Genomic DNA, 115,343 nt, shown 5'->3' on the forward strand with positions numbered 1-115,343 from the left:
GACGAATTACGTTCATCAGATACGTATCCATCCCGCGATGCCAGTCGTCGTCGCTGATCTCGAGAATCGGCGCACGCGGGCCATGCCCGGCGCTGTTGACCAGCACGTCGATGCGGCCCCAGCGCGAGACGGCGGCATCGACCAGTGCTTGCAGCGATTCAACCGACTGGTTCGAGCCCGTGACGCCCACACCGCCCAACTCGGCGGCCAGCGCCTCGCCCTTGCCGGACGACGACAGAATGCCGACCTTATAACCATCGGCTGCCAACCGGCGCGCCGCTGCGGCACCCATGCCGCTGCCGCCTGCCGTCACCAACGCCACTTTTTCTACAGTCATGCTGCTATCCTCCAGATGCGTCGGCTGCCGCCACCATGGCGCCCCGACTCTCGTGACTCGTGCAACGCTCGTCATTCACGGATGAAAGCGTAACATCCCACGCGCGGGTCGATGCACCAGATTTCAACGCTTGATCCAGTAGAAAAACTACACCATGTCCGAAGCTTTTGGCCGTCTTCCGTCACTTAACGCGTTGCGTGCGTTCGAGGCCGCGAGCCGGCATCTGAACTTCCGCATTGCCGCCGAGGAACTCGGTGTGACGCAGGGCGCGGTCGCCCAACAGATTCGCGGGCTGGAAGCCGAGCTCGGCATGAAGCTGTTCGAGCGCCATCCGCGCACACTCTCGCTCACGGAGAATGGTCGGCGCTATTCCGGCAGCGTGCGCCGTGCGTTCGAAGTGCTGACTGAAGCCACGCAGGCGTTGCGGCCGGAGCCGCTTCGGCTGACGATCAGCGTGACGCCGACGTTCGCGTCCAAATGGCTGATTCCGAGGCTTCCGGCGTTTCTCGCCACGCATCCCGACATTGACCTGCGCATTCTCGCGACCGACCGGTTGTCGCATTTCCAGGCCGACGCCGTCGACCTCGCCGTGCGCTACGGCCGCCCACCGTTCGGCGGTGGCGTGAGTGTGGAGTTGCTGTTCGAAGAAGTGCAGGTCGCCGTCGCCAGCCCGCAATTGCTCGCTACCGCTGGGCATCCCGGGCCAGCGGGCACGCTGCACGGCCATGCCTTGCTGCACGATGCCCACAACGCATGGCCGCAGTTCCTCGATCAGGCGATGCCGAAGTCGCTGCCCTCGGTCGCGAAGAACATCCGCTTCAATCAGACTGCACTCGCGATCGATGCCGCCGTCGCCGGTCAGGGGCTGGCGCTAGCGCATACGGACTTTGTCGCGCCGGACGTTGCCGCCGGGCGGCTGGTGCGCCTCTTCGACACCGAATTACGCACGGGGGCGGGCTTCTACATCGTGTCGCCGCGTCGTCAGCGTCACGCGGGGCAGGTGGCGAATGTGCGCGCTTGGCTTTTGCAGGAGACACGCTTCGCGGGTTAGGATTTCGCCAAACGCAATCGAACGTAATTGGAAACTCTCACTTGCCATGGCGTATCCCGATCTGAATTTGCTTCACGCGCTCGACATTCTGTTGGAAGAGGGGAGCGTCGTGGGCGCCGCCCGGCGTATGCATCTGAGCCCGCCGGCGATGAGCCGCACGCTCAGCCGTATCCGCGAAACACTGGGCGACCCGGTATTCGTGCAGGCCGGTCGCAAGCTGGTGCCGACACCACGTGCACTGGCGCTGCGTGAGCAGGTCCGTCTCGCCGTCGAGCAGGCAACACAAGTTCTCTCCCCGAGTGCCGAAGTCGATCTCAAGACGCTGGAGCGACGCTTCAACGTGCGCGCCAACGACATTTTCGTCGGCATGCATTCGGGCCGGTTGCTCGAAGCGATGTCTAGCGAGATGCCGCGCGCGATGCTGCGTTTCGCCCCCGAAGAGGACGACATCGACGACGAAGCGCTGCGCAGCGGGCGCATCGATCTTTTCATCAGCGCATCGCGCCAGCTCGGGCCGGAGATCCGGGTGCAGTCGCTGTTCACTACGCGCTTTGTGGGGATCGCGCGCGACGACCATCCGATCTTCGACGAGGACATTACGCCCGAGCGAATCACGCGCTGGGGGCATATCGGCGTATCGCGGCGAGGGAAATTCGCGGGGCCGATCGACACGGCGCTCGACGGACTCGGCCTTCGCCGTCATGTGGCGCTGGTGGTCTCGACCCCGTTCACGGCACTGTTCGCGCTGCAAGACTCGGACTTGTTGCTGGCGTTGCCGTCCGATCTTGCGCAGAGCGCGATCTCGGCGGGCATGCGCATTCGCGCATTCGATCTGCCGGTGCCGTTGGAGACGGTGGTGCTCACGCAGGCATGGCACCCGCGCTTTCAGGCGGACCCGGCGCATCAGTGGCTGCGCCGCACGATTCGCGAGCTGTGCGGGGATCTGCCGGCCGCCGCCTGAGAATCGTTGCGTCTGGCGCACTCATTAATTCCAATCAAGTCACTTTTCGCAGCGTAGCGGTGGCCCCTACAGTGGTGATCGACATCACTTCGGTAAAGGGACATCGTGCAATCCGCGTCATCGCAGACGGCGACTAATGCCGTGGCAGCCGGGGCAACACCGCCCGGCCGCCTGACCCTCCGGTTACTGGCCGGGCTCGGGCGGATCGATCTGAGCTCGCCACGCGCCACCTACGTTTTACGGTCCATCCTCGCTGCGTGGCTGGCGCTCGTCGTCGCCTATGCGCTGGAACTGGAGATGCCGTATTCGGCGGCATCGACGGTCTTGCTGGTCATCAACCCCATTCAGGGCGCCGTCATCGGCAAAGGGACGTGGCGTGTGCTCGGCACCCTCGGCGGCATGGCCGTGTCGGTGCTGCTCATGAGCGCATTCGGGCAGATGCCATGGCTGTTTCTGCTGGGCTTCGGCCTGTGGCTCGGGCTTTGTGTGGCGGGCATGACGCTGCTGCGGCACTTCCGGGCGTCGGGTGTGGTGGTCGCAGGCTACACCGTCGGGCTGGCGACGTTCGGCGCGCTGCAACATCCGCAACTGACTTTCGAACATGTGATCGGCCGGGGCTCGACCGTCATGATCGGCGTCGTGTGTCTGGGGCTGGTGTCGGCGTTGTTCAGCCGGCGCAGTGTGCGCAGCAAGCTGGAAGGCTTGTTGGGACGATTGTCGGCAAATGTCGCCGAAGCGTTGGCCAGCCAGCACGCCGCTGCCGTTAGCGGTGCCGACGGGACCCGCGCGGCCACGCCAACGATCGCCCCGGCCCGGCGGCAACTGATGGCCGAGATTTACGGTATCGATGACTTGCTCGCGCTGGGCAAGGCCGAATCGTCCGATCTGGCCCATCGCGCGGACGCCGTGCGGCACGCGATGGCGTCGCTCTTCGCGGCGCTGGCGGGTGGGGTGTTGCCGACCGGGGGCGAGCGTGATGCGTCACAGCAATGGCGCGACATGCCGTCCATGCTCGCCACCGCGTGGCGCGAGGCCGGACAGGCCGTAGCAACGGGGGCAACGGGCTTACCGCGCGCCGTGGATATTCTGCGCACTGCGCGGGCGCGTCTGTCGGCAACGCTCGAAGCACCGTCGGGCATCACCCCATCGACATCCCCAGCGCTTCACATCGCGGTCGACCGGCTGATCGAACAGATCGACGACTATCTCGCCGCGTTGGAGGGCCTCGCGTCGCTGCGCCGAACACGTCCGCGGACGGCATCCCGACATGTGCCACCTGTACCGCCCGTGCATTTTCATCGTGACGTTCGCGCCGCTTGGCAGAACGGCTTGCGCGCCATGCTGACGCTGGTCTGCACGGGGGCATTCTGGATCGTCACGGGCTGGCCGCACGGCGACATGATGCTGCTGATCGTTGCGCCGTATTGCGCGTTGCTCGCGACGGCACCCAACCCGGCGGCCGGGGCGTTGCAGTTCGTCAAGGGCACGGTGATCGCAGTGCCGGCGGCGTTTGTCTGCGCGTTCGTCGTGCTGCCGCACATCGAAGGCCTGCCCCTGTTGCTTGTCGTGCTGGCCTTGTTCTGGCTGCCCGGCATTTACGCGACGACGATGCCGCAGCACGGCCTTGCCGCGCTGGCGTACCTCGTTGGCTTCAACACGTTGACGGGCGCCGATAACCCGATGCACTACGACGTCGCCCTGTTCCTGAACTGGTCGATCGCATGGGTGCTAGGCACGCTCTTCGCGTGGATGGGCTTCCGGTTGTTTTTGCCGAGGCAGTTGCCGCGCGACATCGCCCGCCTGCGCGCACGCATTCGCGATGAGGCCGTGAAGTTGTTGCGCGTGGGAAGTCTTGCGGCCACCTCGCACAACTCACACGTCTGGCAACGCCGGCAACAGCATCGAATCGCGCAGTTGGGGGCGTTGCTCAAGACGCAGCCGGACGCCATGGATCGGGCGATTGCGGATGCGCTGGCCAGCCTGCATCTCGGGCGCGAAATTCATCGCCTGCGCGCGTGGTTGCAACGCAAGGGGGGCGATGCCTTGTGCCGCCAGATCATCGCGACAGCCCTCGCTCGCATGGCACGCCGTGCGGACGATCCGTCACGGTCTGCACGTCACGCACGGGATGCCGCACGGCGTCTTTCCGTGGCGCATGTAGAGGCGGCAAGTGTTACCGGCGTGCAAGCCGCGCTGACCGATATCGCCGACTTGCTCGACGCTCACGCCAGCTATTTCTCAACGTTGCCTCCGGTGCGTACCCATGCTCAGTGAAGTTGCCGTGGCGGGCATCTATTTGCCGCCGTTCTTTGTTTATGCCTGCGTTGCCGTGCCGCTTTTCCTCGGGGTGCGCTTCGTTCTCGCACGCACCGGCGTGTTGCGGCGCGTCTGGCATCCGGCGCTCTTCGAGTTCGCCATTTCCCTCTGTCTGGTTTCTGTCTTGATGCTTTATGTCTAATCGTGCGTTGTGGTTCCGTCCGGTCGCGAAAGCGGCGGGCACTTTGGCCGCGCTTTGTCTGGCGGTGGTTCTTGTGGTTGCGCTGTGGCAGGCGTACGTTCTCGCGCCATGGACGCGCGACGGGCGCGTCAGTGCCGAAGTCGTGCGCATTGCACCGGAAATCTCCGGCACCGTGCAAGACGTGGCCGTCGTCGACAATCAGTTCGTGCGGCGCGGCGACCTGCTATACCGCGTCGATCCCGAGCGTTTTCGGCTCGCCGTCTCGCAGGCCGAGGCGCAGTTGAGCGCCGCGAGCGCCGTCTTGCAGCAGAAGCAACAAGACGCGCGACGGCGTCGCGGGATGGACGATCTGGTGCCCGGCGAAGAGATTCAGCGCGCGGGTCAGGCGGTGGCGATTGCCATGGCGGACCAACGCCGGGCACAGGTCGCACTCGACGTCGCGCGACTCGATCTCGCGCGCACCGAGTTGCGCGCGCCGGTCGACGGTTACGTCACGCACCTACGGCTTCGGCCGGGCGATTACGCCGTCGCCGGACACGCCAGCATCGCGCTGCTCGACGCCCACAGTTTCTGGATCACGGGTTATTTCGAGGAAACGAAACTGCGGGGCATTCACCCGGGCGCGCCGGCACGCATCCGGCTGATGGGCTTCGATGACCTGATCGACGGCCACGTGGCGAGCATCGGACGCGGCATCACCGATGCCAACGAGCATCCGGATTCGCAGGGCCTGCCGAGCGTTGAGCCCACGTTCAGTTGGGTGCGTCTGGCGCAGCGTATCCCCGTGCGCGTCGCCATCGACCGCGTGCCGCCGGGGATCGTACTGGCCGCCGGCATGACGTGCAGCGTCGATGTTGGCCCGTCAGGGCAGGGCGCCGCACCGAAAGGCGCGCTGGCCAGTCTGCTGATGCGGTGGATGTCATGATCGCTGTTTCGATGTCGAACGGCTCCCGGCGACGCCTGCCGCTGCGCGCAATAGTCCTCGCCACATCACTTGCCCTGCTGGCGACAGGTTGCACGACACTCGGTCCCGACTACCGCAGCCCTCATATCGATGTGCCGTCGCAATGGCATGAAGCGCAACAGGGGCACGATGGGCGCGGCGAATTCAGTGCTGCCCAGCAGGAGCCACTGCGCACGTGGTGGCGATCGTTCAACGATCCGGTACTCGACCAACTGGTCGATGCCGCACTGGCGGGCAATCAGGATCTCGCCATTGCCCGAACGCGGCTGACGCAAGCAAGAGCCGAGCGTATTCAGATTGCCGCCGGGCTCGGGCCGACAGTCTCGGTCGGCGGTGTCGGGCAAGCGTTGCGCTCCAGTGAACGCCTCGACTGGCCGCCCGGCATTGGTGGATCGCGGACATGGCGCGCCGGCTTCGACGCCAGTTGGGAACTCGATATCTTCGGCGGCACGCGCCGCGCTGTGGAAGCCGCCGACGCGCAAATCGATGCCGTGACCGACGACGCGCACGCGGTACAGGTGAGCTTGCTTGCCGAACTCGCCGCCGACTACGCCATGTTGCGCACGGCGCAGGCTCGGCTCGCCATTGCACAGGAAAACATCCGCAACCTGACGCAAGGCGAACAGCTTGCCGAACGAGCGCTGGCGCACGGCCTCGGCACGTCGGCCGACGTGGCGCAGGCGCGCGCTGAGCGCGAGACGGCGCAGGCGTTGCCGCCGCAACTGGACGCCGAAGTCGCGCGACTCAGCCATGCCATCGGTGTATTGACGGGTGGCTTCTCGGGCGACTGGCGTGACCTGCTGGCACAGCCGTCGCCACGGTTACCCGTCGCGCCCTCCTTGCCGTTGTCGATGCCTTCGGAGGTGATGCGCCAGCGTCCCGACGTGCGTGCCGCCGAGCGCCGGTTGGCGGCCGCGACGGCGCAGATCGGTGTCGCGGAGGCCGCGCGCTTTCCTCACTTCAGCATTCCCCTGAGTCTCGGCACGACGGCCAGTCTGTTGAGTGACCTGTTCTCGGGCGCGAGTCTCGCGTGGTCCGCGGCGTTGCAGACGAGCCAGACGCTCTACGACGGCGGGCGGGCCCGTGCCGGTGTCACGGCAGCACAGGCGCAGGCGGACGCGGCACGACTCGCCTATGAGCGCGACGTGCGGCTGGCGCTACGCGACGTCGAAGATGCGCTTACGGGGCTGAACAGCGAACGCGCGCGGCAGCTTTCGCTGGCGGCGGCGGTGGGCGACAGCCAGCAGGCGCTCGACCGGGCGACGCGGTTATACCGCCGTGGACTGAGCGGTTATTTGCCCGTGCTGACTGCGCAACGTGCGGCCAACCACGCCCGCGATGCGCTCGCTTTGAGTCAGGGCGGCGAGGTGCGCAGCGCGATTGCGCTCTACAAGTCGCTCGGCGCGGGTTGGGAGGAGGCGGTGAATTGATCCGCCACCGCATGCCGTATTGCACTCGTTTCATTCAACACGCAACAGGAGTTATTGACCATGCCACTCGATCCACAGATGTTTTCGATCCATGACATTCGCGAGTTGCCGTTTGTCCTCTTCAATCAGCACGCCGCCGAACCCGGCTATGCCGGCCAATGGGAGGCGGAAATGGCCGCGCTCGTGAACAACGGCGAACCGTTCGTGGTGGTCTACGATCAGTTGAAGGGCGACGAATCCCATGAAGACCGCAAGCAGCGCGCCGTCTGGCTCAAGCACAACAAGGCGGCGCTGGCCGAAGTGTGCAAGGCGCTCGTGAGCATCGAGCCCGACGACACCCAGCGCGCTATGGTCAAGGCGATGGGCGAGACGGCGGTCAAGGCGTTCGGCATTGCCCATGAAGCCGTCGCGACGCGAGAGGAGGCCCACGCGCTGGTTCGGCGCCTGACATAATGCAGGCTTGCGCATGGCGGACGACCGGTTGCGGGCAGGAGGTGGGTGGTGTCAGAAGAGGTGCATTACAGTCATTCGAGCGACATTCCGGGCCTGACGCTGGGCACGGCGCGTTTCGCCGAGTTCCGCTTTGCGCCTCACTACCATCTCGACTGTCATATCGCGCTGATCGCCAGCGGCGTGCAACGGCAAACCATGCGGGGTGAATCGCTGGTGCTGACCCGAGGCACGATCCAGCTCATGCCGCCGGGCGAAGTTCATGACGGCACGGCAGGGGCCGAAGCCTCGTACACGCTCCAGACGTTTCGGCTCTCGCCGGCCTTGCTCGACGGTCTCGGTGAAGAAATCACGGGCAAGCACTATTTCCCGTCGCAGGCCGCCGTCGTGCTTCAGGACGCGAGCCTTGCCGAGCAACTGCTGGGCATCCATGCGGCCTTGCGCCAGCCTGGCGGCGACGTCATGCGCAGCGAAACCCAAGTGCTTTCCGTGCTTGAGTCGCTGTTTGCCCGCATGCGGCGGCCGGCACCGTTGGCGGTCGCGGGGGCGCTGTCGTCGCAGCAATTGCAGCGCGTGCGCGATTATGTGGAGGCCCATGTCGCGCAGAAGATCGTGCTGGAGGACTTGTCGGGTCTGGTCGGCCTCGACCGGTTCCGGTTTCTCAAGTTGTTCAAGCACACCATCGGCATGACACCGCACGCGTGGCTGCTGCGAATGCGGCTCGAAAAGGCCGTGGCGCTGATGCATGCGAATCGCGAGATGCCCATGACGGAGGTCGCGCACGCCGTCGGATTCTTCGATCAAAGCCATTTCACGCGCGCATTTCGGCAGGCCTACGGGGTGACGCCCGCGCGGTTCTGATGGCCAAGAGACGCCTCGATCAATTTTTTACAAGGCGATTCCGGTAACTGCCGGTAGTCTTCTGTCCAGTGCCCGGCCGGACCCTCGTCCGGGCGTTCCACTTCCAAGGCAGAAGCCCGGTATGACGACTTTCAGCTTTCTCGACGATTACAGCGAGGGTGCACACCCCGACATCCTCAGCGCGCTCACGGCATCCAACCTCGAACAACAGCGCCCGTACGGCGACGACGACTACTGTGCCGACGCGACGGCGCGCATCAAGGCGCGTCTGGGCGATCGCTTCCAAGGCGCGATCCACTATGTGGCCAGTGGCACGCTTGCCAATATCGTGTCGATTGCCGCTTGCCTGCGGCCACACGAAGCCGTGATCGCCGCGACCTCCGGGCATATTGTGACGCGCGAGGCGGGAGCCATTGAGGCGACCGGCCACAAGTTGATCGTGGTGCCGCCCGTCGACGGAAAACTCACGCCGCAGAGCATCGAAACGGCGCTGGACAGCAACGCGCATTTTCCGCACATGGCGAAGCCCCGGCTCATCTATCTCTCGAATGCGACCGAGACGGGGACGGTCTACACGCTGGCCGAACTTCGCGCGATATCCACGCTGGCCCGGCAGCGCGGACTCTTGTTGTTCGTCGACGGCGCACGACTGGGCGCGGCGCTGGCCTCCGACCAGAACGACGCGACGCTGGCCGACATCGCGTCGCTGGCGGATATCTTCTGGATCGGCGGCACCAAGGCGGGCGCACTGATCGGCGAGGCCATCGTCGTTTGCCATCCCGAACTGGCGGTGGACTTCGCGTTCCACCTCAAGCAGCGCGGCGCGATGCTGGCCAAGGGACGTTTGCTGGGCATTCAGTTTCAGGCGCTGTTCGGCGACAAGGATTTGTTCTTCCAGAACGCGCGACACGCCAATGCGATGGCCGCGAGACTGGCGGCGGGCATCGTTGCCAACGGCCATGAACTGGCTTCGGAAACGGCCACGAATCTGGTGTTCGCGGTACTGCCCGATACCGTCATCGAAGCGATGAAGCGCGACTTTGACTTCTACGTCTGGGAGCGCACCGATGCCAGCCGTTCACTTGTCCGGCTGGTGACGTCGTGGGCGACCGATGTCCGGCAAGTCGATGCGTTCGTGGCGCGGCTTGCCGAATTGCGGGGTCAGGCGAGAGCCGCTGGCTGACGCATCGTTTTGCACTTCGCCGGTGCGGCGTTGGCGCTCGGTTGGGATTGCGAAAGACCGGCGATATCGACGGGACTATCATGGTCGCGCAGCGCCACTTGAATAGGAGATAGCGATGACACAACTCGTCACCATGCTTTGGTTCGATCAGGGTCAGGCCCGCGAGGCCGCAGAGTTCTATGCCGCAACGTTTCCCGATAGTCATGTCGACGCCAGACACGTGTCGCCCATCCCGGGCATCGGCGTGGGGCCGGAATTGACCGTCGACTTCACCGTGGTCGGCCGCCGATTTGTCGGGCTGAACGGTGGACCGAATTTCAAACCGAATGAAGCGGTGAGCTTCATGGTGGTCACCGGCGATCAGGCGGAGACCGACCGCTACTGGAACGCCGTGATCGGCAACGGCGGGGCGGCCATGGACTGCGGCTGGTGCAAGGACCGCTGGGGCTTCTCGTGGCAAATCACGCCGCAGCGCTTGCTCGATCTCGTCGGCGGCAGCGATCCCGTCGCAGGACGGCGCGCCATGGAAGCCATGATGCAGATGCAGAAGATCGATATCGCCGCGCTCGACCGCGCCGTCGCCGCCGCGGACTGACGTGACGGCAAGTACCGCCTGAAGTGCGACCGAAGTGAGACCGAAGTGAGACCGAAGTGAGACCGAAGCGCCCGAATCGTGGGGCGCTTCGGCGCTTCACCTGCCGAATGATGGCTTAGTGGTGGCGTCGCGGCGCAAAGCCGTGCCGCCGTGCGGCGAAGGCGACAAGCCACGCCGCCAGCACCAGTCCGAGCAACACCCACGGCATGGCCGCCGCCCCGAGGGTTTCGAGCACGGCACCCCCGAGCACGCCGCTGACGGCGAACGACAGATTGAACACGGTCACGAGCATCGACTGCGCCACGTGTTCGTGTTCTCCCGCGGCATCGCCCAGTGCGGTTTGCAGCAACGTGGGGGCACCGCTGAAGCTCAGGCCCCAGAACACGGCACCGACGCCGAGCACCGGCCACGATGCGCCCCATCCGCTGAACGCGACAATCACCAGCGCAAAGGTGCCCAGTGCCACCAGCACCAGCCGGCGCAGCCAGCGATCCACCCACAGGCCCACGCCCCACAGGCCGACGAGCGTGCAAATGCCGAACGTCGACAGCATGGCCGCCAGACGGTCTTCTTTGCCGAGCGATGCCAAAAACGGCGCGATGTAGGTGTAGAGCGTGTAGTGCGCAATGACCCACAGCATCACGACGGCCAACACCGGACGCACGCCCGGCAGGCGCAGCACGTCGCCGATGCGGGCTCGCTCGCCGACCGTTTCGGCGTGCACGTCGGGCACGATGAGCTGCACCCAGCCCACCAGAATCAGCGCGAACGCCGACAGGCCGCCGAACACCCAGCGCCAGCCGATCAGGTGCCCGAGCCACGTCGCCATCGGCACGCCGATAGCTAACGCCAGCGGCACGCCGAGCATGGCGATTGCTAAAGCCCGGCCCTGACGCGACGGCGGCACGAGACGGCGCGCGTAGGTGGCGATCTCGCTCCACGCCAGCCCGGTGGCCATCCCAACGACGAAGCGCGCGGCTAACGAGAGCACGAAGTGCGTCGACACAGCTGTAACCAGATTGCAGGCGAAAAAGCCGAGCAGCGCCGTGGTCAGCACCCGGCGGCGCGGCCAGCGCTGGAGCAACGTCGTGAGCGGCACCGCGCCGAGCCCGGCGCCCAGCGCGCAGAGCGTCGCCCACTGACCGGCCCACGCTTCGGACACGTGGAAGCCTTCGGCCAGTTGCGGCAATAAGCCGGCGGGTACGGTTTCGTTGGCGGCGGCAACGAACGTGGCAAGCATCAGCGCCACCATCGACGCCCACGGTGTGGCGTCGGCGGCATGGCCCGGGGTGATGGGGGTGACGGGGGCGTCGGTTGGACGGACAGAAGTGGCACGACCGCTACTGGTCGCGGGGGAAGGAGAGGACATGGTCATTCATCGGCATCGAAACGTCCCCGGAAGGGACAACATGACGAAGTCTGCCGATGCGAGTTACATTTGATAATTCGTCGAATCATTGAATGACTTTCAAATTTAGCTGGCAAATGGATCGAGTCGACCAAGTCAATCGAAAGCAGGGGATGCGGGCAAATGGCCACTGACAAGCTGGGCGATATGCGCCTGTTCACGACAGCGGCAACGCTCGGGAGTCTGTCGGCGGCCGGTCGCAAGCTGGGGCTCTCTCCGGCGGCGGCGAGCGCGCGGCTGATGAAGCTCGAAGCGTCGTTGCAGACGCGGCTGTTCGTGCGCACCACGCGCCAGTTGCGTCTCACGGACGAGGGGCGCGTGTATCTCGAACACTGTCTGGTGGCGTTGCAGGCCATCGACGACGGCGAGGCGGCGCTGCAAGCGGGCTGCGCCGCCATTCGCGGCAAGATTCGTCTTTCGGCATCGACGGACTTCGGGCTGCACACCCTCACGCCGTGGCTGGACGAGTTCACGGCACGCTATCCCGATGTGCGTTTGTCCATGACACTGACCGATTCGATCTCGCATCTCGTGCAGGACGACGTCGATCTGGCCATTCGTTTCAGCGAACCCGATGACGGTGCGCTGGTGGCCCGGCGTCTCGCGCCGATGTGCCGTGTGCTCTGCGCGTCGCCCGAGTATCTGGCTAAGCATGGCGAGCCGCAGACGCCCGAGGCGCTGGCCGCGCATCAGTTCATCGTGCTGGTGACGTCGTCGGGTCCGCTGAACGAGTTCCACTTCCGCAAACACGAGGCCACGTGGCAGTTCACGGTGCCGATGGCGCAGGCATGGGAGACGAACGACGGCACGCTGGCGAGGCGCTGGGCGCTGGATGGCCGCGGCATCGTGCGCAAGACGCTATGGGACGCGGCGGACGACGTACGGGCAGGGCGGTTGAAGATTCTGCTGACGGACTACATTGCGAAGGAACCGGGCGTGTACGCCGTGCGGCATCGCACGCGCTATATGGTGCCGAGGGTGCGCGCGCTGCTCGATTTTCTGATCGAACGCTTTGCGCAGGAGACCGCACGCTGGCCGAATGTCGACCGGTGCCAAGTTTGACTTCATGTCATCATACGGCATGGCAACGATCCCCCTTTTCCCGCTCGGCAACGCCCTGTTTCCCGCAGGGGTGCTGCATTTGCGCATCTTCGAGGTGCGCTATCTCGACATGATCAAGCGCTGCCTGAGCGAGGGGACCGAGTTCGGTGTCGTCGTGCTGCGGCAGGGCAGTGAAGTGCGCCTGCCCGACTCGCAGGAGGAGCCGGCGATGATCGGCACCCTGGCGCGCATCGACGACTGGCGCGCGCCGATGCCCGCGCTGCTCGAACTGGTCTGCCGGGGGACGACGAAATTTCGCCTTTCGTCCGTCGAGCTGGCCAAATACGGCCTGTGGATGGGCGAGGCCGAGATGCTGCCCGACGATGCGCCTACGGCCATTCCCGACACCCTGCAAGTGAGCGCCGATACGCTCGGCAAGCTGATTTCTGGCTTGCAGCGCGACCCGGCCCGTGCGGCCAAATTGCCGCTCGCGCCCCCTTACCGGCTGGACGAATGCGGCTGGGTGGCCGATCGCTGGGCGGAGTTGCTGCCGCTGCCGGCGCACGAAAAAGAAACGCTGCTCGGCATCGACGACCCAATCGCTCGTCTGGCCCGTATTCAGGCGTTTCTGACCGATCACGGCGTGTTGTCCTGACGCCATCGCGGCATTCTCTTGCGTCGCCGTCGCCGCTGATCGGCGATAATGCCGCCTGCAAAGTTCTCCTCTCACGTCGCCGCGTCGTCCCGTGAATCCCGCCGGGGCGATGTTCCGCGCGGCGCGACCGTAACGAAAAATCCATGACAGTCCAGATCAACCAAGAACTCAAGGCGTATATCGATCCGCTCACGGCAGACGAATACGCGGCGCTCGAACAGAGCCTGCTTGCCGAAGGGTGCCGCGATGCGCTCGTCCTGTGGGGCGACGTGCTGGTCGACGGCCACAACCGCTACGAAATCTGCTGCAAGCACGACATCGAATTCCGCACGACGCAAAACCCGTCGTTCCAGTCGATGGACGACGTGCGTCTGTGGATGATCGACAACCATCTGGGCCGCCGCAGCGTGTCGGACTACCAGCGCGGCGTGCTGGCCCTGCGCAAGAAGACGATCATCGAAGCCCGCACGGCCGTGCTGGCGACGGCGGACGAGGCCCCGGCCGCGCCTTTGGCGTCTGGCGAGGCAGCGCAGGACGGCGCCGCCGCTGCGACCGCTTCGGGGATTCCGGCACACACGATGGCGCTCACGCGGGCGGCGCTGGCACGCGCGGCCAAGCTGTCGAGCAACACGCTGGGCCAGATCGAGCAGATTCATAACGCGGCGGCACCGGAATTGGTCGATGCCGTGAAGCGCGGCGAAGTGTCGATCAATGCGGCGGCGGCGGTCTCGACGCTGCCCCAAGCGGCGCAGGTGGCTGCCGTGGTGGCGGGCAAGCAGGAGTTGCGCGAGTTGGCCCGTCAGGTGCGCGAAGCGCGCCCGGTCAAGCCGCGCAAGAAGAAGGGTGAAGACGAGAACGAGATGGAAGACGACGGCACGCCGCCGTGGGACACCAGCATCGATCCGTCGCAATATCCGGACGAGCTGACGCGTCTGGGGAACGAGCTCAAGGCCATGACCGCCGAGCGCGATGCCCTCAAGAAGAAGGTGGCCCATCTGACCATCGCCCTCGCAGAAGCGCGCGCAGGCAAGTAAGCCGAGACGGCGCATCACGCATCGATTCGAAAGCGTCGATGCGTGAGATATATCGATAAAAATATTATTTCGTATATTGGATCCAATAAATCGGAATTGGATCCAGAATCGCAAAAACCGTAGGAAATGTGCTCTAATCGCGCCATGCGCCCCCCCGGACCCCAAGCACTTCATCAGGCTATTCGCGACACGCTTCGAGACGAGATCTTGAGTGGCGTGCTCCCGGGTGGTTATCAATTGCGGCAAGAGGCTTTGGCCGAGCGGTTCCACGCGAGCCGGGTGCCGGTGCGAGAAGCGTTGCGCCAATTGGAAGCGGAGGGGTTGGTCACGCACCATCTGAACCGTGGCGCGACCGTGGCGAGCATGAATCTCGAGCAGTTGTGCGAGTTGCTCGACATTCGCGTGGCGCTCGAATGTCACGCCGCCAAGCTGGCCGTGCCGAACATGGCCGAGCGCGACTTTCAGGTGATGGAGCAGATTCTCACCGAGTACGCCGCGTCCGAAGTCGTGTCGGAGTGGGCCGAATTCAACCGGCGTTTCCATCTGGCGCTCTGCGCGCCGGCCAACAACCGGCGTTTGCGCATGCTCATCGAAGAGTACTGCCTCAACACCGAGCGGCACTCGCATCTCGCGATGTCGCAGGCCACCGGCAAAGAGAAGCCGCAGCAAGACCACTACGAAATCCTCGCCGCATGCCGCCGTCGCGACGTCGGTGCCGTCGTGTCGCTGCTCGAAGCGCACATCCTCGCCACACGCAACGAAATCAAGGCGATGGCGCGTGAGGATGGCGGCTTCCTCAATTACGCCGCCGTCTAAGTCTCTCGATTCCCGAACGCCACAGCCTGAGTTGCGCAGATTTGTGAATCTACGTCACGAATCTTGTGCAGCTGCGGGGACTTTTGGGGATCGTGCGATTGGGCCACACTGTCGTTCTCAGTCGTGCCATTCAACCGTTGTTGATTTTTTCGGCGCGACGTTTTGACAGGAGATGGCATTCATGACGCTTCCCGCATTCGGTCTGGGGACTTTCCGCCTCAAGGGCCAAACCGTATTCGACACCGTGACCAACGCCCTCGATCTGGGCTATCGCGCGATCGATACTGCGCAGATTTACGAGAACGAAGCCGACATCGGCCGTGCGCTGGCCGCTTCCGGCGTCAAGCGTGACGATCTGTACCTCACCACCAAGATCTGGGTCGACAACTTTTCCAGCGACAAGCTGATTCCGAGCCTCAAGGACAGCCTGTCGAAGCTTGGCACCGACCGGGTGGATCTGACGTTGATTCACTGGCCGTCGCCGGCCAACGCCGTGTCGATGGACGAGTATCTCGGCGCGTTGCTGGAAGCCCGCGCGCAGGGGCTGACCCGCGCGATCGGCGTGTCCAACTTCACCATCGCGTTGTTGCAGCAGGCGATTGCCATTGCCGGGCCGGATCAACTGGCGACCAACCAGATCGAACTGAGCCCGTATCTGCAAAACCGCAAGCTGGCCGAATTTGCCCGCTCGCAGGGCGTGCCGGTGACGTCGTACATGACGCTGGCCTATGGCAAGGTGCTCAACGACCCGGTGCTGGTGAAGATTGCGCAGGCGCATGGCGCGACGACCGCGCAGGTGGCGTTGGCGTGGGCGATGCAGCAGGGTTATGCGGTCATTCCGTCGTCGACCAAGCGTGAGAATCTGGCCAGCAATATGAAGGCCCGTGACCTGCGTCTGACCGACGGCGACATGCAGCAAATCGCGACGCTCGACCGCAACGAGCGTCAGGCCAACCCGGCTTCGCTGGCCCCGGCTTGGGACTAAGCAATACGGCGGCCAACGACCTGTAATACGGTCGCGCCGGCGGAAGTGAAAGCCATGATGTCAAGTGTCGCGCCAAGTGCTATCTTGAGTGACATCGTCCCCGGTGAGGTGCACGCATCATGGCTGCCAGTCCTGCTGATTCTGCTTCCGTGTCCCCAAAGCCTTCCTCGAAATTTGCCACGGTGATTCGCGTCACCAGTGGCAATTTCATGGAGATGTTCGACTTCTTCCTGTTCGGCTTTTACGCCACCTACATCTCCGCGACGTTTTTCCCGTCGGGCGACGAGTTTGCGTCGTTGATGCTCACCTTCATGACGTTTGGCGCGGGCTTCCTGATGCGGCCGTTGGGCGCCATCATCCTGGGCGCGTACGTCGACCGGATCGGGCGGCGGCGCGGGCTGATCGTCACCTTGTCCGTGATGGCCATGGGGACCATCCTCATCGCCTTCGTGCCGGGCTTCGCGACCATTGGCTACGCCGCACCGCTGCTCGTGCTGATCGGCCGGTTGTTGCAGGGCTTCTCGGCGGGTGTCGAACTGGGTGGGGTATCCGTGTATTTGTCCGAGATGGCGACGCCGGGGCACAAGGGCTTTTATGTGAGCTGGCAGTCGGCGAGTCAGCAGGTCGCGATCATCGTGGCGGCGTTGCTCGGGTACTTGCTCAACAAGTGGCTGACGCCGGGGCAGGTGGCCGACTGGGGCTGGCGCATTCCGTTCTTCATCGGTTGCATGATCGTGCCGGTGCTCTTCTACATCCGGCGGTCGTTGCAGGAAACCGAGGCATTTCTGGCGCGCAAGCACCGTCCGAGCACCCGCGAAATCTTCCGCTCCATGCTCGAAAACTGGGGCCTTGTGGTCGCCGGCACCATGCTCGTGGCCATGACCACCGTGTCGTTCTACCTCATCACCGTCTACACGCCGACCTTCGGCAAATCCGTGCTGAAGCTGTCGACCACTGATGCCTTGGTGGTGACCTTCTGTGTGGGCGTGTCCAACTTCATCTGGCTGCCGATCATGGGGTCGTTGTCCGACCGGATCGGGCGGCGGCCATTGCTGATCGTGTTCACCGTGCTGACCATACTCACCGCGTATCCGGCGATGGCGTGGCTGGTCGTGCAGCCGACCTTCAGCAAGATGCTCATGGTCGAGTTGTGGCTCTCGTTCCTGTACGCCAGCTACAACGGGGCCATGGTGGTCGCCCTGACCGAGATCATGCCCGTCGACGTGCGCACGGCCGGTTTCTCGTTGGCCTACAGTCTGGCGACGGCGTTGTTCGGCGGCTTCACGCCTGCGGTCGCGACCGGGCTGATCGGGCTGACCGGCAACAAGGCGGCGCCCGGCTGGTGGATGACCTTCGCGGCCGTGTGCGGTCTGATCGCCACCCTCGTGCTGTATCGAAAACGCGGCGCGGCCACGGCGGCGATGGCCTGACGGCCGGCCGTGCGAGGGGCTGTGCGAGAATATCGCATTGCCAAAGCGGCCCATTGCGCTGCGTGGTGTCTCGCCGAAGGGTGGGGCGTTGCGCGGCGGCTTTCCGTCAGCGTTACATGAATCGAGATTTACCCGCCCCCGACGACCATTCCGACGTTCCGCCGGGCGACACCGATCCGGCCCTCCACGGCACTCCCGAAGCGACCGCAGACGCGACCTATATGGGGCTCGCGCTCGAACAGGCGCGCGCCGCCATGTTGCAGGGCGAGGTCCCCGTGGGGGCCGTGGTCGTGTGCGATGGGCAGGTCGTTGCCGTCGGGCACAACTGCCCGGTGGGTGGCCATGACCCGTCGGCCCACGCCGAGATGCAGGCCTTGCGCGCAGCGGCCCAGACACTGGGCAACTACCGGCTGCCCGACTGCGAGTTGTACGTGACACTGGAACCGTGCGTGATGTGTGCGGGCGCGATCATGCATGCGCGCATCAAGCGTGTCGTGTATGGAGCAGCAGACCCCAAGACGGGCGCTTGCGGCAGCGTCGTCGATCTGTTTGCGGAACCGCGGCTCAATCACCATGCCGAAGTCGTCGGCGGGGTTCGTCGCGACGAGTGCGTCGGCATACTGCAACGGTTCTTCAGCGAACGGCGTGCCGCTGCGCGGGCACGACGGCTCGCCGCTGCGGCCGAGGCCACCGGCAAAGCTTCCGATACCCCCTGAAACACTCCCCCAACGCCTACCCGGGACAACCCAATTGACCCAGACGAAGCTGCTTGAACTGATTGCGCCTTCCGGTTATCCGGCCAGTCTTGAAGTCGCCGCGCGCGGCATCGAGACGCTCGAGCGGCTTGGCTATGCCGTGGACAACCGCGAGGCACTTGAGCGCCAGTACCTGCGTTTTGCGGGCACCAATGCCGAGCGCATTGCCGAGATCAACCGTCTTGCCGGGCGCGACCATCCGGTGCCCGACGTCATTCTGGCCGTGCGCGGCGGATACGGCGCCGTGCATCTGCTCGACCAGCTCGATTACGAAGGGCTGCATCGACGCCTGTCCGGCACGCCGGCCGCCATCGTCGGCCATAGCGACTTCACCGCGCTGCAACTCGCCTTGTTAGCGCGCTCGCACCTGACGACATTCTCCGGACCGATGCTGACCGCCGACTTCGGGGCCGAGACCCTGAGCGACTTCACGCTTTCGCATTTCCAGTCGATTCTGAGCGGCCCCGAGCATGTTGCCGAGTGGACCGGTGACGGTGGTGGCAAAGACATCGACGTTGCGGGCACCTTGTGGGGCGGTAATCTGGCGATGGTGTGCAGCCTGATCGGGACGCCTTATTTGCCCCAGATCGACGGCGGCGTGTTGTTTGTCGAAGACGTGAACGAGCCGCCGTACCGGGTTGAGCGCATGTTGTATCAGCTGCACCAGACTGGCATTCTCGGGCGGCAGCGTGCGCTCGTGCTGGGCGACTTCTCCGAATACCGGTTGAGCGAGTACGACAACGGTTACGACATGGACACCATGATTGCCAGCATGCGCAAAGTCGTGGGTATTCCTATCGTTACGGGGCTGCCGTTCGGTCATTGCCCCGACAAGCTGACCTTGCCCGTGGGCGGTCAGGCGCGGTTGCAGACGTCGGGTGAGCGCGTCACGCTCACGCTTACGGGATATCCCTATAAGGCGGTCTGACGCCGTAAATCACCGCCGCCGCATCGTTTGAACAACCACGCCGGGCCGAATTTCGCGCCCGGCGTTGTTTTTTCGTTTCGTGCAGATCCGTGGCGCTTTGGGGGATTTGCAGGGGAAATCACTGTCAGTTCGCGGGAGAACGGGCAGGGCCGTCAGGGCCGCCAGTGCGCCGGATGGGGCGGCCAGAGCACCGCAGAGCGGGTGCGGTGAAGGGCGACTATATGTCACGGCACAGCTTGAATATCTGTGTACGGCTATGTTTTGCCGGAGTGGATTTGGCTACACTGCTTCGATCGTTTCGCCGTCACAAGGATGCCAAGACATCATGGCCAGCAGCCCAGCCAGCAACACTGCAAGTTCCAAGGATTATCCCCGCGACCTGATCGGCTATGGCCGCCACGTGCCGTTTGCCGATTGGCCGGGCCGTGCGCGCGTTGCCGTCCAGTTCGTTCTGAACTACGAAGAAGGTGGCGAGAACTGCGTGCTGCACGGTGATCGTGCGTCCGAGCAGTTCCTCTCCGAGATCATTGGCGCGGCAGCGTATGAAGCCCGTCACATGAGCATGGAGTCCATTTACGAATACGGTTCGCGTGCCGGCGTGTGGCGGATTCTGCGTGAATTCGAGCGCCGTGGATTGCCGCTGACCGTCTTCGGCGTGGCCATGGCCATGCAGCGTCATCCGGAAGTGACCGCCGCGTTTCAGGAGCTGGGGCATGAGATTGCGTGTCACGGCTGGCGCTGGATTCACTATCAGAACATGGACGAGGCGACCGAGCGCGAGCACATGCGCATCGCCATCGACATCTTCAAGGAAATGACCGGCAGCGCGCCGCTGGGCTGGTACACCGGGCGCGACAGTCCCAACACGCGCCGTCTCGTGGTCGAGCAGGGCGGCTTCGTCTACGACTCCGACAACTACGGCGACGACCTGCCGTTCTGGACGCAGGTGGAAACCAGCAGTGGCGACGTGAAGCCGCATCTGGTCGTGCCGTACACCCTCGACACCAACGACATGCGTTTTGCCGCGCCGCAGGGTTTCAACACCGCCGACCATTTCTTCCATTACCTGCGCGACGCGTTCGACGTCTTGTACGCCGAGGGTGACGAAGCGCCGAAGATGTTGTCCATCGGCATGCACTGCCGGTTGTTGGGTCGTCCGGGGCGTTTTGCGGCGTTGCAGCGATTCCTCGATCACATCGAGAAGCATGACCGGGTGTGGGTGTGCCGTCGTATCGACGTGGCACGCCATTGGCAGGCGCGCCACCCGTTCGTGGCCGCTTGAGTTCATCACCTAATCTAGAAACCGACAGGCGTCATCGGGCTGCGCGAGGGAGCGCGGCGGGGCGCCACCCTTGTTCTCCAGGAGAGCAGTACATGAACGCCCCGTTGCCTATGACCCAACGAACCGTTGCCGCGTTGTCGGCGCTGCCGCGCGCAGAATTCATCGCCGCCCTTGACGGCATTTTCGAGCATTCCCCGTGGGTGGCCGAAGCCGCTTGGGAAGATCGTCCGTTCGCCACCGTTGCCGCCTTGCACGATGCCATGTGTCAGGCCGTTATCGATGCGGGTGAAGGCCCGCAACTCGACCTCATCCGTGCCCACCCGGAATTGGCGGGGAAGGCGGCCGTCCGTGGCGAATTGACGGCCGAATCCACGCGTGAGCAGGCCGGTGCCGGCCTCGATCAATGCAGCGCCGAAGAGTTTGCGCAGCTGACCCAGTTGAACGACGCCTACAAGGCCAAATTCGGTTTCCCGTACATCCTCGCCGTGCGTGGACATACGCGCAGCAGCATCATCGAGAACTTCGCGACGCGACTGGAAAACAGCCGTGCCGACGAGATCGAAGAGTGCCTGCGTCAGATCTTCCGCATTGCCGGTTTCCGCTTGCAGGATCTGGTGAGCGACTGAGCCGCCAGCCCGCAGGTTTAAGCACTATTCGCATTACCGTTTCAGACACTAAAGCGCATTAAGGAGTTGGCATGGCCCTCGCCCCGCAAGACCCGAACGCACCGGAATTTGTGCGCCGTTACGTCAATCTGGCTGATCCGCGTCTGGGAGCACAGGCGTTGGTGGCCAGCGACGAGTTCTTCGCGGCCAAAGAGCGCATGCTCAACCCCGACCCTGCCGTGTTCATCCCCGGCAAGTACGACGACAACGGCAAGTGGATGGACGGTTGGGAGACGCGTCGCAAGCGCGTCAACGGTTACGACTGGTGCATCGTCAAGCTGGCGCGTCCGGGCGTGTTGTTCGGCGTCGATCTCGACACCAGCCACTTCACCGGCAACTTCCCGCCGGCCGCGTCGTTGGAAGGCTGCTACAGCCCCGACGGTGCCCCGGCCGACAACGCCGAGTGGTTCGAACTGCTCGCCTCGACCACGCTGCAAGGCAACTCGCACCATTACCACGACATCACCAGCCAGCGCCCGGCCACGCACGTGCGTGTGAACCTGTATCCGGACGGTGGTCTCGCGCGCCTGCGCCTGTATGGCTTGCCGCAGAGCGACTGGAACAATCGCTCGCGTGACGAGTTGATCGACCTGATCGCGATGGAAAACGGCGGCTATGTCGTCGCGGCCAACAACCAGCACTTCGGCTTGGCCTCGAACCTGTTGATGCCCGGCCGTGGCGTCAACATGGGCGATGGCTGGGAGACGCGCCGTCGTCGCGAGCCGGGTAACGACTGGGCCATCATCGCGCTGGCGCAGCCGGGCGAGATCGGCAAGATCGAAGTCGATACCGCGCACTTCAAGGGCAACTTCCCGGACCGCTGTTCCATTCAGGGTGCGTACGTCACGGGCGGCACCGAGCAGTCGTTGATCACGCAGTCCATGTTCTGGCCGGTGTTGTTGCCCGAGCAGAAGTTGGCGATGGACAAGCAGTTCTTCTTTGAAGAGCAGATTCAGAAGCTGGGTGCGATCACGCACATTCGGTTCAACATCATCCCGGACGGGGGCGTGTCGCGCCTGCGCCTGTGGGGCCGGTTGGGCGAGAAGCAGTAAGCGAGCTTAACAACGAACAAAGCGACAAACAAAGCGGCTCACCGTCCGGCAGCAACCGGGCGGTGAGTCAGTGAAAAACAAGAAGGAGAGAGTGATATGGCGGGCCCGGCATTGAAGATAGAGCGATTGACGCGAGAGTCGTTTGCGGCGTTTGGCGACGTGATCGAGTTGGCGGGGGCGAAGCATTTCGCGATCAATGGCGGGACGACTGAGCGGTATCACGATTTGGCGACGGTGGATTTGGGGCCGGAGGGTGGCCGCACGTTGGTCAACGTGTTCCGTGGTCAGCCGCGGACGTTGCCGTACGAGGTGAAGATGTTGGAGCGTCATCCGTTGGGCAGTCAGGCGTTTATTCCGTTGAAGACCTTGCCGTATTTGGTGGTGGTCGCCCCGGCGGGCGAGTTGGACGTGAGCCAGATGCGGGCGTTCGTCTCGGATGGTTGGCAGGGCGTGAATTATGCGAGAGGTGTGTGGCATCACCCGTTGTTGGCGTTGCATGAGGTGAGTGACTTCATCGTGGTGGACCGGGGTGGTGAGGGTCACAACTGTGATGAGCAGGATTTACCGACGACGTACTGGCTAACGCAGGCCGAGTTGGACAAAGTGCAGGCCGAGCAGAAAGCTGCGTAACAGGCGGCCGGACAGGGAATCAAATAAGAACGCCAGACGATGTCTGGCGTTTTTGTTTGGCGGGAAGCGGGAGCAGGAAGCGGAGGGGGCGGTGTCGCTGGAGGGACCGGTAGGGTGGGTGAGGATAGACCGAAGCCCCTTCCCGAGGCGAGTTGAACTTGTCTGAGCAGCGGGAAGGGGCTTCGGTCTGTCCAGCGGGGAGGTTTTCCGTTCTGAGCCAGCGGAGAGGTTCAGAAGGCTTAATCCTGTGCCAATGAAAGCGCCGACCTATACTCAAAATCACCGGCATGGTGCGTAGTGGAGGAAGCCGCACCGAAATCGTGCCGGAAGTGATCAAAAAAGCTCGGGCATGGATATTGCTCGATCTCGACACAGCAATCTGCGGAGAAGCGTATGGTCGAGAGCTATAACGAGATGGCGAGCATCACAGGCACGACTCGCTCGCACTACCGTCGATTTGACGATTGGCTCAAGTGTCAGTCTGACGACGTCTTGCACCATAAGCGGACCGAGGCTGATCTCGCGTTCCGACGGGTGGGGATCACCTTTGCCGTCTATGGCAATGAGGCGGGGACTGAGCGGCTCATTCCCTTCGACCTCATCCCGAGAATTATTCCAGCGCATGAGTGGCAGACCTTGCAGACCGGTCTACGGCAGCGGGTCGACGCGTTGAACCGATTCATTCACGACGTTTATCACGATCAGGACATCTTGCGCGCGGGCGTTATTCCGGCTGAGCAGGTGTTGATGAATGCGCAGTATCGGCCAGAGATGCAGGGTGTCGACGTGCCCGGCAACATCTATGCGCATATCGCGGGCGTCGATGTTGTCAGAGCGGGAACCGGCGACGACGGCGTGTTCTACGTGCTCGAGGACAACCTGCGCGTACCGTCCGGCGTGTCGTACATGCTAGAAAACCGGAAGATGATGATGCGGTTGTTCCCGGAGCTGTTCGCCCGGAACCGCATCGCACCGGTCGAGCATTACCCCGATATGTTGCTCGACAACCTGCGCGCCGTCGCGCCGATGGGCGTTGACGACCCGACCGTCGTCGTCATGACCCCGGGTATTTACAACTCCGCGTACTTCGAGCATGCGTTTCTGGCCCAGCAAATGGGCATCGAGTTGGTCGAAGGACAGGACTTGTTCGTCGAAGACAACCTCGTCTTCATGCGCACCACCAACGGCCCCAAGCGCGTCGACGTCATTTACCGTCGTATCGACGACGACTTCCTCGATCCGCTGGCCTTCCGCGCCGACTCCACGCTGGGCGTGCCGGGTTTGCTGAGCGTCTATCGCGCCGGCCGCGTCACACTGGCCAACGCCATCGGTACCGGTGTCGCCGACGACAAGTCCATCTACCCGTTTGTGCCCGACATGATCGAGTTCTATCTCGGCGAAAAGCCGATTTTGAACAACGTGCCGACCTACCAGTGCCGGCGCGCCGACGATCTTGCGTACACCCTCGACAACCTCGGCGAGCTCGTCGTCAAGGAAGTGCACGGTGCCGGCGGCTACGGCATGCTCGTCGGGCCCGCGTCCACCAAAGCGGAGATCGAAGCCTTCCGGCAGCGCCTGCTTGCCAAACCCGACGGCTACATCGCCCAGCCGACATTGGCGCTGTCCGCTTGCCCGACCTTCGTCGAAGCCGGCATCGCGCCGAGACACATCGATCTGCGGCCGTTCGTGCTGTCGTCCGGCAAGAACATCACCATGGTGCCGGGCGGCCTCACGCGCGTGGCGCTCACCGAGGGCTCGCTCGTCGTCAACTCGTCGCAGGGCGGGGGCACCAAAGACACGTGGGTCCTTGAGAAGTAACCGAATCGACTGCCAGAACTACGTCATCAAACTCGGGAAGAGATCATGCTCAGCCGTACCGCCGACCACCTGTTCTGGATGGCCCGCTACATGGAGCGGGCCGAAAATACCGCGCGTCTGCTCGACGTCAACTTGCAGAACCTGCTGCTCCCGCAAGACGTCATCGACGACGAAGACGACAACGCCCCCATCTCGCTCGCCGGTCTCAACGACGAAGCCGGCTGGCGCGCCACGTTGCGCATTTCCGAACTCGAACCTGCTTTCAATCGCAAACACAGCCGCGCCACGCGTGCCAACGTGCTCGACTTCGTCGTGCGCGATCGCGACAACCCGTCGAGCATCGCGTGTTGTCTCGCGGCCGCCCGCGAAAACGCGCGTGCCGTGCGCGGCACCCTCACCACCGAACTGTGGGAAACCGTCAACAGTACGTGGCTCGAATTCCCCCGCATGATCGACCTGCTTGAGCATGACCCGGCGCACCTCTTCGAGTGGGTCAAAGTACGCTCGCATCTCTCGCGCGGCGTCAGCTTCGGCACCCTGTTTCAAGACGACGCGTTTTACTTCACCCGGCTCGGCCTCTTTCTCGAGCGCGCCGACAACACTGCCCGTATCCTCGACGTGCGCTTTCACGAGGCCGTGCGTACCGACCGTGCGGGCCCCGACGCATCGCATCCGACCGATTTTTACTACTGGTCGGCCGTGCTGCGCAGCGTGTCCGGTTTCGAAATTTACCGGAAGGTCTATCGTGACGTGATTACCCCCGAGCGCGTCGTCGAATTGCTCATGCTCAATGCCCATATGCCGCGCTCGCTGCTCGCGTCACTCACGGGCGTGTGCGAAAACCTCGCCACCTTGTCCAACGCGCAGTCCGGCGACGTCGAACGGTACGCCGGCAAACTGCACGCCGAACTCAAATACACCGATATCCAGCAGATTCAGCAGCAAGGCTTGCACCCGGTCCTGACCGAGTTTCTCGAGCGCGTGTCCGTGCTCGGCAACAAGATCAGCCAGACGTTCCTGATCCCGCTCGCGGCCTGATGCCATGCGCCTGACTATTCGTCACGAGACAACCTACCGCTACGACACGCCGGTGCGTTACACCATCCAGCAATTGCGGCTCACGCCGCCGTCGTCGGAAGTGCAGCGCGTCGTGCACTGGCGGCTAAACGCGCCCGGCAAGCTCACCGCCGCGCGTGACGCTTACGGCAACGACATGCACACCCTCGTGCTGCACCAGCCGCATAGCGAAATCCACCTGCTCGCCGAAGGCGAAATCGAAACCACCCCACTGGTCGACGGCCGGCTGGGCGAGACGGCCCACACCGTACCGGTGTTATCCTTCGCCAGCCCGACGCCGCTGACCGCCCGTAGCGAGGCCATCGACGCCATGGCCGCAGACACTGGGCTCACCACGCCCGACGAACTGCTGGCGCTGGCGGGGATCATCTGCAACAACGTCGAATACGAGTCGGGCATTACCGCTGTGACCAGCACCGCCGCGCAAGCGTTGGCGCTGGGGCGGGGCGTGTGTCAGGATCATGCGCATCTGATGCTGGCCATCTGCCGGGCGCGCGGCGTGCCCGCGCGATACGTCAGCGGCTACATCGATCCGGGCGACGTGCCCCATGCGGCAAGCCACGCATGGGTCGACGTCTGGGTCGACGGGGCGGGATGGGTTAGCATCGACGTCACGCACGCGTGTTTCGCCAGCGGCAACTATTGCCGGCTGGCCGTGGGGCGCGACTACGAGTCCGCCGCACCCGTGCGCGGCATGCGCAGCGGCGGGGCGACCGAAGCGCTGCACGTGTCCGTCAAGGTCGATGCAGCGCCGATCGAACAGTAGTGACTATCAGTCACTGGCAGTACCCTCACAAGATTCACTCGCAGGGGCACCGAATTGGACGGCGCCCCTGCTTTGCAAGACAGGAACGACATGACGTATTGCGTGGCCATGAAGCTCGATGCCGGGCTGGTCTTTCTCTCCGATACCCGTACCAACGCGGGTGTCGATCACGTGAGCACCTTCCGCAAAATGCTGGTGTTCGAGCGCCCGGGCGAGCGCGTGCTCGTGCTGCTCTCGGCGGGTAACCTCGCCGTCACGCAGGCCGTGCGCCAGCACCTCGTCGAAGCGCGCGACGCCAATACCCTCTGGAATGCCAAAACCATGACCGACGTAGCGCGCGTCGTGGGGCAGGCCATTCGCGACGTGTACGAGCGCGATGCCAAAGCGCTCGAAGCCTTCGGCGTCGACTTCAATTGCAGCTTCCTGCTGGGCGGCCAGATTGCCGGCGCGCCGAGCCGGCTGTTTCAGCTGTATTCGGCGGGCAACTTCATCGAAGCGTCGTCCGTGAACCCGTATTTCCAGATCGGGGAATCCAAGTACGGCAAGCCGATCATCGACCGGCTTGTCACACCCGCCACGTCGCTCGACGACGGTGCCAAGTGCGCGCTGATCTCCATGGATTCCACGCTGCGCTCCAACGTGTCGGTGGGGCTGCCGCTCGATCTGCTCGTGTACGAAGAGAATTCGCTGCGCGTGACGCGCTTCGCGTCGCTCAACGACGAGAACGTCTATTACAAGATGATTCACGACACGTGGGGCGAGCGTCTGCGTCAGGTGTTCGACGAGTTGCCCGAGCCGCAATGGGCCGCCACCGTGCCGGATACCCCGACCGGGCTGCCGCCGCTGGCCGTGCCACCCGATGGCGTGCCCGGGGCGTCCGAACCGGGCACCGTGCAGTCGCTCGCGCAGACCTTCAAGCTCAAGATGCCGTCCTGAACGCAGGCCATCGGATCACCAGAGCGACATAAAAAAACGGCGTGACTCAAGTCACGCCGTTCTTATTTGTCTTGCCGGTCGGTGCTACTGATCCGGCATCAAGCCTGCATCTGCGGGGCGAGCATTGCGCCGCCATTGACCGTGCGCCAGTACAGCCACGCACTTACGCCCAACGTCAGAATTTCGGTGATCAGCAGCGTGTACCAGATGGCCGCGCCACCGAACCAGACGTTCAGGAACCACAGCAGGCCCAGCAGCAACACCCAGCTACGCAACGTAGCAATCGCCGCCGACGGGCCGGGAGCTTCGATTGCCGTCAAAAAGCCCGCGACGATCAGGTTGCCCGCTGCCGGCAGAAACGCCAGCGCGTACCACAGCACCGCGTGCTCCAGAATCGACCACGCACTGCCGCCTTCCGGCAGGAACAGGAACGTGAGCGGGCGCGAGAGCGTCGCCATGGCAATTGCCACCAGCACCGAAAAGCCCATCACTGCGATCACGCCGAGTTTGAACGATCCCTTCAGGGCCGCCATGTCGCGCGCGCCGCGGTAGTAGCTGATCATCGGCTGCATGCTCTGCACCAGCGCCACCATCGTGACCGTCGCGCCCAGCGTCATGTATTCGAGAATCGCATACGCCGCCAGACCAGACTCACCGAAGTTAGCCAGAATCACGCGGTTGAAAGCAAACACCGTGATCGCCGGGGCGATGGCGCCGAGAAACTCCGACGCGCCGTTGTACATCACGCGCCCCACATACGACTCGCCTGCACCGAACGCGCGACGCGCCGGTACGACCTGCTTTGCGAACACGAAGTGATACGCCAGCATCACGCTGCTCGACACCATCATCGACAGACCTGTCGCCAGCGACGCGCCGTACATGCCCATGCCCTTGACGGCGATGAACCAGTAGTCGAGTGCCACGTTGGCCAGTGCGCCGAGAAACATCGCGTACAAGCCGAAACGGGCGGCCGGTGCGCCTTCCACACGCAGGAAGAGCTCCATCGCGTACAGGCCGTTGGCGAACAACACGAACCAGCCCCAGCCGGACAGATAGGCCACCACGTCGGCGGCGATGGCGCCTTCTGCACCCAGCGCAGCGGCGATCTCATGACGGAACAGCAAGACGGCAGCGCTCATCATGATGCCGAAGGCGAGCATCGCCCAGAGCACCTGCGAGAACGCACGGCGGGCGTCGGCCTCGCGGCCTTCACCCAGCAAACGGGCGATGAGTGTGGCACCACCCACGCCGACCATGACGCTGAAGGCGTAAGGCACGTACAGCAGCGGCACCACGAGGTTAAGCGCGGCGAGTGCCTGTTGGCCGACGTAGCGGCCGATGAAGATCCCGTCGATCAGTGTGTAGATCGTGTAGACCCATCCGGACAAGATGGTCGGAATCGCGAGTGCAGTGAACTGCTTGAAAAGTTGTTTGAACGCAGGCGTCCTCACGCCCTGCATGGACGAATAAGAATTGGAATGAGACATGTTGGACATGATCCCCTCGATGACATATCGCCGCGTCGTGTCGGGACGCGGCTCACCGTGGCTTGCACATCAGGTACAGCGAGATGGAGAGTGTTGCCGGGGAGTATTACCGGGCGCGCGCAAGCGATGGCGCACCCGCTCCGCCCGAGTTAACGCGAGAAGCGTTATCGGGTCGGCAGGAAGGACGGCGGGAACATGGCCTGATGCAAATGCACCCAGACAACGCCTTGCCGTGAATCGGAAAACAGGAGGAAATTCATGGTGTTTATGCGTGACGCGCCTGCCGGTGAAGGCATCGCGCCGGTCATCTGACGTCGTTGGAAGGTTGCGGGGAGATTCCCCGTATTGGTTACCTTCTGAACGTCACACCCGGACTGCCGGGCGCGTAGAACAGACCTGCATTCGCGTGACAAAGTTCCCAAGTGTTTGATTTTTATAATGTCGTGGGAAATGCCTCGGGGGCAGTGTCGTCACGCGCACCCATAAAAAAGGGGCGCCGAAGCGCCCCAACATGGGTCCAGCAAGAAAGACGGTCGTAGCCGTTATTGTTGTGCGCCGCCGTTGAACCAAGCGGCAATCTTCTGGCGTTCTTCGTCCGTCATCTGGGTCACATTACCCAGCGGCATCGACTTGAGCGCCACGCTTTGTTGATAAATGCGCTGGGCGTTCTGCGAGATCTCGGCCGGCGTGTCGAGCATCACACCTGCCGGTGCGCTGCCCATCATGGTCGGCTTGGCCGAGTGGCACGTCGCGCAACGCTGCGTGAGGATCGGCTGAATCTCCGAGAGCTTCACGGCAGGGGCGGCGGCTTCACCGTGCGCACCGGCGGCCGGGGCCGGGGTGGGGCGCGGGGCGGCGAACACGGCAATTCCGGCGAGCAGCGCGGCACCCGCTACCGGCAGCGCGTACAGATTCTTGCCCGAATGACGCAGCACGAAGAACTGACGAATCATCGCACCGGCCGCCATGATGATCGTGAGGATCACCCAGTTGTACGGGTTGCTGTACGTGAACGCGTAGTGGTTGCTGATCATGATGAACACGACCGGCAGCGTGAAGTACGTGTTGTGCACCGAGCGTTGCTTGCCCAGCTTGCCCCAGATCGGGTTCGGCACTTCGCCCTTGGTGAGCGCGTCCACGCTCTTGCGTTGGCCCGGAATGATCCAGAAGAACACGTTGGCCGACATCGACGTCGCCATCATCGCGCCCACGATCAGGAACGCTGCACGGCCCGCGAAGATGTGCGTCGTGGCATACGTTGCGGCCACCACGAACAGCGCCACGCCAATGCCCAGCACGCGCTCGTTCTTGCCCAGTGCACGGCACAGGAAGTCATAGACGAACCAGCCGCCGATCAGGAACGCCACGGCAATGCCGACGGCCTGACCCGGTTGCAGGTCCATCACGTTCTTGTCGATCAGGTACGTCTGCGGTTGCAGCAGATACAGCACGCAGAACAGGGCAAAGCCCGACAGCCACGTGGTGTACGACTTCCACTTCGACCAGTGCAGGTCCGAAGGCATCTGCGGCGGCGAGTTCAGGTACTTCTGGGCGTGGTAGAAACCGCCGCCGTGCACCGACCACATCTCGCCGAATACACCTTTTTGCTTGTCTTCGGCCGCCTTGGGCGGCTTCAGACCGTTGTCCAGCATCACGAAATAGAACGACTCGCCAATCCACGCGATCGCGGCCACCACGTGCAGCCAGCGCAACAGCAGATTGACCCAGTCGGTAATAAACGCTTCCATCTTATGTTCTCCTCAACTGCCTGACATTCACGTCCGCGGTTATTAGGTTTAGCTACCGCGATACGTGGAAAAGCTCCACGGCGACACCAAAAGGGGCACGTGGTAGTGCTGCGAAGGTTCGGCAATGCCGAAGCGCAAGACAACGCGATCGACGAAACGCGGTGCCGGAACGTCCACGCCTTGTGCCGCGAAGTAGTCGCCTGCGTGAAAAACCAGCTCGTATTCGCCCGCGACAAACTCTTCGCCTTCGAGCAGCGGCTTGTCGCAGCGGCCGTCGTTATTGGTCTGCACGTCGCGCAGCGAGCGGCGCTCGCCGTCCACGCGCCACAGCTCGACACGGATGCCCGCGCCAGGCTTGCCGTGCGATGTATCAAGTACGTGGGTAGTCAGTCGTCCCATGGTGTCTCCTGTGATGGATGGCTGCATTGTAGGGAGATGGCGGCCCGGCAACGCGCGCAATACCAAAGATAAAAACGTGCACATACCATGTCACGCCAGACAAAAAGATGACGCGCATCAAGTGACGGCCTGAAGATGGCAAGCGCGCTCAGCATGCACCGGATTGAGGATTTTTTGGACCACTATGGGGTTCTGTTATCCGGTCTATAACAGTATCCGCATGATGCGTTGACCCGGCCGTCGATGATTTGCCCGGAAAGCCCAATGGCTACGTGCATTCTTGGGGAAAACCCGAAACTCAAGATAAGCATTCATGCATACGTTCTATGAAAAAAACACTATAGCCCCCGGTGGTCTTGCCGCAAAAGGCGTCGACCTGCACCATTGAGCCACCCCAAAAAATCAATCAAACAGCCCCCCTGGGATGGAGACGCAATGAGTGTGACAACGAAAACCGTCGATCCAGTCGACGAGAGACTGCCGATCGCTAAATTGTTCATGCTGGGCCTGCAACACGTGTTGGTGATGTATGCGGGTGCGGTCGCTGTGCCGCTGATCATTGGCGGCGCCTTGGCCTTGCCCAAGGATCAGATTGCTTTCCTGATTTCTGCCGACCTGATGTGCTGCGGTATCGCCACGCTGCTGCAAAGCGTGGGCGTGGGCCGCTTCGGCATTCGTATGCCGGTCATCATGGCGGTGACGTTTGCGGCGGTTGGCCCGATGCTCGCCATCGGCACCAACCCGGCGCTAGGCCTGCCCGGCATCTTCGGCGCAACGATTGCCTCGGGCATCATCGGCACGCTCATTGCCCCGCTCATCGGCAAGCTGTTGCGTTTCTTCCCGCCGATCGTGACGGGCATCGTGATCACGTCGATCGGTCTGACGATCATCGGCGTGGGCATCAACTGGGCGGCTGGTGGCGTGGGCAACCCCGATTACGGCGATCCGGTCTATCTGGGCGTGTCGTTCGCGGTGCTCATCTTCATCTTGCTGATCACGCGTTTCGTGAAGGGCTTCTTCTCGAACATCGCCGTGCTGCTGGGCATTCTGTTCGGCTTCGCCATCGCGCTGATGCTGCACAAGGTGAGCTTCGATGGCCTCGATCAGGTGAAGTGGTTCGACGTGGTGCTGCCGTTCCACTTCGGCATGCCGGTGTTCGATCCGTGGGCGATTACCACGCTCACCATCGTGATTCTGATCACGTTTATCGAATCGACGGGCATGTTCCTCGCGCTGGGCGAAATCGTCGGCAAGCCGGTGGATGAAAAGGCACTCGTGGCCGGTCTGCGTGTGGATGGTGTGGCAACGGTCATCGGCGGCCTGTTCAACACGTTCCCGCATACCTCGTTCTCGCAGAACATCGGTCTGGTCGGTGTGACCGGTGTGAAGAGCCGTTGGGTGTGTGCGGCGGCGGGCGTGATTCTGCTGGTGTTCGGCCTGATTCCGAAGATGTCGGTGGTGGTCGCTTCGATTCCGCAGTTCGTGTTGGGCGGCGCCGGCGTGGTCATGTTCGGCATGGTGCTGGCTACCGGCATCAAGATCCTGACCAAGGTCGACTACAACAACAATCGCTACAACCTGTACATCGTGGCCATCAGCATCGGCATGGCGATGATTCCGGTGGCATCGAACAAGTTCTTCGCAAAGATGCCGGAACAACTGGCTCCGTTGCTCCATAGCGGCATTCTGCTGGCGACGTTGTCGGCGGTGATCCTGAACGCCTACTTCAACGGCTTCAAGGCACCCGCCGCCAATGGCCACGGTGAGAAGAACGGTAACGGTCTCGGGCTGGAGGCGCACTGATGACATCGCTGCTCGTCAAAAACGCGGAAGTTGTCGTCACGATGGATGCCGGCCGGCGCGAAATCGCCCGCGGCGGCATCTACGTCGAAGACAACCGCATCGTGGCCGTGGGGAGCAGCGAGTCGCTGCCCACGACCGCCGACGAGGTGCTCGATCTGGCCGGGCACGTCGTGATCCCCGGTCTGGTCAATACGCACCACCATATGTATCAAAGCCTCACGCGCGCCATTCCGGCGGCGCAGGATGGCGAGCTGTTCAACTGGCTGACGAATCTGTACCCGGTGTGGGCCAATCTCACGCCGGAAATGATTCGCGTGTCGACGCAGACGGCGATGGCCGAGTTGCTGCTCTCGGGCTGCACGACCTCGAGCGATCACCTCTATATCTATCCGAACGGCTGCAAGCTCGACGACAGCATCGAAGCCGCCGGTGAGATCGGCATGCGTTTTCACGCGAGCCGCGGCAGCATGAGCGTGGGCCAGAGTCAGGGCGGCCTGCCGCCCGATCGCGTGGTCGAGCGTGAGGCCGACATTCTCAAAGATACGCAGCGCCTGATCGAGAGCTACAACGACGCGGGCCGGTATTCGATGTTGCGGGTGGTGGTGGCGCCGTGCTCGCCGTTCTCGGTGAGCCGTGACCTGATGCGCGAATCGGCGACGATGGCGCGTCACTATGGCGTGTCGCTGCATACCCATCTGGCCGAGAACGTCAACGACATCGCCTACAGCCGCGAAAAGTTCGGCATGACGCCCGCCGAGTATGCGCAGGACCTCGGCTGGGTCGGGCACGACGTGTGGCATGCCCACTGCGTGCAACTCGATGACGCGGGGATCGCGCTGTTTGCCAAGACCGGCACCGGCGTGGCGCATTGCCCGTGTTCGAACATGCGTCTTGCGTCGGGCATCGCGCCGGTGCGCCGGATGCGCGACGCGGGCGTGCCGGTCTCGCTGGGCGTGGATGGCTCGGCGTCGAACGATGCCGCCAGCATGATCAACGAAGTGCGTCAGGCGCTCTTGTTGCAGCGCGTGGGCTTCGGGCCGAATGCGATGACCGCGCGCGAAGCGCTGGAGATTGCCACCATCGGCGGGGCCCGCGTGCTGGGCCGCGACGATATCGGCGTGCTGGCCCCGGGCATGGCGGCCGACTTCGTGGCGTTCGACACGCGCGGTGTCGGCATGGCCGGTGGCCTGCACGACCCCGTGGCGGCATTGGTTTTCTGTAATCCCGGACAAGCTGCGTACAGCGTGGTGAACGGGCGAGTGGTGGTGCGCGACGGGCGTCTGACGACGCTCGATCTGCCGACCCTCGTCACGCGTCACAACGCGCTGGCGCGGCAACTGGCCGAGGCTTCCCGATAAAGCGTTGCCACACCGGCTACATATTCATGGTGTGTCGCCGAGCGTGGCAATGGGCAAACGGGAGGTCTTAGCAGCGTTCTCGTGCATGGGGAGCGCTGCCTTGCGGTTCGGCGGAGCGGTGGGGGCCGCTCCGCCGGTAAAAACCGGCAAGGCGATGAATACACGATTGGGATTTACAGCAGGATGACGCCGATGTTCAGCAGAAATAGGGCCGAACTACGGCCGAACGACGGCCGAGCTAATACAAGGTCACGACAGCATCACGACAGCATCAGGGCAGGGCGCGCGTTTCGAGCAGCGTACGCGTGGCATCCGAGATGACGCTGCGCAGCCAGCGCACTTCATCCGAATAGTGCGTGCGTTCGTGCCACAACTGGTAGTACTGCATCGGCGGGAAGTCGATCGGCGCTTCGACCACCGTCAGCGGCAGGAACTCGGCGTAGTGATCGGCAAAGAGGCGCGTCGTCGTAAAGATCAGGTCCGACTTCAGCAGCACGTACGGCGCCAGATTGAAGTACGGAATCGTGACGACCACATTGCGCTTGAGACGCTCGCGCGCCAGATGCATGTCGATGGCACCGCGTTGCGCGACGGAATAGGGCGTCGGGGCGAGATGCGGGCTGGCAAGGTACTGGTCGAGCGTGAGGCCGCGTTTGGCGAACGGGTGCGTATTGCGCACCAGACAAACGATCTGGTCGACAAACAGGTTCGAGAGGTGAAGCTGCTCCGGCGGTTCGGGCCAGTTACCGATGACGATATCGACCTTGCCGTCTTCGAGCGCGTGCTCGTAGTCGAATGCCGGGCCGAGGGAATGCAGTTCGAGCTGTGCGTTGGGGGCTTGCTGACGAAAGCGCTCGACGACGGTCGGCACGAAGAGGGTATTCAGATAGTCTGGCGAGCCGATACGGAACGTGCGCACCGTGGTCGCCGGATCGAAGTTCGATTGCTGCACCGTAATGCGTTCGATCTCGCGCAGTGCGTTTTGCGTCGGTTCCAGCAGCGACTGGCCGTATTCGGTCGGTACCATGCCCTGCTTACCGCGCACGAGCAGCGGGTCGCCGGTGATGTCGCGCAGGCGGCGCAGGGCGGCGCTGATGGCCGGCTGCGACTGGTTCAGCTTGACGGCCGCACGCGTGACGCTGCGCTCGATCAGCAAGGTATGCAAGACGCGCAGCAAATAAGTATCGATCGGTTCGCGGTTTTGGCTCATGACTAATATAACGATCCGAATATGTCGGACCCGGGATTGCATAAGTAAAACATTATGAGGCATAAGCGCCGGCCGACTCTATAGCGGAAAGCCCCTATCACCACAATAGCTGGTTCGCTTCGGGAAACTGCCATGTTATTGACACGCGCTCGACATTTCGCCGCGAATTGGGTATTTTCGGACCGCCCAAGCCCCGGACCGAGACTTCCCGCCGTGACATCCCCTTTGCAATCGACGCCGCGTCTGACGCTGACCGGCATCACCAAGCGCTATCCGAGCGTGGTGGCCAACGACGATATCGCGTTGCGCGTCTTGCCCGGCGAGATCCACGCCGTACTGGGCGAAAACGGTGCCGGCAAGAGCACGTTGATGAAGATCATCTACGGCGCTGTGCGGCCCGACGCGGGTGAAATTCTCTGGGAAGGCGAGCCGGTGCGCATCGAGAGCCCGGCGGCCGCGCGCAAGCTAGGCATCGGCATGGTGTTTCAGCATTTCTCACTGTTCGAGACGCTCACTGTCGCCGAGAACATCTCGCTGGCACTCGACGATACTGGCCATGACCTGAAAGCACTGGCCACGCGGATTCGCGAAGTGTCGGCGCAGTACGGGCTGGAAGTCGACCCGGCGCGGCACGTGCACAGCCTGTCGGTCGGCGAGCGCCAGCGCGTGGAGATCGTGCGCTGTCTGCTGCAAAACCCGCGCTTGCTCATCATGGACGAGCCCACCTCGGTGCTCACGCCGCAAGCCGTTCAGAAACTCTTCACGACGCTGCGCCGGCTGGCTGCCGAAGGATGCAGCATCGTCTACATCAGCCACAAACTCGACGAAATTCGCGATCTTTGCGACCGCGCGACGGTGCTGCGTGCGGGCAAGGTGTCCGGCCATGCCGTGCCGCGCGATGAGACCGCCGAAACCCTCGCACAAATGATGATCGGGCGGGCATTGCCGCAGATCGAGCGCCGGGCGCATCAGCCCGGCGATGTGCTGCTGTCGGTGCAGAACCTGTCGCTGGCGAGCGAAGACCCGTTCGGCACCTCGCTGCACGACGTGACGCTCGACGTGCACGCGGGCGAGATCGTCGGTATTGCCGGGGTGTCCGGCAACGGGCAGGCGGAATTGCTGGCGGCGCTCTCGGGTGAGGCCCGTGCCGGCCGGCCCGACGCCGTAAAGCTCAACGACCGCGCCGTCGGCCGGATGGGCGCTGCCACGCGCCGTCGCCTCGGGCTGGCGTTCGTCCCGGAGGAGCGTCTGGGGCGCGGCGCGGTGCCCAGCATGTCGCTGACCGATAACGCGCTGCTCGGTGCGTCGGGGACGGCGCACCTCGGCTTGCTGCGCGGCGGCTGGGTTCGCCACGGGGCGCTGCGGCGCTTTGCCTCGCTGTGCATCGAGCGCTTCAACGTGAAGGCCGGCGGCCCGGACGCGGCGGCGCAGAGCCTGTCGGGCGGCAATCTTCAGAAGTTCATCGTCGGGCGCGAAATCCTGCAAGAGCCGAAGGTGCTCGTGGTAGCGCAGCCGACGTGGGGCGTGGACGTTGGCGCGGCGAGCTTTATCCGCCAGCAGTTGCTCGACCTGTCGTCGCGCGGTGTGGCGGTGCTGGTGCTCTCGGAAGAACTCGACGAATTGTTCGAAATTTGCGACCGGATCGCGGTGCTCGCGCAGGGGCGCCTGTCGCCGATGCGCAAGCCCGAACAGACCGACGCGCGTGAAATCGGCCTGTGGATGGCGGGGATGTTCCCCGGCGGCCCCGGTCAGCGCGCTGCCTGACGTACGCATCAATTCAGGCATCAATTCAGGCATCAACGGTGGCCCGCGCCGACGCGGGCACTGCAACGTTTCCATCAAGACCAGACATCATGCTCGATTTCACGCTTGAGCCACGGCCAAGTCCCTCACGCACCATGCGGCTCGCCATGCCGCTGGTGGCCACGCTCATCACGCTGGCGGGCGGCGTGCTCATTTTCAGTTTTCTGGGCAAGAACCCGGCGCAGGCGATGGCGGCGTTTTTCCTCGCGCCGATCAGCAGCCTGAACGGCTGGTCGGAGCTGCTGCTCAAGGCGTCGCCGTTGTGTCTGATCGCGCTGGGGCTGGCAATCGGCTATCGCGCGAATGTGTGGAACATCGGGGCGGAAGGGCAGTTGCTGCTCGGCGGCATCTTCGCCTCGGGCGTCGCGATCCATTTCGACGGTCATGGCGGCCCGTGGCTGCTGCCGCTGATGATGCTCGCGGGAGCTGTGGGCGGCATGTTGTGGGCGGCCATCCCGGCCTTGCTGCGCGTGAAATTCAACGCCAACGAAATTCTCGTGAGCCTAATGCTCACGTATGTGGCCACGCAATTGCTGATCTATCTGGTGAGCGGGCCGTGGCAAGACCCGCACGGCATGAACTTCCCGCAGTCGATCAACTTCAGCCGTGACGCGCTGTTCCCGCGTTTCTTCGGCGACTGGCGCTGGGCGCCGTGGCGCGGCACGCGGCTGAACGCTTCGGTATTCATGGCGGTGGTGGCCGTGCCGGCCGCGTGGTTCTTCATGCGCAAGAGCTTTGCGGGCTATCGGATGGAAGTCGGTGGCCTCGCGCCACTCGCCGCGCGCTACGCCGGGTATTCGGAACCGCGCGCCGTCTGGCTGGCGCTGCTCATCGGCGGTGCAGCCGCCGGGCTGGCAGGCACGGGCGAAGTGGCTGGCCCGGTGGGGCAGTTGCAGGCGACGTGGGCGCCGGGCTACGGCTTCACGGCCATCATCGTGGCGTTTGTCGGGCGGCTGCATCCGGTCGGTATCGTGCTTGCCAGTCTGCTTATGGCGCTGCTCTATCTCGGTGGCGAAGCGGTGCAGACCTCGCTGCAATTGCCCAAGGCAATCAGCGGCGTGTTTCAGGGGCTGCTGCTGTTCAGCCTGCTGGGCTGCGACGTTTTCGTGAATTACCGACTGCGTCGTCGCGCCCGTGCGACCGCGCAGAGCGTCTGAGGAGCGCGGCATGGACTGGATCAATCTGCTCACGCCGCTGGCCGCGAGTGCCGTCATCGCGGCGATTCCGCTGATGCTGGCTGCGCTCGGCGAACTCGTGACCGAGAAGTCGGGCGTGCTCAATCTCGGTGTCGAAGGGATGATGCTGATGGGGGCGATCGGCGCCTTCGCCGTGACGGTCGTGACCGGCAGTCTCTGGCTCGGCGTGCTTGCCGGCATTGCGGCGGGCGTGGCGATGTCGGCCGTGTTCGCGTGGCTCACGCTGACGTTGATGGCCAATCAGGTCGCGACGGGCCTCGCATTGACGATTTTCGGCGTGGGATTATCGGCCTATATCGGGCGCCCTTACACGGACGCGACGATTCCGATGTTGCGCGATCTGCCGATTCCCGGGCTGTCGTCGATTCCGGTGCTGGGGCCCTCGATCTTCTCGCTGAACCCGCTCGGCTATCTGGCCGCGGTACTGCTGGTGGCGATTGCTTGGTTCCTTTACCGCACGCGGGCCGGGCTGGTCCTGCGCTCGGTGGGCGAAGCGCCGTCGGTGGCGCACGCCATTGGGTATCCGGTCGTGCGGATTCGCTATCTCGCCACGCTGTTCGGCGGGGCGATGTCGGGGCTGGCGGGCGCGTATTACTCCGTGGGCTATCTGCGGCTGTGGCAAGAAAACCTGACGGCCGGGCGCGGTTGGATCGCGCTGGCGCTGGTGGTGTTCGCGACGTGGCGTCCGGGACGCACCGTGTTGGGCGCGCTGCTCTTCGGGGTGGTGATGGCGCTGCAATTTCAGGCGCAGGCTATGGGTATTCGCATTCCGTCGCAGGCGCTCGCGAGTCTGCCGTACGTGGCGACCATCGTCGTGCTGGTGATCATTTCACGCAATCGTCAGACCATTCGCCTGAATGCCCCGGCGTCGCTGGGCAAACCGTTTTTTGCTGGTTCTTGAAGTCAATCAATCAATCGATACCGAGGAGAAAATCGATGCGACGTAAAGTCCTGATCACGATGGCGAGCCTGGCGGCCGCCATGCTGGTTTCGGCCTGCGGCAAGCAGGATAACAACACGGCCAGCGCACCGGCCGCCGCATCCGACGCGCAGGCCGCTTCGGCCGCCCCGGCAGGCAAGGGCCCGGTCGGTGTGGCGTTTGTCTACATCGGCAACCCGGGCGACGCCGGCTGGACGTTCGCGCACGAGCAAGGCGCGAAGGCCGTCGAAGCCAAGTATGGCGACAAGGTGAGCGTGACCCGCGTCGAGAACGTGCCGGAAGGCGCCGACTCGGAGCGCGTGTTCCGCGATCTGGCCAGCAAGGGCAACAAGCTGATTTTCGGCACGTCGTTCGGTTACATGGACTCGATGGTCAAGACGGCCGCCGATTTCCCGGACGTGACGTTCGAACACGCCACGGGCTTCAAGACGGCACCGAACCTCGGCACGTACGACGTGCGCACGTATGAAGGCGCGCATCTGGCCGGTGTGGTCGGTGGCCGCGTGACCAAGACGAACGTGATCGGGTACGTGGCCTCGGTGCCGATTCCGGAAGTGATCCGCAATATCGACGCGTTCACGATCGCCGCCCGCGAAGCCAACCCGAAGGTGAAGGTCAAGGTCGTGTGGATCAACAGCTGGTTTGATCCGGGCAAGGAACGTCAGGCCGCTGAGTCGCTGGTCGGGCAGGGCGCCGACGTGCTGATGCAGAACGTGGACTCGGCCGTCGTCATGCAAGTGGCCGAAGAGAAGAAGATTCACGCCTTCGGCTGGGATTCGGACATGAGCAAGTTCGGCCCGAATGCGCATCTGGCCTCGGCCGCCATCGACTGGAGCAAGTACTACATCCGCACGGTCGACGAAGTGATGCAGGGTTCGTGGAAGAACACCCCGGTCTGGGGCGGCATCAAGGAAGACGAAATCAACCTCGTCGCCATCAACGACAAGGCCGTGCCGGAAGCCGTGCGTAAGGCCGTGACCGAGCGTCACGACGCCATTCGCGACGGCAAGTACGACCCGTTCACCGGCCCGCTCAAGGGGCAGGACGGCAAGGAAATCGTGCCGGCCGGCAAAACGCTCAACGACGACGAGAAGCACCAGATCAACTGGTTCGTGGAAGGCGTCGAGGGCACGCTGCCGAAGCAATAACGCCATTACCATCGTTGGATGGTGAAGTGGCTGGCCCGGCAGGTGCTGCGGGCAGAGAAACCGCCGGTGACCCCGGCGGTTTTTTCTTTGGGGCGATTCACAGGTTCCTCATTCGCCATGTGACGGCGAGAGACACGCATCGGTGTTAAAATGTCAGGTTTCGTGGCGCAAATTCGTGCCGCCGCACCTCATCTTCCGGATACCGCCAGTGCTGTCTACCGCCAATATCACCATGCAATTCGGCGCCAAGCCGCTCTTCGAGAACATCTCCGTCAAATTTGGCGGGGGCAACCGTTACGGCCTGATCGGCGCGAACGGCTGCGGCAAGTCCACGTTCATGAAGATCCTCGGCGACGACCTGGAGCCGAGTGGCGGGAACGTCATGCTCGAACCGAACGTGCGCCTCGGTAAGCTCAAGCAGGATCAGTTCGCTTACGAAGACATGCGCGTGCTCGACGTCGTGCTGATGGGCCACACGGAAATGTGGGCCGCCATGAGCGAGCGCGACGCCATTTACGCGAACCCGGAAGCGACCGACGACGATTACATGCACGCGGCCGAACTCGAAGCGAAGTTCGCCGAGTACGACGGCTACACGGCCGAAGCGCGTGCCGGTGAGCTGCTGCTGGGCGTGGGCATTCCGACGGATCAGCATCAGGGCCCGATGAGCAACGTCGCGCCGGGCTGGAAGCTGCGTGTGCTGCTGGCACAGGCACTGTTCTCGAACCCGGACGTGCTGCTGCTCGACGAACCGACCAACAACCTGGACATCAACACGATCCGCTGGCTGGAAGATGTGCTCAACGAGCGCAACTCCACCATGATCATCATTTCGCACGATCGCCACTTCTTGAACGCCGTTTGCACGCACATGGCCGACATGGACTACGGCACGCTGACGGTCTACCCGGGCAACTACGACGACTACATGCTGGCGTCGGCGCAGGCTCGCGAGCGTCAGATGGCGGCGAACTCGAAGGCCAAGGAGCGTATCTCCGACCTGCAAGACTTCGTGCGCCGCTTCTCGGCGAACAAGTCGAAAGCGCGTCAGGCAACCAGCCGTCTCAAGCAGATCGACAAGATCAAGGTGGAAGACGTCAAGCCGTCGTCGCGTCAGAACCCGTTCATCCGTTTTGAATACGAGAAGAAGCTGCACAACCTCGCATTCGAATTCGAGGGCATCGGCAAGTCGTACGAGCGTCCGATCTTCAAGAACTACACCGGTGCAGTGCGCGCCGGCGAGCGTGTGGCCATCATCGGTGAGAACGGTGCCGGTAAGACGACGCTGCTGCGCAGCCTGATGGCCGACCTGCCGGTCGATGCAGGTAACGTGAAGTGGGCCGAGAACGCCAACATCGGTTACATGCCGCAAGACACGTCGGAAGCGTTCCCGCAGGACCTGAACCTGACCGACTGGATGACGCAGTGGGGCAAGGAAGGCGACGACGATCAGGTGATTCGTGGCTCGCTGGGCCGTCTGCTGTTCGGTGGCGACGACGTGCGCAAGTCGGTGCGTGTGCTCTCCGGTGGTGAGAAGGGCCGCATGATCTGGGGCAAGCTGATGCTGGGCCGCCACAACGTGCTGATGATGGATGAGCCGACCAACCACATGGACATGGAGTCGATCGAATCGCTCCAGATCGCGCTCGACAAGTATCCGGGCACGCTGGTGTTCGTCTCGCATGATCGCGAATTTGTCTCGGGTCTGGCAACGCGCGTCATCGAAGTGAAGAGCGACGGCACGCTGGTCGATTACGCCGGTACCTACGACGAGTATCTGGCCAGCCAAGGCGTGGAGATCTGACGTAACGCGCTGATGTAGCGTGCTGACGTAGCGCGCTAACCTAACGCATCGTTAGATTCACAACGACAAACAGGGCGCTTGCATTGCAGGCGCCCTGTTTGCGTTTACCGCCGCGCGACTACAATTGACGTTTGTTGTCACGCTGCGAGCAGGAGACCTCACATGATCACTCAGGACAAGTTTTTCATCGACGGCCAGTGGGTCGCACCGATCGGCACCGGCACGCTGGACGTCTTTCATTCGGCCGACGGCAAGCTGATGGGCCGCATTCCGGAGGGCGTTGCCGCCGACACGGAAGCCGCCGTTGCCGCTGCGGTCAAGGCGCGCGACACGTGGGCCGCCACGCCGCCGGCCAAGCGCGCCGAGTATCTTCGCAAGATCGCCGACGGTCTCGAGGCGCGCGCAGAGGAACTCGCGCAGGTGATCACCGGCGAGACCGGCATGCCGATTCGCGTGTCGCGTGCGGTACAGGTCGCGGCGCCCGTTCAGCACTGGCGCCATTACGCCGAACTCGCGCAGACCTTCGTCTTCGAGGCGCAGGTCGGTAACTCGCTGGTGGTGCGCGAGCCGGTCGGTGTGGTCGGTGCCATCACGCCATGGAACTACCCGCTCAATCAGATCACCGTGAAAGTCGCGCCGGCACTCGCCGCCGGTTGCACGGTGGTGCTCAAGCCGTCGGAGATCGCGCCGTTCGACGCGTTCATCCTCGCCGAAGTCATCGAGCAGGCCGGATTGCCGGCGGGCGTATTCAATCTCGTGACGGGGCTGGGACCGGTCGCCGGCGAAGTGCTGGCACGGCATCCCGACGTGGACATGGTGTCCTTCACGGGCTCGACCCGCGCAGGCAAACGTGTTTCGGAAGTGGCCTCGCAAACGGTCAAGCGGGTGGCGCTTGAGCTGGGTGGCAAGTCGGCGTCCATCGTGCTCGACGATGCCGACCTCGCGGCCGCGGTGAAGGGCACGCTCAACGCCTGCTACCTGAACTCGGGGCAGACGTGCGCGGCGCACACGCGCTTGCTCGTCCCGGCGACGCGCTACGACGAAGTCAAGGCACTCGCCAAGGAATCGGTTGCGCGTTTCACGCTGGGCGATCCGCGCGAAGACGCAACGCGGCTCGGGCCGCTGGCGTCGGCGGCACAGCGGGAGCGCGTGCAGTCGTACATTCGCAAGGGGCTGGCGGAAGGCGCCGAGTTGATCGCCGGTGGCGACGCCGTACCGGAAGGCTTCGAGTCGGGCTTCTTCGTGCAGGCCACCGTGCTCGGCCGCGTTACACCGGACAGCACGCTCGCGCAGGAGGAAATCTTCGGCCCGGTGCTCACGATCATCACGTATCAGGACGAGGCCGATGCAGTGCGCATCGCCAACGACTCGATTTACGGACTGGCAGGGGGTGTGTGGTCAGGCGATGAGGCACGTGCGGCGCGCGTGGCGCGTCGAATCCGCACGGGGCAGGTGAGCATCAACGGCGGGGAGTTCAACGTGGCCGCGCCGTTTGGCGGCTTCAAGCAATCGGGGAACGGTCGCGAGAACGGCGTTTATGGATTCGAAGAATTCCTCGAATATAAATCGCTGCAATTCAAGGCGACGGCGTCGAAGTCGTAGTCCCGTCGTCGCAAAAGCGCATCGCCGTGCCTTCTCGGGTGATGCGTTCCCAGATGACGCGTTTCTCGTCTTCGTTGAAGAACACCCAGTTCGACACTTCGTAAGCGGTGCGGCCGCACCCTTTGCAGACCTCGTCGAACAGGGTGGAGCAAATGCCAATGCAGGGGCTGTCGGGACGGTCGTGCAGTTCGGACATGTCGGAGAAATTCAGGAAGGTGGGACAGGCGTCATTATCGCATCGGCGACGCCGCCCATCACGGATTGATTACACACAGGCGTCCGCCGGATGCCACGGCAGACTCGGGAGACTCTCACATGCTGCGGAGTTGGCAACTTTTTGCACTCGGTTCGGCGTTTTTCGCTGCACTCACGGCGATTTTCGGCAAGCTCGGGGTGGCGCAGGTCAATTCGAACATGGCCACGCTGATTCGCACGGTGATCATCTTCGCCGTGACGCTGGCCATCGTCGGCATGCGCGGCGAGTGGCAGCGCCCCACTAGCCTGACGGCGAACACGTGGCTGTTTCTGGTGCTGTCCGGGGTGGCGACGGGGCTGTCGTGGCTGTGTTACTTCCGGGCGCTGCAACTCGGCCCCGTCTCGGGCGTGGCGCCCCTCGACAAGCTCAGCGTGGCGATGGCGATGCTGATCGGCTGGGTCGTCCTCGGCGAGCCGTTCTCGCTCAAGGAGGCGCTCGGCGGCGCGTTGATCGTCGCCGGCGCGCTGGTCCTGGTGCTGTAAGTTGGCTTACCAGCGGAACACGCTGTAGCCGATACGCACCTGCGATGGCGAATGCCGGTTGTAATCGAGCAGGTCTTCGCCGTAGCCGGTGAAGTACCCGATCCAGATATAGCCGCCGGCGCCCGAAATCAGCTTGCCGAGCGGGTAGGTCACCTGCACATCCACGCTGCCGTAGTTACGCTTCATGCCCTTGCGCAGCGTGGCGCCGACCTGCCAGCCGTTCGGCTTGCCCCACAGCACCAGTAAGTCCATATAGCCGCGATAGTTCTGGATATCGGGGTTGTCGGCCTTCTCGACATACGCATAGAGCTTGGGCGCCACCGTCCAGTGGTACTCCGCCGGATCGCCGAACGTGAAGATCGGTTTGACGAAGACCGTGTTGATGCTGCGCGAGTCGGGACCGGCCTTGCCGTTCGACTCGTGTTCGACACCGGCCGCCACGCCAAGCGACGAGAACCAGCCCGCGCGAACCCCCGTATCCGGGATGTAATAGAACAGGCTCGGCCGGTAGTTCGAATCGCGGAACGGCGCTGATTCCGCCTCCAGATCCCAGATCGACAACTGCGTGTAACCGAAGTACAGGTTGTCGAGGAATGATTTGGACGACGGATTATCCGGTTTGAGAATGTGGAACTTGAAGCTCAACTGGAAGCGCGCGTTAGCGTCGCCATTCTTACCAAACGCGATGTACATCGGCTCGTGCGACGAGATACGCGCGAACTCGGTATCGGCCGTCGGTGCAACGGCGTCGGCGGTGGCGCTGGCCGGGGCCGTCGACGTGCCGGGTGTGCCGGGCGCGGCGGTCGCATTCGCGGCACTGGCGGCGTCGGCAGCAGCAGCGACAGAAGCGCTACCCGTACCTGCCGCAGCCGCAGCGACGGCAGCGCCACTCGCAACCGCCGGCGCGGCGGCCACCATCGGCTCGGCGGGGGCAGCGCGATCGAGCACGATGGTCGTAATCGAGGCGTCCCAGTCCACCGGTTCAAGGCGCACCGTACCGCGCAATTCCTTGGGTAATTCAGCCGCGTAGGCGATGCGCCGGAACTGACCGTTCGAGAGCGTGACCTTTGCGGGCACGACGGCGGCGCGCTTCAGATGCAGCAGCGTCGGCTTGAAATCGTCGTTGGAAATACGCACGACGATTTCGTCGGGCAGCTTGACGGTCTTACGGCCCGGCGCGTCTTGCGTCACGAGCAGCGTCAGTTGCAGAGGGGCGCCGCCGGTGAGCGCGCGCGGCGGTTGCAGCAGCGACAGATCGGCGTGTGCGGCGTTGCTGAACGCGAAACAGAGGGCGGCGCCGAGTTGCATGGCGCGCAGCGGCCATGGCGCGAGCGCGGCGAGCGTAGTGGATGTGGCGAACGTGGCGAGATTCGTCTTGGGCATCGGTCCGGTCTGGGTTGTCGACCCCGGGCCGGCAAGCCCGAAGTCAGTTACGAGCCGCCGCCGGTGAGCACCCGGAGGTCGGACTCGCGTGCGCAGCGATCGCGCCCGCGAGATTTGGCAAGATACAGTGCGGCGTCGGCACGTTGCAGCCAGGCATTGTCGTCATCGCCTGCGTGCCACTGTGCGACCCCGGCGCTGATCGTGAACTGAAGTGCGCGTCCATCGACATTGATACGCGCCGCGCGAACCGCTTCGCGCAAGCGCTCGGCAGCATCGAAGGCACGGGCTTCGGTGGCGCCACTCAGGATAATAGCGAATTCTTCGCCCCCCAAACGACCGCAGATGTCATCTTCGCGTAACGAATCGTGACAAAGCCGCACGAACGTGGCCAGCACGGTGTCGCCGAGCGCATGTCCCCACGTGTCGTTGATCTGCTTGAAGTGATCGAGATCGACAAGGACGATGCACGCCGGCACGCCCGTGGTATTGGCCTGATTGACTTCGCTGCGCAGGCGTTTCAGGAAGTGTCCGCGCGAAAGGCTGCCGGTGAGGGCGTCGTACTTCACCTCGTGTTCCAGCGCGGCGTTCTTGGCTAGTGTGTCGGACAACTGAAGTTTGCCGCGTCGCAGGTGGCGAATCAGTAGAACGAGAGCGCCTGCGGAGCTCAACATCAGGCCGAACATCAGCACGGTGTAGCGCTGGCGCTCGATGAACAGGCTGCGCAGCGTCGGCACCTCGCTCATCGTGTAGATCACCAGCTCGCTGTCCATCGACGTGGCGGATTCGAGCAAATAGGGCTGATTGTCCGGGCGCACGCGCACCAGATCGGCGGCATCGGGATCGTGATGCGCCTGCGGTTCCCCACGGGTGCCGGGCAGCAGAAACGGTGGCGTGCCGGGCGCCGGGTCGTAGTCCTCGATGGGCACGACCGTGAAATCATCCTGCTGATAAAGATGGCGGCGCTCGGCCGGCGTCATCTTGAACACCGGTGCGCCGGGCACCGCCAGCCCGGTGAAGGTCGGGTCGTTGGCGAGCACGATCACGCCGTTGACGTCGGTGACGAACGACGCCCCCGTATCGACCCAGTGCGACAGCCGGCGCAACCCGAGCTTGACCACCATCACGCCGACGAGGCGGCCGTCCTGATAGACGGGGGCGGTGAAGTAGATGCCGGGCAGTCGCGTCTTGCGCCCAATTACATACTGCTGGCCCGCCGTGCCGAGCACAGCGGCCTGAAAGTAGCCCCGGTCGCCGTAGTTGTCGCCGACGAGCGGGTTGGGGCCCTTGGCATCGCTCGACGCAATCGTGACGCCGTCGGGGGTGCCGAGCCAGACGAGATCGGCGCCGAAATACAACTGCGCGGCGCGCAGCAGTTCGTTCACGGGCTTGAGGGCGGCATTGGCGAGCAGCTTTTCTCGCGCCATTTCATGGGGCAGTTCGGTCAGCGGGTGATCGGCGATGTCGGCAGCCGCGCGCTGAATCTGCGAGATCTGCGCGAGCACCTGCGGGATGCCGCGAATGAGGATCAGATCCTGATTGACCGTATGCACGGTGCCGCGCGCGAGCCGGGTGGCGACGCTGCGTTCCTCGGCCAGCAGGCGCGCCGAGCGGTTCGCCACCAGTTGATCGGCGGCGAAGCGCGCCAGGCCCCATGCGGCAAACACGCACAGGAGCATGACGACGCCGCGAACGAGGACAGGCGTGGCGCGGCGCGAAAAGAGGGTGTTGAAGGAGTTGAGCAACGGCAAAAACGATTACAGACGTCCGTGCCAGTCTCGGATGAACGTCTCGATGTGGCCGGGTGGCAAGGGTCGAGTGCAATGATAACCCTGCCATGCGTGGCAGCCGAGTTGCGCAAGCGCATCGCGTTGTGCGCTCGTCTCAACGCCTTCGGCCACTGTCTCGATTTCAAGTTTGCGGGCGATGGCGATAATGGCGCGAATCAACTCGGTGTCGTAGCCGCCGAGCAATACGCCCGCCACGAACTGATAGTCGATCTTGACGGTGCCGAACGGCCAGCGCTTCAGACGCACGAAGCTGGAATAGCCCGTGCCGAAGTCGTCGAGCGACAGGCGCACGCCCATCGCTACGAGTTCGTTCATGAGGGTGGCCGCCTCGTCCAGATGCGAAATCAGCGACGATTCCGTGATTTCGATTTCCAGCTTATCGGGCGGTACGCGGTGATGCTTGAGCGCATAGCGCACGGTCTCGAGCGTTTGCACGCGCATCTGCTGGGCCGAGAGATTCACGGCCACGCGTGGATATTCCTCGCCGTCGGTCTGCCACTGGTCGAGCTGGCGGCAGGCTTCGTGCAATGTCCACTCGCCGATCGGGCCGATCACGTCGCAACGCTCGGCGGCCGGGATGAATTCGCCCGGCATGATCAGTTCGTCGTCGCGCTGCCAGCGAATCAGCGCTTCGAGACCGGTCAGCCGGTGTGTGCGCATGTCGATTTGCGGCTGGTAGTGCAGGCGGAATTCCGAGCCCGAGAGCGCGCGGCCAATGGCGCTGCGCCAGTAGTGCTCGTTGCCGGCGTCGTCCGGCGGCGTGACACCCTCGGTCGGTGCGCTGGGCGCATCGGTGACGAGAAAGCGTGCTGCGCTCTCGCGAATGGCCAGATCGGCAACTTCGGACGTATGTTCGAGCAGCGTGGCGGGCCACACCGGCACCTGCGGCAGGTGCGTGATACCGGCGGACAGAATCGGGTAGAGCAGGCCGTTGCCGCACGGCACCGGCGATTCGCCGGCACGGATAAAACGGCGGGTGATCTGCACGGCGGCTTCGCGGCTGCCGAGGTCGCGCAGCAGCACGGCAATCTGTTGCTCCGAGACGCGCCCGATCAGGTCGCGCCGCCGAATGCGCGAGCCGATGCGGAATGCCACCGTGGCGAGCAGATCGGCATCGGAAATGGCTTGCTGATTGGTGGCTGTGCGCTGACCACGGCCGACGTGCAGCACCACGAGGGCGCTGTGACTGCCGGGCGGGCTGGGCGTGCGTAGCTCAAGGCTGAGGGCGCGCAGCAGCCGCTGGCGATCCAGCAACAGATCGGCCAGTACGACTTGCCGGCGCAGCGCGTTGGTATCGTTCATCTCGGCAGGCAGGCTGACGTCGCCCGTAGGGTTGAACGTGGGTCATTCTCGCGTGTCAGGCCGGCGAACCGGTGAAGCCCACGCGTCGAACAGGTCGTGCCGCCAGGAAACCCTTGAATCATGTTCTGCATAAGACGCGTAAATGTGTCGGCCGGTAACAGGCGATGCACTGGCAGCCCCATGCGAGGCACCCCCGTTTGACGGCAGACCGCGCGCAAGGCGTGGCCCGACAAGAAGCTCGTGCCCGGTCGCGAAAACCGGGTCCTTTGACCTTTAACGGCACCCGACTTTAAAAATTAAGTCCGGGTTTCACCTATGGCCCGGGCGACTGGGTTGCGCCAGCCACTCGCGTCCACGCAACATGTAATCCCAGTACACCTTGGGCAGCACGTATTTCTTTAATACCCATGCAAAACGATTGGCATGCGTGCCGTCGATCGGGAATGTCGGCAGCAGCTTGCCGCCGTAACCGAACTCGGCGAGCACGATCTTGCCGTGCTCGACCGTGAGCGGGCAGGCGCCGTAACCGTCGTAGTGCAGCGGCAACGGGCGGCCATCCATCGCGGCGAGCAGGTTCTCCGCCACGACGACGGCCTGCTTGCGGGCCGCGGCGGCGGTCTTGGCATTGGGCGCCGAGATGGCATCGCCTAGGCCGAAGACGTTGGCAAAGCGCGGGTGACGCAGCGTCGCATGGTCGACTTCGCACCAGCCAGCCGCATCGGCCAGCGGGCTCGCACGCAGCACGTCGGGTGCGCTTTGCGGCGGCACCACATGCAGCAGATCGAACGGCTTGTCGATGAATTGCGACTGGCCGTCCGCATCGAAAATTTCGAAACGCGCGACACGGCGTTCGCCATCCACGGCACGCAGATGCGAGAGGTGATTGAGCGAGATGTTGTAGCGCTTCACGTACTCCATGAGCGCGGGAATGTAATCCTTGACGCCGAAGAGGGCGGGCGCCACCAGATGGAATTCGATCTTGGTCTTGTCGAGCAAGCCACGCGAGCGCCACGTGTCCGCCGACAGATACATTGCCTTTTGCGGGGCGCCGGCGCATTTGATCGGCATCGGCGGCTGCGTGAACAGGGCATTGCCGCCGGAGAACTGATTGACCAGCGACCACGTGTAAGGCGCGAGATCGAACCGGTAGTTCGACGTGACCCCGTTGCGGCCCAGCGTTTCGGTCAGCCCGTCGATGGCTTCCCAGTTCAGTTGCAGGCCCGGCGCGACGATCAGGTAGCGATAGCTGAGGCGGCGGCCATCGGAGAGCAAGACTTGTTGGTGTTCCGGCGCGAAAGCGGTGACGGCGGCCTGAATCCAGTTCACGCCTTCGGGGATGACGCTCGCCATCGGGCGCGCCGTGCGTGCCGGGTCGAACTCGCCGGCGCCAACGAGCGTCCACGCGGGCTGGTAGTAATGCGTGTCGGCCGGATCGACGATCGTGATCGAGAGCGACGGGCGGCGGCGGCGCAGGCTTGCGGCGACAGAAATGCCTGCTGCACCGGCCCCCATGATGACGATGTCGGCGCTGTGCTCCGTCGCAGGAGTGGGCGTAGCGGATACGTCGCTGGACATAAGGTCTCCGACAAATGGGAAAAATTGAGACGGATTACGACATATCGACACGCTTTTAAAAGCCGCGAGCGAACGTCATTAAAAGGGAATGTAAGGCAACCCGCATGAAACGTGCCGGGACATTGTATAGAAAACATGCGGTTTTGCCCGTGTTTCGGCTTGCAAACCCACGATTCATCACAATCATCGCGGCGTTCAACGTAATGCGTGGTCAGAAATGCGTCGGCGCGGCGACGGCAAGGCGTGCCAAATGAAAGGGGAAAGGGAAGACGGCGGGCAGGGGGCTACAACGGGGCTACGGGGTTACGAGGGACACCCGGCGTACGCAGGGTGTCTCGTGAATGCGACAACGAGGCTCACGCGTGCTGATGATCGTGCTCGCATGCCACCGCAATGGGATCGGTGTCGTTATGACAGGCACACGCTTCGCCGTGCGCGCCTTGCATCAGCGCTCGCAGAATGCCGCAGTCGCTGGTGTCGTGGCGGCTCTGGCACTGCGCCTGCAAGTGCAGCAGTTGTTGCTCCAGCGACTGCAATTCATGAATGCGGGCGTGCACGCGCGTCAGATGCGCTTCGATCAGTTGATTGGCGTCCTCGCAGGTCACGGTCGTGTCGTGCGCCAGTTCGCCCAACCGCTTGGCGTCGGCCAGTGGCATATCGAGTGAGCGGCAGTGACGGATGAAGCGCAGGGCTTCGAGATGTTCCGTGCCATAGGTGCGATACCCCCCGTCGGTACGCGGCGGGGCGGCCAGCAACCCGGCCCGCTCGTAATAGCGGATGGTTTCGACGTCGGTTTCGGCCGCACGCGCCAGTTCACCGATTTTCATGCTTGACTCCGTAGTGACTACAGGGTTTTGAATGGAGAGTAACACGAATCATGAAACCAGGAGTGAACATGCCCAATCCCTCGGATCAGGCCCGCCGGGCCGCCCCGGAGGCGGTGTGTGACCACGCGCACGGCCCGCAGGACAAGAAGACGCACGATCATCACGATCATGGCCACGGCCATGCTCACGACCACGACCATGCACATGCTCATGGGCAGGCGCACGATCATGGCGCTCAGGCCCGTCGTGAAGGGCACGGCCACGACCACGACCACGAACACGAACACGACCACGCGCATGAGCACAGCCACGACGCTGCGTCGGGTGGTCATTCGCACGATCACAGCCATGCGCATGACGCGGTGGCGTGCTGTGGCGATCCGGCGAGCCTGACACCGCCGGCCGTGGCCCCGGCAACCGGCGCCCCGCAGGCCCGTTTTCGCATCGATCAGATGGATTGCCCGACTGAAGAGCGCCTCATCCGCGACCAGTTGGAACGCCAGCCGGGCGTCGACACGCTGTATTTCAACCTGCTCAAGCGCGAACTGACCGTCGTATTCGGCGCGAAGACGTCGGAAGCGGATGTCACGCGTCACAGCGACGTGGTGGCTGCCACGTTACGCAAGTTGGGTATGACGCCGGTGCCGCTGACCGACGATGTGGCCAACGTCGCGCCGCCGCCTGCGAGCGGCAAGGGCGATGTCGCGCGACTGGTGGCCGGCGGTGTGCTGGCCGCCGCGAGCGAAGCGGCCGTCTGGTCGGGCGTGCCCGAGCATAGCCCGTGGGTCGGTGCCATCGTGTTGGCGGCGATTGCGTTGTGCGGCCTGCCGACGCTCAAGAAGGGCTGGATTGCGCTGCGCCATTTCACGATGAACATCCACTTTCTGATGTCGCTCGCCGTGATCGGCGCGCTTGCCATCGGTCAGTGGCCGGAGGCGGCAATGGTCATCGTGCTGTTCGCCATCTCGGAGAAGCTCGAAGCCGCGTCGCTCACCCGCGCGCGGCGTGCGGTCGAAGCGCTCATGCGTCTGGCCCCCGATCAGGCATCGGTGGAACAACCCGACGGCAGCTGGGCCGACCAGCCGGTGGCCGGATTGACCGTGGGCATGCGGGTGCGGGCCCGTCCGGGTGAGCGTGTCGCCATCGACGGCGTGATCGAGCAGGGCAGTTCGGCCCTCAATCAAGCGTCGATTACCGGCGAGAGCGTGCCTGTCGACAAGACCGTGGGCGACGAAGTCTTCGCGGGCAGCATCAACGAAAGTGGCCTGATCGTCTACCGCACGAGCGTCGCACCGGGCGACACCACACTGGCGCGTATCGTGCGCATCGTGGAGACGGCGCAGCAGCAGCGTTCGCCGACGCAGCGCTTCGTCGACAAGTTCTCGCGCATTTACACGCCGGTGGTGGTGCTCTGCGCCCTGCTGGTCGCGATCGTGCCGCCGCTGGCCTTTGGTCTTGCATGGACGCCGTGGATCTACAAGGCACTCGTGATGCTGGTGATTGCTTGCCCTTGCGCGTTGGTGATCTCGACACCGGTGACGGTGGTCAGCGGTCTGACGGCGGCGGCGCGTGCCGGCATTCTGATCAAGGGCGGCGCGTTTCTGGAGAGCGGCCGGTTGATTCGGGCGGTGGCGCTCGACAAGACAGGCACGCTCACACGCGGCGAACCGCACCTGACCGATGTGGTACCGCTGGGTGATTCGCCGGAAGCCTCGGAAGCTTCGGAGTCGTCACGCAATGAAGTGCTCACGCTCGCGGCGGCGCTCGATGCACAGACGACGCACCCGATTGCCCGCGCCGTGGTCGATGGCTATCAGGCGGCCAACCTTGGTCCGTTGCCTGCGGTGACTGACTTCGAAGCCCTGCCGGGCATGGGCGTGAAAGGCCGTATCGGGCAGACGCTGTATTACTTGGGCAACCATCGCCTTATCGAGTCGCTGGGTGTTTGCAATGCGCGTGTCGAAGCCGAATTGACCCGGCTGGAAGCGCAGGCCCGCACGGCGATCGTGTTGGCGAGCGAAACGCAGGCGCTGGCGGTACTGGCCGTTGCCGACACTTTGCGCGAAGAAAGCCGCGAGGCGTTGGTGCGGTTGACGCAGATGGGGATCCGGACGGTGATGCTGACGGGCGACAATCGCGCGACGGCACAAGTGATCGGCGAGCAGGCCGGGGTCAGTGACGTGCGGGCCGAAATGCTGCCGGAAGACAAGTGGCAGGCGATCACGCAACTGCGCGCCGAGTTCGGTCACGTCGGCATGGTCGGCGACGGTATCAACGACGCCCCGGCGCTGGCGGCGGCCGATGTGGGCTTCGCCATGGGGCTCACCGGCACCGATAGCGCGCTGGAGACGGCCGACGTCACGCTGATGGACGACGATCTGCGCAAGTTGCCGGCGTTTCTGGCCCTTTCGCGGCGCGCAGCGACGGTCCTCAAGCAGAACATCGCGATGGCACTCGGCATCAAGGCCGTGTTCTTCGCCTTGGCCGTGGTGGGTGCCGCGTCGCTGTGGATGGCCGTCTTTGCCGACGTGGGCGCGAGCCTGCTGGTGATTGCCAACGGCATGCGCCTGCTGCGTACGCGTACGGTCTGAGGGCTCGGGATCGCGGTATCGACCCGGCACTGGCACCGGCACGGCGGCAAAGGTACGCGGAATTAGAGGGTGTTTGACGACGCTGACGGCAATCCCGTCAGCGTTTTTCGTTCAGCGATCAGCGTTTGCGAATGCCGCGATCGAGCGTCGCCGCATCGGGCAACCGGCAAAGCACGTGGGCCGCACGGCTCGTGGCGTTCACGATAAACGTGTCAAGGCGTCCGGTGAGCACGTCGCGCTGGGCTTGCGAGAGCGGCATCGTCTCGCAGAACTGCTGCGCGACCACGGCGTCGTTGAGTTGGCCAAGCAGGTTCTGCGCGGCGCGCAGCGTGTCCTGATAGGGCGTGCGCATTGCCTTGCGCAGCCACGGCGTCAGTGCTTCGGCGCTGTAGCGGGCCTTTTTGATGCGCACGCGCAACGCGTGCAACTGATCGGTATCGAGCATCGCCAACTGGCGACAATCCGGAAATAACGCAACGTAGCGCTCACGAATCACGTCGCGTGCGTGCTTTGCCACGGCGCGGGGCTGCTTGCCGGGCGTGCGCGACGCGCGCCGCAACGCTCTGGCGGCGCGCACATCCGTGCCGCCATGCTCGTCGACGCCGAACGCGCGCTGCAACGTGCGGTGCAATGCCACCTGACGCTCGCTCAGCAGCGCCTCGTCGGCCTGACTGTGGGCGTCGCTGCGCAGCTTCGCCACGTAGACGTCGACCGAGCCCCAGTCGAGGTCGGGGTGTTCGGTACGCAGCGCCGGCAATGTCGTGCCGCTCAGCACGTCGGCATCGCGCGCCGGTCCCATGGCGTGGCTCAACCAGTGCAATTCCCGTTTGAGCTTGCGGTGCCAGCGAGGCTTCAGCCACGGCGAGAACACGTCGACGAGTGCACGCAGACGGCGGGTGGCGATACGCAGGTGGTGAATGGCTTCGGGCGCGATGACGTCGGCGCCGTCGTGCGTGGCGGAGAGCGCCGGCCATTGCGCAATCGATTCGGCCGCCATGCTGACGACCAAATGGGATGCCGGCATCCGGCGCATCTGTCCGATATCGGGCGGTTTGCCGACGTTGGCATCAGGTTGCGCAGAAAGCGAGGAAGGCTTGGGGGTGGCGGCGCTGGCCGCAGACGTCTCGCGTGTCATGTCACGCACCATAGCATAGGTGGGCGCACGTTGAGCGTCGGAAAAACGGTTGCGGAGGGTGATGCAGAGAGTGGCTAGGCGGTGCTAGCGGGGACTACCGCGGGCGCCCGGTTCCCGAAGTGATTCGGCGCAGGACACCCGCGAGGCGCGCAGCTCACATCAGTCGTGGTCCTCGCGAGAGGGTGACGTGAGACGTATCTCCTTGCTACGAACCGGAGGCCGGCAGCGCAGGCAAAAAAAGATAGGCCGGCACGGAGGCCGGCCTGCGCGCAACTGGTTTTACTTCTTGTTCACGGCGTCCTTGAACGCCTTACCAGCCGTGAACTTCACGGTCTTGGCAGCCGGGATCTTGATCGCTTCGCCGGTCTTCGGGTTGCGGCCGGTACGCGCAGCGCGCTTGCCCGAACCGAACGAGCCGAAGCCGATCAACTGAACCGCGTCACCCTTTGCGACTGCCTTCTTGACGGTCTCGAGCAGAGCGTCGATGGTTTCGCCGGTTTGAGCCTTGCTTGCACCCGTAACACCAGCGACGGCGTCGATCAGTTCCTGTTTGTTCATGTGTGTTTCCCTTGAGAGGTGGTGAATACCGGCGACAACTCTAACACTTTCGCCATTTGACGAGTGTCGGTGTTGTATCCGCGCCATAAGGCACGCGGCGCGCGCCAGAATGTCGTCTTCCCGGAACATCGAAAAAACCCGATCCGAAGATCGCGCCTCGTGATGATTCGAGAGGACGCCGGCACTTGCCGGGCAGCCGCATTATAGAGCCTTCGGCGGCCTGTGGGCCAGTCCTGGCAACGGTTTGCGGCGATTTTGTTGTGCAATGCCGCGTACTTTCTCGTTCTTGATGGTAAAACCCCGGTAACTGCGGTCATCTGCGGGCTTAGCGTCGCGCAATCCCTTGCTGGGCGGGCTTTGGGGGTTTCCCTAGCGTTGAAGGGGTTGCGCAGACGGGCGACTTTTGGTTGGCATTGCCGCACTTCTGTACGCGTTCTGCCGGGTTGTCATGTCAATGTCATTTTCGGCGCCTAGCGTTGCGCCGCCTGCTTTCATCCTTGCTGCGATCCCAGCTTTCATCTCCTTGGGCCGTTCGCTTCGTCTCTGGCGCCATGGGCGGCGCCCACGCGCCGGACGCTGCGACCTACACTTGAACACGTGATGTCATGCGCTTGCGCGCTCATCAAGGATTCGCCTTCATGTTGCTTTGCCAGATTACCGATCTCCACGTCAGCCGCCCGGGCGCGCTCGCTTGTGAGCGTGTCGATACGGCGCGCGCACTGCGCCACGCCATTGCCACGATCAACCGGTGGTCCCCGCGCCCCGACGCCGTGATTGCCACCGGCGATCTCGTCGATACGCCACATCCATCGGAATACGAAGTATTGCGCGAGTGTCTCGCCGAACTGGAAATTCCGCTGTATCTCGTCGTCGGCAACCACGACCATCGTGCCGCGTTGCGCGCCACGTTCCCCGAGCATGCGTATCTCCATGGCGGCCGCCAACACGAACACCAACGCGAACACCAAAGCGACACGCAAGATACCGGTCAAGCGGGCGACGACTTCGTCCAATACCGCGTCGATCTGGGCCCCGTGACCGTGCTGGCCCTCGACACGCAATCGCCGCCGAATGCAGGCGGTCATTTGTGCGAAGCACGACTCGCTTGGCTCGACGCGCAGTTGCAGGCGTGCGCCGGGCGTCCGACGATCATTGCGATGCATCATCCGCCGTTCGATACCGGCATCGAGTTCATGGACGGCCTCGGTCTCTCGGCGCAAGGGCGCGAGGGCTTTGCGGCCGTCGTGTCACGGTACCGTCACATCGAGCGCGTGATCTGCGGTCATCTGCATCGCAGCATTCACGCAGGGGTGCCGGGCGCCCCGGGTGTCATGGCCAGTACGTGCGTCTCGACGGCGCATCAGATTTCACTGGGGCTGGCGCCCGGTGCGCCGGGGTCCATCACGCTGGAGCCGCCGGGCTTCGCCATGCACCTGTGGCAACCGGGGGCCGGCGTGCGTACGCATCTGGCCTACGTGGGCCCGTTCGACGGCCCGTTCACGTTTGACGGTGCGTTGGTCTCCTGAGGGTTTCAGGCGCCCTGTCAGGTGGCCTGTCAGGGCGGCCATCGCCGGTGATAATGCCGCCGCGCGCGTATCAAAAAAGGGGACGATAGTAGGACTCACGATGTGTACAGTGCGGCCGTATCAACCATAAGAAGTCAGTTCAGATCAGCAGTCACGGGCTGCCCGGGGATCCAAAAATACCGTCATCGCGCCGGTTCTGCGCGAAAGCCGTTGTCCGCCATGAGACATTGCGATGCGTGCGCGGATGCCATACCGAAGCGTTGGCGCGTGAGCCCGCAGGCCGCCCGACCCGGCTGATTCTTTTTTCCACAAGCGCCACGTGACAACCGCCACGCCCAACGACGCCGAGCCGGCACGCGATGCCCATGCATCGGCGCGCGTTCGCCGCTCGCAACCGCTCGGCAATCTCGGCGTGTGGGGCCGCTGGCTCGCGCCGGCCGTGGCGCGTCCGTTCGCAGTGCTGGAAATCGTGGGTGTCATGGCGCTGGCGGTACTCGTCGCGTGGGAGTTCCGCCCGGAAGACCCGCTGTTACGCACTGCGCAGTTCCCGTGGCTGTGGCTCGTCGCGCTGGTGACAGCACTGCGCTACGGCGCACTGGCGGGCGCCGGCAGCGGCGCCATGCTCGCGCTGGCGTGGTATCTCCTGTGCGGCCGCGCGGGCGAGGTCTTCCCGATCGGTTATTTCGCCGGGGGCATGACCGCCGTACTCGTAGCCGGCCACTTCTGCGACGTCTGGTCTTACCGTACCCGGCGCGCGCACAGCATCAACGGCTACCTGAACGACCGGCTCGTCGCCATCACCCACAACCACTATCTGCTACGCGTCTCGCACGAACGGCTGGAGCGCGATCTGCTCGCCCGACCTGTGACCCTGCGCGATGCCATCACGCGTTTGCGCGACCTGACCGTGCGGCGTGCGGGCGACGCCCACGCCAACGGGGCGCCGCTCCCGAACGCTCAGCCGATGCTGGAGTTCGCAGCGCTCACGTGCCAGATCGAAGTGGCTTCGCTGTTCCCGGTACGCGGCGACCGTCTCGGTGCGACGGCGCTGGCACGTGTGGGTGAGAGCTTCGAGCCCATCGCCGACGATCCGCTGGTACAGCATTGCCTTCGCGAAGGCACGTTGACCCACGTGCGCACCGATGACGCGGCCAGCGACGCCAGCCCGTATCTCGCGTGCGCGCCGCTGGTCGATGCCGACGGGCAACTGGTGAGCGTGCTGATCGTGCGCCGCATGCCGTTTCTCGCGCTCAATCACGACAATCTCCAACTGCTGCTGGTCCTGCTGGCGTACTACGCCGACGGCGTGGCACAGCAGCCGCTGGTGACCGAAGTGCGTGCCTCGGTGCCCGAGGCGCCGTATGACTTCGCGCTGGAGTTGGGGCGCCTCGCGCGGCTCAAACGCGCCAGCAGCATCGAGTCGTCGCTGGTGGCGCTGGTGTTCCCGCGCGGGGCGCGCGGCGACTCATTGTTCGAACAAACCGTGCGGCAGCGGCGCGCGCTCGACGCGTTATGGACATTGGGCACGCCGCGCCAGCAGATCGCCATTGCATTGATGCCGATCACCGACGAGCATGGCATCGACGGCTATCTGTTGCGGGTGGAAAACCTCCTGCGCCAGCAATACGGTGTCGATTTCCAGAGTGCCCATATCGCCGTGCATACCGCACATGTCGATCCGCACGCGCCGGGCGAAGGGTTGCTCAAACTTGTCGAGCGGTGTGTCGGTCATGGCTGACGCAATGCCACCCGGCGACGGCACCCCGCGTTGGCAGAACGCCGAACGGCGTGGCGCGGCGAACGTGCTGCGGTGGAGTCTGCTGTTTGCCGTCGCGTGCCTCGCGATGGCGGCGCAATGGCAGGCGGCGCGCGTGGTGCTGTTGCCGGAGGGCTTCGCCGGCATCGTCGGCGGCGCGGTCGCGACGGCCCACCCGTTGTGGCTCGTGCTGGCGTGGCAAGCCGTGTCGGCTTGTCTCGCCGGTGCGTTCGTTGCACGTGCTTTGCCGCCCAGCTATCGCCATCGGCGTGGCGCCACGTGGCACGCGGCACTGATTTGTTTCTTTCTGCCGGTGGTCGGCCTTTTCGTCTTGTTTGGCGTGATGGTCATCGGCTACCTGTTCCCGCCGCCGCGTGAGGCGCCACAAGCGGTGCAGGTGGCCGCGCCGGGGTTCGTCACGCACCTCGTGGCGCGTGTTCAGCACGGCACGGGCATGCGCCTGCGCGCGCGGCTGCGCAATGTGCATGGGGAGCGCGACGATCGCGTCGCCGCCCTCGTGTCGGTGCAGGCGCTGCCGTCGCGGGTAACCAGCGAGATCGCCCGCGATCTGTTGGCCGACCCGGTCGAGGAAGTGCGCCTGCTCGCGTACGGCATTCTCGACGGGCTGGAAAAGCGCATCATGCAGCAGATTTTTCGCCTGCGAGACCGTCACGAGGCCGCGCAGGACGAGGATGAGCGGGCGGATACCAGCCGTCGTCTGGCGCAGTTGTATTGGGAACTGATCTATCAGAATTTGGTGCGCGGCGAAGTGCTGCGCTTCACGCTGGAGCGCGTGGAATTCTTTGCGCACGCCACGCTGGAGCAGCACGAAGACGACGCCTCGATGTGGTATCTGCTCGGCCGCTGCTCGTTGTTGCGCCATGCGCCCGACGCGGCGGAGATGTATCTGCGGCACGCACAGTTTCACAGTTTCCCCAGTGAGCGGTTGTTGCCGTGGCTGGCCGAAGCGGCATTTCAGAAACGGCGCTACGACCGCGTGACGCAATTGCTCGGCGGGCTGGGCGGGCATGCCGCGCTGGCGGCCGTCGCCCCCACGGTGCAACCTGCCGTGCGGTTCTGGACCCGATGATGACGCCGCCTGACGACGGTCTGCGCACGCCGGACGGCGCATCGGCCGAGCCGGACAGCCGTGCCGCACCGCAAGGCGCCCCGGTCGCGGACGTCGCATTGCTGCTGGAAGGCACGTTCCCTTATGTGCGCGGCGGCGTGTCGTCGTGGGTCGATCAGCTGATCCGGGCCTTTCCCGAGCGGACGTTTGCCGTGGTGTTCATCGGTAGCCGCCGCGAGGACTACGGCACGCCGGTCTATGCGCTGCCGTCGAACGTCACGCATTTCGAAGCGCATTATCTTTACGAGCCGTCCCCGCAGGGGGAGGGTGCGAGCGCCAGCCATCAGGGCGCACTGCATACGGATGGCGACGCCTCGGCGTTTGCGCAGCTCGGCGAGATGCACGACCTGATGCGTCACCACGGAGCGGGCGTGGGTGGTCCGGCGAACGGGACGGAGTCGGGCAACGATGCCTTCCGCCAGATGCTCGCCGGTATTCTGCCGATGCTCCGGGACGGCCGTGAGCTGGCGCAGCCCCAGTTTCTGCACAGCCGGGCCGCGTGGCGCTTCATGACCGAGCGTTACGAGCGCCACTGCCTCGACCCGTCGTTCACCGATTACTTCTGGACCGTGCGCACGATGCATAAGCCGCTGTGGCAGCTCGCGCGCATCGCCGACGCGATGCCGCCTGCGCGGCTGTATCACACGGTGTCCACTGGCTACGCCGGGTTGCTCGGCGCATTGCTGCGGTTCTCGACGGGCAAGCCGCTGCTGGTGACCGAACACGGCAGCTACACCAAGGAACGCAAGCTCGATCTGCTGCAAAGCGAGTGGTTGCGCGACAACCGGGGCGTGATGGAGCGCGACATCTCGCAGGTCGGCTATTTCCAGAACCTGTGGATGCGCTTCTTCGAGACCATCGGACGCGTGTGCTACGACGCCGCCGATGAGATCGTGGCCCTGTTCGAAGGCAACCGGCAGCGCCAACTGGCCGACGGTGCGCCCGCACACAAGACGCGCAACATTGCCAACGGCGTGGACGTCGCCCACTTTGCCGCGCTGCGCGTGCCGCGCCGGGGTGACCCGGCGGCCGCAAACGATCCTGCCGAGGCCGGTCGTACGGAGATTCCGCCGGTGGTGGCGCTGATCGGGCGCGTGGTGCCGGTCAAGGACATCAAGACGTTTTTGCGGGCCATCTTCATCGCGTATCGCCATCGCCCGGACGTGCAGGGCTGGATCATCGGACCGGAGACGGAAGACCCGGCCTACGCGCAGGAGTGCCGCGATGTGGCGGCAAGTCTCGGTATGGAATATCAGGTGCGCTTCATGGGCTACCGGCCGGTCGAGTCGGTGCTGCCGCATATCGGCGTGCTGGCGTTGTCGTCGGTGTCGGAGGCGCTGCCGCTCGTCGTGCTCGAAGCGGCTGCCGCCGGCGTACCGGTGGTGGCGACCGACGTGGGCGCGTGCCGCCATCTGATCGAGGGCGACAGCGGCATTGACGGCGACCCGGCGCTCGGCCGTGCCGGGCGCGTGGTGCCGATTGCCGATCCGGAGGCCCTCGCGGCCGCCATCGTCGAGGTGCTGGAGCCTGACGCATGGCACGCGGCGAGTCGCGCGGGGATGGCGCGTGTCGAGCGGCATTACACCCACGACGCCATGCGCGACGCCTATCGCGCGCTTTATCGACAACTGCTTGCGGGGAGTGCCGACTGATGGCGGGCATCGGTTTCGAGTTGCGCCGGTTGCTGCGCAGCGACACGTTGTCCGGCACGCTCGTGGCGTATGGCTACGCGGGCATCATCAGCGCCGGGCCGCTGGTGCTGTCGATGGTGGGCATCGTGCTCGTCGGCCTGATGAGTCTGGCGAACGTGCAGCCGGCGGCCGTGCTGACGCAATTTCAGGTGTCGGTGACGTATCTGATCGCCGCCAGCGTGATCGCGACCGGGCTGGTGCAGTTAGCATTCACGCGGCATCTGAGCGACCGGCTGTTTGACGGCGAATCACGGGCGGTGATGCCGGCGCTCAATGCCGTGGCGCTGGTCACGACGGTCGTGCTCGGCAGCGTCGGTCTGGTGCTCTCGCAGACGCTCTTCGCCGACTTGCCGCTCGCGTACCGGTGGCTGATGTGGATCGGCTTCGTGCTGCTCGGCAACCTCTGGATCGTGGTGTTGTTCCTCACCAGCGTGAAGCAGTACCGCGCGATTCTCGGTGTGTTCTGCGTGGGTTACAGCCTGAGTGTGGTGAGTGCCGTGTTGCTCGGGCGCTATGGCCTGACGGGCTTGCTCGGCGGTTTTGTGATCGGTCATGCCTGCTTGCTGCTCGGATTGGCGGCGATCGTCGTGCGTCAGTACCGCACCGATACGTGGCTGTCGTGGGACGTGTTCGCCCCCAAGGGCATTTACGTGTCGCTGGTGGGCGTCGGCGTGTGCTTCGGGCTCGGCGTGTGGATCGACAAGCTGATGTTCTGGGCGTCGCCGGCCACCGGCATGGCGATCATCGGGCCGCTGCGCGCGTCGCCGGTCTACGATCTGCCGGTCTTTCTCTCGTATCTCTGTGTGATTCCCGGCATGGCGGTGTTTCTGCTGCGCATCGAGACGGATTTTGCCGAAGCCTATACAAGCTTCTTCGACGCCGTGCGTCACGGCGGCACGCTGCGCCAGATTGCGACGGCGCGCGACATGATGACCCGCGCCGTGCGCACCGGGCTCTACGAAATCCTGAAGGTGCAGGCGGTTGTGACCTTGTTGGTGTTTGCGTTCGGCGACGACATGCTGCGTCTCGTCGGCATGCCGGTCGCATGGCAGCCGTTGTTGCGGGTGGATGTGGTGGCCGCCGGCATGCAGGTGTTGCTGCTGGGCGTGCTCAACGTGTTGTTCTACCTCGACCGGCGCCGCGAAGTGCTCGTGCTCACGGCGTCGCTGGTGCTGCTCAATGGTCTGTTCACGTGGATCAGTCTGCGGCTCGGGCCCGCGTGGTATGGCTATGGTTTTGCGTTGGCGCTGTTCTGCGTGCTGGTGCTGGGCGTGGTCTGGCTGGGCCGGCGTCTGGACGCGCTCGAGTACGAAACGTATATGCGCCAGCCGATGTAAGGGTCGATTGGCGAAGCCGACACCGGTGGAGTAATATGCGTCACCTCGCGCGCCGTGCGCGACCCCGGGCGCGCCGGGCAGGCGACGCCAAGGCATTTTCATGAGCAATCAGGGCACCATTCTCGTTACCGGCGGCGCCGGCTATATCGGTTCGCACACGTGTGTCGAGTTGCTGGCGAGCGGCTACGACGTCGTCATCGTCGACAATCTCTGTAACAGTCAACGCGAAGCGGTTTCCCGCATCGAACGGATTGCCGGCCGCACGCCGGTGTTCGTGCAGGGCGACGTCTGTTCCGCAGCGGTCATGGAGGACGTGTTCTCCCGTTACCGCATCGACGGCGTGATTCACTTCGCCGCGCTCAAGTCGGTCGGCGAGTCGGTCAGCCAGCCGCTGCGCTACTACAGCAACAATCTCGGCAGTCTCGTCACGTTGCTCGACGTCATGGGACGCCACAACGTTCGCGATCTGGTATTCAGCTCGTCGGCCACGGTGTACGGCAACCCGGGTTCGGTGCCGATCGACGAGACGTTCCCGCTGTCGGCGACGAACCCTTACGGTCAGACCAAGCTGATGGCCGAGCAGATGCTGGCCGACACGGTCTCGGCCGATCCGCGCTGGCGGGTGGCGGTGCTGCGTTACTTCAACCCTGTTGGCGCGCATGAGAGCGGTCTGCTGGGCGAAGATCCGGCGGGCGTGCCGAGCAATCTCATGCCGTTCGTGGCGCAGGTGGCCGTGGGCAAACTGCCGCGCCTGAAGGTGTTTGGCGGCGACTGGCCGACCCCCGACGGTACGGGCGTGCGCGACTATCTGCATGTGGTCGATCTGGCGCGGGGGCATCTGTCGGCGCTGGCGGGACTGCGCGGGCGCGAGACGGGGTTCACCGTCAATCTGGGTACGGGGGAAGGGCAAAGCGTGCTCGACGTGGTACGTGCCTTCGAAGCCGCAAGTGGTCGCGAGGTGCCTTACGACATCGTGGCCCGGCGGGCCGGCGACATCGCCACTTGCTATGCCAATCCGGCCAAAGCGCAGGCGCTGCTCGGCTGGCGTGCGCAATACGATCTGGCGAGAATGTGCGCCGATCACTGGCGCTGGCAGCGCCAGAATCCTGATGGATATCAATAATCGTCCCAAAAATCGTCCCAAAACCCCGCTTAGGGGCAGGGGACAAATGAAAGCCATTCCCAATTAAGGTAAAATAGTCGGGTTTTCCCGCCCTCGACCGATAGTGCGTGCATTGCACGCCGCCGTCCGGGCTACGGGGCCATTACCGCATTATCGACCGCCAATATGAGTACACAGAATCAACAGACCGTGCTGGAAGTCCACCACTGGACCGACACGCTGTTCAGCTTCAAGACCACACGCGACGCTTCGTTCCGTTATGTCAATGGCCAGTTCACGATGATTGGTCTGGAAGTCGAGGGCAAGCCGCTGCTGCGCGCCTACAGCATGGCGAGCGCCAATTACGAGGAAGAGCTCGAATTCCTGAGCATCAAGGTGCAGGACGGTCCGCTGACCTCGCGTCTGCAACACTTGAAGCCGGGCGACAAGGTGATCGTGGGCCGCAAGCCGACGGGCACCCTGATCAACGACAATCTGCTCCCGGGCAAGAACCTGTACCTGCTCTCGACGGGCACGGGCCTCGCGCCGTTCATGAGCATCATCCGCGACCCGGAAGTGTATGACCGCTACGAGCACATCATTCTCGTGCACGGCTGCCGCTTCACGAGCGAACTGGCTTACCGCGACCTGATCACCGAGCATCTGCCGGAACACGAGTATCTCGGCGAGTACGTGCGCGACAAGCTGATCTACTACCCGACGGTCACGCGCGAAGAGTTCGAAAATCAGGGCCGTATTACGGAACTGGTCGAATCGGGCAAGATGTTCCAGGACATCGGTCTGCCGGAATTCACGCCGGAAAACGATCGCGTCATGCTGTGCGGCAGCCCGGCCATGCTCAAGGACACCCGCGAGCTGCTGGAAAAGCGTGGCTTCGTCGAAGGCCACAACCACGCACCGGGGCATTACCTCGTCGAGCGCGCGTTTGTTGGCTAAGTTAGTTGGCTAGGTTCGTCGGCTAAGACGTCAGCGACTTAGCAGCAACCCAGCACGACAGCACAAAACAAAACCCCACGACTTTCGGGTCGTGGGGTTTTGTCGTTTCCGAGGCCGCGCCGCTTAGAACTGAATCGTCGCGTTAGCCACGAACGTGCGGGTGGCGCCGAGGAACAGGAAGCCGCCCCACGCTTCGGTCCAGTACTTGCGATCGAACAGGTTGTTGATACCGGCGCGGAACACCACATCCTTGCCGCTGATACGCGTTTGGTACTTCGCGCTCAGGTCGAACGTGGTGTAGCCCGGGATGAACTGCGTGTTGGCTGCGTCAACCGCCATGCCACCGACGTACTTGCCGCCGAACGCCACCGTCAACTCGCGAAGGTACGACGGGTTGTACTCGATGCGCCCCGTGCCGATCACCTTGGCGGCGCCGTAGACGCGCTTGCCCGCGACGCTCGGGTCGTCGATATCGACCGCCTTCGAGTTCATCAGCAGCACGCCGCCCATCACACGCCACTCGTCGAGCGGCTTGACCCAGCCGCTGGCATCGAGCCCTTGGAAGCGCATGATGCCGTTCTGCACGAGATTGTTGTTCGAGTCGGCGTACGAATAGCCGCGGCGCATCTGGAACAGCGCGATGTTGGCACCCCAGTTGCGGTTGTCCGTCTTGAAACCGACTTCCCACTGCTTGCTCTTGAGCGGGCCGTAGGTCGTGCCCGAGTTGGCGAAACGATTGTCGGCCGACGCGCCTTCTTCCAGCGATTCGACGTAGCTCACGTAAGCGGTCGAGTTCGCGTCCGTCTTGTACATCAAGGCGATGGTCGGCGAGACCGGGTTGGCCGAGTAGTTCGCCGACTGCGTGCCGTTGATGTTGTAGCTCCAGTCGTGATACTGCGTGTAGCGCGCGCCAAGCAGCACCGACAGGCGCGAGGTCACGTGAACCGTGTCGCTGGCGTAGATCGCGGCCTGCGTGATGCGGCCGGCGCGATACAGATCGGCCGAAATACCGGCCGCCGAGTTGCTCAAGAGGGTCGGCGAGAACAGATTGCCGTTGCCGAGGTTGTAGCCGTTTTGCCAGCCTTCGCCCGCGTCGTAGTCCTTCCACTGGTTCATGTAGCTCGCGCCCACAACCAGATCGTGCTTCACGCCCCACGTATCGGCCTTGCCTTGCAGCATCGCGTCGTAGTTCTGGTAGTAGTAGCGCGTCAGGGCTGCGTACAGCGTGTTGGTGTAGTTGCCGGCGTTGTCGTTGACGGCAATGAAGCTGTCGAAGTTGTAGCGGTTTTCCTTGGCGAAGCGGAATTTCACGCTGGCGCGCCAATCGTCCGAGATGCGGTAGTCGAGACCCGTGCCCACCGACAGAAACTCGGTCTCATACCAGTTCTGCGGCTGCGACAGATCCTTGACGCTCTTGGCCGACGGAATCTGCGTCACGCCATAGAACCCCAGACCGAAAATCGTGCCCGTCGATTTGCGGTCCTGATACATCACGTCGGCCGACCACGTGAGGTCCGGCGTGATGCGCCAGTCCAGCGCCAGCGACGCGCCCTTGCGGCGAATGTGCTGACGCGCTTCCGACGAATTGCCTTCCTCGTTGACCAGATTCACGCGGTAGCCGAACTGGTTATCCGGACCAAAGCGGCCGCCGACGTCCAGCTTTGCCGCCCAGATGTTGGCCGACGTGTAACCGATGGTCGCCGAGCGATACGGGTCGTCCGTCGGGCGCTTCATCACATAGTTCAGCATGCCGCCCGGGGTAGCAAAGCCATACATGAAGCCGCCGGCGCCTTTGAGCAGCTCGACTTTCTCGAACGGCTCCATCGCGAGGTCGGCGTCCCACACCGGGAAACTCTGCCCGTCGACCTTGATGCCGTTGAGCATGTCGATCGCCAGACCGCGCACGCTGAAGACGGCGTTTTCACCGGTCGCGCTGCTGATGACCTGTGCGACCGACGGGTCGTACTTGAACACGTCGTTGATCGATGTCGCCATCAGGTCCTGCGCTTGCTCGTTGGTGACGGTCGTGGTCGAGAAGGGCGTATCGACTGCCTTGCGGGTGCCGAGCGCGCCCGACGTCACGTTCTTCACGGCCAGCGGATCGTAGTCGTTGCTCCGGTCGCCCGTGACGGTCGTCGTCGTCAGTTGCGCCGTGGGCTGTGCCGGTGTGCTCGATGACGTGGTGGCTGCGTCGGTGCCGGTCGGCGTGGCTTGTGCATACGCCTGCGTCGTGCCCACCGCGGCCAGCGCGGCATAGGTCGCGATGAGCGCGAACGTGGCACGCGCAATCGGCGAGGCGAGGCGCGAAGTTTCGGGGCGAGCGGGGGCGCGCGCCGTGACGGAGCGGAGTTGCGGCATTCGGGTAAATCTCCCTGAGTGAGTTGGTGTCTTGTGTGCTGGGTCGATGGCGTCAGCGCGCCAAATCTTGTATTCCCCGGCGATGCCAGCGAGGGTGTCGCCGGGGCGTGCTCCTAAACCGTCGTGCGCGTGGCGCCGCCGACTTCCGGCGTGCCCCCCGTCGGCGCGGGCCGTGCCCACACACTGTTCGGGTCGCCACGGCGCGCACGACGCCATGTCGCGCGCGCAAACAGGCAAAACGCGATGGCGCAAACGATGGCCACGAGATCGACGCCGGCCAGCACCCAATCGCCGCGCGCGATCGAGCGCAGCACGTTGTCCGGTGTGACGAGCGCGTCGATAACCGGAATCGCGAGACACGCGAGCGCGGTGGCGGCGAGCAGCCCGGTGGCGGCAACGGCGGGTGCCGTCAGTGCGGCAAAAATCAGCGACACGATGACCGTGCCGACAAAGATCGACAACGCCGTGGTGCCTTGTGAGAGCAACGCCCCCGAGAAAGCAACGGCCAGGCCGAGGCAGGTGCCGAGGAACACACCGGCGGTCGCCTTGGCCATCCAGCGCAGGTTGGCGGGCTGAATGGCCGAGTTGCGCTTGCGGCGCGATTCCAGCCACAGCAGATTGCCGCTGTACACGAGCAGCGCGCCCATCAGGCCCAGCACGAAGTAAACCCAGCGCATGCCGATGCCGGCGAAATTGCCGAAGTGCGCGCCGTAAATCATGCTCAGTACCGCGTGATTCGCATCGCGCACGCCCGGGCTGTGCTGACCGATGATGGCGCCGTCGTTCAGGCGTACGGCGACAGCCGCGAACACCCCGAGCGAATCACCGGCTTCGCCATAGACTTCCGCCACGGCATCGGGTTTGCCGTAACCGGTCCACGACACGGCAGTCGCTTCCACATCTGGCGCGGCGTGTTCTGCGCGGGCGAGGATCGTCGCGAGATCGAGTGGCTTGCCGTCCACCGGGGCAACCTTTGCCGGCACCGCTCCCGTCACCTGCGGAATCTGCGCCATCAGTTTGTTTTCGAACGTGATGACGTTGAACGCCATCATCAGCGGCACACTCAGGCACAGCAGCGCGCCGGTGAGCGCAAAGACGATGTGAAACGGCAGGCTGAGCACGCCGATGGCGTTATGCGCGTCTTGCCAGAAACGCTTGAGATTGCGCCCCGGGCGCAGCGCGAAAATGTCGCGCGTCACGCGTGGCAAATGCACGATCACGCCCGAGATCAGCGCCATGCCGTAGAACAACGACACGATGCCCATCAGATACAGGCCATAGGTCGGAATCGACAGCGAGTAGTGCAGCGCGTTGATCGTTGCCGACAACCCGGGACGGGCATTGCCGACGATCAGCGACGGCTCGGCACCACCGGTGGATTCGCGCAACCGCGCCTGCATCCATTCGCCGTCGGCACCCTGCCAATAGGCGAACGGCGTCGGCGAATGGTTGGGCAACACCACGCCCATCTGCTCACGCGCGGCCGGATACTGCGCGCGCACCAGTTCGGCGAGCTTCTCGGTCTGCGCGAGCGTGAGCGGCGCATGGCGCGTGGAAGGTTGCTCCCAGCGCTCGATTTCGTGTTGAAAGACGGTCAGGGCACCGCCGAGCATGGCGATGAACAGCGCGAAACCGGCGACGATGCCGGCCCACGTATGGACGCTCAGATATTGACGCAGCGTTTGGGCACGCATCGGACGATCCTTACCAGACAGCGCGCGCCAGCCACAGCGCGACCCAGGCGACGACAGTGGTGGCGCCGAGGCCGATCCATGCACGCGTGGCGGTTCGGCTCGCGTAGACGACGGCAAACAAGCCGAGCCACACAAGCGGGAAGAGGGTGATAACGGGGATGATGGCGGTGTGCCAGCCGGCCGGCGTCATGTACGCCATGGCCCCACACAGCGCCATCGCAGCGAAGAAGCCGAGCACGAGACCCGCCAAGGTTCTACTCCACATGGGCATCTCCGCGCAGCCAGTGCCAGCCGCCGGCCGCATACGGCCAGAACAGCAGGCCGAAGCACAGCGACATGAAGGCGGCAGCAATGCCGGCCGAGGCCCCGGCGGCGATCAGCCAGCACACGAGGCTGGCAATCGCGGCCACGAGCGAGAGCGCGCGAGCGGGTTGTGGGGTCAGGCGCTGCGTGCGCAGGCGCTGATGCTCCGACGTCAGGTAGCAGGCGCCACCTGCAAACCAGGCCAGCGCGATAGCCAATGCAATCAACATGCTGAGGAATCGACGAGATCGATGAAAAACGAGGCGGCACAAGCAAAAACGCCGCCCTCGGGCGACGTTGCTGCGATGCGGGCTTATGAAAGCCGGCGCAAATCAAAGGCTAACGGAATGCATACCAAACGCACATCAGATGCAAACCAGATGCAAACCAGATGCAAATCAGATGCAAATCAGATGCAAATCAGATGCAAATCAGATGCAAACCAGATGCAAATCAGATGCAAACCAGATGCAAACCAGATGCAAACCAGATGCAAACCAGATGCAAACCAGATGCAAACGTTAACGAAAACGATTCGCATTTATATCATGTTTCGAACAAATCCTGAAACATTCCAAAACATGGCGAGGGAATAACGAAGCCCGGTCGTGGTTTGGCGGCAACGGCGTGTAGCGCGCCGTTGCCAAGCCTGCGGATTTGTGCGGGATCGCTTGCCCGGCGGTCAGCGTTCGCCGAGGGCTTCGCTGGCCGGCAACGGGCCGCCAAACTGGCGCAGTGCGGCGCTCAGGTAGGGAAGTTGCGGGCCGGGTGTCGGCTGCGCGGCATTAATCTCCGGCAACAGATGCCACGGCGCCGTCGGATAGAGATGATGCACGCGATGCAGATTCGCATTGAGCAGCAGCGCACGGCCCAGCGCAGGCGCGTGGAAATTGCGCGCGCGGGCGGGCTCGTCCATCGCGACGCCGTAGTGCGGCAGGTTGTCCGCAATCGACAGCCAGATGCCCCGGGCGGCGAATGCCGCGACGAACACCGGCCACCACGGGCCGTACGCCCAGATCGCCAGTGCCAGTGCCACCAGCGTCATGACGAAATCGCGCTGAATCCGGCGGCGGCGCACCGGGTCGCTGCCGAACATCACCACTCGGCGGCGCACATCTTCGTCCTGCCCATCGGTGCCGAGCGCGCGGGCGGCCAGCGCCGGCAGACGGCGCGGCGGTATCCATGCAATGACCGGTGCGAAAATTTCGGCGAGCCACATGCCGCCGAGCAGCCGTGACTGATAGCCGAACCACGCCCGCAGTCGTGCCAGTAGTGGTGCGCTATCGGCAAGGGTGGAAATGTCCGGGCGATCGAACGGCTGCCGCGTGAAGCGGTGATGCAGCAAGTGACCGAAGCGCATGATCTCGAACGGCAGGCCCAGCAGCACCGACAACAGGCGGCCGGTGCGTTCGTTATCGCGCGGCTTGAGCCGCAACTGGCCATGAATCGATTCGTGAATCAGCCCCCAGTGCATGGGCGTGAGCAGCAGCACGGGCAGGAGCGTGAACGCTGCCGTGGCGCCCCAGTGACGCAGTGCCAAGCCGAGCCCGAACCACTGCCAGAGCCCCGCGAGCCCGGTCAGGGCGATCAGCCACGGATTCCAGCGCGAGGGGCGCGCGTGGCGCCACAGGGCTGGCGATGCAAGAGAAGAAAGCGATGAGTCGGTGTCGGTCTGCGCCGGGTGTGCGACGACATGCTCCATAAGGTCTCCGTGACATGGGGTGCCATTTCGAGCGTCAGAGCGCGATCTTACCCAATCCGTACGCAACCAGCCCGGCACCGTGGCGACAAGAGTGTATGTCGGCCGTCAGGTCGGGAATATGTCAGTCGCGTGGCAATGTCATATCAGTGCCTTACCGGAGTAACTTATCAGCGCCTTAACAACGCCCTAGGAGCGCCGTAACAGCGCAGCGCCGGGCGGTCAAAGCAGCGTCCTATCGGCGCCTTACACGAGGCTGTCGTACTGCGCGAGCCCGGTGTCCGTGAGCCGCGCGAGCCGCAGCCCGCGCTCGCCGTCTTCCACTTCGACCCAGCCCGCCTCGCCCAGCACGCCGAGATAACGCAGTAGATCGCTCATCGGCAATGCGCTGCGTTTTGCCAGCCGTGCCAGCGAGAGTGCATCGCGTCCTTCTTGGCGGCCTTGTGCCAGCGTGAAGAGCAGCCGCGCCAGATCCTGCTCGGCCTGCGAGATTTCGTCAGTGGCCGGAGGTGAGAGTGGCGGGCCGCCGGCGGCGCCATCAGGCATGGCGGCGCTCCATCAACACCGGGATCGACTTAGACGTCGGGGTGCCTGCGCCGTCGGCGGTGGCGTCCAGCGGCACGAGGCCGTTGGTTTCCGGGTAATAGGCGGCGATGCTGCCGCGTGGAATGTCGTAGGCCACGAGCAGGAAGTCGTCGGCGCGGCGTGCGATACCGTCGTTCCACACGCCGACCAGATCGATGCGCTCGCCTGCGCGCAAGCCCAGCGCGTCGAGATCTTCCTGATTCGCAAACACCACACGGCGTTGCCCGAACACGCCGCGATAGCGGTCGTTCAAGCCGTAGATCGTCGTGTTGTACTGATCGTGCGAGCGAATGGTTGCGAGTTGCAGCACTTCCGCGCCGCGCTCGCCGGCCTGACGACGGGCCGTGTCGATGGGCAATTCGTGCGGCAGCGGGTGCGTCGTGAAATTGGCGCGGCCCGTCGCCGTCAGCCAGCGGCGCTCGGCCGGCGGCACGTCCAGACGGAAGCCGCCCGGATGGCGCACGCGGCGGTTGAAGCCTTCGAAGTCGTCGAACGTCGCCGCGATCGCATCGCGAATGCGGTCGTAGTCTTCGATGTACCAGTGCCAGTCGTCGTGGCCGGCGAGGGCGCGGCCCATCGTCGCCTGCGCGATGCCCGCCACGATGGCCGGCTCCGAGCGCAGATGTTCCGACGCCGGAGCGTTGATGCCGTACGAGAGGTGCACCATGCTCATCGAGTCTTCGACGGTCACGCCCTGCACAGCACCGGCCTGCATATCGATTTCGGTGCGGCCGAGGCAGGGCAGGATGAGTGCGTCGCGCCCATGCACGAGATGGCTGCGGTTGAGCTTCGTCGCGACGTGCACGGTCAGGTCGCACTGACGCAGGCCTTCCCACGTGCGGGGCGTGTCGGGCGTGGCCATGGCGAAGTTGCCGCCCATGCCGATGAAGACCTTGATGCGGCCTTCGAGCATGGCGGAAATCGTGTCGACCACGCCCAGCCCTTCGCGGCGCGGCGGGGAGAAGTCGAACACCTGACCCAGCCGGTCGAGAAACGCCTCGCTGGGCTTCTCGTTGATGCCGACGGTGCGGTCGCCCTGCACGTTGCTGTGGCCGCGCACGGGGCACAGACCGGCGCCGGGGCGGCCGATGTTGCCGCGCAGGAGCATCAGGTTGGTGATCATCTGAATGGTCGCCACCGCCTGCTTGTGTTGCGTGATGCCCATGCCCCACGTGGCGATCACACGTTCGCCGCGCAGATAGACGTCGGCAATCTGCCACATCTGCGCCTGCGAGACACCGGCGGCGCGTTCCAGATCGTCCCAGCGCTCGGCGCGCACGTCGGCGGCAAAGTCGTCGAAGCCGTGGGTGTGTTCGGCGATGAAAGCGTCGTCGAGCAGTGGCGCGTCGCCGTTGGCGCGGGCCTCGGCATCGCGTTCCAGCACATGTTTGATCACGCCTTTGACGAACGCGAAATCGCCACCGCTCGCGGGGGTGACGTAGTGGCCGCTGATGGCCGTGCCGCCCATGCTGAGCATCTCGGCGGCGCTTTGCGGATCGGCAAAACGCTCCAGCCCGCGCTCGTGCAGCAAGTTGATCGAGACGATGGTGGCGCCGCGGCGGGCCGCTTCACGCAGTTCGCCGAGCATGCGCGGGTGGTTGGTGCCCGGGTTCTGCCCGAACAGCAACAGCGTGTCGGCATGCTCAAAGTCTTCCAGCGTGACGGTGCCCTTGCCGATGCCGACGACCGGTGGCAGACCCACGCTCGTGGGTTCGTGGCACATGTTCGAGCAATCGGGGAAATTGTTCGTGCCGTACTGACGCACGAAGAGCTGATACAGGAAGGCGGCCTCGTTGCTCGTGCGCCCCGAGGTGTAGAACGCGGCCTGATCGGCATCGGGCAGGGCGCGCAGGTGTTCGCCGATGAGCGCGAACGCGGCGTCCCACTCGATCGGCACATACCGGTCGGTGGCGGCATCGAAGCGCATCGGGTGCGTGAGGCGCCCATAGCCTTCGAGCGTGTAGTCGTCGAGCGACAGCAGATCGGTGACCGTGTGTTCCGCGAAGAAGGCCGGCGTCACGCGGCGTTTGGTGGCCTCGGCGGCAACGGCCTTGGCGCCGTTCTCGCAGAACTCGAACGTCGACGCATGCTCGCGGTCCGGCCACGCGCAGCCCGGGCAGTCGAAGCCGCTGGGCTGGTTGGCGCTCAGCAGCGTGCGCGCGCCCTTGAGCGGGATGCCTTGCGAGACGAGCTGGATGGCAACGTTCTTGAGGGCGCCCCAGCCGCCGGCGGGGCGCGTGTAGTTGGCGATCTTCGGAGTGGTCATGTTGCAGTGCGCTGTGCGCGTAATTCGAGGGGGGATTCGATGAGGTTAAATAGGCAAATAAATGCATAATTAACTATCGAATTCTCAGCGTGAGATCGGGAGTAGCGGGTCGTAGTTCCTGATAAATCGCCGAATGTCTGCATGTTATCAGCAATTTTCATGATTCATATTATGCAATTAATAGCATATGAGGCTGTGGTGATCGCTTGACGAAAACGCCTCTGCGGTGCCCGGTCGGCGATAGTCGCGGGAAACGCGATTTGTCGTATGAGAGATAGGTAAAAATATGCATAATTGCGTCGTGGAAATCGCTGCCGGCGGATTGGGTGAGCGCGCAGAAGTCTTGTGCCTCAACGTGTTGCGAAAGTCCGACGGGATTTCGAAGCGAAGTGTTTATGAACGTCCTCTCATATGGATAGCCCTATGCGGATCTCGATTGCCCCTCAACTGCGCTTTCGTCATGACGGCAGCGACGTGCCGCTCGACAAGCTGATTTCGCTGCTGGCGCACGTCGACACGCTAGGCAATTTGCAGGCGGCGAGTCATGCGCTGAACCTCTCCTATCGCGGGGCGTGGGGGCATGTGAAAGAGGCCGAGACAGCGCTCGGTGCGCCCTTGCTCACGATGGCGCGCGGACGCGGCGCCGTGCTGACGCCGCTCGCTCGCCGATTGCTCTGGGGGCAGAAGCGGTTGCAGGCCCGGCTCGGGCCGTTGCTTGAGACGATGGCCTCGGAGTTGCAGACCGAACTCGACGATCTGCTCGGAGAAGACAACGACCAGTTGCGCATCTTTGCCAGTCACGGGCTGGCGGTGGCAGCGTTGGTCGACTTCGCGGCGAAAGCCGAATTGCCGCTGGAGGTGAGTTATCGCGGCAGCATCGAGGCGGTCTCCGCGCTGGCCAAGCAAGAGTGCGAGATGGCGAGCTTCCATGTGCCGGAGGGCGCACTGGCCGAGCCGGTGCTGGCGCAGTACGCGCCGTTGCTCAAAGGGAAGGCCTATCGCGTGGCAGACGTCGCATCACGTCGACTGGGGTTGCTCGTCGCGCGAGGTAATCCGCTGCATATTCAGTCCATTGCCGATCTGCCGCGTGTGGGGGCACGTTTCGCCAATCGTGAGCGCGGCTCGGGCACACGGATGATCTTCGACCTTCTGTTGCAGCAGGCGCGGCTCGATCCGGAAACGATCCACGGCACCGAGAACATTGAACTGACGCACGCCGCCGTCGCCGCCTACATCGCCAGCGGACGGGCCGATGCCGGACTCGCCATCGAAGCGGCGGCGACCCAGTTCGGGCTGGATTTTCTGCCGATCCTCACCGAGCGCTATTGCCTCATCTTCCCCGACGAGGCGGCCGATCACCGCTATGTCCGGGCGCTGCTCGATATTCTGCAAAGCGCGCCATATAAGCAGGTGGTGCACGACATTCCCGGCTACGCCGAAGCGCACACGGGGCGGGTGGCGGCGCTATCGGAGGCGTTTCCGTCGCTGGGCTGAACTTGTGTCGCGGCGAGGGCTCGCCTGCGTGTCGACGGGCATATGCAACGGCATGCCTATATGTTGCGGCGTATTCTGACCACGGTTTGGTCGTTGGCGGAATGCAAATTTGTGCCGGTGAGGTTTTCCCGAATTTTGCTGTCGCGGGAAATATGGACTACTGTCGAAGCCGGGACGTCTGAAAAGCCGCGTCGATTCATATGAATTGACGAACATATAAGGCGACGCCCGATCCCCCACAGGAGACGCCATGCCTCGTCAGGTTGAACCGGGCCACGGCCCCGATTTCGGCACCCCGGACCGCACCGCATCCGGCATCGCTGGCCAAGCAAGTCAGGCAGGCCAAGCAAGCCAACACGTGACGCTGGAGATCGACGGCCAGCGCGTGAGCGTGCCGGCCGGCACCTCGATCATGCGGGCGGCCGCGTTGAGCGACGTGAACATCCCCAAGCTATGTGCGACCGACTCGTTGGAGCCCTTCGGTTCCTGCCGTCTTTGTCTGGTCGAAATCGAAGGGCGGCGCGGTTATCCGGCGTCGTGCACTACGCCTGTCGAGGCGGGCATGAAGGTGCGAACGCAGTCGCCGAAGTTGCAGGACCTGCGTCGCAACGTGATGGAGTTGTACATCTCCGATCACCCGCTCGATTGCCTCACTTGTGCGGCAAACGGCGACTGCGAGCTTCAGGACATGGCGGGCGTCACCGGCCTGCGCGAAGTGCGCTACGGCTTCGATGGCGATAACCATCTGGCCAGTGCCAAGGACGAATCCAATCCGTACTTCACTTACGACCCGTCGAAATGCATCGTCTGCAATCGCTGCGTGCGCGCCTGCGAAGAGACGCAGGGCACGTTCGCGCTGACGATCTCCGGGCGCGGTTTCGAGTCCCGTGTGTCGCCCGGGCAGGACCAGCCGTTCATGGAATCGGAATGCGTGTCGTGCGGCGCGTGCGTGAGCGCGTGTCCGACGGCGACGTTGCAGGAGAAAAGCGTCATCGAGATGGGCCAGCCGGAACACGCGGTGGTGACGACCTGCGCCTATTGCGGCGTGGGCTGCGCGTTCAAGGCGGAGATGAAGGGCAGTGAAATCGTGCGCATGACGCCCTACAAAGACGGTCGTGCCAACGAAGGCCATGCCTGCGTGAAGGGCCGCTTTGCGTGGGGGTACGCGACGCACAAGGAGCGGATCACGAAGCCGATGATTCGCAGCAAGATCACCGACCCGTGGCGTGAAGTGTCGTGGGATGAGGCGCTCGATTACGCGGCGTCCGAGTTCCGGCGGATTCAGGCGAAGTATGGTCGCGATGCCATTGGCGGCATCACCTCGTCGCGCTGCACCAACGAAGAAACGTATCTGGTGCAAAAGCTCGTACGCGCCGCATTCGGCAACAACAACGTCGACACGTGCGCGCGCGTTTGCCACTCGCCGACCGGTTACGGACTGAAGCAGACACTCGGCGAATCGGCCGGTACGCAGACGTTCAAGTCCATCGAGCATGCCGACGTGATCCTCGTGATGGGCGCGAACCCGACCGACGGGCACCCGGTGTTCGCGTCGCGGCTGAAGCGTCGCGTGCGTGAGGGCGCGAAGCTGATCGTGATCGACCCGCGCCGCATCGATATCGTCGACGGACCGCACATCAAGGCGGCATTTCACTTGCCGCTGCGCCCCGGTACCAATGTCGCGATGGTCAACGCACTGGCGCACGTCATCGTGACCGAAGGGCTGCTCGCCGAGGCGTTTATCGCCGAGCGCTGCGAAGACCGCGCGTTCGCGCAGTGGCGCGAGTTCGTGGCGTTGCCGGAGAATTCGCCCGAAGCGGTGTCGGTGGCGACCGGCGTGCCGGCCGACGCCATTCGTGGCGCGGCCCGTCTGTACGCCACGGGCGGTAACGCTGCCATCTACTACGGGCTGGGCGTGACGGAGCACTCGCAAGGCTCGACCACGGTAATGGGCATTGCGAATCTGGCGATGGCGACCGGCAACGTGGGCCGCGAGGGCGTGGGCGTGAACCCGCTGCGTGGCCAGAACAACGTGCAGGGCTCGTGCGACATGGGCTCGTTTCCGCATGAGTTGCCGGGGTATCGGCACGTCTCCGACACGACCGTGCGCGCGGAATTCGAAGCGGCGTGGGGCGTGACCTTGCAGGAAGAGCCGGGGTTGCGCATCCCCAATATGTTCGATGCGGCGATCCACGGCAGTTTCAAGGGGCTGTACTGTCAGGGCGAAGACATCGTGCAGTCCGACCCCAATACGCACCACGTGTCTGCGGCGATGGAGGCGATGGAGTGCATCGTCGTGCAGGATATTTTCCTGAACGAGACCGCCAAGTACGCCCATGTGCTGCTGCCGGGCACGACGTTCCTCGAGAAAGACGGCACGTTCACCAACGCCGAGCGTCGTATCTCGCGGGTGCGGCGCGTGATGGCACCGCTGCCCGGCATGGCCGACTGGGAAGTGACCATCGCGCTGGCCAAGCGGCTCGGTTACGAGATGCCGTACGCACATCCGTCGGAAATCATGGACGAGATTGCGCGGCTGACGCCGACCTTCCATGGCGTGAGCTATGCACGGCTCGACGAGGCCGGCAGCCTGCAATGGCCCTGCAACGACGAGGCGCCCGACGGCACGCCGATCATGCACATCGATACGTTTGTGCGCGGCAAGGGGCGCTTTATCATCACGCGCTACGTGCCGACCGACGAGAAGGTGACGCCGCGCTATCCGTTGCTGCTCACTACCGGGCGGATACTCTCGCAATACAATGTCGGAGCGCAGACGCGGCGCACGCCCAATGTGCACTGGCACGATGAAGACCGGTTGGAAATCCATCCCCACGACGCGCAGGAGCGCGGCATCAAGGACAGCGACTGGGTCGGTATTCGCAGCCGTGCGGGCGAAACGGTGCTGCGGGCGGTGATCAGCGAGCGTATGCAGCCGGGCGTGGTGTACACGACGTTCCACTTTCCGGAGTCGGGCGCCAACGTCATCACGACCGATAACTCGGACTGGGCGACCAACTGCCCCGAGTACAAGGTGACCGCCGTTCAAGTGCTGCCGGTGGTGCAGCCATCGGCATGGCAGGCGAAGTATTCGGCGTTCAACCGCGAGCAGCTCGAATTGCTCGAGGCGGCGCGAAAGCCTGCCGAACCCGTGTCGGCGAAGTAGGCCGAATGATCAGGGATTAGCAGTAATCACAAGTGGAGCAAACGTTTGACGATGTCTGAAACTCTGCGCACCGGGCGAGCGACGCCCGGTGGCGACGCCGCTGACGACGGCCCGGTGTGTGATGTCGCCCCGGTGGCGATCGACCCGGCAAGCGTGGCCACGCACGCCAGTTTCGACGTGCGCCGCTTCCGGCAGGGCAACTGGCAGCAGGCCAGCGACGAACTGGCCGAAGAAGTCCCCGTTGCCCTTGAATTCAATGGCATCTCGCATGTCGTGATGCTCGCCACCCCGGCCGATATCGAAGACTTCGCGCTCGGGTTTGCGTTGTCCGAAGGCATCCTGCGCCAGCGCGGCGAGTGTTACGGCGTGGATGTGTCGGCGACGACGCTGGGCGTCACGGCGCATGTCGAAATTTCGTCGCGCGCATTCGCTGGTCTCAAGGAACGGCGCCGCAACCTCACCGGCCGCACCGGCTGCGGGTTGTGCGGCACCGAAAGCCTCGATCAGGTTCTTCGTCCGTTACCTGCCGCCGGCGCTGCGCTGCGTGTGTCGCATGCGGCGCTGGCCGCTGCGCACGCGGGGCTCGCGAAGCACCAGTCGCTCAATGCCGTGACCGGCGCGGTGCATGGCGCCGCGTGGTGTTCGTCGACGGGCGAGATTCTGTGTCTGCGTGAAGACGTGGGCCGCCACAACGCGCTCGATAAGCTGATTGGGGCGTTGGCGCGCGAAGGGCAGGCGTTCGATGCGGGTTTCGTGCTGATGACGAGCCGCGCGAGCGTCGAGATCGTGCAAAAGGCGGCGCAAGTCGGCATTCCGATGGTGGCGGCGGTGTCGGCGGCCACGGCGCTGGCGGTGCGCACCGCAGCGGCGGCAGGCGTCACGCTCGTGGGCTTCGTGCGCGGCGAGCAGTGTGTGGTGTACACCGGCGGAGCCACGCTCGACAGTCACAGTTGACAGTCACAGTTTGTGACAGTTGATGGCCGCTGGGCCTACGCAGGTCGCGGTATAGTAACGGTGACGGTCGCGCACCGGTGCGGCCCCCGAAGCGGAGGACTTGATGAGCGATACCCCCACGCGCAAGCCCAAGCCACAGCAGCCTCACAAAGAGGACGACGTCGAGCGCGATCTCGACGAAGCTCTCGAGGAAACGTTCCCGGCGAGCGACCCCGTGTCCATCGATACGTCACAACCGCGGCGTCCTGAGCCTAAGCCGTCGACGGGAAAGCGTCTGGACGAAGGGCTCGAAGAGACCTTTCCGGCAAGCGACCCCGTCTCGATCGACACCGGTAAGACGCCAAAGCCGTAACAATGCGGCGGTGTTGTACGCCAATCGCGGTATGTTGTGCGCAGAGCCCCGGCTGGCGGGGCCCGCCGGGCGAAAATAAATCGCCGTCGCGGTGCGGGTTTGCCGCCCGGCCGGGGCGAATTCATGGCAAAATGCCGCGCCTGACTCTCTCAGGCTGGGACTGTAGGAAATAAATGGCGGCAGGTACGGTAAAAAAAGTTCGACGCTACGCGCTGGAAACCATCGACGTGATGGGGCAGAGCGGGTTGGGCGTCGTCGAGCGCCCGGATGGGCGTTTCGTCATGTATCCGGAGTACTGGACACAGACGCAGGCGCTCAGCCAGAAAATGCGGACGTTGTATCGCAAAAACTGCCAGCTCGAATATCAATTGGCGAAGCTCACGCGCGAGCTCGATCGTCTGCGCAGCGTGGTCGACACGCCGCGCCCGACCGGTAACCCGCAGCCCTCGCTGCCGGGCACCGACGTGCCGCAGCCCGAGCCGAAGATGGAGCGCAAGCCCGCCGCCGAACTCCCGCCCCGACGACGCAAACGCGCCGCCTGAGTCCGCGACGCGCCGTAGCCGTTTCACGGTCAGCGTCGTTCAGTCTCTCCGAATTACCCTGCAACGCCACCGAACTCTCCCCTAAAACACCGATTTCTGCCTGTCCGGCTGACCATCATGGCGCTCACCGCATCGCAACTCGACGCTTTCCGTGAAGACGGTTATCTGATCCTGCCGCGTTATGTGCCGCAGGCCGATTGCGAGGCGATGCTGGCCGACGCGCGAGCGCAGTTGGCCGCCGCGACGCTGCCGTTGGAATTCGAGGCAGATGTCGGTTACGCCGGTGCACCGACGTCGCGTGAGGCGGAAGGCGGGCAAACCGTGCGGCGTCTGCTCAAGGCCTACGATCGCGGCGACGCGTTGCGTGGCTGGGCGACCCGGCCCGACCTGATCGAATCGCTGGCGCAGATATTCGGCGAAGACGTGGTGCTCACGCTCGCGCATCACAACTGCGTGATGACGAAGCATCCGCACTTCGGCACGGCGACGGGTTGGCATCGCGACATCCGCTACTGGTCGTTCCCGCAGAATTCGCTGATCTCGGTGTGGCTGGCGCTCGGTCCGGAGACGCTGGCGAACGGCGCACTGCGCTTTATTCCGGGCTCGCATCGCGAGCAACTCGGCCCGCATCAGCTCGACGCGCTCGACTTCCTGCGTCCCGACGAACCCGACAATCAGCCGCTCGTCTCGCGCGGCCGTCAGGTCGAACTGGCGCAGGGCGACGTCGTGCTGTTCCACAGTGGCTTGTTCCATGCCGCCGGGCGCAACGAGGGCGATACCACGAAGTTCTCGGTGGTGTTTGCGTATCGCGGCGAGAGCAATCCGCCGACGCCGGGGTCGCGCTCAGCCTCTGCGGGCGAAGTCGCGCTCGGGCACTGACTCGGGCGCTGACATCGTCCGCCTGATCCGTTCTCGCCCAAACCCCCGGGCGAGATCACGGTTTTGGGCTGTTTCCTAAACCGGGCAGAGCCTCTTCCCGCGTAGACTCCACGACCATCCTAATGGCGTCGCCTGTCGGCTCGCGCTCGCGCGTCTGACCTACCGCCGGGCATACCGGTGACGCGGCATTGCCCCCGTAACCTGCCTGACGCCATCCCATGACAACTGTCGTGGCGTGCTGTCGAGCAACGCGAATGTCGCAGCACGTGCACGTCCAGACCCGGAGGAGACACGTGTCCCATCTGCCCATCTCGCCCTCGGCGGCGCCATCCACGGCGACCGCCTCCGTGGTTTCCAGTGCTGCTTCTGCGTCGTCCGCTTCCACTACTTCCACCGCTTCCACCAGTTTCACCGCCTCCACCAACGCCGATCGTGCGAACCCGTCCGTGCGCGGCACGTGGGGCTCGCGCATGGGATTTGTGCTGGCGGCCGCCGGCTCTGCGGTAGGGCTGGGTGCGGTGTGGAAGTTTCCGTACGTGGTGGGGCAGCACGGGGGCGGGGCGTTTCTGGTGGTGTATCTGGGGTGCGTGTTGACGCTGGGTGTCGCCTTGCTGCTCGCTGAGATGACCATCGGACGGCTGACCGGCAAGTCCGCCACCACGGCGATGCGTGAGTTGGGCGGTCGTGGCTGGTCGTGGGTAGGGCGCATCGCCACGTTCAATGCGTTTGCCATTCTGTCGTTCTACGTGGTGGTCGGCGGCTGGACGGTGGCCTATCTGCTGCGTGCACTCAACGGCACGGTGCTCGCGCCCGATACGCTGAAGCTGGAGGCCGAATTCGTGGCGTTCATTGCCGACCCATGGGCGTCGCTCGCGAACATGGCCGTGTTTCTCGGGCTGGCCGCATTGATCGTGGCGGCCGGTGTGCAGAAGGGCATCGAGCGTGCGGGCAAGTGGCTGATGCCGGCGCTGTTCCTGTTGATGCTCGCGGTGATTGCCCGGGCGCTGACGCTACCCGGTGCGATGGAAGGCGTAGCGTGGTTCCTCAAACCCGACTTCTCGATGATCAGCGGCAAGACACTCCTTGAAGCCTTGGGACTCGCGTTTTTCTCGCTGTCGCTGGGGGCGGGCATGATCGTGGTCTACGGCTCGTATCTGCCCAAGGATGCGAAGCTGGCCGGTTCGGCAGTGTGGGTGGCGACGCTGGCGACGCTCGCGTGCATGCTGGCGGGGCTGATGATTTTGCCGGCAGTGTTTGCCTTCGGCGTCGCGCCCAACGCGGGCCCGGGGCTGACGTTCATCACGATGCCTGCGATCTTCGCGCAGATGCCGTTCGGCCATCTGGTGGCGATTGCCTTCTTCCTGTTGCTGCTATTTGCCGCGTTGACCTCGGCCGTGTCGCTGTTCGAGCCGGTCACGGCGTTTCTGATCGACGAGTATCAATGGCGGCGCGGCCCGGCAGTGGTGGCCGTGTTAGTCGCCACCTTCTCACTGGGCGCGCCCGCGGCGCTCTCGTTCGGCGTGTGGTCCGACGTGCAACTGTTCGGCCGGACGATTTTCGATCTGATGGATTTCGTGACGATCAATCTGCTGATGCCCGCCGGTGGCCTGTGCGTCGCGGTTCTGGTTGGCGCACGCATCTGGCCGCAGGCGCGCACGGTGCTCGTCGGCACGCGTGCGCAATGGTTTCTGCCGGTATGGCGGCTGATTTTGCTGGTGCTCACGCCGCTCGCGATTCTCGGTATCTGGTACCAGAGCGTCTAGGCGGCGCGAGGCGCAGCACTCAGCCAGCCACCGGCGTGCGCATGGTCACCCACTCTTCGGCGGCCGTCGGATGCACGGCGAGGGTGCGGTCGAAGTCGGCCTTCGTCGCCCCCATCGACAGCGCAACGCCGAGCAACTGGACTTGCTCGCCGGCATGGTCGCCGACCATGTGCGCGCCGACGATTCGGTCGGTCGAGCCATCGACCAGCAACTTCATCAGAATCTTTTCCTGCCGCCCCGAGAGCGTGGCTTTCAGCGGGCGGAAGACGGCCTTGTACACCTTGAGTTGCGGATACTGCGCCCGGGCCTCGCTCTCGATGAGCCCGACCACCCCGATTTCCGGGGTGCTGAACACGGCCGTCGGAATGAGCTTGTGATCGACGCGCGTCGTGCGCTCGCCAAACACCGTATCGGCAAATGCCTGACCTTCACGAATAGCCATCGGCGTGAGATTGACGCGATCGGTCACATCCCCGACCGCGAAGATCGACGGCACGTTCGTGCGTGAAAACTCGTCGACGATTACCGCGCCCTTGTCGTTGAGCGCCACACCACTCGCCGCCAACCCCAGTCCCTGCGTGTACGGCACACGCCCGGCCGCGCTGAGCAGCACGTCGGCCTCGTGCGTGCTGCCGTCGGAAAGCGAAATGCGCAAGCCGTCTTGCGTCTTGTCTACGCGTTCTACTGTGCGGTCCAGCACGACATCGATGCCGCGCTCGCGGTAGGCCGCTTCGAGCGACGTCCGCACGTCTTCATCGAAACCGCGCAACAGGTGAGGGCCGCGATGGACGAGCGTGACCTTCGCGCCAAGTCCGGCGAATACCCCGGCAAACTCCACCGCGATATACCCGCCGCCGATCACCGTAATGCGCTCGGGCAACTTGTCCAGATGAAACACCTCGTTGGACGAAATGGCATGCTCGCGTCCGACAAAGTGCGGTTGTTCGGCAGGCCGCCCGCCGGTGGCGATCAGGATGTGTTTTGCCGTGATGCGCTCGCCGGTCGCAGGCAGCACCACGGTGTTCGGGCCTTCGACCACGGCACGCACCTCGATCAGTTCGGCCCCCGCACGTTCCAGATTGGTGCGGTAGATGTTCTCGAGCCGCGCGATCTCGCTGTCTTTGCGGGCAATGAGCGTGTTCCAGTCGAAGGTGGGCGTACCGACGTTCCAGCCAAAGCCGGCGGCATCTTCGAATTCGTCCGTAAAGCGGCTGGCGTAGACGAGCAGTTTCTTCGGCACGCAGCCGCGAATCACGCACGTACCGCCAACGCGAAACTCTTCGGCCACCTTCACGCGCGCACCGTATTGCGCCGCGACGCGCGCCGCACGCACACCGCCGGAACCGGCACCGATCACAAACAAATCCACATCGAACTGGGGCATTGCTGACTCCTTGTTGTCATATGACGGCATGGACACAACTGCGGGCACACCTGCGGGCGCATCCGCAAACATGGCCGCAAACACGGCCGATGGCGGCTGCGTCGGTGTCCGTCACGTCTGGCGTTGAGCGATTGTGCCAGAGACCCGATACCCACGTCGGCAGCCGGGCCGCACTTTCGGAGTCGTCCGATGCCGCGATCAGGCACCACCGGAAAACCCGTCATACCGCGCGCTATCCGTCAATTCGGGTTTTCGCACGGTCGTGCACTTTTGTTGATTTACATCAATGCGCCAGACGAAACGCAAGACGACAATCGAAAGCGTCGAAAGTCGATGAATGCTTCACGGTTGAAGCAGGGCGCCCGCCCACGAGGCGGTGCTCAATGTTTCAACGATGAAGCAATCGCGGCTGCCGGACGTTTCTGAAATGAAACACTTCTGAGGAAACGCGCCGGCATCACGCGACTGGTGAAAATAGAAGTGCATAAGAATCAATACGTTGTCCTCGATGGCCCGGAAGTTGCGTCATGTCTTGCAAGACAGGCGGACCTGACCGCCGGCACAAGAGGAAGTCATGACGAAGTCGCTCTCTCGCCCCTTGGGCGCCGCTGCGGCGCTGGCGTTGATGTTGTTCGTGGGGATGTCGGCATCGGCACATGCCGCCACCCCCGCCCGTACGGCGAATCATTCGGTCGTATCAACGGGCAACACGGCCAGCGCGACCGCCGGTACCCGGCCGACGCGGGCCACACGATCGAAGCGTGTGGCCCGCAGTTCGGCTCGTGCACCGACGCATATGCCGCCGGGCGCACCGCCTCCCGCACTGGTCGATGCCGTACCGCCGCCGTGGAACGACGTGTTCGGTGCTGCGGGCGCGTGGGCTGCCGAGCCGATCATCGTCGGTGGGAAGACGCTGGGCGGCACACTTGCCAATGCCGGCGTGACGCAACATGTCGACTCGGTCATCACGGGACCACGTGCCGGGCTGACGGGCTTGTATCAGACCGTCTGGCATCGCGCGTTGTCGGGGCCGGCGCAGAACCCGCAGCAAATGTTCGTCGCATCCCCCGAGTACTTCGGACTGCATTTCTAATTCTCCCGACAGATCCGGCAGGTCGAGACGGTGCGCTTGCCCGCACCAACGCTCGCGCTTGCCGAATTCACCGAGGCATTGACCGGGCTATCCGGTGTCCGATGCCTGCGGTACGCTCGGCCCCCCGATGTCAGCCAAGGGCCTGCTTCGCAAGGCCCGCGCCACTCGTGTGTTTCGAGCGCACCGGCCTTTGCTTTTCCCTTTGTCTCTCACTTGCCTCGCCAAGATCAATGCGGTTAGGATTAACCCGCAGTTCACGCGTGGCAGTTCTCAAGACATGCCGACTGCCGGCATGCCATTCCGTTCTGGAGCCCCCTTATGAGCACGCCTGAAGTTTCTGTGCAAAGCCCTCCCCAGCAGAAGAAAGCGGTTCCCATAGGACTGATCGCCGGTATCGTCGTCCTGATTGCCGTGCTCCTGATCCCCATGCCCGATGACCTGCCGGTCGCCGGCCACCGCATGCTCGCGATTCTCGCGTTCGCCGTGGTGGTGTGGATTACCGAAGCTGTCTCTTACGAAGCCAGCGCCATCATCATCACGTCGTTGATGGCTTTCCTCGTGGGCACCGCGCCCACGATTCAAGATCCGAGCGTCGAATACGGCACGTCGCGTGCCATCAGCATGGCGCTGGCGGGCTTCTCCAACTCGGCGCTCGCGCTCGTGGCAGGTGCGTTGTTCATCGCCGCTGCCATGACGCTCACCGGGCTCGATCGCCGCATCGCCCTCGTCACGCTTTCCAAAATCGGCACGAGCACGCGCCGCGTGATGATCGGTGCCATTGCCGTGACCATCCTGCTCTCGCTCGTCGTGCCGAGCGCCACCGCGCGCAGCGCCTGTGTGGTGCCGATCATGATGGGTGTGATCGCCGCGTTCGGCGTGGACAAGCGCTCGAACATCGCCGCCGGCATCATGATCATCGTGGCGCAGGCCACCAGTATCTGGAACGTCGGCATTCAGACGGCCGCCGCGCAGAACCTGCTCACCGTCGGCTTCATGGACAAGATGCTGGGCGACCGTATTACGTGGGCCGAATGGCTGGTCGCGGGCGCACCGTGGGCCGTCATCATGTCGGTGGTGCTCGTCGTGCTCGTGCTCAAGCTGATGCCGCCCGAAGCCGACGCCATCGCCGGTGGCAAGGAAGCCGTAGAAGCGCAACTGCGTGACATGGGCCCGATGACGAGCCCGCAAAAGCGCTTGCTGGCGGTATCGATCGGTCTGCTGCTGTTCTGGGCAACGGAAGGTAAGTTGCACCGCTTCGACACCACCTCGGTGACCTATGTGGGGCTGGTCGTGTTGATGCTGCCGCGCTTCGGTGTGATGACGTGGAAGGAAGTGCAGTCGCGTATTCCTTGGGGCACGGTCATCGTGTTCGGTGTCGGTATCAGTCTCGGTACGGCGCTCCTCACCACGCAAGCCGGTCAATGGCTCGGTAACCACGTGGTGGCGGCAACGGGTCTCGACTCGCTCTCGACGCTGGGTGTTTTCGCAGTGCTCGCCGCTTTCCTGATCCTGATTCACCTTGGCTTCGCGAGTGCAACCGCGCTGACCTCGGCCATGTTGCCGATTCTGATTGCCGTGCTGCAAACGCTGCCGGGCGACTTCAACCGGCTGGGTCTGACGATGCTGCTTGGCTTTACCGTGAGCTTCGGTTTCATCCTGCCGATCAACGCGCCGCAGAACATGGTGTGTCTGGGCACCGATACCTTCACCGCGAAGCAGTTCGCCAAGGTGGGGATCATCGTCACCATCGTCGGTTATGCGCTGCTCATGCTGTTTGCCGCGACTTACTGGCGCTGGCTGGGCTGGTTGTAAAGCGAATCATTGCAAGAGGTCATAAGGAGTCAACATGCGAATTCCAGTCAAAGACGCCATCGACTTCGGCAAGCAACTGCTTCTCGCGCAGGGTGTGCCGGACGATATCGCGTACGACGTTGCGCAACATCTGGTCGAGTCCGACCGTGTGGGTTACGCGAGCCACGGGCTCTCGATTCTGCCGACCTATCGCAAGGTGCTCGAAGACGGTCAGGTCAATCCGACCGGCCGTCCGAGCGTCATGACCGATCACGGCAATCTGCTGCTGTATGAAGGCAATCGCGGCTTCGGTCAGCACGTGGGCAAGTTCGTGGTCGAACATGCGATTGCCCGGGCGTTCGACAAGGGCGTGTGCATTCTGACGCTGCGCAACAGTCACCATCTGGGCCGCATGGGGCAGTACGGCGAGATGGTGGCGTTGCAGGGTCTGGTGTTCATGGCGTTCACCAACGTGACGAACCGTCAGCCGATGGTGGCGCCGTTCGGCGGCAGTGAGCCGCGCCTGACCACCAACCCGCTGTGCTTCGCAGGGCCGCTGCCTAACAACCGGCCGCCGCTCGTGGTGGATATGGCCACCAGCGCCATCGCCATCAACAAGGCGCGCGTGCTGGCGGCCGAGGGCAAGCAGGCGCCGCCGGGCTCGCTGATCGACGGCAACGGCAACCCGAGCACCGATCCGAATGCGCTGTTCACCGAGCCGTTTGGCGCGTTGCTGCCGTTCGGTGGACACAAGGGTTACGCACTCGGTATCGTGACGGAATTGCTCGCGGGCGTGCTCTCGGGCGGCGGTACGATTCAGCCGGAACACCCGCGTGCGGGCGTGGCCACGAACAACATGTTTGCCATCGTGCTCAATCCGCAGGTCGACTTCGCGGCGACGTGGCGTTCGCACGAAGTCGAGGCGTTCATCGACTATCTGACGTCGTGCCCGCCGCAGCCCGGTTTCGACCGGGTGCAATATCCGGGCGAGTACGAAGCGGAGAATCGCAAGAAGCACCACGATCACATCGACCTGACGGCGCCGATCTGGGAGTCGTTGATGAAGATGGCCGCCGAGCTGAACGTGGTGCCGCCGCGCACGTTGTAAGCACCGATGCGCGACCGGGCGGCGCATGATCTGGCGAGACCGGTGTCGAGTACGTAACAAACGAAAAGGCGATGTGCCCGGCATCGCAGGGAGAAGTGAAACGCATGGCATTACTCAAGGTAGATGTCGTCAGTACCGAGCGCGAAATCTATTCGGGCGAAGCACGATTTGTGGCGGTGCCCGGCAAGATGGGCGAGCTGGGGGTGCTGCCGGGGCATACGCCGTTGCTCACGCCGGTGCGCCCCGGCACCGTGCGCATCGAGAGCGAGGATGGGACGGATACCTACCTCTACATCGCAGGTGGTTTTGTCGAGATTCAACCCGATCGCGTCACAATTCTGGCCGACACGGCCATGCGTGCCGAGAGTCTGGACGAAGCGCGCGCCGAGCGTGCCCGCGAAGAAGCCAGTGCCCTGATCGAAACCCAAAGCGGTGACATCGATTACGCGAAGGCGCGGGCCGAGCTGGCCGAAGCCGTCGCGCAACTCGATGCGATCAAACGCATGCGCAAACAGAAACAGTCGAAGTAACCCCCTGCGGCAGGCCGACCGGCTTGCCGTATCGACGCTACCGCACACGCTGCGATAGCCGTCCCCCCGACAAACCGCCACCGGCATTTGCCCGTGGCGGTTTTCTTTTGGGTGCAACCGCCTGAGGTAAACCCCGAGGCGATTCCGGTTGCGCCATCTTTTTGAAATAACTATATTGCTCTCAGATAACAGTTATTGCAGTGAGATAACTGTTTAGCGAGAAATGCGATGTTCGCATGACCGCCATCTCAATGCACACGTTCGTGCCCTTGGAGTTCAAATGAGCGAGACAGCAAAGCAGCCGGAGCAGGAAGTTCTTTTCACGCAGGTCGGCAAGGTCGCCGTGATTACGTTGAATCGTCCGCAGGCGCTCAACGCCTGGACCATCGCCATGCGCGAGCTGATCATCGCGGCGCTCGAGCGTTTCAATGCCGACGACAACGTGGCGGCCGTGATCATGACGGGGGCAGGGCGCGCCTTCTCCGCGGGTCAGGATCTGGGCGAAGCCAAGCACTTCGACGGCGACACGGCCATCGAGTGGATCAAGGGCTGGGAGCATTACTACGACGTGATCCGCAGCCTGAAAAAGCCGCTGGTCATGGCGTTGAACGGCACGGCGGCCGGCTCGGCGTTTCAGGTCTCGCTGCTCGGCGACATCCGCGTGGGTCACCCGGGCGTGCGCATGGGCCAGCCGGAAATCAACGCAGGCATCGCCAGCACGACCGGCCCCTGGATCATGAATCACATGCTCGGCCTGTCGCGCACCATCGAACTCACGCTCACCGGCCGCCTGATGGACGCCGACGAGAGCCATCGACTTGGGCTCATTCATCACCTCGTGCCGGAAGACAAGGTGTTCGAGAAGGCGCTGGAAATCGCGACCGAACTGGCTGAGAAGCCGCCGGTGGCGATGCGTCTGGACAAGCAGCGTTTCCGCGAAATGACCGAAGGCACGTTTCAGGATGCCATCGAGGCCGGCATGCGCATTCAGCGCGAGTCGTACGAATCGGGTGAGCCGGCACGCATGATGGCCGCGTTCTTCGAAAAGCGCGCCGCCAAGGCACAAGCCGCCAAGGTCTGACGCGCACAACGTCCGGCCTGACCGGACGGTCGTCATCACAAGCCCCGCCGCGCAACACGTACCGTCGCGCGCGAAGCGGGGCAGCACACGCCACACACATACGGCATGCGCGCAGCGCCTGCCCCACGTTAGCGGAGTTACTCATGTCTTTCTCGCACGACCCGCAAAACCCCTCGCGCCGCCGCCTGTTGCAAGCCGCCGGGACCGTTGCCCTTGCCAGCGCCTTGCCGCTTGCCGTTTCGCGCGGTGCGCAGGCGCAAACGCGCCAGTTGATCGTCTCCGACCCGGGTGGTCCGTACACCACGGCGTACCGCCGCGCGTTCTACGACCCGTTCGAGAAGGCAACCGGCATCAAGGTGGTGAGCGTGGCGCGCGATTCGCAGCCGGTGGCGCAGTTCGCGGCCATGGTGCAGACGAAGAACTTCGTGTGGGACGTGACCACGCTGACGCTCTCTGCCGACATTCCGTATCTGGAATCGAAGGGTTTTCTCGAACCCATCGGCATGAAGGTGGCCGACTTCCCCGGCATCATGCCCGAGGCGGTCACGCCCGACTGGCTGGGGGTGGATGTGTACTCGACCGTGCTGGCCTATCGCACCGACAAGTTCACCAAGGAAACCCCGCAAACGTGGGCCGACTTCTGGGACGTGAAGCGTTTTCCCGGCCGCCGCTCGCTGCGCCGCAGCCCGCTCGACACCATCGAACAGGCACTCATGGCCGACGGCGTGCCCATCGACAAGCTGTATCCGCTGGACCTCGACCGGGCGTTCAAGTCGCTCGACCGCATCAAGCCGCACATCAATCTGTGGTGGACCTCGGGCGCGCAGGCCATGCAGGCGATTCAGAGCGGCGACGTGGACATGATGTCGACGTGGAATGGCCGTGCACAGGCGGCGATCGACAACAAGGCGCCGGTGAAGATCGTCTGGAATCAGGGGCTGTATTCCATCGAAGGCTGGGGCATTCCGAAGGGCACGCCGCGCGCCGAGTTTGCGCGTCAGTTCGTGCGCTTCTGTGGCGACGCGCAGCGTCAGGCGCTCATCACGCAGGACCTCGCTTACGGGCCGACCAACCTCAAGGCCTTCGACTCCATTCCGAAAGACCGCGCACCGCTGTTGCCGACCGCACCGGACAACCTCAAGGGCATGCGTCTGCCGAGCCCGCAGTGGTGGGCGGAGAACCGCACCCGCGCGACCGAACGCTTCAACGCGTGGTTGCTGTCGTAAGCCGTTAGTCGTCAGTCGTCAGCCGTTTGCCGGAGGGGGGGTGGCGAAGGCCATTCGCCGTCGCTGTCTGCCGTTAGCTGCACCTTGCAGGATGAGAGTCGAACATGAGTACCAAACTGGAAACTGTCGGTCTTGCCAAGACGTATCGCGAGACGCCCGCGCTGCTGCCCACCGACCTGCGGGTCGCGGCAGGAGAATTTCTCACGCTGCTCGGGCCGTCCGGCTCCGGCAAGACCACGCTGTTGCAGATGATTTCGGGGCTGGTCGAACCGACGTCGGGGCAGTTGCTGATCGACGGACGCGACGCTACCCGTGACGCTCCCGGCAAACGCGGCATCGGCATGGTCTTCCAGAGTTACGCGCTGTTTCCGCACATGAGCGTGTGGGAGAACGTGGCCTACGGCTTGCGCATGCGCAAGCTGCCGAAGGCCGAGCTGGGCCCGGCCGTGGACGCCGCGCTGGCCATGGTCAAGATGCAGGCCTTTGCGCAGCGGCTGCCCTCGGAACTCTCGGGCGGGCAGCAGCAGCGCATTGCGCTTGCACGTTGTTTCGCGTTCCGGCCGTCGATCATCCTGCTCGACGAACCGCTGGGGGCGCTCGACAAGAAGTTGCGTGAACACATGCAGCTGGAGATTCGCCGCTTGCATCAGGAGTTGAGCGCGACGTTCATTTACGTGACGCACGATCAGGACGAAGCGCTCACGCTGTCCGACCGTATTTGCCTGATGAATCAGGCGCGTATCGAACAGATCGGCACGCCAACGCAACTGTACGACCGGCCTGCGACGCGCTTTGCGGCGGATTTTCTCGGGCACTCGAATCTGCTCGACGGCGTGGTCGAGCGCCTGCCTGACGGGCGCGTGGCGTTGCGCATGGGCAATACGCTGGTGCCGATCGGCCCGAGCCCGGATTTGCCTGCCGCAGGCGAGGCCAGTTTGCTGGTGCGCCCCGAAGCGGCGCGTCTTACGCCGCCGGGCGACGGTGCGCTGGCCGGCACGATTCGCGAAGTCGTGTTCCTCGGCGCCGATACGCGCGCCATCGTGACGCTGGGGCACGAGGGCGAGGGCATCGAAGCCGCCGACTTCACCGTGCGCTGTCCGCGCGAGTTGTCGCCGCGCGTGGGTGAGCGGGTCGGCCTTTCGTGGGACGACAGCCGTGCCACGTTGCTCACGCGTTGATCGCGTAGGAATCACCTGCGAATCATGCTGACCGCTCTCACTGCGCCGATGCGCTATTCGATATCCCGTCAGGCTTGCGCCTAAGGAGTTTTTGCCATGTGGCTTGTTCAACGCCTGCCTCAGGCGGGGCCCCGCTTTGCCTGGCCGAAGCGCCTGCAAGGCTGGTTGCCGGCTTTGCCCGCGCTGTTGTTTCTCGCGGTGTTCTTCATCGTGCCGGTCGTCGAGATTCTGCAAGGCGGTCTGTACGACGCCGACGGCGTGCTCTCGATTGCCCAGTTCGCGCGCATGACGCATTCGGCCGTCTATGTGAAGGTGCTCGGCTCGACGTTCTGGATTGCATTTCTCACGGCAGCGCTTTCGGTGGTGCTCGGCTATCCCGTGGCGTATCTGCTGGCGCGCCTGTCGAACCGGTCCCGCGAGCGCTGGCTGTTGTGGATCGTGCTGCCGTTCTGGACGAGCTATCTCGTCAAAACCTACGCGTGGATGCTGCTGCTCTCCAAGACCGGGCTGCTCACCATCGTCGCCACGCATCTGGGCCTGATCGACGACGCCAGCACGCTGGCACCGTCGCTCACGGGCGTGCTGATCGGTATGGTGCACGCGATGCTGCCGCTGGCCGTCATGACCATGCTGCCGATCATGCGCGGCATCAATATGCAACTGGTGCAGGCCGCCGAGACGCTCGGGGCTGACCGCACCACGGGATTTTTCACGGTGTTTCTGCCGTTGTCGGGGCCGGGTGCGGCTGCGGCCGGGCTGCTGGTGTTCATCTCGAGTCTCGGCTTCTTCATCGTGCCGGCGCTGCTCGGTTCGCCGCGCGAATCGATGGTGGCGCAGTTGGTCATCTCGTCGGTACTGGAGCTGTTCGATCTGCGCTTTGCCGGTGCATTGTCGACCGTATTGCTGCTGTGCTCGATCGTCGTGTTCTACGTGTACGACCGCGTGGTCGGTCTGTCGTCGCTGGCCGGCGAGGCGCCGCAGCGCGCCGGTGGGCAGGGCGGCCGGTTGCTGCCGGTGCTGCTGGCAATCGGGCGTGTGGCGGGCAAGCTCACGCCCAGCTTCGGGCGCTCGGGTGGTGCCGGGAGTGGGATCGGCCTGAAAGCTTATGCGTGGGTGATCGTGCTGGCGCTTGTGTTGCCGATTGCGTTCGTGGTGCCGCTCGCGTTCACCAAGCAGGCGTTCGTGGCATTCCCGCCCGAGTTGTTCACGCTGAAGTGGTTCGTGGCGTTTTTGGAATCGAGCGTCTGGCAATCGGCGCTGCTGCGCTCGCTGGGCGTGGGGTTTGCGACGGCGGCGCTGGCGCTGGTACTCGGCTTCGGCGCGAGTCTTGCGCTGGTGCGTCTGCCGAGCCGCTGGCGCAAGCCGCTGTTTGCCGTGTTCATCGCGCCGCTGATCGTGCCGCGCATCGTGGTGGCCGTCGGCCTGCTGTATTTGTTTGCGCGCTGGGAACTGGCAGGTACCAATGCCGGGCTCGTGATCGGTCACACCGTGCTCGCGATTCCCTATGTGGTGGTGACGCTCTCGGCCAGCTTCAAACGCTTCGACTGGAGGCTCGATGACGCCGCCAAGATGCTCGGAGCCTCGGCCTTCACGCGGGTTCGCACGGTGCTGCTGCCGTTGCTGGCCGCCAGCCTCGGCTCGGCGTTCCTGTTCGCCTTCATCGTCTCGTTCGACGATCTGACGATTGCAATCTTCGTGTCCGGCGGGATCAACACCACGCTGCCCAAGCAGATGTGGGACGACATTCAACTGGCCGTCACGCCGACGCTCGCTGCCGTGGCCACCTCGCTGGTGTTCCTGATGGCGTTCTGCGTCTGGTTGTCTTCGATGTTCAAACGTAAGAGCTACTGATTCCTGCGGATTTTCGTATGTCCATGTCCAATGCTGCCCGAGTGGTTCCGACGACTGTGCCAATGACTGTGCCGTCACACCCGTACACCCGATATTTCCCCCAGCGCGCCGAAGGCGATCAACTGGATGTCGTGCCGCTGTTGATGGCTGGCCTCGCCCGCGGGGGCGCGGCGTCGCCGGTGACGCATCCGGTCGTCGTTTATGAAGGCGAAGCCATCGACCGGGCGCAGATGGCGCAACGCGTGGCGGCCATGCAGGCGTGGTTTGCCGCGCAAGGTCTCGTGCCCGGTGACCGCGTCGCCGTCATGCTCGGCAATAGCGCCACGCAGGTGGCGTTGATCTATGCGCTGATGCTTTCGGGACTCGTCTGGGTGCCGGTCAATACCCGCCTCAAGGGCGATGGCCTCGAATACCTGCTGGGGCACGCCAAGCCTAAGTTGCTGATCGCGGAGCCGGCGTTCGGTGACGTGCTCGATGCCGGGCTGGCGCTCGCTGCGCAGCAACCCGGGCATCACGGACCGAGCGTCGTCCGGTGCTGGTTGAGCGACGTGCAACGCCAAGCGTCGGCCTTCGACGGCGCGGCGCTGCGGGCCGCGCCGGTCACCCCGGCCTCGGTGCTGTGCATCATCTACACGTCGGGCACGACGGGGGCGCCGAAGGGCGTGCTCTTCACGCACCGCATGATGCGCATCGCCAGCGAGGCCGCGATGCAGGTGGCCGATGCCGGCAACGGCGACCGCCTGTTCCTGTGGGAGCCGCTGTGCCATATCGGTGGTGCGCAGATGCTGTTGCTGCCGTTTCTGGCCGACGTCGAAATGCATGTGGTCGAACGGTTCTCCGCCAGCCGTTTCTGGCAGCAGTGCGAGGCGGCGCAGGCGACGCATCTGCACTATCTGGGCGGCATTCTCGACATTCTGATGCAACAGCCGCGAGAGGCCCAGCCGGCGAACAACAGTCTGCGCGTGGCGTGGGGCGCGGGGGTTGCGGCCAGCGCATGGCAGGCGACGCGCGAGCGTTTGCAGTGCGCACTGCGCGAGTGCTATGGCATGACGGAATGCTCCAGCTTTGCCACGCTCAACGACACCGATACGCCGGGTTCTATCGGTCACGCGCTGCCGTGGCTCACGCTGGAATTACTCGACGATGAAGGTCGTCCGGTGCCTGATGGCGAACTGGGCGAGATCGTGTTGTCGAGCGATGTCGACGGGGTGTTCCTGCCGGGCTATCTCGATAACCCGGAAGCCAGCGCCAAGGCGTTGCGCGACGGCAAGCTCTACACGGGCGACAGCGCGCGCCGCAGCCCGGATGGCAGTCTGGTGTTCGTCGGACGCCGCACTGACAGCATGCGTGTGCGCGGGGAGAACGTGTCGGCGTGGGAGATCGAGCGCGTATTTGCACGACATCCGGCGGTGGCGGCCTGCGCGGCGATTGGCGTTGCGAGCGAGATCGGCGAGCAGGACGTGCTGCTCTACGTGCAGTTTCGCGACGGTCAGGCGATCGACTGGACGACGCTTGCGGCATGGGCCGGCGACAAGCTCGCCAGTTACCAGCGCCCGCGCTACTATCGCGAAACCGCGCGCTTCGAGACCACACCTTCGGAGCGCATTCGCAAGCATCTGCTGTCGCGCGACACCGCACCGGCGTGGGATCAAACGGCGGCGAAATGAGTGCGCAGGCGGGGTGGATTGTGCGTTCGTGAGTTCGTCCGAAAGGGATTTTCGAGTTATCGATATAAAATAGACTCTTATTTTTATGAGATAATTCAGGCCTGACTGCCTTATTCCATCACGATTGTGGCCACTAATAAAACTCCCCGCACCCGCGCCAAAACGGCCGCCGCCGACGATACGCCGGCGGCCGCTTCGAGTGAATCGACGTTGTACGTGCAGTCGGTCGAAAAGGCGATGAAAGTGCTGACCGCCTTCGACGGTTCGAAGCGTCATCTCTCGCTCTCCGAGATCGCCGCGGCCACCGGTTTCGACATCAGCGCGGCGCAGCGCTTTACCTTCACGCTCTCGGCGTTGGGCTATCTGCTCAAGGACCCGCAGAGCAAGAAGTACGAGCTCTCGCCCAAGCTGCTCGACTTCACCTATCACTATCTGGTCTCCAACGAGTTGGTGAGCCGCGCTGCGCCGTACCTTCAGCAGTTGGCCGCCGAGACGGAAGAGGCGACCAACCTGACCGTGCGGCTCGATACCGACATCGTGTTCGTGCTGCGGATCGTCAGCCGCAGTGTGTTCAACGCGAACGTGATCGTCGGCTCGCGACTGCCCGCCTATTGCACGGCACCGGGTCTGGCCATGCTGGCGACCCTCGAAGACGACGAGATCGACGACATCCTCGCGCGTACCAATCTGGTGGAATTCACGCCCGCAACCGTCTGGCAGCCGCGCAAGATCAAAGAGCGGCTGGCGCGCATTCGCAAGCAGGGTTACGCGCATACCGAAGACGAATACTTCATGGGCGATATTTCGACCTCGGCGGCGGTGGTCAATCTCGACGGCCGCGCGATCGGTGCGATCAATATTGCCGTGCCGCGGGTTCGCTGGAATGCCGGTCGCGACGAGCGCCGCTTCGCCGATCTCGTGATCCAGACGGCCGGTGCATTGTCGGCACGCCGGCGTCAGGACTAGGGCGTCGTCCTTCGTCAGGCGATGTAAGGCGCGCTGAGATCGGCCGGACGTGGACTTCGGCCAGTCGGCCGCCCGTCCGGTTGAAGTCTCAAAATGGCGTGCTAGAATCCCGCCGCATGGGGTTGGAGCAGGGCTGAATTCCAAGGATTCCGAGATACCGCGCAGAACACGCAGCCGCACATTGACGGTGTGTTCAGGGAAGTGCGTGTCAAGCCACGGCTGGCTGAGCCGGGGCGACGGAAGACCTGTAGAGAAACCGATGGCCGAACCGGGGCGGCCAGACGGTGCGCCAAACGGGGTGCGCAAGCGACTGCGGGACTTACCAATCCGAATCTCAGGCGGTGCAAAAGAATCTTGCCGCCACCCCCGCGCCTTCAATCCGCGCGACTGATACGCACAAGGGCTAGTTGCCCGGCGGGCAGCGCACACGGGGGAATGGAGCTATGGCTCTGGGGTTGTCGTTGCCTGCGTTGGACTTGCCGACGCTGCAATTCGTCACTTTCTTGCTGAGTATCGCGACGGGCATTCTGTTCATGCTCGATGCCTTGCGTCGCGACGAGGCCGAGTCTCCGCGCTGGTGGAGTCTGGCCTTCCTGCTCGCGACGTTCTCTCCCGTTCTCTATTTGCTGGCCGCGCGCAGCGGCCGATTGGCCGTGCTCTATCCGCTGGGGAATGCGGTTGCCACACTCGCCTTCGCCATGGTCTGGAGCGGGTCGCGACGATTTTACGGGCGTAGCGTGCAATGGGTTGCCGTGTTTGGCGGCCCGGCCGTGTTGCTGTGGGGAACATGGCTGTTTGCGCGTCCGCTCGACGCGTGGAGCGGCGGTGCCTTGTTCTTTTCGTTGCTCGCGATGTATAGCCTGATGGCGGCCAAGGAGTTCTGGCAGGCATCGGGGATGCGGCTGCCGAGCAGCATCGTGCTGGCGGTGGTGGCGGTATTGCACGGCAGTTTTTACACTGCGCGGGCGGTGGCGTTGGTCTGGCTGGGGCCGTCCGACCCCCGGTTTCTGGCGTGGTTCGGGGCGCAGGTGGCGACGACCGAGATGCTGGTGCTGATCGTCGTGGCGAGCTTCCTGATGGTGTCGCTTGGCAAAGAGCGCTCTGAAATCGCCTTGCACCGCGCGGCGACCCGCGACGGGCTCACGCAGGCGTTCAACCGGCCCGAGTTCACCCGGCTCGCCCGCGAGCAGATGCGCCGCCATGGGACGTCGCGCTCGCCGGTGGCACTGCTGCTGCTGGATCTCGATCACTTCAAGCGCATCAACGACACTTACGGCCACCCGTTCGGGGACACCGTGTTGCTGCTGTTCGCGCGCACGGCGGCGCAGCAACTGCGGGCGGACGACATCTTCGGGCGTTACGGCGGCGAGGAGTTCGCTCTGTTTCTGCCGGGCGTGGGCGTGACCGAGGCGCTGACCATTGCCGAGCGGGTACGCGAGGCGTTCGAGCGGGCAGGGCGCACGGTGCAGGGCGAAGCGGTGGCGGCAACGGTGAGTATCGGAGTCGCCTGCGACGAGCGCTCGCGCGGCGAGTTGTCGTCACTCGTTCAGCGTGCCGATCGTGCGCTTTATCAGGCCAAAGCGGCGGGCCGGAACCGCTGTGTGAGATATACGCCAGAGACGTCAATAACGATGACGGAAGCCCGTACGCCCTTGCGCGCAGCGGGGTAGAAAAGCATTGCGGCGCCCCCGATAACCGCGTATAAGTGATGGATCGAACATCAAGTCTGACGTTTATCGAGCGTCGATCCTACGATCTTTGCGAGACACTACCGATCTCTGAATTTCTTGGTTGTCCGGCACCGATGCCCAGCCGCGCGCACTGCGATGGCAGCACGTCGGGAGAACTGGGAGTTCACATGAGCACCGGTACCGTAAAGTGGTTTAACGACAGCAAGGGTTTCGGATTCATCACGCCGGACGAGGGGGGAGAAGACCTCTTCGCGCACTTTTCGGAAATCAAATCCGATCAGGGCGACGGATTCCGATCCCTCAGCGAGAATCAACAGGTGTCCTTCGACATCATCCGCGGTCCGAAGGGGTTGCTGGCTTCCAATATCAGACCCTCCTGATCTCATTTCCTTTCGTTGTGCTGGCCCGGGCGCGCACTCGACGCCGGGGAAAGTGCAGCGGTCGTCGAGGGCAATATGGCCTACGTCACTCCGTTTTATAAGGGTTTCCGTCTGGAGACGATGGTTTTCCGCGGTCAACACCCCGATTCGATAGAACGAAAGCATGACCGGACTTTCGTCGTTGCCGTCAGGATTACCCGCGCCACGCTCGAGGATCTCGACTATTCGGGGGAATCAAAGACGTACAAACTCCAGAGCCTTCCGTTCGACTCCATTGGAGAAGCGCGGCGCGCTGGCAACAATTACGCGCAGGGGCTGGTTGATAATCTGGTTGAGAGCGGCGCCAAAGCCCTGTGACCTTGTGAGGTCGACATGCATGCTTCACCTAGCTGGTTTTTGTATGCGGACTACCTTCCTCCGGACCGAACCCGGTTTTTATCCGTCGCTGCGATCACATTTGTCATGAGATTGCGCTACCGTGCCTACCGTGGCGCTGCCAGCGACCTGATGCAGCGCTCGCGGATGGCGAGCTGGTTGCCGGTTCCCGCCAAGGCGTGGGCCTTGAATGCCGTGAATATTCAGTAACGCTGCGCGATCCTGCGTGATCGATTGCGGCCAGTATCAAATCGCACGAGCACAACGAGCAATCCGTGATCGTCGATCATTGTCATTGACCGACCGCTGAGGATTCAAGAATGCTGACCCTTTCGAAGCAAGCCATTGTGGCCGCCATTCAACGCATTTCCGATACCGGACAGACGCGTCCTTCCGAAGCTGTGATCAATGCGCTACTTGCGCGAGAGCTGATTTGCCGCGTTGGCGAACGGCTGGAACTCACCCAGTTCGGGCGGTCGTATTGCCGCTCGGAGCGTGCACCCGCCTGGCGATAAGCAGAATAGCCCCGGATTCGGGGCAGTCTCGGGCGTTCATTTAGCGGGCATACGTGCCCGCTAAACGCATTTCAGGCGCTTAATGCCACGCCGGGGTGTACATGGATCGGCAGTAGGATTTACCGTACGGCGTCACTTCAAGGCGTTTGCCAACCCGGCGAACCAGTTCGCGGGCGAGTAGCGCGTCGATAACGGCGTCCGGTGGTGTGTCGTTTCCTTTCGCAATTAACTGAAGCGCGGCCGCAATGGCTTGTTTGGTGAGCGAAAGCATGGTTTTTCTCCTGATGCCGCCGTTTTATCGAGTATGCGCGCTATGACGCCGCATTGCTCGAAATCTTTAACGCCTATGGCTAAACAAGCAACAGGGTTAGGCATCAGAATGATTTGAAACGTCTTTACCGTGCGGCGCTGTGCGCGCGGCCTGCTTACCAGCGCCGGGAGATCAGGATGGATCGGAAAAACCAAGGGATCGAAGCACTTCCCGAAGAGCAGCGCGAGCGTTTTCTCGCCGCGTGTCTCGCGAGTGGGATTAACGTGAAGCGCCTGATCGTGACGGTAGAAACCAGCTATTCGGGCGAAGGTGCGCTTGCCCAGGCCATTCACGATGTTTATGTGAGCGGCATGCGTCGAATTCGGCATTACCGCTCGTCGGTCGACGAGGCCTCGTGGACCACCCAATTCGAGCAGGATGCCCGGGCCGGCGTGTTTAAGTAACACGCAGCCTTCGCGGCAAAACCGGCTTTCCAGACGCTGCACCGACCCGACTGACTTCGCCGGCATTGGATATCGCCGGGATTCTGGAGGTGATCATGGACGCATCGATCGAACCGTTGATCCTCGACCTGCTGGAGTGGATCGGGCCGGCGGGAAAGCCTTATGCCGAGATCATGGAAGCGTGGCGAACGTCATGCCCGCGCTTACCCGTCTGGGAAGAGGCTAACGCCCGCGGGTATCTCATCCGTATTCACACCCCCGGGGGTGTCGCCGAAATCGCGCTGAGTGCGGCGGGCTTAGCGTACATCGCCGCTGCACATCGCACACAAGCCGCCATTTCGTCGCAATAGCCGACTAACCGACTGGCGGGCAGCACCCGAAGGTTTAAACGGTGATTTCCGTCGACTGGTAGGTGATGTTCTGCCAGTGGCGATCGGTTTTGATCCAGACCGATACAAACCTCGCCTGATAATCGAACCATGTTGCGCCGTGATACCCGCTCGCGCGCCATCGGCCGACGACGATGATCGTATTGCCGTACTGCGTCGAGTGAAGCTGATCGACTTGCGCCGTATCCCAATGCCGTGTCCCGGTGCGATAAGACGCCAGCACATCGGTTTTGGTTTCGACAACGCCCCCCGGTTGAATGATGACGTAATCGGGATGCAGCAGCGACTCGATCACCTCGAGCCCGGTCGTTAAATCGAGATGCGCGCGTGCAAGGGCATGTTCGGCGAGTTCAACAGCCGCAATAGCTTCGTGGCTTTCCGTCATCGACATGGGTTACCAAGTCCAGCGCAGCCCCAGCGTCGCGGAGACGCTTTGTTGCCGCGTGTTATCGAGTTGTGTGAGGTAAGCAAGTGTGCCGTATACGCTCGCCGATTTGTTGAAACGGCCGGCCACACCGATACCGAATTGCGCAGACGTACTGTTGGCATTGGTCACAATTGGCGTGGTGCCGCCAAAGACCACGCGGCCGTCGCTGCCGAACGTGTGCAAGAGGTTGAACAGCAGGTAAGGGCGCAGCAGCCCCCGCGCGCCGTCGTAGTTGGCTTCGAGCCGTGCGCCGATACGCGCGAGCCACGCGTTCGTGTTGTCGAAAGCCACGCTGGAGATGCTGTCATTGAAATTGTCGATCGATTGATGTTGCCAGATGATCTGCGCCTGCGGCTCGAGCGCCAGCGTCGAAGTCAACGGGATCGGCCAACCGGCTTCCAGCGACGCGGCGAGCGCCTTGCCGTTCACGTCTCGATTCAGTCCGCTGAGCGGCCGTGTCTGATATTGCATTGCGGAGGCCAGCACGACGGCGTCCGTGTACGCGCCACCGGGCATCACGTGCGTCCAGTACAGCCCCGCGCTGTACATGTCGAGCGACAGCGAACCCGCCGCCGTGTCGTTCGCACCGAGCGCAAATCCCTGCACATCACCCGTGGCACGCGTCCAGCCGCCGAGCACGCCAACGTGATCGCTGTGTCCGCTGTCCGCCCGGCGCGCGAAGATATCGTGGCCGATCTGTACGCCGCCGATATTGCCGTCGAATTGCGGCGTCACGTCGCCCTTGGACCGCAGTTGTTCCGTTTGCCCCCACACGCGCACCCAGCCATCGGTCAGCCATCCGCGCTCGTCGAGCAGGCCTTGCTGGCCCTGTCGTTCGTGGAATGTTGCCATTTGCGCGAACCCGGCGGTGCGTGCGAGATCCGGCATGGCCGAATACACCGGCACTTCCACACGATAGATCGGTGCGGGCGAGTCTCCTGCCGGGAGTGCCGCCGGGGCACCCGCGCTGGCCGCCACCGGTGCGAGAACTTCCGTGACCTGTGCCCCCGTGACGGGGTCGGTGGTCGTGAGGAGGGTGGTCACCGGGACCGTTGAGCGCAGGTACCAGCTATTCGTGCTGTCGGCGGTCGTTCCGCCCTTGTACAGCATGTACGTGTACGCACCCGCCGAGACCGGTGCGCCAAGCGCGAACGCCGATGCCGACGAGGTTGCCCCGCCTACCGCACTCACCATCGGAATGCCGTTGCCGGTCGTGGCCGCGCCGCCCCCGCCCATGTTATTCACGTTGATCGACGTGTTGCCGCCGATGACGCCGCCGCTCACCGTGAGCGGGGCGACGCGCGAACTGTCGGCGCCCAGTACCGTGTCAATCGCGAGCGTGCCGCTCTGGCCCGTGTAGTTGCCCACGACGGTGAGCGTGCCGTTGCCGCTGCCATCGCCGGGGTGTACGGTGCCCGCATTGGTGACGTTGCCGGTGAGCGTGCCGGTGCCGGTCAGCGTCGCGCCCGACGCGATGGTGGTGGTCGCGCCGCCCAGTGTGCTCGTCAGATTGAACGTACCGCTCTGGAGTTGCGCAGTGTTGAAGTTGCCGCTGCCGCTCCATGTCCAGTTGGTGCCTTGCGCGAGCAGAGTGCCGAAATTGACAAACGCATTACTCGCCGTGCCGGTGCCTTGCAGAATCAACGTGCTGACTGCGCTGGTGCCGCCGTCGGCCGTGCCGATGATTTGCGACCCGGTTTGCAGCGTCAGTGTGTTCGATTTGGCTGCCGGGTTCATGTAGATGGCCGTGCCGACATTGCTCTGCACCAGCCCCGCGTTGGTGATCGAGATCGTGCCGTTCACCGTGCGAATGCCGTAACCTTGCTGGCTGATGATCTGGCCGCCGGCCTGATTCACGATCGATGAAGTGAACCCAAGTGCGGTGTTCGAGACGACAGCGTCGCTATTGATGCCGCGAGCCTCGATGTAGCCGCTGTTGGTGAAGTTATTGTTGTTGCCTTGCATGAACACCGTGAACGAGCGATTCGACGCCGTGCCGCCGGTGGTGATCAACGTGCCGGAGTTTGTCACGGTGCTTTGCCCGCCCACCACGCTCAAGGCACGGCTGCCGCTGCCGTTGGCCGTCACGGTCCCGGTGTTGACGACGGTGCTGAAAAGGCCGAGACCCGAGGCTTGCCCCCATGCCACGGTCATACCGTTCGCATCCGGGCCGGAGACGGTGATGGAGCCGTTGTTGGTGAGTGTTCCGTGGTTCCCGTTGATGGCCATGCCATCGTCTTGCGCGCCGTTTGCCGTGATGACGCCGGTCGACGTATTCACCAGCGTGTTGTAATCGTGTGCCCCCAGCATGGCCGCCCCGCGCCCGGTTGCCGTTGTACCAACGATGCTCACGGTGCCGGCGTTGGTAATCGTGCTCGACGAATCGACGGTAACGGTGGCAACGTTGGGCGTGGTGCGTGTCGACGAGATCGTGCTGCCCTGAGTGACATTGACGCTCACGTTGGTGCTGTTCGCCTGAGCCGCGACGACGCCGTCCGTGCCGGTGCAGGTCACCGTGGTGCCGCTGGCAGGGTTGACGTTGTCGCAGGCGGCCCGGGCATTGCCGACCAGACACAGCGATATCGCCAAGAGCACAGGTTTGAGCGGAAGCTGGCAATGGGCGGCGGCGAGCGCCTCGGTTGCGTGCGTTGGCTTTTTCATGGGCGTACTCCTGCGGGTAATAGTTTTAATTCAGTGAGTACATCCGAGCGCCTTCAAATTAGCTTGTAAATCAAATAATTACAAATTCTTGTGATCTTAAAAATACGATTATTACGATCGTCTGATATCAAGAAATCAACGCTATCGTTGAAATGATTCTTGTTTGATAAGTTTTTGTTTTTTAAGTGATTTTTGGTTTTCCATTTTCGATGGGAAACACTCGTCGAATTTTGTATTTTTGATTTTCGATTGAGGCATATTTTGGAAATTAAGGAGTTCGATATTCATGCCATCTTCTGTGCGAAATTCGCTGCTCTGGATATTCGACGCTTTCGAGCGCGACGAGACCTTCATTCACAAGCGGATGTTCGGCAGCGACGCTGCCTATGTCGGTGGCCTGCTCTGTCTGATCGCCGCCGATCGTGAATCGCCGTGGGACGGCTTGCTGGTGTGCACCTCGCAGGATCACCATGCTTCGCTGATGGAAGACATGCCCGCGTTGCGGCCCCATCCAGTGCTGGGCAAGTGGCTTTATGTGCCGCAATCCGACCCATCGTTCGAGGCCGTCGCGCACGCGATGACCGCGCGGGTACTGGCAGGCGATGCCCGCATCGGCGTCGAGCCCAAGCCGCGCAAACGCCGCGCGGCCAAAAAGAAGACGTAGCCTCAGGCACGCACAGCGACGTGCAGGTCAGCGCAGGTCTTTTCTGCTGGGCGACGCATCCGCCGTGCTTTCCCACTCGTATGTCTGAGTGCTTCCGACTTGCGAAGCGCCATGAATCGGGTGAAAGAATGAAAACACGTCAAATGTCCGGATTTTCCGGTGTTGTACTCGCGATCGCCGTGGTCATGGGCGGGCAGGCTGTGACGGTATCTGTGGCGTCTGCGGCGATGGACGGCGAGAAAACCGTGATGGTGGGCGGGGCGGCGATGTACCCGTCGAAGAACATCATTCAGAACGCCGTCAATTCGAAAGATCACACGACGTTAGTTGCCGCCGTCAAGGCAGGCGGGCTGGTCGACACGCTCTCCGGTCCCGGCCCCTTTACGGTCTTTGCGCCGACCAACGAAGCCTTTGCGGCACTGCCCGCCGGCACCGTCGACACGCTGCTCAAGCCTGAAAACAAACCGACGCTCGACAAAGTGCTCACGTATCACGTCGTGGCCGGCCGTCTGACTGCGCAAGATTTGATGAAAGCCGTGAGCGACGGCGGTGGCCGCGCGACGCTCAAGACGGTGGAAGGCGATTCGCTGACCGTCATGCAACAAGGCAATCGCCTGACCGTGACCGACGACAAGGGCGGTGTTGCCAATGTCACCATCGGCAACGTCATGCAATCGAACGGCGTGATTCACGTGGTCGACAAGGTGTTGATGCCCTGAGGTTAATTCCCTGAGGTTGATACCTTGAGGTTAATACCTTGAAGTTAATACCTTGATGCGAGCGCACGTGAGACCGAGCCGGACTCGCTCAATCTGCCGCCACGTGCACCATTTCCTCGACTTCGCCCGGCTGCTTTTTCTTCATGCGAATGAACAGCAATAAGGGCATGACCAGCAGCGTGAGAATCATCATCAGCTTGAAGTCATCCAGATAGGCGATCATCGCCGCCTGCCGGGTGACTTCGGCATTGAGCGCGGCAATGGCCGCCGATCCATACGTCTGTGCATACAACTCCAGTCCCTGCGTGAACGGTGTGATGTGTTCCGAGAGGACGGCGTGATTGACCTGCGTGTTCTGCGTGAGCAACGTCTGCACGACGGAGATGCCGATACTGCTGCCGATGTTGCGCGACAGGCTGTAAATCGCCGCCCCGTCGGCACGCAGGGCCCCCGGCAGCGTCGCGAACGTGACGGTGGTGAGCGGCACGAACACGAACCCCAGCCCGAAGCCCTGAATGACGCCCGGCCAGACGATGTCCGACGGACTGAGTGTCGTCGTGTAACCGGCCATCATATAAAGCGAATAGGCGGTGAGCGCGAAACCGAACCCGAGCAGATAACGAACGTCGACCTTGCCCACGAGGCGCCCGACGATCAGCATCGCGGCCATCGTGCCCGCGCCGGACGGCGCCGTGACCAACCCGGTCAGAATGGCCGGATAGCCGAACAGGCTTTGCAGCATGGGCGGTAGCAAGGCGCGGGTGGCGTAGAGAATGATCCCGACGACGAAGATGTAGATGATGCCGGTGTTGAAGTTGCGGTCGCGCAGCAGCGCCCGGTTGAAGAATGAATTCTCGTCGGCGGTCCACGTGTGCACGATGAAATAGGCGAAGCAGATGATCGCGCCGAGCATCTCGAGCCAGATCTCGGTCGAATTCAACCAGTCTTGCTGTTCACCCCGGTCGAGCAGCAATTGCAGTAGCCCAATCGCCAGCCCAAGCGTGACGAAGCCTAGCGCGTCGAACTTGCCGGCCTTGGCTTCGGGGGGCTCTTTCAGATACGCGGCGATGCCGAGAAACGCGATCAGTCCGATCGGCAGATTGATGTAGAACACCCAGCGCCAGTTGTAGCTGTCGGTGAGCCACCCGCCGAGCGACGGCCCGAGAATCGGTCCGACCATCACCCCCATGCCAAATACCGCCATCGCCGAGCCGTGCTTGTGCGGCGGATTGATGTCGAGCATGGTCGCTTGCGATAGCGGCACGAGTGCCGCGCCGCAGATGCCTTGGAACAGGCGCGCCGCCACGATTTCCGTGAGCGACTGCGCCATGCCGCACAGCGCAGAGGCGATCGTGAAGCCGGCGACCGACCACAGAAACACCCGGCGCCGCCCGAAGCGGGCACAGAGCGTACCGGTGAGCGGCGTGGCAATGGCGGCCGCGACGATATACGACGTCAGTACCCAAGTGATCGAGTCCTGCGAGGCGGACAGGCTGCCTTGCATGTGGGGCAGGGCAACGTTGGCGATAGTGCTGTCGAGCGTTTGCAGCACCGTCGCGAGCATGACGGAAATACTGACGAGCGCGCGATGCTTGTTGGCGTCGCCGGCGCTTTGCGGGGAAGACACGGTATTACCTCGGGTGGAATGCTTCGAACCTATTGTTGTTGTCGCGCCGCGCGCTGCTGTCGTCCCAGACGGGGTCGCCGGGACCAGCAGCGCTGCGGTGCGCTTGCGCGCCGATGTCAGGCGATCGGCGCGCTGTCTCCTTCACCGGTTTCTCAAAACTCCTTAATTCTCAAAAATTCTTAAAAAATCCTTATTCCGTTGTTTCGTCGTCGGCGTGTCTTGGCGTGGTCGACGTGCTCAATGTGGGCGGGCAGGCGGCCTCGGCACGGGTGAGATTCGTCAGCACTTTGCCGAGCAAGCGAGCCAGTTCGGTGCGTTCTGCCGGGGTGAGGTCGGCCATCGCGTCGCGTTCGACCATGCTGGCGAAAGCGACGATGGTGTCGATCTTGGCTTCCGACGCCTCGGTGAGATACAGCAGGTGCGCGCGCTTGTCGTTGGGATCGCGCTCGCGGCGCACCAATTCTTTTTCTCTGAGCCGGTCGAGCAGTCTGACGAGTGCCATGGGCGTCAACTCCATGCGTTCGGCCAGTTCGGCCTGTGTCTGTACACCGTAGCGGTGCAGCATCACCAGCACGCGGCATTGCGCACGGGTGAGATCGAAGTTGCCTCGGGCGCGCCGGTCGAACAAACGCGAGTGCACCCGGGCGACGTCGTGTACGAGCGTGCCGAAGCGGGACGACCAATCGATTTTCGGCATGGCGGACTCATGCCGGCAGGGCGTCGCCGGCAGGGAAATTAGTAAACAGGTTTATCATTTTGCCAGAGTCTCGCTTAGGACGGCAACTGTGGCAAATAGGTGACATGCGGGCGGAACGGCGGGGCCGTTCGGGGGACGGCTGGCGGGTTTTGCTCGGCGCGACGGGCATTCCGCGGGCGGTGGCTGTGCGGCGTTGCGGTCAACCGCAGTAAAAGTAAAAAGTGTAAGGAAAATAAGCACTTGACACATTGCTTCGGCGGAACAAGAAAGGAATGGTGCGATGCGTTAGGCGCGACCGCCATAGCGTGGCACCTAGCCCTTTTTTGACCCTAAGGAGTGTCAATCATGTTTGACCTTTCACAAGCTTCCGACGTCCTCTCGATCACCGAAGTCAACAATTTCCCCGCCCGGGGAGCGGCGAACTTCGCCAATCGGGCGGATTTGCGCGAAGAATCGTTGCCGTTCATCGTCACCATCGCCAGTGACGAAACCGAGCTGCGCGATGCCGTCGCCATGCGTCAGGCTGCCTATGGCCGCCACCTGCCGGATCTGGCCGCGACGCTGAGCGAGCCCGAGACGAGCGATCGTGAACCCGGTTCCATCGTGCTCGTGGCCCGTGCCCGTCTGGACGGCGCGGTGATCGGCACGATGCGGATTCAGACCAATCGTTATCAGGCGTTGCATCTGGAGGATTCGGCACCGCTGCCGGAATGGCTCGGCGACGCGGCACTCGCCGAAGCCACCCGTCTGGGCGTGGTGGCGGGCCCGGTGGGCCGGGCGGTGAAGACCGCGCTCTTCAAGGCGTTCTATCAGTACTGCCTGCTTTCGCGTATCGACTGGATGGTGATCACCGCGCGTCCGCCGTTGCATCGTCAGTACGAAGCGCTGATGTTCGTCGACGTATTCCCGTCGCAGGCGCTCATTCCGATGGCGCACGTGGGGGGTATCGGTCACCGCGTGCTGGCGCTGGACGTGGCAAACGCCCGTACGCGCTGGCAGGCGGCCGGGCATCCGCTGTTCGGCTACATGTGCCTGACGCATCATCCGGACTTGCGTCTGGGCATGCCCACGGTGGATGAGCCGGTCGCGTTTGACCGGACAGCACCGGGCGAAGCCAGTGTTGGCGCGCATTTGCGGGATTTATCTTTTGGTGCCGACGCGGTAGGATGCGTAGCAGCAGGCTACAGCCTGGCGGTGTAATGCCGTTATTTCTAACAACGTTACCCCGGCGTGTGAACGACGCGATGTCGAACTTGCCGGCGGTGACGCGCAGTACGGGTGTGAGACGCCTGCCCGTGCCGGCCCTATCCGGGGTCCGGCGCGGGACAGGGGCCGACCCGGCCGGCATGACGGGCCCCGCTGGGGTTCGCCTTGCCCGGCGTACCACGCGGGGGCGACTAACGAAATAAGGGCACAAAAGGCATATGGCGGGGGATCTCGGCAACGAGCGTGACAATCACGGCCACAATGCGAACGATCTTGCCGACGAGCTGGCCAATTTTGGCAGCCCGCGGCGGCGTTGGCGCGTGACGGCGCGTCTCGACGAACTGTTTCGCACCGTTTCCCTGTATGCCGTGCCTGTCGCGATCATGCTGGTCTCGGGCATCGTGCTGCTGTTTCAGGACAGTCAATATGCCGTGCGCGGCGCGACGCCGCTCGCGTTTCAGGCACTGGGCGATCTGCCCGCCACACTAGGTCCGCCGATGGTGCAGAGCGCCCTCGAGCGCGCACCGAACGTCGATCAATACAGCACGCATCTGTCTGAGACGCCGGTATGGTTTCGCGTCACCGTGCCACCGGTCGACGACGTTCAGCACACGGTCATCGAATTTCCTTCGCGCCACGCACAGACGTTGGCCTGCTGGCGCAATCCGGACGCTCCGGCCATCGGCCGCGCCGATCGCAGCGATGTGAGCGGCGCGTTTCGTGTGTCGAAGGCCGGTTTCGCCATCGATCTGGGCCAACTGAGCGCACCGGTCACGCTGCTTTGCGAAGGCACTTTCTCCGGTCCGGCACACCTGGCACTCGTCGCGTGGCCGGCCAGCGAACTGCGCATCTCCGAAAAGGAATTTCATCGCAGCAACGGGCTGCTCGAAGGCGGTCTGCTCACGCTCTCGGCGTTCGTGCTCGTGACGGCCATCATCAACAAGGAATGGCTGTACGTGCTGTTTGCCGCGTGGCTGATCGGCAATCTGCGTCTGGCCGCGAACTCGCTCGGCGCCGACACCCAATGGCTGGAGCGCGCCATCCCCACCGAATGGGACGCGCTCGTGCGCAAGGCGACGTTCGCTATCTATTACGTCCTCACGTATTCGCTCTTCACGCAACTCTTCAAGCGAGAGCTGCGCCGCGTCGGCATGAAGTGGCTCGTGATGATTCTCCAATGGGCCGGTGTCGTACTTTGCTGCGCAGCCATCGCGCTGCCGTATGCGCACTTCATCCCCGTGCTGTGGGCGGTGGCGGCGCTGGGCATCGTGATCGTGCTGTTCCTGCTGGTGCGTATTCTCGTGGCCACGCGCTCGCGGGTGGCGATCTGGTACAGCGCGTCGCTGGCCATCGTGCTCTTCGCGACGTTCTCGGAAGTGATTGCCGCCGCGTTCAACGCGCGGGCACTGTCGACCGCGCTCAACAGCGTGACGGCGGCGCTGTTCTCGAGTCTGATGGCGGCGCTGGCGATCGCGGAGCAGATGCGCGCCGAGCATCAGGGCAAGCTTGAAGCGCAGGCGGAGCTACGCAATGCGTACGACGTGACACCGGTCGGCCTCTTCACGCTGAACGATCAGGGCAACTTTGTGCGTGGCAATGCCGCGCTGCATACGATGCTCGGCATCCCGGGCACCGAGGGCCGCACGTACCGCTGGGATCAGTTCTTCGGACAGAACACCTGGCGCATGCTGCTCGACGTTGCGCAGCACAGCGACGAGTCGGAGCTGGAAATCTTGTCGTTGCCGCGCGATGACGGCCGCACCAGCCGATATCTGGTCAAGGCGATCTTTGCCGACGGCCGCATCGAGGGTTCGTTGCAGGACATCACCGAACGCGCCCGCACGATGGAGCAATTGCGATATCTGGCCGAGAACGACCCGCTCACGGGTGTCTCGAACCGGCGCGGCATCGAGAAGTCGCTGGGCGAGGCGATTCGCACGCTCTCGGACGCGCGGCCTGCGGCGCTGGCCTATCTCGATCTGGACCGCTTCAAACTGGTCAACGATTTGTTCGGCCATGCGGCCGGCGATGAAGTCTTGCGTCAGGCGTGCGACCGCATGCGCTCGCGCCTGTCGGCCGACCAAAGTGTCGGGCGCACCGGCGGCGACGAATTCATCGTGGTGTTCCGCGATGCCACCATCAAGGAAGCCGCCGCCGTCGCGCGCCGGCTGGTCGATGCGATTGCCGGCGAGCCGTATCAGATTGGCGAGCGCGCATTTCAGGTGCGTGCGTCGGCGGGGGTGATCGAACTGACCACCGACATGCGCGTGCCCGATGCGATCTCATCGGCAGACCGCGCCTGCCGCGAAGCCAAGAAGAGCCGGCGCGAACTGGTTGTCTACGAGCGCGGGGCGGCGGCGTTTCGCGAGCGGTTGGCTGAATTGCGTCTCATCGACGCGCTTGACGCCGGCCTCACGCCCAACACGCTGTTTCTGGAAATGCAGCCGATCATGGAGATGGCCGCGCCCGGCGGCTCGCTGAATTTCGAGGTGCTTCTGCGCATGCGCGACGGCGAGGGCAATATCGTGCCCGCGTCGCGCATCATCAGCGCGGCAGAAGAGAACGGCACGATCGGCATGATCGACAAATGGGTGCTCACCAACACGCTCACGTGGATCGACTCGCACCGCGAGCGGCTGTCGAAGACGCAGTTCGTGTGCGTGAACCTTTCTGGTGCATCGCTCAACGACGAGCATTTCATTCGCGATATCTTTGCGACGCTGGCGGCGCATGAGCGCGCCGTCGGGCTGTTGTGCATCGAGATTACCGAGACGGTGGCGCTTCACGATCTGGACAATACGCGTCGTTTTGTCGACCGCATCCATCAGATGGGCGGGCGCATCGCGCTCGACGACTTTGGCGCGGGCTTCAGTTCGTTCTCGTATCTCAAGGATCTGGCCGTCGACGCGATCAAGATCGACGGCGCTTTCGTCAAGAGCATGGCGGCGCACCCGGCCAATCTGGCCATTGTCGAGGCGATCGTCGCGCTGGCCAAGAATCTGGGTATTCGCAGCGTGGCGGAGTGGGTGGAAGATGCCGCGACGCTCGAAGCGCTGTCCGAGCTGGGCGTCGATTACGTGCAGGGCTTCCTGATTGCACGTCCGCAGACGCCCGAAGCCATACTCGCCGCCGAATCGGCCGCGAGTTTCGTGCGCGACCCGCAACTCGCCGCTTTGCTCGTCGAGCTGGGGCAGGCGTACTACCCAAGCGAGCGCGGCAGCACAGCACTGCACTAAGCGCGCATCCGAAGCGCGCATACGAAGCGCACATCCGAAGCATTTCCACCGGCCCGATTGCACGTATTTCGCGCAATGATTTATTTCCGCGAAGTTTCATTTCCGGGCCTCTCCAAACCTGCCGATTTCTGCGCAAGCCCCTCAGAATGGGGCTTTGCGCTGTCAAGTGACCTCCACAAAATCGTCATCAGCGCGTAACCCATCGTAAGAATTCCACTTGGGATAAATCTTGTCCCGCGTAGAGAACGGGTGGCAGAATTTGTTCATCGACGCGACTGGAAATAAATCCGGTTCATCGGTGGCGGTTTCTGCGGGCGGGGATGAGCGCGGAGTGGGACGGCACCGGCGATCGGCGACACGATCGACGCGCGAGAGGCAACGGGGTTAGGACCGTGTACATCCACGAGATGTGCGCGGCGCGACTAGTAGACCTAACCAAAAAAACGACAATGATTTCGACACTGCTCAAACTTCTGTACCGTCACAGCCATGCTGCGAAGTGGCGGCACAACGAGCGCCTGTGGCCGCACGCGCAGATCGTGCGCGACGCGACGGGTGTTATCGAGCGCTTCACGTGGCGGGGCCGCAACGTGCCGCTGGCGCGCCGCGCCGAGTTGCAACAACTGCGCCGGCTGCCTTGCCACATCGTCGCGAGCGGCCCGTCGGTGGCCGACATCGACTACAACGCACTGCCGATGCATCACGTCATGGGCGTGAACGGCGCGATTGCGCTGGTCGACCGCGCACCGGTGAAATTCAATTACTACTGCCTGCTCGATGCAGGGTTTGTGCGCCAGCGTCCGGATCTGGCGCGCCGTATCGTGGCGCGCGACCTCGTGCTGTTCGTCACGCCGGTGGTGCTGGCACGTCTGCTCGAAACCTATCCGATGTCGGCGTTCGGCTGCCGCTTCTATCTGGTCGACGACATTTTCAAGCGCGGCATGGAAGCGGTGCGCACGCCGGCCGCCTTGCGCGCCAACCCGCGCGTGGCCGCCAGTGCCGCGTTCTTCGGCGACGACAGCCATCTGGGTTACAGCTTCGACATCGACAACGGCTTCTTCCACGGCGGCACGGTGGCTTACTTCGCGCTGCAAGTGGCGACGTGGCTCGGTTTCTCCGAACTGTATCTGCATGGTGTCGACCTGCGCGACGCTGCGCAGACCCCGCGCTTCTACGAAACGATGCAGTCGCGTGCGCCGACGCGCCTCGACGCGGAATTCGCCGACCTGATCGAGCCGTCGTTCCGGCAGGCGTCGGAAGTGCTGCGCTCGCGTGGGGTTCGTGTGGAGAATTTGTCGCGCGAGAGCGCGCTTGGCGACGACATTTTCGCCAAGGTCGACTGGCGCTCGCTGCGCCGCCGCAACCTCAGTCTGGTCGTGCCGGGGGATGTCGTACCGGCGTCGCTCGCCGACGTGGCAGGGGTGCCGGCCGCGCCGACGTTCCGGCCGACGGGCACGCACGGTCACAAATAATGGAATGACGTCCGGCGCGGGGCTCCCGCGCCGCGCCGCCACCATGTCACCCCAGTGACATAATCGTGTCGCAATTGGGCCAAGAAGGCCGCCACATCACGGTCTACCTGCTACAATCGCTCTCCGGGTTTTCCTGAAGCATGAGCGATTATGGGGTTTGGCTGGTTCGGACTGTCGACGTTTTGGTTGCTGGCGTTGTGCTGGCCTGGCGTACGGGGTCTGCTTGGCGGTGAGATACGACTCTTCGGCCCCGGCACCCTGCGTATGCTCCTCGGTGTTCCGCTCGCGATGGTGTCGAGTGCGACGCTTGCCGCACTGACGGGCGGCGACAATCCCAGTGCCGGTGGCAGCATCGGCCAATCGTTCTCCCACGGTTTACAAGTCACGCTCGGCGGCACGCTCGCCATGGGCGTCGCTGGCTTTGTCCTGTTGTTCTCCCTCCCGCTTGTCTTCGGCACCACTTGGTGGGGCATGTTTGCGCGCGCGCGTCCGGGCAGCGCAGAAGACGACGAGGAAGGCGATGCACCGCAGGGCTCGCGCTTCGGATCTAGCTTAGGATCCCGCTTAGGCGCGCAATTTGGCTTCGGCGGCGATTCCCGTGCGGACACGCGTCACGAGAGCGGCTACGGCACACGCAGCGAACCGACCCGGGGTCTGTCGCAGATGACGTTCGACGTGCCGGAGCGCACCGATCGCACCGATCGCTTCACGCCGACGGTGGGGCAGGGCCATCACAACGTTGGCAGCCTGACCGAAGAACTCGTGCCGCGCCGCCGCGGACTCTCCGCGCAACCCCCGTGGAAACTTTCCGACGAAGAGCGTGCACGGCTTGACGCGATGCAGCCTCCACCGCCGACCGTGCGCGGTGCCGGTCGTGCCGAGCCGTCGTTCCGGCCGACCCCTGCGGGCGGTACCCGTCCGGTGTTGCCGCGTGGTGCCTATGCCGCCGGAACGAGCCGGGGCGACACGCTTCGCATGACCGAATTCGTGCGTACCGAACCGGGCGCACAAGCGGCCGGGCAGGGGCAAGGACGTCCGGCGCCACTGGCCGGCGCGTCACGCTCGCCGGCGACGATGGCAAAGACGGCGGCAACGACGGCGACCGCGACCGCTGCGGTCACACCGGCATCTTCCGTCGCCGCCACCGAGGCAGCCCTGCACTCCACGTCGATTGCCG

100 protein-coding genes and 1 pseudogene (2 of these 101 only partly in view) are annotated in these 115,343 nt (G+C 63.7%); 74 read left to right on the forward strand and 27 right to left on the reverse strand.

The features are described 5' to 3' along the window. On the reverse strand, window positions 1-337 hold the 5' portion of the coding sequence (locus PIN31009_RS18695; RefSeq protein ID WP_058378949.1) for an SDR family oxidoreductase. 368 nt of this gene lie to the left of the window's left edge; 337 of the gene's 705 nt are visible here — the first part of the coding sequence; its start codon is at window positions 335-337; the stop codon falls past the left edge of the window. Between the two features lie 154 nt (window positions 338-491). On the opposite strand from PIN31009_RS18695, the gene gcvA reads away from it, so the two are divergent. The 10 genes from gcvA to PIN31009_RS18745 all read left to right on the forward strand — a co-directional run bounded on the left by gcvA (window position 492) and on the right by PIN31009_RS18745 (window position 10,290). Further along, window positions 492-1,388: a transcriptional regulator GcvA gene (gcvA, locus tag PIN31009_RS18700; RefSeq protein ID WP_150791245.1), complete on the forward strand. Its 897-nt coding sequence runs from the start codon at window positions 492-494 to the stop codon at window positions 1,386-1,388. A gap of 46 nt (window positions 1,389-1,434) precedes the next feature. After that, window positions 1,435-2,349 carry a LysR family transcriptional regulator gene (locus PIN31009_RS18705; RefSeq protein ID WP_150791246.1) on the forward strand — a complete coding sequence of 305 codons (915 nt, stop codon included), beginning with the start codon at window positions 1,435-1,437 and terminating at the stop codon, window positions 2,347-2,349. 105 nt (window positions 2,350-2,454) lie between these two features. Next, entirely contained in the window at window positions 2,455-4,623 is a 2,169-nt protein-coding gene (locus PIN31009_RS18710) for an FUSC family protein (RefSeq protein ID WP_246185740.1), read from the forward strand. Beyond that, window positions 4,613-4,807: a DUF1656 domain-containing protein gene (locus tag PIN31009_RS18715; protein ID WP_087689079.1), complete on the forward strand. Its 195-nt coding sequence runs from the start codon at window positions 4,613-4,615 to the stop codon at window positions 4,805-4,807. The genes PIN31009_RS18710 and PIN31009_RS18715 overlap by 11 nt, the downstream gene beginning before the upstream one ends. Further along, complete coding sequence (locus PIN31009_RS18720) at window positions 4,800-5,732, forward strand: HlyD family secretion protein (RefSeq protein ID WP_150791247.1); 933 nt, start codon at window positions 4,800-4,802, stop codon at window positions 5,730-5,732. The genes PIN31009_RS18715 and PIN31009_RS18720 overlap by 8 nt, the downstream gene beginning before the upstream one ends. Then, on the forward strand, window positions 5,729-7,201 hold the full coding sequence (locus PIN31009_RS18725; protein WP_246185741.1) for an efflux transporter outer membrane subunit: 1,473 nt from the start codon (window positions 5,729-5,731) through the stop codon (window positions 7,199-7,201). The genes PIN31009_RS18720 and PIN31009_RS18725 overlap by 4 nt, the downstream gene beginning before the upstream one ends. A 60-nt stretch (window positions 7,202-7,261) precedes the next feature. Continuing rightward, window positions 7,262-7,654, forward strand: coding sequence for a hypothetical protein (locus PIN31009_RS18730; RefSeq protein WP_150685635.1), 393 nt, complete (start codon window positions 7,262-7,264; stop codon window positions 7,652-7,654). Window positions 7,655-7,702: 48 nt separating this feature from the next. Next, window positions 7,703-8,512 (forward strand): AraC family transcriptional regulator, encoded by an 810-nt coding sequence (locus PIN31009_RS18735; RefSeq protein ID WP_150791248.1) that lies wholly within the window; start codon window positions 7,703-7,705, stop codon window positions 8,510-8,512. 121 nt (window positions 8,513-8,633) lie between these two features. Further along, window positions 8,634-9,695 (forward strand): threonine aldolase family protein, encoded by a 1,062-nt coding sequence (locus tag PIN31009_RS18740; RefSeq protein WP_150791249.1) that lies wholly within the window; start codon window positions 8,634-8,636, stop codon window positions 9,693-9,695. Window positions 9,696-9,810: 115 nt separating this feature from the next. Then, window positions 9,811-10,290 carry a VOC family protein gene (locus tag PIN31009_RS18745; RefSeq protein ID WP_150685632.1) on the forward strand — a complete coding sequence of 160 codons (480 nt, stop codon included), beginning with the start codon at window positions 9,811-9,813 and terminating at the stop codon, window positions 10,288-10,290. A 115-nt stretch (window positions 10,291-10,405) separates the two neighbouring features. Here PIN31009_RS18745 and PIN31009_RS18750 read toward each other — a convergent pair whose 3' ends face one another. Beyond that, on the reverse strand, window positions 10,406-11,659 hold the full coding sequence (locus PIN31009_RS18750) for an MFS transporter (RefSeq protein ID WP_150791250.1): 1,254 nt from the start codon (window positions 11,657-11,659) through the stop codon (window positions 10,406-10,408). Between the two features lie 162 nt (window positions 11,660-11,821). On the opposite strand from PIN31009_RS18750, the gene PIN31009_RS18755 reads away from it, so the two are divergent. The 16 genes from PIN31009_RS18755 (at window position 11,822) to PIN31009_RS18830 (ending at window position 27,568) form a co-directional block, all read left to right on the forward strand. Continuing rightward, window positions 11,822-12,760 (forward strand): LysR family transcriptional regulator, encoded by a 939-nt coding sequence (locus tag PIN31009_RS18755; RefSeq protein WP_150791251.1) that lies wholly within the window; start codon window positions 11,822-11,824, stop codon window positions 12,758-12,760. A gap of 19 nt (window positions 12,761-12,779) precedes the next feature. Further along, a complete protein-coding gene (locus tag PIN31009_RS18760) occupies window positions 12,780-13,394 on the forward strand; it encodes an LON peptidase substrate-binding domain-containing protein (protein WP_150791252.1) in 615 nt (204 codons plus the stop codon). Window positions 13,395-13,537: 143 nt separating this feature from the next. Next, window positions 13,538-14,428, forward strand: a complete 891-nt coding sequence (locus PIN31009_RS18765; RefSeq protein WP_150791253.1) for a ParB N-terminal domain-containing protein — start codon at window positions 13,538-13,540, stop codon at window positions 14,426-14,428. 144 nt (window positions 14,429-14,572) lie between these two features. Beyond that, window positions 14,573-15,244 carry a GntR family transcriptional regulator gene (locus tag PIN31009_RS18770; protein WP_150685627.1) on the forward strand — a complete coding sequence of 224 codons (672 nt, stop codon included), beginning with the start codon at window positions 14,573-14,575 and terminating at the stop codon, window positions 15,242-15,244. A gap of 181 nt (window positions 15,245-15,425) precedes the next feature. Next, complete coding sequence (gene dkgB, locus PIN31009_RS18775; RefSeq protein WP_150791254.1) at window positions 15,426-16,229, forward strand: 2,5-didehydrogluconate reductase DkgB; 804 nt, start codon at window positions 15,426-15,428, stop codon at window positions 16,227-16,229. A 119-nt stretch (window positions 16,230-16,348) separates the two neighbouring features. Then, complete coding sequence (gene tcuC / locus PIN31009_RS18780) at window positions 16,349-17,659, forward strand: MFS transporter (protein ID WP_150791255.1); 1,311 nt, start codon at window positions 16,349-16,351, stop codon at window positions 17,657-17,659. Window positions 17,660-17,775: 116 nt separating this feature from the next. After that, on the forward strand, window positions 17,776-18,375 hold the full coding sequence (gene tadA / locus PIN31009_RS18785) for a tRNA adenosine(34) deaminase TadA (RefSeq protein WP_150791256.1): 600 nt from the start codon (window positions 17,776-17,778) through the stop codon (window positions 18,373-18,375). Between the two features lie 34 nt (window positions 18,376-18,409). Further along, the gene (gene ldcA / locus PIN31009_RS18790) at window positions 18,410-19,342 is read left to right on the forward strand and encodes a muramoyltetrapeptide carboxypeptidase (RefSeq protein ID WP_150791257.1); all 933 of its coding nucleotides are present in this window, start codon (window positions 18,410-18,412) and stop codon (window positions 19,340-19,342) included. Window positions 19,343-19,667: 325 nt separating this feature from the next. Then, the gene (gene puuE, locus PIN31009_RS18795) at window positions 19,668-20,624 is read left to right on the forward strand and encodes an allantoinase PuuE (protein ID WP_150791258.1); all 957 of its coding nucleotides are present in this window, start codon (window positions 19,668-19,670) and stop codon (window positions 20,622-20,624) included. Window positions 20,625-20,716: 92 nt separating this feature from the next. Beyond that, window positions 20,717-21,250: a 2-oxo-4-hydroxy-4-carboxy-5-ureidoimidazoline decarboxylase gene (gene uraD, locus PIN31009_RS18800; RefSeq protein ID WP_237171927.1), complete on the forward strand. Its 534-nt coding sequence runs from the start codon at window positions 20,717-20,719 to the stop codon at window positions 21,248-21,250. Window positions 21,251-21,321: 71 nt separating this feature from the next. Beyond that, window positions 21,322-22,341 (forward strand): allantoicase, encoded by a 1,020-nt coding sequence (gene alc, locus PIN31009_RS18805; RefSeq protein ID WP_150790978.1) that lies wholly within the window; start codon window positions 21,322-21,324, stop codon window positions 22,339-22,341. A gap of 96 nt (window positions 22,342-22,437) precedes the next feature. Next, complete coding sequence (locus PIN31009_RS18810) at window positions 22,438-22,971, forward strand: ureidoglycolate lyase (protein WP_150684775.1); 534 nt, start codon at window positions 22,438-22,440, stop codon at window positions 22,969-22,971. Between the two features lie 393 nt (window positions 22,972-23,364). Further along, window positions 23,365-24,789 carry a circularly permuted type 2 ATP-grasp protein gene (locus tag PIN31009_RS18815; protein WP_174996180.1) on the forward strand — a complete coding sequence of 475 codons (1,425 nt, stop codon included), beginning with the start codon at window positions 23,365-23,367 and terminating at the stop codon, window positions 24,787-24,789. 45 nt (window positions 24,790-24,834) lie between these two features. Next, window positions 24,835-25,827 (forward strand): alpha-E domain-containing protein, encoded by a 993-nt coding sequence (locus PIN31009_RS18820; protein ID WP_058378929.1) that lies wholly within the window; start codon window positions 24,835-24,837, stop codon window positions 25,825-25,827. Window positions 25,828-25,831: 4 nt separating this feature from the next. Then, on the forward strand, window positions 25,832-26,632 hold the full coding sequence (locus PIN31009_RS18825; RefSeq protein ID WP_150685619.1) for a transglutaminase family protein: 801 nt from the start codon (window positions 25,832-25,834) through the stop codon (window positions 26,630-26,632). 90 nt (window positions 26,633-26,722) lie between these two features. Beyond that, entirely contained in the window at window positions 26,723-27,568 is an 846-nt protein-coding gene (locus PIN31009_RS18830) for a proteasome-type protease (protein ID WP_150685618.1), read from the forward strand. Window positions 27,569-27,666: 98 nt separating this feature from the next. Here PIN31009_RS18830 and PIN31009_RS18835 read toward each other — a convergent pair whose 3' ends face one another. From PIN31009_RS18835 to uraH, 3 genes are all read right to left on the reverse strand, one after another. After that, a complete protein-coding gene (locus PIN31009_RS18835; RefSeq protein WP_246185742.1) occupies window positions 27,667-29,067 on the reverse strand; it encodes an MATE family efflux transporter in 1,401 nt (466 codons plus the stop codon). A 533-nt stretch (window positions 29,068-29,600) separates the two neighbouring features. Then, window positions 29,601-30,806: a urate hydroxylase PuuD gene (locus PIN31009_RS18840; protein ID WP_058378926.1), complete on the reverse strand. Its 1,206-nt coding sequence runs from the start codon at window positions 30,804-30,806 to the stop codon at window positions 29,601-29,603. 48 nt (window positions 30,807-30,854) lie between these two features. After that, complete coding sequence (gene uraH, locus PIN31009_RS18845; protein ID WP_058378925.1) at window positions 30,855-31,205, reverse strand: hydroxyisourate hydrolase; 351 nt, start codon at window positions 31,203-31,205, stop codon at window positions 30,855-30,857. Window positions 31,206-31,640: 435 nt separating this feature from the next. Here uraH and PIN31009_RS18850 point away from each other — a divergent pair, with 435 nt between their 5' ends. Both PIN31009_RS18850 and PIN31009_RS18855 read left to right on the forward strand, forming a co-directional pair. Next, window positions 31,641-33,008: a nucleobase:cation symporter-2 family protein gene (locus PIN31009_RS18850; RefSeq protein ID WP_150685616.1), complete on the forward strand. Its 1,368-nt coding sequence runs from the start codon at window positions 31,641-31,643 to the stop codon at window positions 33,006-33,008. Then, on the forward strand, window positions 33,008-34,366 hold the full coding sequence (locus tag PIN31009_RS18855) for an 8-oxoguanine deaminase (RefSeq protein ID WP_150685615.1): 1,359 nt from the start codon (window positions 33,008-33,010) through the stop codon (window positions 34,364-34,366). The genes PIN31009_RS18850 and PIN31009_RS18855 overlap by 1 nt, the downstream gene beginning before the upstream one ends. Window positions 34,367-34,637: 271 nt before the next feature. On the opposite strand, the gene PIN31009_RS18860 is transcribed toward PIN31009_RS18855, so the two are convergent. Beyond that, a complete protein-coding gene (locus tag PIN31009_RS18860; protein WP_150685614.1) occupies window positions 34,638-35,576 on the reverse strand; it encodes a LysR substrate-binding domain-containing protein in 939 nt (312 codons plus the stop codon). 132 nt (window positions 35,577-35,708) lie between these two features. Between PIN31009_RS18860 and PIN31009_RS18865 the strand changes: the two genes are divergently transcribed. The 6 genes from PIN31009_RS18865 to PIN31009_RS18890 all read left to right on the forward strand — a co-directional run bounded on the left by PIN31009_RS18865 (window position 35,709) and on the right by PIN31009_RS18890 (window position 44,069). After that, entirely contained in the window at window positions 35,709-37,340 is a 1,632-nt protein-coding gene (locus PIN31009_RS18865; RefSeq protein ID WP_150791259.1) for an ABC transporter ATP-binding protein, read from the forward strand. An 89-nt stretch (window positions 37,341-37,429) separates the two neighbouring features. Continuing rightward, entirely contained in the window at window positions 37,430-38,536 is a 1,107-nt protein-coding gene (locus PIN31009_RS18870) for an ABC transporter permease (protein WP_371328779.1), read from the forward strand. A 10-nt stretch (window positions 38,537-38,546) separates the two neighbouring features. Continuing rightward, a complete protein-coding gene (locus PIN31009_RS18875) occupies window positions 38,547-39,476 on the forward strand; it encodes an ABC transporter permease (RefSeq protein ID WP_087689058.1) in 930 nt (309 codons plus the stop codon). Window positions 39,477-39,511: 35 nt separating this feature from the next. Then, window positions 39,512-40,663: a BMP family ABC transporter substrate-binding protein gene (locus tag PIN31009_RS18880; RefSeq protein WP_058378918.1), complete on the forward strand. Its 1,152-nt coding sequence runs from the start codon at window positions 39,512-39,514 to the stop codon at window positions 40,661-40,663. Between the two features lie 208 nt (window positions 40,664-40,871). After that, the gene (locus PIN31009_RS18885) at window positions 40,872-42,467 is read left to right on the forward strand and encodes an ABC-F family ATPase (RefSeq protein WP_150685612.1); all 1,596 of its coding nucleotides are present in this window, start codon (window positions 40,872-40,874) and stop codon (window positions 42,465-42,467) included. 162 nt (window positions 42,468-42,629) lie between these two features. After that, window positions 42,630-44,069: an aldehyde dehydrogenase family protein gene (locus PIN31009_RS18890; protein WP_150791260.1), complete on the forward strand. Its 1,440-nt coding sequence runs from the start codon at window positions 42,630-42,632 to the stop codon at window positions 44,067-44,069. On the opposite strand, the gene PIN31009_RS18895 is transcribed toward PIN31009_RS18890, so the two are convergent. Next, window positions 44,044-44,265 carry a DUF1289 domain-containing protein gene (locus PIN31009_RS18895; RefSeq protein WP_150791261.1) on the reverse strand — a complete coding sequence of 74 codons (222 nt, stop codon included), beginning with the start codon at window positions 44,263-44,265 and terminating at the stop codon, window positions 44,044-44,046. The genes PIN31009_RS18890 and PIN31009_RS18895 overlap by 26 nt on opposite strands. A gap of 119 nt (window positions 44,266-44,384) precedes the next feature. On the opposite strand from PIN31009_RS18895, the gene PIN31009_RS18900 reads away from it, so the two are divergent. Beyond that, window positions 44,385-44,807, forward strand: coding sequence for an EamA family transporter (locus PIN31009_RS18900; protein ID WP_087689055.1), 423 nt, complete (start codon window positions 44,385-44,387; stop codon window positions 44,805-44,807). Between the two features lie 6 nt (window positions 44,808-44,813). On the opposite strand, the gene PIN31009_RS18905 is transcribed toward PIN31009_RS18900, so the two are convergent. The 5 genes and pseudogenes from PIN31009_RS18905 to PIN31009_RS18925 all read right to left on the reverse strand — a co-directional run bounded on the left by PIN31009_RS18905 (window position 44,814) and on the right by PIN31009_RS18925 (window position 51,681). Beyond that, window positions 44,814-46,190 (reverse strand): phospholipase A, encoded by a 1,377-nt coding sequence (locus PIN31009_RS18905; RefSeq protein WP_246185743.1) that lies wholly within the window; start codon window positions 46,188-46,190, stop codon window positions 44,814-44,816. 47 nt (window positions 46,191-46,237) lie between these two features. Next, the gene (locus tag PIN31009_RS18910; RefSeq protein ID WP_150791262.1) at window positions 46,238-47,932 is read right to left on the reverse strand and encodes a sensor domain-containing diguanylate cyclase; all 1,695 of its coding nucleotides are present in this window, start codon (window positions 47,930-47,932) and stop codon (window positions 46,238-46,240) included. A 12-nt stretch (window positions 47,933-47,944) separates the two neighbouring features. Then, window positions 47,945-49,279 (reverse strand): putative bifunctional diguanylate cyclase/phosphodiesterase, encoded by a 1,335-nt coding sequence (locus tag PIN31009_RS18915; RefSeq protein WP_150685608.1) that lies wholly within the window; start codon window positions 49,277-49,279, stop codon window positions 47,945-47,947. Window positions 49,280-49,588: 309 nt separating this feature from the next. Further along, a pseudogene (locus tag PIN31009_RS18920) lies at window positions 49,589-50,833 on the reverse strand (NAD(P)/FAD-dependent oxidoreductase); the annotation flags it as partial. A 377-nt stretch (window positions 50,834-51,210) separates the two neighbouring features. After that, window positions 51,211-51,681 carry a Cd(II)/Pb(II)-responsive transcriptional regulator gene (locus tag PIN31009_RS18925; protein WP_150685606.1) on the reverse strand — a complete coding sequence of 157 codons (471 nt, stop codon included), beginning with the start codon at window positions 51,679-51,681 and terminating at the stop codon, window positions 51,211-51,213. 68 nt (window positions 51,682-51,749) lie between these two features. Between PIN31009_RS18925 and PIN31009_RS18930 the strand changes: the two genes are divergently transcribed. Further along, window positions 51,750-54,272: a heavy metal translocating P-type ATPase gene (locus tag PIN31009_RS18930; protein WP_150791264.1), complete on the forward strand. Its 2,523-nt coding sequence runs from the start codon at window positions 51,750-51,752 to the stop codon at window positions 54,270-54,272. Between the two features lie 118 nt (window positions 54,273-54,390). Here the strand turns inward: PIN31009_RS18930 and PIN31009_RS18935 are convergent, their stop codons facing one another. Beyond that, window positions 54,391-55,407, reverse strand: a complete 1,017-nt coding sequence (locus PIN31009_RS18935; RefSeq protein ID WP_174997278.1) for a CHAD domain-containing protein — start codon at window positions 55,405-55,407, stop codon at window positions 54,391-54,393. 279 nt (window positions 55,408-55,686) lie between these two features. Continuing rightward, the gene (locus PIN31009_RS18940; RefSeq protein ID WP_058378908.1) at window positions 55,687-55,965 is read right to left on the reverse strand and encodes an HU family DNA-binding protein; all 279 of its coding nucleotides are present in this window, start codon (window positions 55,963-55,965) and stop codon (window positions 55,687-55,689) included. A gap of 638 nt (window positions 55,966-56,603) precedes the next feature. Here PIN31009_RS18940 and PIN31009_RS18945 point away from each other — a divergent pair. The 7 genes from PIN31009_RS18945 (at window position 56,604) to PIN31009_RS18975 (ending at window position 65,463) form a co-directional block, all read left to right on the forward strand. Further along, window positions 56,604-57,491 carry a phosphodiesterase gene (locus tag PIN31009_RS18945; protein ID WP_150791266.1) on the forward strand — a complete coding sequence of 296 codons (888 nt, stop codon included), beginning with the start codon at window positions 56,604-56,606 and terminating at the stop codon, window positions 57,489-57,491. 319 nt (window positions 57,492-57,810) lie between these two features. Continuing rightward, entirely contained in the window at window positions 57,811-59,229 is a 1,419-nt protein-coding gene (locus tag PIN31009_RS18950) for a PelD GGDEF domain-containing protein (protein WP_150791267.1), read from the forward strand. Next, the gene (locus PIN31009_RS18955; RefSeq protein WP_150791268.1) at window positions 59,222-60,337 is read left to right on the forward strand and encodes a hypothetical protein; all 1,116 of its coding nucleotides are present in this window, start codon (window positions 59,222-59,224) and stop codon (window positions 60,335-60,337) included. Before PIN31009_RS18950 ends, PIN31009_RS18955 begins: the two co-directional genes overlap by 8 nt. Further along, complete coding sequence (gene pelF / locus PIN31009_RS18960; protein WP_150791323.1) at window positions 60,337-62,028, forward strand: GT4 family glycosyltransferase PelF; 1,692 nt, start codon at window positions 60,337-60,339, stop codon at window positions 62,026-62,028. The genes PIN31009_RS18955 and pelF overlap by 1 nt, the downstream gene beginning before the upstream one ends. After that, complete coding sequence (gene pelG, locus PIN31009_RS18965; protein ID WP_150791269.1) at window positions 62,028-63,404, forward strand: exopolysaccharide Pel transporter PelG; 1,377 nt, start codon at window positions 62,028-62,030, stop codon at window positions 63,402-63,404. Before pelF ends, pelG begins: the two co-directional genes overlap by 1 nt. 100 nt (window positions 63,405-63,504) lie before the next feature. Next, window positions 63,505-64,527: a UDP-glucose 4-epimerase GalE gene (gene galE / locus PIN31009_RS18970; RefSeq protein ID WP_150791270.1), complete on the forward strand. Its 1,023-nt coding sequence runs from the start codon at window positions 63,505-63,507 to the stop codon at window positions 64,525-64,527. Window positions 64,528-64,692: 165 nt separating this feature from the next. Next, window positions 64,693-65,463 carry a ferredoxin--NADP reductase gene (locus PIN31009_RS18975; protein ID WP_087689045.1) on the forward strand — a complete coding sequence of 257 codons (771 nt, stop codon included), beginning with the start codon at window positions 64,693-64,695 and terminating at the stop codon, window positions 65,461-65,463. A gap of 123 nt (window positions 65,464-65,586) precedes the next feature. On the opposite strand, the gene PIN31009_RS18980 is transcribed toward PIN31009_RS18975, so the two are convergent. From PIN31009_RS18980 to PIN31009_RS18995, 4 genes are all read right to left on the reverse strand, one after another. Continuing rightward, window positions 65,587-67,821: a TonB-dependent siderophore receptor gene (locus tag PIN31009_RS18980; RefSeq protein WP_150791271.1), complete on the reverse strand. Its 2,235-nt coding sequence runs from the start codon at window positions 67,819-67,821 to the stop codon at window positions 65,587-65,589. A gap of 113 nt (window positions 67,822-67,934) precedes the next feature. Next, window positions 67,935-69,515: a PepSY-associated TM helix domain-containing protein gene (locus PIN31009_RS18985; protein ID WP_150791272.1), complete on the reverse strand. Its 1,581-nt coding sequence runs from the start codon at window positions 69,513-69,515 to the stop codon at window positions 67,935-67,937. A gap of 10 nt (window positions 69,516-69,525) precedes the next feature. After that, entirely contained in the window at window positions 69,526-69,780 is a 255-nt protein-coding gene (locus PIN31009_RS18990; protein WP_150685595.1) for a hypothetical protein, read from the reverse strand. Next, a complete protein-coding gene (locus PIN31009_RS18995; RefSeq protein ID WP_150791273.1) occupies window positions 69,770-70,048 on the reverse strand; it encodes a hypothetical protein in 279 nt (92 codons plus the stop codon). Before PIN31009_RS18995 ends, PIN31009_RS18990 begins: the two co-directional genes overlap by 11 nt. A 21-nt stretch (window positions 70,049-70,069) precedes the next feature. On the opposite strand from PIN31009_RS18995, the gene PIN31009_RS19000 reads away from it, so the two are divergent. Further along, on the forward strand, window positions 70,070-70,414 hold the full coding sequence (locus PIN31009_RS19000; protein WP_150791274.1) for a hypothetical protein: 345 nt from the start codon (window positions 70,070-70,072) through the stop codon (window positions 70,412-70,414). An 86-nt stretch (window positions 70,415-70,500) separates the two neighbouring features. On the opposite strand, the gene PIN31009_RS19005 is transcribed toward PIN31009_RS19000, so the two are convergent. The 3 genes from PIN31009_RS19005 to PIN31009_RS19015 form a co-directional block, all read right to left on the reverse strand. Then, complete coding sequence (locus tag PIN31009_RS19005) at window positions 70,501-71,520, reverse strand: fatty acid desaturase family protein (protein WP_150791275.1); 1,020 nt, start codon at window positions 71,518-71,520, stop codon at window positions 70,501-70,503. A 243-nt stretch (window positions 71,521-71,763) separates the two neighbouring features. Further along, window positions 71,764-72,063, reverse strand: coding sequence for a helix-turn-helix domain-containing protein (locus PIN31009_RS19010; RefSeq protein ID WP_150791276.1), 300 nt, complete (start codon window positions 72,061-72,063; stop codon window positions 71,764-71,766). After that, window positions 72,056-74,368 carry an FdhF/YdeP family oxidoreductase gene (locus PIN31009_RS19015; protein ID WP_150791277.1) on the reverse strand — a complete coding sequence of 771 codons (2,313 nt, stop codon included), beginning with the start codon at window positions 74,366-74,368 and terminating at the stop codon, window positions 72,056-72,058. The genes PIN31009_RS19010 and PIN31009_RS19015 overlap by 8 nt, the downstream gene beginning before the upstream one ends. Window positions 74,369-74,791: 423 nt before the next feature. Between PIN31009_RS19015 and PIN31009_RS19020 the strand changes: the two genes are divergently transcribed. The 7 genes from PIN31009_RS19020 to PIN31009_RS19050 all read left to right on the forward strand — a co-directional run bounded on the left by PIN31009_RS19020 (window position 74,792) and on the right by PIN31009_RS19050 (window position 83,518). After that, on the forward strand, window positions 74,792-75,862 hold the full coding sequence (locus tag PIN31009_RS19020) for a substrate-binding domain-containing protein (RefSeq protein WP_058378895.1): 1,071 nt from the start codon (window positions 74,792-74,794) through the stop codon (window positions 75,860-75,862). Window positions 75,863-76,112: 250 nt separating this feature from the next. Further along, window positions 76,113-79,028, forward strand: a complete 2,916-nt coding sequence (gene fdhF / locus PIN31009_RS19025; protein ID WP_150791278.1) for a formate dehydrogenase subunit alpha — start codon at window positions 76,113-76,115, stop codon at window positions 79,026-79,028. Window positions 79,029-79,079: 51 nt separating this feature from the next. After that, window positions 79,080-79,982 carry a formate dehydrogenase accessory sulfurtransferase FdhD gene (fdhD, locus tag PIN31009_RS19030; RefSeq protein ID WP_150685588.1) on the forward strand — a complete coding sequence of 301 codons (903 nt, stop codon included), beginning with the start codon at window positions 79,080-79,082 and terminating at the stop codon, window positions 79,980-79,982. A 103-nt stretch (window positions 79,983-80,085) separates the two neighbouring features. Next, window positions 80,086-80,334, forward strand: a complete 249-nt coding sequence (locus PIN31009_RS19035) for a hypothetical protein (RefSeq protein ID WP_217426812.1) — start codon at window positions 80,086-80,088, stop codon at window positions 80,332-80,334. A 173-nt stretch (window positions 80,335-80,507) separates the two neighbouring features. Beyond that, entirely contained in the window at window positions 80,508-80,876 is a 369-nt protein-coding gene (locus PIN31009_RS19040; RefSeq protein WP_150791279.1) for a hypothetical protein, read from the forward strand. A gap of 117 nt (window positions 80,877-80,993) precedes the next feature. Further along, window positions 80,994-81,755 (forward strand): phytanoyl-CoA dioxygenase family protein, encoded by a 762-nt coding sequence (locus tag PIN31009_RS19045; protein WP_150791280.1) that lies wholly within the window; start codon window positions 80,994-80,996, stop codon window positions 81,753-81,755. 293 nt (window positions 81,756-82,048) lie between these two features. Further along, window positions 82,049-83,518, forward strand: a complete 1,470-nt coding sequence (locus tag PIN31009_RS19050; protein ID WP_246185744.1) for a sodium-dependent transporter — start codon at window positions 82,049-82,051, stop codon at window positions 83,516-83,518. A 19-nt stretch (window positions 83,519-83,537) separates the two neighbouring features. Here PIN31009_RS19050 and gor read toward each other — a convergent pair whose 3' ends face one another. Further along, window positions 83,538-84,902 (reverse strand): glutathione-disulfide reductase, encoded by a 1,365-nt coding sequence (gene gor / locus PIN31009_RS19055; protein WP_150791281.1) that lies wholly within the window; start codon window positions 84,900-84,902, stop codon window positions 83,538-83,540. A gap of 574 nt (window positions 84,903-85,476) precedes the next feature. Between gor and PIN31009_RS19060 the strand changes: the two genes are divergently transcribed. From PIN31009_RS19060 to PIN31009_RS19125, 15 genes are all read left to right on the forward strand, one after another. Next, window positions 85,477-85,995, forward strand: a complete 519-nt coding sequence (locus tag PIN31009_RS19060; protein ID WP_150791282.1) for a hypothetical protein — start codon at window positions 85,477-85,479, stop codon at window positions 85,993-85,995. A gap of 318 nt (window positions 85,996-86,313) precedes the next feature. Beyond that, window positions 86,314-87,807, forward strand: coding sequence for a DASS family sodium-coupled anion symporter (locus tag PIN31009_RS19065; protein WP_150685582.1), 1,494 nt, complete (start codon window positions 86,314-86,316; stop codon window positions 87,805-87,807). A 34-nt stretch (window positions 87,808-87,841) separates the two neighbouring features. Beyond that, entirely contained in the window at window positions 87,842-88,894 is a 1,053-nt protein-coding gene (locus PIN31009_RS19070; RefSeq protein ID WP_150685581.1) for an Ldh family oxidoreductase, read from the forward strand. Window positions 88,895-88,998: 104 nt separating this feature from the next. Next, on the forward strand, window positions 88,999-89,424 hold the full coding sequence (locus tag PIN31009_RS19075; protein WP_174996178.1) for a F0F1 ATP synthase subunit epsilon: 426 nt from the start codon (window positions 88,999-89,001) through the stop codon (window positions 89,422-89,424). Between the two features lie 280 nt (window positions 89,425-89,704). Then, on the forward strand, window positions 89,705-90,505 hold the full coding sequence (locus PIN31009_RS19080; protein WP_058378885.1) for an enoyl-CoA hydratase/isomerase family protein: 801 nt from the start codon (window positions 89,705-89,707) through the stop codon (window positions 90,503-90,505). 143 nt (window positions 90,506-90,648) lie between these two features. Next, entirely contained in the window at window positions 90,649-91,731 is a 1,083-nt protein-coding gene (locus PIN31009_RS19085; protein WP_150791283.1) for an ABC transporter substrate-binding protein, read from the forward strand. A gap of 104 nt (window positions 91,732-91,835) precedes the next feature. Then, entirely contained in the window at window positions 91,836-92,909 is a 1,074-nt protein-coding gene (locus PIN31009_RS19090) for an ABC transporter ATP-binding protein (RefSeq protein ID WP_150791284.1), read from the forward strand. A gap of 96 nt (window positions 92,910-93,005) precedes the next feature. Continuing rightward, on the forward strand, window positions 93,006-94,760 hold the full coding sequence (locus PIN31009_RS19095) for an ABC transporter permease subunit (protein WP_150685576.1): 1,755 nt from the start codon (window positions 93,006-93,008) through the stop codon (window positions 94,758-94,760). 62 nt (window positions 94,761-94,822) lie between these two features. Further along, a complete protein-coding gene (locus PIN31009_RS19100; protein WP_246185745.1) occupies window positions 94,823-96,427 on the forward strand; it encodes an AMP-binding protein in 1,605 nt (534 codons plus the stop codon). Between the two features lie 126 nt (window positions 96,428-96,553). Next, window positions 96,554-97,393: an IclR family transcriptional regulator gene (locus PIN31009_RS19105; RefSeq protein WP_058378880.1), complete on the forward strand. Its 840-nt coding sequence runs from the start codon at window positions 96,554-96,556 to the stop codon at window positions 97,391-97,393. A 443-nt stretch (window positions 97,394-97,836) separates the two neighbouring features. Further along, on the forward strand, window positions 97,837-99,063 hold the full coding sequence (locus PIN31009_RS19110) for a GGDEF domain-containing protein (protein ID WP_150791286.1): 1,227 nt from the start codon (window positions 97,837-97,839) through the stop codon (window positions 99,061-99,063). 188 nt (window positions 99,064-99,251) lie between these two features. Continuing rightward, window positions 99,252-99,464, forward strand: coding sequence for a cold-shock protein (locus tag PIN31009_RS19115; RefSeq protein WP_150791287.1), 213 nt, complete (start codon window positions 99,252-99,254; stop codon window positions 99,462-99,464). Between the two features lie 75 nt (window positions 99,465-99,539). Next, window positions 99,540-99,821 carry a hypothetical protein gene (locus PIN31009_RS19120; RefSeq protein WP_058378877.1) on the forward strand — a complete coding sequence of 94 codons (282 nt, stop codon included), beginning with the start codon at window positions 99,540-99,542 and terminating at the stop codon, window positions 99,819-99,821. A gap of 105 nt (window positions 99,822-99,926) precedes the next feature. Continuing rightward, window positions 99,927-100,049 carry a hypothetical protein gene (locus tag PIN31009_RS28365; RefSeq protein ID WP_281355883.1) on the forward strand — a complete coding sequence of 41 codons (123 nt, stop codon included), beginning with the start codon at window positions 99,927-99,929 and terminating at the stop codon, window positions 100,047-100,049. Window positions 100,050-100,159: 110 nt separating this feature from the next. Continuing rightward, entirely contained in the window at window positions 100,160-100,354 is a 195-nt protein-coding gene (locus PIN31009_RS19125) for a hypothetical protein (protein WP_058378876.1), read from the forward strand. Window positions 100,355-100,433: 79 nt separating this feature from the next. Here PIN31009_RS19125 and PIN31009_RS19130 read toward each other — a convergent pair whose 3' ends face one another. Further along, window positions 100,434-100,625 (reverse strand): hypothetical protein, encoded by a 192-nt coding sequence (locus PIN31009_RS19130; RefSeq protein ID WP_150685572.1) that lies wholly within the window; start codon window positions 100,623-100,625, stop codon window positions 100,434-100,436. Between the two features lie 176 nt (window positions 100,626-100,801). Here PIN31009_RS19130 and PIN31009_RS19135 point away from each other — a divergent pair, with 176 nt between their 5' ends. After that, window positions 100,802-101,068, forward strand: coding sequence for a hypothetical protein (locus PIN31009_RS19135; RefSeq protein WP_150791288.1), 267 nt, complete (start codon window positions 100,802-100,804; stop codon window positions 101,066-101,068). Window positions 101,069-101,163: 95 nt separating this feature from the next. Beyond that, window positions 101,164-101,418 (forward strand): 3-phosphoglycerate dehydrogenase, encoded by a 255-nt coding sequence (locus tag PIN31009_RS19140; protein WP_150791289.1) that lies wholly within the window; start codon window positions 101,164-101,166, stop codon window positions 101,416-101,418. A 34-nt stretch (window positions 101,419-101,452) separates the two neighbouring features. Here the strand turns inward: PIN31009_RS19140 and PIN31009_RS19145 are convergent, their stop codons facing one another. Beyond that, window positions 101,453-101,848, reverse strand: a complete 396-nt coding sequence (locus tag PIN31009_RS19145; protein ID WP_150685569.1) for a nuclear transport factor 2 family protein — start codon at window positions 101,846-101,848, stop codon at window positions 101,453-101,455. Window positions 101,849-101,851: 3 nt separating this feature from the next. Beyond that, the gene (locus tag PIN31009_RS19150) at window positions 101,852-104,545 is read right to left on the reverse strand and encodes an autotransporter family protein (RefSeq protein ID WP_150791290.1); all 2,694 of its coding nucleotides are present in this window, start codon (window positions 104,543-104,545) and stop codon (window positions 101,852-101,854) included. A 286-nt stretch (window positions 104,546-104,831) separates the two neighbouring features. Here PIN31009_RS19150 and PIN31009_RS19155 point away from each other — a divergent pair, with 286 nt between their 5' ends. Together PIN31009_RS19155 and PIN31009_RS19160 are read left to right on the forward strand one after the other, a co-directional pair. Further along, window positions 104,832-105,209 carry a hypothetical protein gene (locus tag PIN31009_RS19155; protein ID WP_150791291.1) on the forward strand — a complete coding sequence of 126 codons (378 nt, stop codon included), beginning with the start codon at window positions 104,832-104,834 and terminating at the stop codon, window positions 105,207-105,209. 143 nt (window positions 105,210-105,352) lie between these two features. Further along, the gene (locus PIN31009_RS19160) at window positions 105,353-105,928 is read left to right on the forward strand and encodes a fasciclin domain-containing protein (protein ID WP_246185746.1); all 576 of its coding nucleotides are present in this window, start codon (window positions 105,353-105,355) and stop codon (window positions 105,926-105,928) included. Between the two features lie 88 nt (window positions 105,929-106,016). Here PIN31009_RS19160 and PIN31009_RS19165 read toward each other — a convergent pair whose 3' ends face one another. Then, window positions 106,017-107,555: an MDR family MFS transporter gene (locus PIN31009_RS19165; protein ID WP_150685565.1), complete on the reverse strand. Its 1,539-nt coding sequence runs from the start codon at window positions 107,553-107,555 to the stop codon at window positions 106,017-106,019. A 190-nt stretch (window positions 107,556-107,745) separates the two neighbouring features. Continuing rightward, window positions 107,746-108,252 carry a MarR family winged helix-turn-helix transcriptional regulator gene (locus tag PIN31009_RS19170; RefSeq protein ID WP_150791292.1) on the reverse strand — a complete coding sequence of 169 codons (507 nt, stop codon included), beginning with the start codon at window positions 108,250-108,252 and terminating at the stop codon, window positions 107,746-107,748. Window positions 108,253-108,597: 345 nt separating this feature from the next. Here PIN31009_RS19170 and PIN31009_RS19175 point away from each other — a divergent pair, with 345 nt between their 5' ends. The 4 genes from PIN31009_RS19175 to PIN31009_RS19190 all read left to right on the forward strand — a co-directional run. Continuing rightward, complete coding sequence (locus PIN31009_RS19175) at window positions 108,598-109,452, forward strand: N-acyl amino acid synthase FeeM domain-containing protein (protein ID WP_150791293.1); 855 nt, start codon at window positions 108,598-108,600, stop codon at window positions 109,450-109,452. A 224-nt stretch (window positions 109,453-109,676) separates the two neighbouring features. Next, entirely contained in the window at window positions 109,677-112,694 is a 3,018-nt protein-coding gene (locus PIN31009_RS19180; protein ID WP_150685562.1) for a putative bifunctional diguanylate cyclase/phosphodiesterase, read from the forward strand. Between the two features lie 449 nt (window positions 112,695-113,143). Then, entirely contained in the window at window positions 113,144-114,166 is a 1,023-nt protein-coding gene (locus PIN31009_RS19185; RefSeq protein ID WP_150791294.1) for a hypothetical protein, read from the forward strand. Between the two features lie 264 nt (window positions 114,167-114,430). Then, window positions 114,431-115,343 carry the 5' end (the start) of an FtsK/SpoIIIE family DNA translocase gene (locus PIN31009_RS19190; RefSeq protein ID WP_246185747.1) on the forward strand. Its footprint extends 2,888 nt past the window's final position, so the window shows 913 of its 3,801 coding nt (coding positions 1-913); its start codon is at window positions 114,431-114,433; its stop codon lies off the right edge, out of view.

This window comes from Pandoraea iniqua (genome assembly GCF_902459685.1).
Classification (GTDB): domain Bacteria; phylum Pseudomonadota; class Gammaproteobacteria; order Burkholderiales; family Burkholderiaceae; genus Pandoraea; species Pandoraea iniqua.

Bases quoted from the DNA above. Each gene is read 5' to 3' on its own strand.
- gcvA (WP_150791245.1), top strand. From the start codon at position 492: ATGTCCGAAGCTTTTGGCCGTCTTCCGTCACTTAACGCGTTGCGTGCG.
- PIN31009_RS18705 (WP_150791246.1), top strand. From the start codon at position 1,435: ATGGCGTATCCCGATCTGAATTTGCTTCACGCGCTCGACATTCTGTTG.
- PIN31009_RS18715 (WP_087689079.1), top strand. From the start codon at position 4,613: ATGCTCAGTGAAGTTGCCGTGGCGGGCATCTATTTGCCGCCGTTCTTT.
- PIN31009_RS18720 (WP_150791247.1), top strand. From the start codon at position 4,800: ATGTCTAATCGTGCGTTGTGGTTCCGTCCGGTCGCGAAAGCGGCGGGC.
- PIN31009_RS18725 (WP_246185741.1), top strand. From the start codon at position 5,729: ATGATCGCTGTTTCGATGTCGAACGGCTCCCGGCGACGCCTGCCGCTG.
- PIN31009_RS18730 (WP_150685635.1), top strand. From the start codon at position 7,262: ATGCCACTCGATCCACAGATGTTTTCGATCCATGACATTCGCGAGTTG.
- PIN31009_RS18740 (WP_150791249.1), top strand. From the start codon at position 8,634: ATGACGACTTTCAGCTTTCTCGACGATTACAGCGAGGGTGCACACCCC.
- PIN31009_RS18745 (WP_150685632.1), top strand. From the start codon at position 9,811: ATGACACAACTCGTCACCATGCTTTGGTTCGATCAGGGTCAGGCCCGC.
- PIN31009_RS18750 (WP_150791250.1), bottom strand. From the start codon at position 11,659: ATGTCCTCTCCTTCCCCCGCGACCAGTAGCGGTCGTGCCACTTCTGTC.
- PIN31009_RS18755 (WP_150791251.1), top strand. From the start codon at position 11,822: ATGGCCACTGACAAGCTGGGCGATATGCGCCTGTTCACGACAGCGGCA.
- PIN31009_RS18760 (WP_150791252.1), top strand. From the start codon at position 12,780: ATGGCAACGATCCCCCTTTTCCCGCTCGGCAACGCCCTGTTTCCCGCA.
- PIN31009_RS18765 (WP_150791253.1), top strand. From the start codon at position 13,538: ATGACAGTCCAGATCAACCAAGAACTCAAGGCGTATATCGATCCGCTC.
- PIN31009_RS18770 (WP_150685627.1), top strand. From the start codon at position 14,573: ATGCGCCCCCCCGGACCCCAAGCACTTCATCAGGCTATTCGCGACACG.
- dkgB (WP_150791254.1), top strand. From the start codon at position 15,426: ATGACGCTTCCCGCATTCGGTCTGGGGACTTTCCGCCTCAAGGGCCAA.
- tcuC (WP_150791255.1), top strand. From the start codon at position 16,349: ATGGCTGCCAGTCCTGCTGATTCTGCTTCCGTGTCCCCAAAGCCTTCC.
- tadA (WP_150791256.1), top strand. From the start codon at position 17,776: ATGAATCGAGATTTACCCGCCCCCGACGACCATTCCGACGTTCCGCCG.
- puuE (WP_150791258.1), top strand. From the start codon at position 19,668: ATGGCCAGCAGCCCAGCCAGCAACACTGCAAGTTCCAAGGATTATCCC.
- uraD (WP_237171927.1), top strand. From the start codon at position 20,717: ATGAACGCCCCGTTGCCTATGACCCAACGAACCGTTGCCGCGTTGTCG.
- alc (WP_150790978.1), top strand. From the start codon at position 21,322: ATGGCCCTCGCCCCGCAAGACCCGAACGCACCGGAATTTGTGCGCCGT.
- PIN31009_RS18810 (WP_150684775.1), top strand. From the start codon at position 22,438: ATGGCGGGCCCGGCATTGAAGATAGAGCGATTGACGCGAGAGTCGTTT.
- PIN31009_RS18815 (WP_174996180.1), top strand. From the start codon at position 23,365: ATGGTCGAGAGCTATAACGAGATGGCGAGCATCACAGGCACGACTCGC.
- PIN31009_RS18820 (WP_058378929.1), top strand. From the start codon at position 24,835: ATGCTCAGCCGTACCGCCGACCACCTGTTCTGGATGGCCCGCTACATG.
- PIN31009_RS18825 (WP_150685619.1), top strand. From the start codon at position 25,832: ATGCGCCTGACTATTCGTCACGAGACAACCTACCGCTACGACACGCCG.
- PIN31009_RS18830 (WP_150685618.1), top strand. From the start codon at position 26,723: ATGACGTATTGCGTGGCCATGAAGCTCGATGCCGGGCTGGTCTTTCTC.
- PIN31009_RS18835 (WP_246185742.1), bottom strand. From the start codon at position 29,067: ATGTCCAACATGTCTCATTCCAATTCTTATTCGTCCATGCAGGGCGTG.
- PIN31009_RS18840 (WP_058378926.1), bottom strand. From the start codon at position 30,806: ATGGAAGCGTTTATTACCGACTGGGTCAATCTGCTGTTGCGCTGGCTG.
- uraH (WP_058378925.1), bottom strand. From the start codon at position 31,205: ATGGGACGACTGACTACCCACGTACTTGATACATCGCACGGCAAGCCT.
- PIN31009_RS18850 (WP_150685616.1), top strand. From the start codon at position 31,641: ATGAGTGTGACAACGAAAACCGTCGATCCAGTCGACGAGAGACTGCCG.
- PIN31009_RS18855 (WP_150685615.1), top strand. From the start codon at position 33,008: ATGACATCGCTGCTCGTCAAAAACGCGGAAGTTGTCGTCACGATGGAT.
- PIN31009_RS18860 (WP_150685614.1), bottom strand. From the start codon at position 35,576: ATGAGCCAAAACCGCGAACCGATCGATACTTATTTGCTGCGCGTCTTG.
- PIN31009_RS18865 (WP_150791259.1), top strand. From the start codon at position 35,709: ATGTTATTGACACGCGCTCGACATTTCGCCGCGAATTGGGTATTTTCG.
- PIN31009_RS18870 (WP_371328779.1), top strand. From the start codon at position 37,430: ATGCTCGATTTCACGCTTGAGCCACGGCCAAGTCCCTCACGCACCATG.
- PIN31009_RS18875 (WP_087689058.1), top strand. From the start codon at position 38,547: ATGGACTGGATCAATCTGCTCACGCCGCTGGCCGCGAGTGCCGTCATC.
- PIN31009_RS18880 (WP_058378918.1), top strand. From the start codon at position 39,512: ATGCGACGTAAAGTCCTGATCACGATGGCGAGCCTGGCGGCCGCCATG.
- PIN31009_RS18890 (WP_150791260.1), top strand. From the start codon at position 42,630: ATGATCACTCAGGACAAGTTTTTCATCGACGGCCAGTGGGTCGCACCG.
- PIN31009_RS18895 (WP_150791261.1), bottom strand. From the start codon at position 44,265: ATGTCCGAACTGCACGACCGTCCCGACAGCCCCTGCATTGGCATTTGC.
- PIN31009_RS18900 (WP_087689055.1), top strand. From the start codon at position 44,385: ATGCTGCGGAGTTGGCAACTTTTTGCACTCGGTTCGGCGTTTTTCGCT.
- PIN31009_RS18905 (WP_246185743.1), bottom strand. From the start codon at position 46,190: ATGCCCAAGACGAATCTCGCCACGTTCGCCACATCCACTACGCTCGCC.
- PIN31009_RS18915 (WP_150685608.1), bottom strand. From the start codon at position 49,279: ATGAACGATACCAACGCGCTGCGCCGGCAAGTCGTACTGGCCGATCTG.
- PIN31009_RS18925 (WP_150685606.1), bottom strand. From the start codon at position 51,681: ATGAAAATCGGTGAACTGGCGCGTGCGGCCGAAACCGACGTCGAAACC.
- PIN31009_RS18930 (WP_150791264.1), top strand. From the start codon at position 51,750: ATGCCCAATCCCTCGGATCAGGCCCGCCGGGCCGCCCCGGAGGCGGTG.
- PIN31009_RS18935 (WP_174997278.1), bottom strand. From the start codon at position 55,407: ATGACACGCGAGACGTCTGCGGCCAGCGCCGCCACCCCCAAGCCTTCC.
- PIN31009_RS18940 (WP_058378908.1), bottom strand. From the start codon at position 55,965: ATGAACAAACAGGAACTGATCGACGCCGTCGCTGGTGTTACGGGTGCA.
- PIN31009_RS18945 (WP_150791266.1), top strand. From the start codon at position 56,604: ATGTTGCTTTGCCAGATTACCGATCTCCACGTCAGCCGCCCGGGCGCG.
- PIN31009_RS18955 (WP_150791268.1), top strand. From the start codon at position 59,222: ATGGCTGACGCAATGCCACCCGGCGACGGCACCCCGCGTTGGCAGAAC.
- pelF (WP_150791323.1), top strand. From the start codon at position 60,337: ATGACGCCGCCTGACGACGGTCTGCGCACGCCGGACGGCGCATCGGCC.
- pelG (WP_150791269.1), top strand. From the start codon at position 62,028: ATGGCGGGCATCGGTTTCGAGTTGCGCCGGTTGCTGCGCAGCGACACG.
- galE (WP_150791270.1), top strand. From the start codon at position 63,505: ATGAGCAATCAGGGCACCATTCTCGTTACCGGCGGCGCCGGCTATATC.
- PIN31009_RS18975 (WP_087689045.1), top strand. From the start codon at position 64,693: ATGAGTACACAGAATCAACAGACCGTGCTGGAAGTCCACCACTGGACC.
- PIN31009_RS18980 (WP_150791271.1), bottom strand. From the start codon at position 67,821: ATGCCGCAACTCCGCTCCGTCACGGCGCGCGCCCCCGCTCGCCCCGAA.
- PIN31009_RS18985 (WP_150791272.1), bottom strand. From the start codon at position 69,515: ATGCGTGCCCAAACGCTGCGTCAATATCTGAGCGTCCATACGTGGGCC.
- PIN31009_RS18990 (WP_150685595.1), bottom strand. From the start codon at position 69,780: ATGTGGAGTAGAACCTTGGCGGGTCTCGTGCTCGGCTTCTTCGCTGCG.
- PIN31009_RS18995 (WP_150791273.1), bottom strand. From the start codon at position 70,048: ATGTTGATTGCATTGGCTATCGCGCTGGCCTGGTTTGCAGGTGGCGCC.
- PIN31009_RS19000 (WP_150791274.1), top strand. From the start codon at position 70,070: ATGAAAAACGAGGCGGCACAAGCAAAAACGCCGCCCTCGGGCGACGTT.
- PIN31009_RS19005 (WP_150791275.1), bottom strand. From the start codon at position 71,520: ATGGAGCATGTCGTCGCACACCCGGCGCAGACCGACACCGACTCATCG.
- PIN31009_RS19010 (WP_150791276.1), bottom strand. From the start codon at position 72,063: ATGCCTGATGGCGCCGCCGGCGGCCCGCCACTCTCACCTCCGGCCACT.
- PIN31009_RS19015 (WP_150791277.1), bottom strand. From the start codon at position 74,368: ATGACCACTCCGAAGATCGCCAACTACACGCGCCCCGCCGGCGGCTGG.
- PIN31009_RS19020 (WP_058378895.1), top strand. From the start codon at position 74,792: ATGCGGATCTCGATTGCCCCTCAACTGCGCTTTCGTCATGACGGCAGC.
- fdhF (WP_150791278.1), top strand. From the start codon at position 76,113: ATGCCTCGTCAGGTTGAACCGGGCCACGGCCCCGATTTCGGCACCCCG.
- fdhD (WP_150685588.1), top strand. From the start codon at position 79,080: ATGTCTGAAACTCTGCGCACCGGGCGAGCGACGCCCGGTGGCGACGCC.
- PIN31009_RS19035 (WP_217426812.1), top strand. From the start codon at position 80,086: ATGAGCGATACCCCCACGCGCAAGCCCAAGCCACAGCAGCCTCACAAA.
- PIN31009_RS19040 (WP_150791279.1), top strand. From the start codon at position 80,508: ATGGCGGCAGGTACGGTAAAAAAAGTTCGACGCTACGCGCTGGAAACC.
- PIN31009_RS19045 (WP_150791280.1), top strand. From the start codon at position 80,994: ATGGCGCTCACCGCATCGCAACTCGACGCTTTCCGTGAAGACGGTTAT.
- gor (WP_150791281.1), bottom strand. From the start codon at position 84,902: ATGCCCCAGTTCGATGTGGATTTGTTTGTGATCGGTGCCGGTTCCGGC.
- PIN31009_RS19060 (WP_150791282.1), top strand. From the start codon at position 85,477: ATGACGAAGTCGCTCTCTCGCCCCTTGGGCGCCGCTGCGGCGCTGGCG.
- PIN31009_RS19065 (WP_150685582.1), top strand. From the start codon at position 86,314: ATGAGCACGCCTGAAGTTTCTGTGCAAAGCCCTCCCCAGCAGAAGAAA.
- PIN31009_RS19070 (WP_150685581.1), top strand. From the start codon at position 87,842: ATGCGAATTCCAGTCAAAGACGCCATCGACTTCGGCAAGCAACTGCTT.
- PIN31009_RS19075 (WP_174996178.1), top strand. From the start codon at position 88,999: ATGGCATTACTCAAGGTAGATGTCGTCAGTACCGAGCGCGAAATCTAT.
- PIN31009_RS19080 (WP_058378885.1), top strand. From the start codon at position 89,705: ATGAGCGAGACAGCAAAGCAGCCGGAGCAGGAAGTTCTTTTCACGCAG.
- PIN31009_RS19085 (WP_150791283.1), top strand. From the start codon at position 90,649: ATGTCTTTCTCGCACGACCCGCAAAACCCCTCGCGCCGCCGCCTGTTG.
- PIN31009_RS19090 (WP_150791284.1), top strand. From the start codon at position 91,836: ATGAGTACCAAACTGGAAACTGTCGGTCTTGCCAAGACGTATCGCGAG.
- PIN31009_RS19095 (WP_150685576.1), top strand. From the start codon at position 93,006: ATGTGGCTTGTTCAACGCCTGCCTCAGGCGGGGCCCCGCTTTGCCTGG.
- PIN31009_RS19100 (WP_246185745.1), top strand. From the start codon at position 94,823: ATGACTGTGCCGTCACACCCGTACACCCGATATTTCCCCCAGCGCGCC.
- PIN31009_RS19110 (WP_150791286.1), top strand. From the start codon at position 97,837: ATGGCTCTGGGGTTGTCGTTGCCTGCGTTGGACTTGCCGACGCTGCAA.
- PIN31009_RS19115 (WP_150791287.1), top strand. From the start codon at position 99,252: ATGAGCACCGGTACCGTAAAGTGGTTTAACGACAGCAAGGGTTTCGGA.
- PIN31009_RS19120 (WP_058378877.1), top strand. From the start codon at position 99,540: ATGGCCTACGTCACTCCGTTTTATAAGGGTTTCCGTCTGGAGACGATG.
- PIN31009_RS28365 (WP_281355883.1), top strand. From the start codon at position 99,927: ATGAGATTGCGCTACCGTGCCTACCGTGGCGCTGCCAGCGACCTGATG.
- PIN31009_RS19125 (WP_058378876.1), top strand. From the start codon at position 100,160: ATGCTGACCCTTTCGAAGCAAGCCATTGTGGCCGCCATTCAACGCATT.
- PIN31009_RS19130 (WP_150685572.1), bottom strand. From the start codon at position 100,625: ATGCTTTCGCTCACCAAACAAGCCATTGCGGCCGCGCTTCAGTTAATT.
- PIN31009_RS19135 (WP_150791288.1), top strand. From the start codon at position 100,802: ATGGATCGGAAAAACCAAGGGATCGAAGCACTTCCCGAAGAGCAGCGC.
- PIN31009_RS19140 (WP_150791289.1), top strand. From the start codon at position 101,164: ATGGACGCATCGATCGAACCGTTGATCCTCGACCTGCTGGAGTGGATC.
- PIN31009_RS19145 (WP_150685569.1), bottom strand. From the start codon at position 101,848: ATGTCGATGACGGAAAGCCACGAAGCTATTGCGGCTGTTGAACTCGCC.
- PIN31009_RS19150 (WP_150791290.1), bottom strand. From the start codon at position 104,545: ATGAAAAAGCCAACGCACGCAACCGAGGCGCTCGCCGCCGCCCATTGC.
- PIN31009_RS19155 (WP_150791291.1), top strand. From the start codon at position 104,832: ATGCCATCTTCTGTGCGAAATTCGCTGCTCTGGATATTCGACGCTTTC.
- PIN31009_RS19160 (WP_246185746.1), top strand. From the start codon at position 105,353: ATGTCCGGATTTTCCGGTGTTGTACTCGCGATCGCCGTGGTCATGGGC.
- PIN31009_RS19170 (WP_150791292.1), bottom strand. From the start codon at position 108,252: ATGCCGAAAATCGATTGGTCGTCCCGCTTCGGCACGCTCGTACACGAC.
- PIN31009_RS19175 (WP_150791293.1), top strand. From the start codon at position 108,598: ATGTTTGACCTTTCACAAGCTTCCGACGTCCTCTCGATCACCGAAGTC.
- PIN31009_RS19180 (WP_150685562.1), top strand. From the start codon at position 109,677: ATGGCGGGGGATCTCGGCAACGAGCGTGACAATCACGGCCACAATGCG.
- PIN31009_RS19185 (WP_150791294.1), top strand. From the start codon at position 113,144: ATGATTTCGACACTGCTCAAACTTCTGTACCGTCACAGCCATGCTGCG.